The sequence below is a fragment of the Bordetella tumbae genome, assembly GCF_965139195.1.
Classification (GTDB): Bacteria; Pseudomonadota; Gammaproteobacteria; order Burkholderiales; family Burkholderiaceae_B; genus Bordetella_A; species Bordetella_A tumbae.
Map to the genome: position 1 here is coordinate 226,209 of NZ_CBCSJH010000002.1, position 107,537 is coordinate 333,745.

The following is a 107,537-nucleotide window of genomic DNA, read 5'->3' on the forward strand; positions in this document are numbered from 1 at the left end:
TATAAAAAACCGATCCAACGTCCCGCAACGATGGCACCCAGCCAGACAAACAGCGACATAGCCGCGTGCAGCCTGACTCTTGCTGGTATCGCCTCGCTTTGCAAGGCCTGACTCCATAGGCCCCCGTAATGCAGCCACAGAGCATTAGCGATTCCCAAGGCCAGCAATCCCAGCTTTGCGAGAAACGCAGAATTATCCAGGTAGTTCTGAGGATTGACGGCGAACAGGCACACCCCTGTTAACAGCGCCGCTACGAGCCCCGCAGCCGCCAAGCGCGATAGATAAGGCCCTGCCGTGGCCAGTGGCAGCGTGCGTGCAGCCCCCAACAAGCGCAAATCCAGCGCCGCGACAGCGCCAAAAAGCAGGCCAATCGACGCGACATGCCCTGCGTTGACCAGCAAATAGGCGGTGCCGGAACGACGCAGCATCCCTGCCAGGGGCCAGCCAGCAATCCAGTCCAGCATTATTTTTTAATGCGGTCCGGATAGATATCGTAGGTTTTGCCGCCTACGGTGATTTGCACTGCCTTCATGCGTTTTTCCGCATGGTCCTGCGCGCGGTTGCCTGTCGCGGTAATAGCATCGCCTGGTTTGGCGGATGATTCATCAAATCCGGCGCGGCTGGTCTGGGTGGGATTGCCCAGCTCTACGCGCCACAATCCATCCTGAGTTTCGACATCCAGCCAAGGATGCGGCGGCGCGACCTGCACTTGCTTGACCGTACCATCCAGCTTGATTTGCTCGGCGTCGGCCCATGACCAGCCGTGGTGCGCCAGCGCCTGTGGCGCGGCAATGAAGACGGAGACAGCCGTGCACAGAGTGCTGGCTGCGATGAGGCGGTGAGACATGACGACACCTTTGACGTTGTGCTCCACTATCCATCAACTGGCAATAAATCGTCGCCAGCCGGCATGTAAAAGACTATAGCGCAGTCTTTTTTGCCATTGCGTTTCAAGGGGGCACGGCCAAATGGCAGGAGGACAACTCCCCTGCCCTTGTCCGCCATTTCCTGGCAGTCGTCAATCTGCCGGCTGGTCGCCCAGGTGGGCCATTCGAAATCCGCTCGGCGTAGTCCCGTATTGCTTTCTGAACGCGTGATTGAAATTCGATATGTCATTAAAGCCGCAGGAATACGCGATCCTGGAAATCTTTTCACGCGAGCATATGAGCTGGGCACGCGCCGCCGTCAAGCGCTCTGCCAACAAAACACTGGAAAAACTGCTCCTCGATTCTTGCAAGATTTTTTGGATCGATCGGCCTGACGTCTTCAATTGCGCGGCAACATCATCCAATGACAAATCGGACTTTGTCGCGTTGCGGCGAATGAATTGAATAATGGCATCGCGTTGAAATTCCCGCGGCGTCATGCCTATATTCTGGCCCCGTGCAGTGATCTTTAGCAGGTTGCAGACGTTCTCGATGAGCAATTCCACATCATCGGCTTGCAGCTCATGTTGGCCTGTGGCCAGCTCCGTCAGATAGGTGTGGAACATCGCAGCGTAGGGTTGCTCTGGCGACAATGGCAGGCTACGAACGCGCTGCAGAACGGGTAAAGCTTTCTCGACCGTCGCTGCAGGGAGGTTCGCCACAATGCGGCGCACATCCTTGTTAAACCGGACCCGCATCGACTCCCGGCCATCGATGACTGTCAGATCACCGGACCGGGCTAGGATGCGGCGGCCTGCCTGCGTAATCTCTGCCGTGCCTTCGATCTGCCAACTGACTAGATAACCTGACGCGCCGGCGTTGGCGAAAGATTCCTTTTTTCCAAGCACATCATGGGGTTTTGACCAGAAGGACGCGCAACGGATGCCGTCGTATTGCCTAGCGTCTATCTTGGCTGCGAAATCCGTGTCAGACAGCCTCTCAACCGACACGCTATGGATGGTCCGCGAAATGAATTCCCGCCAGGACTCCGCGCGTACGGCGGCCGGCATGGAATCGGTAGAGAGGCTGATGACATTCATTGGGGCCTTTGCCGGAGGAAACGCTGTAATGGGATCGGTAAAAAAGCCCCCCATGTTACGTGTCGTTTTGTTTCCGAGGCAATAACGCTCAAGCGCGCATAAATGTCGCCTGCGCGCCTGAAATACGACCCCTGCCCTCAGGCGCTCGCCGTTTCCGGCAGCTTGGCGATCACCTTGATTTCGAACTGAAAACCGGCCAACCAGGTAACGCCGACAGCCGTCACTGTCGGATACGGCGCCTTGCCCCAGTATTCTGCGACTACAGCCCAAGCTCGTTCGAAATGCGTCTGCGGGTCCACCATGAACACCGTCACGTCGATGACATCGTCAAAAGTGCAGCCGGCCTCGGTGAGGATCGCATTGAGATTTTTGAACGCTAGCCGAACCTGGTCATCAAGATCCGGCTCGGGAGAGCCATCGGGCCGGCTACCGACTTGGCCAGACACGAACAACAGGCCGTTGGCTCGGATGGCGGGGGAATAACGATGCAATTCGTACAGGGCATGGCGTTCGGGCGGGGTAACTACGTCGCGGGTGGTCATCTGACAGATTCCTTAAAGTGGTTGCAGGTGCAGTCACTATATAAGTCCGTCATTCATGGATAAATATCCAAAATTAGAAAATATTATTCTCCTCATCGGGATAATAAAGGCGTCCTGCGGCTGGGGCATAGCACCCGTAGCAAGGTCTTCGGGACGAGGAACGGTCTGAAAAGCACACCATTCTGAGCGCGCAGGCCTAAGAAAAAACTAAATTTAGACTAAACCAAGTCCACGGCACCCGACAGGATCGCCATCAAAACCATGAAATGGTCCACCCAAGTGAAACCCATCTCGTATCTCAAGAGGCACGCTGCAGAGATCGTCACGACGCTTACCGAGACGCGTGAGCCTTTGCTGATTACGCAGAATGGCGAGGTCAAGCTTGTCGTAATGGATGTTCAGAGCTACGAACAACAAAAACAGACAATAGCCCTGCTCCAATTACTGGTCCAAGGTCGCAACGAGATCGAAGGAGGCCGAATCACCCCCGCATCGGAGGCATTCGCGCAGATTGACGCGCTGGATCAGAAGGACGCCGATAGAGATCGGGGCGTCATGCCTTTCAGGCTGGCGCATGCGCCGCCCCGAAGCCCCGATCATTTCGAACGATGAACGACACGCAGCTTGCCGCTGGCGCCACCACCGCAAAAGAACTGACCGTCCTTGCCCGCCTCTAGCCCCGATACGCCCGTACCGGCCGGCATAGCCAACACGTCCATGACTTCCCCAGTATCGGGATTGACTCGCCGAACGTCGCTTTCGTCGTTCTCCCATGTCCCGTGCCAGAGTGCGCCATTGACCCAGGTGACGCCAGTGACCATACGCGTGGATTCGATCGTACGTAGGATGTCGCCCGTCTCTGGATCAATCTGATAGATCTTGCGCCCCTCATATTGCCCCACCCAGAGTGAGCCTTCTGCCCAGGCCAATCCCGAGTCGTCACCTTTGCCTGGCGCGGGGATGACGGAGAGCACTTCGCCGCTCGCCAGATCGAGTTTCTGGATACGGCCGTCGGCGATCTGGAAAAGATGCTTGCCGTCAAACGCGGTTCCTGCGTCCGCCTTGACATCAAGGGTGCGTACCATTTCGCCCGTCTCCGCATTGAGGGCGAGCAGCCTGTCGTCCGTGGCAAACCAAACGAGACTGCCATCGAACGTCACGCCGTGAACCCGGGGTGCCCCCGGAAACGGGCCATATTCCTGCACAATTTCAGCTTGAGCGTGTTTCATTGCGTGTTCCTCCCTACGCGATCTATCACGTTTGAGTTGCCCGGTGGACAGTGTCCGTCCGGAATCGAGAACCGTTAGACACAGTCTAGTCGCCTGCCAATAAACCGGGGAGTAACAAGGTTGTCGGGAATCCCGGCACGGATGCCGCCATCCAGCGTCGCGCGCGGCCGGCGCCAAAATACTGCGCCTTGCCGGCAGTGGCGAGTTGTTCCAGTGCTCGCTGCACCGTCCGTGGGCTCGCATTCAGGGCAATGGCCAAGGCTGAGCTCGACCACGCCTCACCATCGCCCAGCAACGTCAGAACAGCCGCATTCCTCTCGTCAGCGATGGGCGCCAATACGATGACCTGCTGTGCGTCATGCGGCACCAGCACGAAGCCTCGGTCGGTCGCGTGCACCTGCGCAACGTGGCGAAGCGCCGTGCGCACACGCCCTATTTCCACGCGCAATCGAGCGCGATGAGACTCATCGGTGTGTCTGGCCCGAAATGCGCGTAACAGCAGCGTCTCTCGGGGGACGTCACGCGGTGATGCTTCGCCCAGGCAGCGGATCAAGGCGAACAGCACGGGACGTGTCGCGAGTTGGATCGTTGTCCGGCCACCCTGCACAACGTTGCGGCATGCGTCGATCACGAGCGCATTGGATGCCAGCAGCGTTTGCACGTCCTCGAGCAGCATGAGGCGCTCGTGGCCACCGTCGATGGCACGTGCGGTGGGTATCTGCAGAACGCGAGCCGCGGTTTCGACTTCGATGCTTAGAGCGGCAATATTGGCTTGTCTGGCTGAGTCGGCCGCCCGATCGAAAGCCGCGCGTGCTTCGTCGATCTCTAAACGCCGGATGGCAATGCCGGCGAGCGTCAACTCGTAGGCCGCTCTTGAGGCGGGCGGCAACAATGCAGGGGAAAAGCCCGCCAGCAGTTCCGAGGCCTCGTTCACCCTGCCGATCAATAACAAACGCCGGGCGGCCAGATTGCGTGCATGGGCGGCGTTTGTGGTGTCGCCATGCCGTTCCAGCGTCTGCCAAGCCGTATCGAGCGCATGGACAGGCCAATTGAGGTCGCGTGAAACCAGTGCGATCTCGGCCTGTGCAACGACGCAGCGTGCACGAGCCACTTCGGCCTTTGGGCCGAATGCTCGCTCTGCGCTTTTGAGTAGCGACTTGGCCCGTTGGAAATCCCCCAGTTGGGCCATGGCGATACCGCGCAGCGCCAATGCGGGCGGGTCGTCGCGTAACGCAACGTGCTTGAGCGCGTTGAGCACGTCGCCGCCGGCCAATGCTTGCGCGGCTGCCTTGATCGGATGCTGATCGCTAGGTGGGCACATGTTTGGCATTGTTACCCGACGGGAACCGGCAGGCAACACACTGACCTAGGAGTCAATGCGCATCGATCCATTGCCGTAGCGCATCATCCCGAATCGAAAGCAGCTCAAAACAGGGTTGATTGACGTTTTGTGTAGAAAGCCTATGCAGTCTGATCGATATATGGGGTACGGATCTTCCCCATGCCGCCAGCCCCGGGTTGATCAATTAATAAGCAAGTGCACGCCCTGGCGGGGTAATACGGCGTCCGTCATCGGTACCGCCCCGGCCCGACGGAAACGAAGCCCGCCCGCGATGGTTTATTATTTCGCGCAGATCTCTCTCTGCTCTCTGGAATGTTTCCGCGTGAAAACCATCGACAAATCCTCCAAGCTCAATAATGTTGCATACGACATCCGCGGCCCCGTTCTGGACCGAGCCCGCGAGATGGAGGAAGCCGGGCAGCGCATCATCAAGCTGAATATCGGTAACGTCGCCGCGTTCGGGATTCAGCCGCCCGACGAAATCGTGCAGGACATCATCCGTAATGTGGCGGATGTGGCAGGCTACACCGACAGCAAGGGGCTGTTCGCCCCGCGCAAGGCGGTGGTGCACTATATGCAAAGCAAGGGCGTCAACGGCGTCGACGTCAACGACGTCTATCTGGGCAACGGGGCATCGGAACTCATCTCTATGAGTATCAACGCCCTGCTCAACGATGGCGACGAACTGCTGATCCCCTCGCCCGATTTTCCGCTATATACGGCCGTGACCGGTCTTTCTGGCGGCCGCCCCGTGCATTATTTGTGCGACGAGGGCTCGGACTGGATGCCCGATACCGCGGATATTCGCGCCAAGATCACGCCTCGCACCCGCGGCATCGTCGTGATCAACCCGAATAATCCTACTGGGGCTCTGTATTCCCGCGAGGTATTGCTGGACATCATCCAGATCGCGCGCGAACACAATCTCGTTATCCTGTCGGACGAGATCTATGACAAGACGATCTACGAAGATCTGGCCCACGTCAGCATGGCGTCGTTGGCCGATGATGTGCTGATCCTGACCTTCAACGGCCTGTCCAAGAACTATCGCTCCTGCGGTTACCGTGCGGGCTGGATGGTGGTCTCGGGTGACAAGCGGCCGGCGCAAGGCTATATCGAGGGGCTTAATATGCTGGCCTCGCTGCGCCTGTGCTCAAATACCCCGGGCCAGCTCGCCATCCAGACGGCGCTGGGTGGATACCAGAGCATCAATGAATTGGTCGGCCCCACCGGCAGACTGCGCAGGCAACGCGACCTGGCCTATGACCTGCTCACCCAGATTCCGGGCGTCAGCGTGATGAAGCCCAAGGGCGCGCTGTATCTGTTCCCGCGGCTGGATCCGGCGGTTTACCCGATAAAAGACGATCAGCAGTTTGCGTATAGCCTGTTGGACGAGGAACGTGTCTTAGTGGTCCAGGGGACTGGCTTTAATTGGGCCAACCATGACCATTTCCGGATGGTGTTCCTGCCGAATGCCGAGGACTTGACCGAGGCCATCGGCAGGATTGACCGGTTCCTGGGGCGGATGCGCAAGGGCGGCGTCTGAGGATAGGTATTTCTCTATCCTGATTCAATAATAAATCCATCGAGAGGAGGCATCGGACGCCATGCGCCTGCAAAATTGCCACAATTTTCACGATTTTCGTGAGCTTGCAAAACGTCGTCTGCCCGGGCCGATTTTCAATTACATCGATGGGGCGGCGGACGACGAAGTCACTTTGCGACGCAATGCGGCGAGCTTTGAGCAATGTGATCTCGTACCCAATGTGCTGCGCGGCGTAACGGATGTGGACCTCTCGGTCACGGTAATGGGGCAGAAACTGGCGATGCCGGTATATTGCTCCCCTACCGCGCTGCAGCGCCTGTTTCACCATGATGGGGAAAATGCGGTCGCGGCCGCGGCGTCGAAATTCGGCACGATGTTCGGCGTGTCGTCGCTGGGTACGGTCAGCCTGGAGCAGATACGCAAGACCTATAGCGGCCCGCAGGTCTATCAGTTTTACTTTCATAAAGACCGTGGCCTGAATCAGGCCATGATGCAACGAGCGAAGGATGCGGGCGTCAACGTCATGATGTTGACGGTCGATAGCATCACGGGCGGCAATCGCGAACGTGATCTGCGCACGGGTTTTTCGATTCCATTCAAGTTGAACCTGGCTGGTTTGACGCAGTTTGCAATGAAGCCGGCCTGGGCGCTGAACTATCTGACACACGAGCGTTTTCGGCTGCCTCAGCTCGACGAGCATGTGGACATGAGCGGCGGCGCGATGTCTATTGGGCGATATTTCACCGAAATGCTGGACCCGGCGATGACCTGGGACGATGTGGCCGAGATGGTGAAACTCTGGGGCGGCCAGTTTTGCCTGAAGGGGATCATGTCCGTGGAGGACGCCAAGCGTGCGGTAGATATCGGCTGCACGGGCATCATTTTGTCCAACCACGGTGGACGTCAATTGGATGGATCTCGTTCGGGCTTTGATCAGCTGGCCGAGATTGTCGATGCGGTCGGTGACCGGATCGACGTGATGATGGACGGCGGTATACAGCGCGGCACGCACGTGCTGAAGGCGCTGTCATTAGGCGCCAAGGCCGTGGGTATTGGCAGGTTCTATCTCTACCCTCTCGCAGCGGCCGGGCAACCGGGGGTGGAGCGTGCGCTGGGTCAACTGCGCACCGAGATCGAGCGCGATATGAAGCTCATGGGATGCACGTCAGTGTCGCAGCTGACGCGCGAGAATTTGCGATTCCGTTGAACGATAGCTCCGCGTCTCGTGTGCGCGAATCCGCACGGTCTACGTTAGTCGCTAACGTAGACCTGCTCGGTAAACCTCAAGCGCTGTGTCTATCCAACGAGTCGCGTTTTCGCCGATACGCCATCACGTCGCGTCAACATCGATCCGCAAATAGGTTTCCACCAGACGGCTCCAATACGCCGCACCGATGACCAAGTTGTTGTCGTTGAAATCGTATTTCGGGTTATGCAAGCCGCGGCCGTCAGTCGCCGGCCCATTGCCCAGCCGCACGAGCGCACCGGGGCGGTGCTGGAGCATGTAGGCGAAATCCTCGCTGCCCATTAAACGCTTGGTTTGAGGCACAACCTGGTCAGCGGGCAACACCATACGTGCCACCTCGATCGCCAGATCATTGGCAGCGGCATCATTTACCAATACCGGGTAGCCCGCGACATAATCGATGTCTGCCGTGACACCCTGCGCGATGGCTGTGGACTGCACGATCTCGATGATGCGTTTCTTCAGCAGCGCGCGCACGTCCGTACTGAATGACCGGACGCTGATGCCTATTTCGGCGGAATCCGGAATGACATTGAGCGCCTGGCCAGCTTGCAGCCGGCCCACGGTGACGACTGCCGCCTCGTCGGGATCGACATTGCGGGAAACCACGGTCTGCAACGCCACCACGATGTGCGCCGCGGCGACCAAAGGATCTGCTGCTTGATGCGGCCGGGCAGCGTGGCCCCCTACTCCCTTTACCTTGATGAATACCCGGTCGCCGGCCGCCATGAAGGGGCCTTCGCGAAACAGCATCTGCCCTTGAGGCATGCCCGGGTGATTATGGATCGCAAAGACATAGTCGCAAGGAAACCGCTCAAACAATCCATCGTCGAGCATAGCGGTTGCGCCGCTATCAAAGCCACGCTCTTCAGCCGGCTGGAAAATGAGATGCACGGCGCCGTCAAAACGGCGAGTCTGCGCGAGGTGCTTGGCCGCACCCAGCAGCATGGTCGTATGGCCGTCGTGGCCACAGGCATGCATGACGCCATTGTGTTGACTGGCGTACGGCAGACCAGTTTCCTCGAGGATAGGCAAGGCATCCATGTCGGCACGAATGCCGATACTGCGAGCGCTGGAGCCGGATCGCAGGGATCCCACCACACCGGTTTTGCCGACGCCCGTGGTCACCTCATAGCCCCACTCTTTCAGTTTTTCCGCCACCAGCGATGCCGTCGCCTGCTCGTTGAAAGCGAGTTCCGGATGTTTGTGAATATGGTGCCGCAGCGCTCGCAACTCGTCGTCAAATGCATTGAGGTCTGAGATCTGGGTGGAATTTTTGATAGTGGGCATGGAAAGGACTTATGGCGATGAAATCGTTGTTTAGGTTACTTCCAGACGGTATCTGGTGCAAAACAGGCTGGAACTGAAACACTTACCGTTCACGCAAGTGAACTGCTATCTTTGGAAATTGACGGGTGGCACTGCATCCTTTCATCATTGACGCCCATATCGCATTCCGGAAAGAAACACAATGACCCAAGACAGCCCCACCGGCGCAGGCCCCCTGCTCTTTCAACCTATCTCGATCAACCAACTGGACCTGGCCAACCGGATCACCGTCGCACCCATGTGCCAATACTCGGCTACCGATGGACTGGCCAGCGACTGGCATCGCATGCATCTCGGCATGCTCGGCAGCAATGGGGCCGGACTCGTGATGCTGGAGGCAACGGCGGTGACAGAGGACGGCCGCATCAGCCCTGGATGCTTGGGTTTGTGGGGAGACGATCAAGGCCGAGCCCTGACCGCTACGCTCGAAGCGAGCCGTAGATTCTCGACAGGCGCTTTCGGGATTCAGCTGTCGCATGCGGGACGCAAAGGATCTACCCAAGCCCCGTTTCACGGTGGTGCCCGTCTGGATCATGGACAAGGGGGCTGGAGCACGCTGGCGCCTAGCGCAATACCCTCCCGGCCCTCCGATACTGTCCTGCCTGTCGAGATGACCATGGACGATCTCGCCGAGGTGCGTAAAGCATTCGTTCAAGCCGCTCGTCGTGCATTGGCTGCCGGCATCGAGCTCATCGAACTGCACATGGCGCATGGATACCTGCTGCATCAGTTCTTGTCTCCCTTGTCTAATCAGCGGTCGGATCACTATGGCGGCTCGTTGGAAAACCGCATGAGATATCCGCTCGAGGTCTTTGATGCGGTACGTCAGGCAATTCCCGCAGAGATCCCATTAGGCGTACGTGTGTCGGCAACTGACTGGGTTGACGGTGGTTGGAACGAGGATGAAACCGAGGAGCTATGTCAGCGATTGCTGCCCATGGGTTGCGATTTCTTTGATATTTCCTCCGGAGGATTATCCTCCGCGCAAAAAATCACGGTGCATCCGGGATATCAAGTCCCGTTTGCTGCGCGCATCAAAAAATCCGTATCCGTTCCTGTCATCGCAGTCGGCATGATCACCGAGCCGCAACAAGCAGAACAAATTTTGCAAGAAGGCAGCGCCGACATGGTGGCACTGGCCCGTCAAATGCTGTTCGAACCGCATTGGCCGTGGCGCGCAGCCGCGCAACTGAAGGGACAGCTGCAGATCCCGCCGCAATATTTACGCTCATTGGCCTCTGCGCCAGATATTGCAAAAGCATAGGCCGTTACGCCATCACGTTACGGCAATGCTGGCTGGCAGAGACATTCTGCCAGCCAGCATTCGCATGATGGATGCCAGTGATATCCCGGGTGCCGAGTCAGGAAACGCCAGTAGCGCCAACCAGTTTCACCAACTCGCCCCACTTTGCATACTCACTCTCAAAGAAGGCTCGCGTTTGTTCCGCCGTCATCGGCGCGTAGGCAGGAACACCCTCATTTTCTACGCGTGCATTGATGGTCGGATCTCTGAGCGAGGCTTGAATCGCCTCCCTCAATTGGGCCGCGATTTCGGCTGGCAGACCGGCCGGCGCTACGTATGCATTCCACGTGACGACATCAAAATCGGTATGCAGCAGTTCCTCTACTGTCGGTACATCCGGGGCGGCCTTCAGGCGCGCTTTGCCCGACACCGCCAACGCAACGAGACGCCCTGATTTGACCTGAGGCCCGACCACCGACCACGCGTCGAACGCGTAAGTCAATTGTCCGCCTGCGAGGTCCGTCAGTACCTGGGGACCTTGCTTGTACGGTACATGCACCGCCTTGGGTACCCCCAATTTCTGGGCCAGCACGTGGCACGCGATGTGGCTCGAGGTCCCCGTGCCACTGGATCCATAGGTCGCCGTGTCGGGATTTTTCCGCAAATGCGCGGCCAGCTGATCGAGGGTCTTGATGCCGGACTCGGCTGTGACAACCAATACGACGGGCACCTGAATCGTGACCGCCAGCGGCTCGAACGCCGTGCGCGGATCAAATGGCAAACTCGAGTACACATGCGGATTGATAGCGAACGAACTGGCGGTGCTATACAGCAAGGTGTAGCCGTCGGGTCTGGCCCGTGCTACGGCGGCCGCGCCGATGTTGCCGCCGGCGCCGGCTTTATTCTCGATGACCAGGTTCGCGTCGAGCTGTTTGGACAGCGTCGTCCCTATCATGCGCGCGATGATGTCCGTATTGCCGCCAGGTGCGAACGGAACGACGATGGATACCGGTTTGTTCGGATACTTCGAGGCCGCTTGCGCGCCGCGCCACGGCATCATGGCGCCAGCCCCCACTATCGGCAGACTCGCTAGTTGCGCACAAAACGTGCGGCGTTTTACGTTCATGGATTCCCCTTTTTTTGGTTACTTGCTCACGCTGGGGGCAAATCGCCCCACATGCGCACTGACATCGAAACGATTGGCATTGGCAGACGAACGGTGATACTCGGCAATCTCCATCGGCGTTGCCCACCAGACGTCTTTCGCTGCCGAGATATGCGCGAAAAATTTGTCCAACAGCCGCAGACGCTGTGAACGGCCCGAGATCCAGTCATGGACGGTGATCATGCAGAGCCCGCCCCACTCCCGCGTTCCCTCGAACTCTTCGATCCAGCTTTCCAGAACCGCGTTGGGATTGGCAGGATGGGTTTTGTCGCGAGGCCCGTTCGTATAGCGAAAATACAGCGCATCGTCGATGGTCCAGGTCACGGGGACTTGCACCAGGCCATTGATCGTGTACGGGTGATCGAAACCCATCAGCGAACTGTCGTAGGCGAGCTTTGCCCGTCTCAACGCGGCGAGGCTCTCAGGCGAGTGCTCAAATGAAGGTGCGCGATAGCCACGCACGGCATCACCGGTTTGAGCCCGAAACACCTCGATGCTGCGATTCAGGTAATCGTCCAGCAACGCATCATCGAGCGTATCCAGCCGCTCGTGGAAATAACCGTGATACCCGACTTCATGGCCTGCCTCCAACAGCGTGGGCAACAGATCAGGATAAGTCGCGGCGACGACGCCGGGCACGTAGAAGGCGCCCTTGATATCCCATTTTTTTAACAACGCCAAAATGCGCGCCACCCCTTGCCTGGGGCCATAGCGGCGCTGCTCCAGCTCACCCAGAGACTTGGTTTGCTGCTGTCGTGTTACCCAGAAATATGGAGACTCGGCATCCAAGTCCAGCGTGAAAGCGACGGCGCTGCGCTTGCCCGACGGCCAGGTGTAGTCCGGAAAAGAAATGCGACTGTCGTCGTGCATGTTCACGCAGGTCTCGTGCACGTTTGCAGGGCTCGGTGTGCTATTCATGGTTCACTCCTCAGTGATGCATTTGCTCGGATCTGGGCGTCGATTGATCCCGCCACCGCCGTCTACGGAGAGCACCTGGCCTGTCGTGAACGACGCCGCCTCGCTCGCGAGAAAAAGCACTGCGCGGCTCAGCTCTCCGGGCTGGATCATGCGGCCAAGCGGAATGGCCGCGGATAGTGTCTTCAGATGTTCGGCAGGCAATGCCGGGCTGTTCATTCCCTGCGCCAGCCCGGGTCGAACGGTATTCACGCGAATGCCGTGAGGCGCGAGCTTCACAGCCAGAATACGGGTCATCTGCTCGAGCGCGGCCTTCGATGGCCCGTATATCGCGCCATTGGGCCGCGCCACCTCGGCTGAGGCCGAACTGATATTGACCACGGCCCCGCGTATGCTGGCAGCGATCCAGCGTTTGGCCAGCAGTTGAGTCAGCAGTAACGGTGCCAGTACGTTCACTTCCAGGATGCTGCGGCACAGATCTGGCGTCGCGTCCAGGATGTCTACAAAGGGAAATACGGCAGCGTTATTGACCAGCACACGGGGCAATGCCTCATCGCTCCAGCTGGCGACCAGTTTCTCGATAGCGGCAGCATCGGTGATGTCTGCCACCACGGTTCGAATAGCCTGGCGCGCCTGAGCCGAGTGCTCACGGTCGATGCTCGTCACCGTGGCGCCCTCTGCCACGAATGCCTGCGCCAACTCCAGTCCGAAATGGCCATTCCCGCCCGTCACCAGTACGTGCTGGCCCCGATACGTCTCGTTCATCACACCACCCTCTCCATGAGTTCGTCCAGATTGGCATTGCCAAAATCACGGCGGCCCGCCTCCATCTCTCGGATCATGGCGATCATGTGCGTGACAGTCGGGGTCTGAATGCCGGCAGACTGGCCATGCGCAACAATGTCGGTAATCTGCGGGTCGACCTCTGTCGCGCGTTTGCGCACTGCCAGGTCGCGCCATACGCCACTGCGGGGCTTTCCGACCCAGCGGCGGCAATGATCGGTGATCTGCTGCATCTGGGCCCAGGCGTCGTCCTCGCTCGCCTGGGCGGTGAACGCCTCGGGGGCAAAGCCGTCAAACGGCATGGGTTGAACGCCATTGGCGTTGGCCACCTTGACGACTTCGCCGCATAAAGCGCGCCACAACGGCAAATAGTTGCGATTGCCCAGCTGTTCGACGATGGTGTCGTTGGAGAGCGCCGTCGTGAACAGCAGCGCACCGATAGCTACTTTGCTCCACTTGTAGCCGAGCAAATGCGCCGTCCAGCTCGATTCCGGGTCTACCTGCCGCACCAGTGATTCGGCGTCTCTGGACCGCGTCGTGTCACGGCCGTCCAGCTCACCGACCCGGATACATCCCTTGCCACCGAACTGAATCCGCCCCGGCCCTAGATAATCCGAGGCGAAATTCACCAGTGCGCCCATGGTGTGCTCGGCGCCGATCAAATTCACGATGATGGATTCTGTCAGGCCATTCTGTAGCGCCAATACCCAGCCATCATCACGCAGATGCGGGCGCAGCATGGTGACGGCGTCATGGGTATGCTGCCCTTTGACAGCCAGCAATATGCGCCCGTAAACGCCGTCGATGTCCGATGCTAAACAAGCGTCCATACGAGAAAACGTGCTGCTGCCATCTGGTCCGACGATTTCCAGGCCATGGGTGCGGACAGCCTGAACGTGCTCGGGAACCACATCCACCAGTAGCACCGCCTGCCCGGCATCGGCGAGCTTTGCCGCTACGACGCCTCCTATCGCGCCACCACCCCACACAACGATTGGTTCCTGACTCACTACCACTCCCTGATTTCGATAATGCACCGCATGGCGCGTCCCAGACCGAAATTCTGAAGTGCCAAAACATATAATTCAATTTCTTAATTTGGCCATTTACTTGCGTGAAACGTAAGTAACATTCCAGGACCAGCAATATGAATTACCGCGCTTTCGAGGCGCTTCACGCCTTTGTCGAGGGTGGCAGCATTGCGCAAGCCGCGATGCGGTTGAACCGCACACAACCCCAGATCAGCCGCCTGCTCAGCCAACTGGAGGAGGACGCGGGATTTGAGATCCTGACTAAAGTCGGTCGCCGGCTCGAGCTGACGGAAGACGGTCAAGCCCTCTATCAACGGGTCTATGGACTGCTGCGCGCCCAGGATGCCGTACACGACTTTGCGGAAGACATGCGGCACGGCCGCAGAGACCGGGTCCGCATCATCGCAGCCAATCACATCATCGACGGTATGGCGGCAGAGGCTCTAGGCCACTGCCGTCTGCAGAATCCCGGCTTCTCGGCGGCGCTGACGGCACGGATGCCCGCGGAGCTGCAATGGTGGTTGGCCCAGCAACAGTTTGACGTGGCGTTGGTACAGCTGCCGCTGGAACACCCCGCCATCGAGACAGAGCTGTTCTGCCAAAGCGAGATCGTAGCGGTGATGCATCCGGATCATCCTTATGCGGACCGCGCACATATCGAACCCAAAGACATCCAGACCGAACCCTACATCAGCCTGGGGCGTCGCAGCATCCTGGAGCAACGCTGTCTGGCTTCCTTTGAGGCCACCAATGCCAGCGCCAACAGCGAGCTGGAGGTTTCTTTCAGCACCACCGCAATCCAATTGGCGGCGATGGGATGCGGCATTGCTCTCGCAGAGCCCATGGCTGCGCTTGCGCAGCGGCATCTGAATATCGTCGTGAAAAAATTCCGGCCGATTGCGAAGCTGCATTACGGCATGGTGTTTCCGAGGGGAAAACGGCGCAGCCCCGCCACTGAGATCTTTGTCGAAGAACTGCGTCGATGCGCGGATCGGAAAGCGCTGGAAATGCAAGAGCTTTTGGCGGGCACGTAGTGCGGGATACGCATGGCGCTGCGGCCGCTCGCGCTGCATTCAATCTATCGGAGACGCCTTGTCCAGGATCCGTGGCAAGCTGAGCTCCAGCCAGTCCACCAAGCCTCGCACTTTTTCCGCCGCCTCGACGCCGATCGGCGTCAATGAATACTCCACATGGGGTGGCACGGTATTGAAAGCACGCCGATTCACCATGCCGTCGGCTTCGAGCCATTGCAGTGTCTGGGCCAGCATGCGCTCGCTCACGCCGCCGATCTGACGGCGCAGATCGCTGAATCGAAGGGTCCCCGATTGGAGAGCAATCAATACGAGTACCCCCCATCGGCTCGTCAGATGCTTGAGGATCGGGCGTGACGGACAGCCCGCGGCCATCACGTCGCCTCGACGCAGTTTGGCCGAGAGCGATTCCGCAACAAGGGATTTGGAGGAACGGGGCTTAGACATTCAGGTGATGAGTTCACAACAACATAATGAGTTTAGCGCCTTAACTAACATTTTTGTACGTACTTACTAAAAATAAGTATTGGCTCTATAGTGTGTTCACCGCACATCTCTTGGAGTCGCATCATGACCATCGCAATCACTGGCGCTACAGGCCAGCTCGGACGTCTCGTTGTTCAAAAGCTGAAAGAAAAAATCAATCCTGGCGATATCGTAGGCTTGGTGCGCAGCCCCGAAAAAGCCGCCGATTTGGGCATCGCGGTGCGCGCCGCGGACTACACGCAGCCCGCCACACTGGAGGCGGCACTGCAAGGGATAGATACCCTGCTGCTGATCTCGGGCAATGACATCGGGCATCGCACGGCACAACACGCTAACGTCATTAACGCGGCCAAGCAATCCGGCGTGAAGCGGATCGTCTATACCAGCCTTTTGCGTGCGGATACATCGCCATTGAGCCTGGCGCCAGAGCATGCGCAGACTGAAGCGCTCTTGAAGCAATCCGGACTCCTCTACACCATCTTGCGTAACGGCTGGTACACCGAAAATTACACGGGTGCTATTCCCCCTGCCCTCGCCCACGGCGCGCTGTTTGGCAGTGCAAAGGACGGCGAAATCTCGTCCGCGCACAGAGCTGACTACGCGGATGCCGCGGTGGCGGTGCTCACGGGTACTGGGCACGATGGGAAAGTGTACGAGCTCGCGGGCGACACGTCGTACACATTGACCCAACTGGCAGCAGAGGTCTCCAGGCAGACGGGCAAGGACATCCCTTATCGGGACATCCCGGAAGCCGACTACGCTGCCGCGCTCAAGGGCGCAGGTCTGCCCGAAGGGCTCGCGGCCGCGATCGCGTCGTGGGATGTGGGCGTATCTCACGGAGCGCTATACGACGATGGCCGGCAACTCTCGACACTGATCGGCCGGCCCACGGGCTCGCTGCAGGATGCGGTTGCCGCAGCGCTGAAAGCCTAAAGCCCTCGATCTGGCGCGCATCGACAAATCATCGTCCGCCCGCTGACCTGCCCTGCCAATGGGACATCAGCGGGCGACGTATCGTGCCGCAGCAACGCTGTCGTTACTCCACCTTCGTCCCGGTGGATTTCACCAGATCGCCCCATTTCGCGATTTCCTTTTTCTGGAAAACCGCGAAGTCATCTGGCGACATCGCAGACGGTATGACGCCCATTCCCTCTAGACGCGCCTGCATATCGGGTGAATGGATAATCTGCGCGAGTGCTTGATACAGCTTGTCCACGATGGGCCGCGGCGTGCCGGCAGGTGCAAAGATCGCTTGCCAGGCTTGTACTTCGTAGTCTTTAACGCCAGCCTCTTGCATCGTGGGCACCTCGGGCAGGCTTTTCAGGCGCTGAGGCGACGTCACGGCCAGGGCGCGCAGGCGCCCGCCTTTGACCTGCGGCACGACCGTCGGTCCCTCGAACATGAAGTCGACCTGTTGCCCGATCACGTCCGGGATGGCCGAGCGGCCCGAGTATGGCGCGTGCACCAGCTTGATGCCCGCTATCTGTTCCAGCAATACGCCCGACAGATGTTGTGTCGTACCAATCCCGGACGACGCATACGAGATCGTGCCGGGTTTTTCGCGCGCGGCGTCGATGATGTCCTGGACCGATTTGAATCGGCTTTCGTTGGATACGACCAGCGTATTCGCATTCATGCCAATGATCGTGATCGGCTGAAACGATGCAACCGGATCGTATTGCATGTCTTTGAACAAACTGGGATTGATCGCATGAGTCGCAATGCTGGCGCCCAATAGCGTATAGCCATCAGGCGGCGCCTTGGCTACATAGGCGGACCCGATCATCCCGGTCGCGCCGGCGCGATTTTCCACCACGACATTGTCCTTGAGCGCTTCGCCCAGTTTCTGCGCCATGATGCGGCCCAACACATCGCTGTTGCTGCCGGGAGCAAAAGCAATCACATAGTTGATTTGTTTACTGGGCCAGGTGTCTACCGAGGCTCGGACGGAACGCGGGGTGATACCGAATGCACATGCGACTGCACTGGCGACGCCGGTCAAGCCGGCCGCCACGAAAGTTCTGCGGTTCATGAGGTGTCTCCTCCCGGATCTCGCTCCGGGTTGGTGTTCAGGATGCCGGCGTCGTCCTCCGGCCTCAGGGGTGATACGTGGACATTTTGCTTTTCTGATGGATGCGCTACTTGGGTAATGCCAGTGTCTGCACGCCCGGGATTTCAAAATTCACAGATGCCAGGCCATCCTCTAGCGACACGCGTTGTGCCGCCGTCAACTCGACGAGCGGAGGCCTGACCGTGGCCCAGCCCTCGTCACCCGCTCGTTGCGCAATGGCGGCCTTCATCGCGGGAATCATGGGGAATTTTTGGAACACATTACGGACGGCATCCAGGCCGGCCTGCAACGCGTCGGCGTTATCGCCCTGCCATTCCCGATACAGCGCAGCGATAGGGCCGGGATTCACATTGCCGGTGGCAGTGATGCATCCGACACCGCCGCCCCGCAATGTACGCAACAGGAATGTCTCGCTGCCCGCGAATACGTCAAAGCCCTGCGGCTGGAACGTCTTTAGCATGGCTTCTGTGTTGGCCCAGTCACCGGAACTGTCCTTGATACCGGCGATATTCTTGGGATAGGCCTTTAACAAGCGCTCGATCAACCCCATACTGATACCGACCTGCGCTACAGGCGGGATGTGATACAGATACACGCGCAGGTTCTCGTCGGCGACTTGGTCAATGACCTGTGCGAACGCACGGTACAGCCCCTCGTCGCTGACGCCCTTGTAGTAGAACGGCGGCAGCATCAGTACGCCTGCGCATCCCGCTGACACCGCATGCCGGGTCAGCTCAATCGCGTCGGGTAGCGCGCATGCGCCGGTGCCAGGCATCATGCGGCCAGCGGGCAGCCCTGCTTCTAACAAGGCATCTAGCAACGCTCGTTTTTCGGCAACGCTGAGCGAGTTTGCCTCCGAGTTGGTGCCGAATATCGCCAGACCCACGCCCTGTTCCAGCAGGTTCCTGCAGTGAGCCACAAACCGTGGCGCCGAGGGTGTGTAATCAGGATTGAACGGTGTCAGTACGGGAGAAAGCACGCCACGCAAACGCGGCGTGTCAGGGGTCAATGCAGGCATGATCGAACGGGCTCCATTGCAAAGTTAATCGTGAACCGTCAACGAACGGTGCGCCATTGCCCATAGCGCTCGACCATGGGCTCATCGAAATCAAAGCCCAGACCGGGGTCTTGCCGCAACAGCACGCGGCCGTCTTTGTGTTCGAGCTGACGATCTACCAGCTTGCGGAAATTCAGCACCTGGTCGTCCCAGAAAAACTCGACGTACCGCGCGTTGGGCATGGCAGCGACCAGCGGGGCATGCAGATCGTGGAACCAATGCGGACATACGATGACGCCGTAGCTCGCGGCCGTTGCCGAGATGCGCCGCCATTCGGTGATGCCGCCGCAGACGGCCGCGTCATGCTGCAAAATCGCCGCGGCGTTCTTGTCCAGCAGTTCCTTGTGATACCAGCGGCCATAGCCGATCTCGGCGGTCGCCACGGGAATGTTGGTGAGCCTGGCCAATTTCGCATGGCTGTCCACGTCGTCGGGCGAGAACGGCTCCTCGATGAAATACGGGTTGTATTGCTCAAAACGGCGCACGTACTGCATCGCCTGCGTGGTGTCTACCCAGGCATTGTTCATGTCCATCATGATTTCGACCTCAGGACCCACTGCCTCGCGCGCGGCGCGCAAGCGGGCTTCTTCTTCGGCAGGCGATAGACGGCCGGATTTCATTTTCACGGCGTTGAAGCCCTTGGCCACATAGCTGGCCATTTCCTCGCCCAGCATTTGCGGGGTCTTGCCGTCCAGGTAGTAGCCGCCGCTGGCGTAGGCCGGCACCGACTCCAATTCGTATGCGCCCAGGAATCGATGCAGGGGCAATTGCGCAGTGCGCGCATTCAAATCCCACAACGCCGTGTCCAACGCACTGATGGCACGCATCACAGTGCCGGCACGCCCCTGTAGTAGCGATTCCTGATACATGTTCTGCCACAGGCGCTCGACGGCGTGCGAGTCCTGGCCGATCAGAACCGGCGCGAGCAGTTGCTCGACGGCATTGACGAACAACTCGCCCGCTGCGCTGCCGATATAGCAAAATCCGATGCCCTCGACACCATCTGTCGAGCGCACTTTGACCAGACCGTAATAGCGGGTGCTGACGGTACGGGTGGAAAACGAAGTGACTTTGTCCAGCGGGACGGCGGCGGCGCAAACGTCGACGGAAAGAATCTTGGGCACGTGGGGCTCCTCAGGGTGGACATACAAAAGAAAGCGTATGGATGTATTCTGGGCCTGCCAAAGAAAAAGAAAAATAATGTTCTGGCATTTTGTGAAGTTATAAAATCCATCTTTTTAGTCGATTCGATATCGCCTCGCGCCCCATGGACACACGATTCCTGCAGAGCTTTATCTATGTGGTGGAAACCGGATCGATCGCCGGTGCCGCCCGCCGGCTGGACCTGACGCCGGCATCGGTTGCACAGCGGATCAAGGCGCTGGAGGCCGACGTAGGCAGCCAATTGATCGTGCGCGCCGGACGTACGGTCAAGCCCACACTGGCCGGCAACCGCATCCTGCAGCGCGCGCATACGGTATTGAGCGAAGTCCGGGATCTGCGCTCTGCCGCCTCGGAAACCAATTTGCCGGCGGGCCCGCTACGACTGGGAGCCACGCCGACGGGCTTGACGCACATCCTGCCCGGGGTGCTCAAGCAGTGGGTGCAGGCCCATCCCCACATTGAGATCTACATCGAACCTGCGCCCACCACCGTGCTATATCGACGGGTGCTCGATGGCCAGTTGGACGCGGCCGTCATGGTGCATCCCTTGTTCGACCTGCCCAAGAGCTGTGCCTGGCACGGACTGCGCAACGAGCCTTTGACCTTGGTGACGCCTGCCGATATGCGCGTGCGAGATCCAATCAAAACACTGGCGGCTGAGCCTTTCATTCGATACGACCGTCAAGTCGTCGGCGGCAAGCTGGCCGATGATTATCTGCGGCACCACGGCGTGCGCCCACGCGTGCGTTTTGAGCTCGACGGCATTGAATCGATAGGCAGGCTCGTGGCCGAGGGGCTGGGCATTTCCATATTGCCCGACTGGAATGTCGGGGGGCCGCCTGATATGGCGATCAAACGCTGGACGCTGCCTGCGCCCCGGCTGGAGCGGCAGGTCGGCATCGTATGGACGCGCGCGAATGTACGCGCGCAGCTGGCGCAGGCGTTGGTAAATTTAGCCGCGCCGTTGTTTCCCGCCAGGCCTTAAGCCTTTAGCCGTTCTTCGGTGGCTGTCCATTTCTCGTATTCGAATAGCGACCACAACTGCCGGTGCGACAGCATCCTGTCGGCCGAGCCTGCCGTCGTGCCCGTGGTGGCCAAGTCCCGCAACATCTCCGTCCCTGCATACGTAAAGCAACGCGTAATCGCGTTGGGATAAATCGCCATCGCAAAGCCCAACTCGCGCAGACGCGCCGCTGGCACGATCGGCGTACGTCCGCCCTCGACCATATTGGCCAATACGGGGGCGTTGACGCTACGGGCGACTTCGGCTAATTCCTGTTCATTTTCCGGGCTCTCGACAAAGATGACGTCGGCACCCGCCTCTACATAGCTCGCCGCCCGATCCAGAGCAGCCTGCAAGCCATGGTCACTGCGTGCATCGGTACGGGCAATGATGGCCACATCCGGATCAATCCGCGCATCGACAGCGGCTTTGATACGCCCGATCATTTCCTGTGTGGACACCAGGTTGCGCCCGCCTTCGTGCCCGCATTTCTTGGGCCAGGATTGATCCTCGATCTGTATGCCGGAGATACCTGCGCGCTCGAAAGCACGCACAGTGCGGATCACATTCAACGGCCCACCGTAGCCCGTATCCGCATCGACAATCACCGGGATGGACACCACATCCGCCACGCGCGCCGCGCGATCCAGGACCTCGGAGAACGACATCAGGCCGACATCGGGCGCGCCGAGTGCGGACATGGACATGCCCGAGCCCGTCAGGTACAGCGCCTGAAAGCCTGCCTGCTCGATCAAACGCGCGCCGACGCAATCGTAGGCGCCTGGCGCTACCAACACCTCTGGCGCTGCGATTTGCCGCCTCAGCGCGGCGTTGCGGCCGGTAGATTGACGCAGGCCCAAGGGATAGTCGTGAGGATCAGGCATGGGGGTGAGTGCTCCAGAATAAGGGGAATGAACAACGCGTGTATGAAAATCGGTGGGAATACGCAGTGGCCGGGAACTACGCAATGCCACCGCGATTGCTTGAATAATTAAATTTTATCCAATAGAATTAAGTTCTTTTAAATAGAATATGATCTTCGACCCTTGATTGTCAAGGACGAGGATCGCCGCGCCATGCCCCGCTACCCTGTCCGCGAACCTGATCCTTCCCAAGTCGCCGAGGGCGGCGTCGCCGCNGNNGNTCGTGCCTTGGCTGTCCTGACTGCCTTTCGAGCAGAAGACACTGGCCTGACCTTGCGCGAGATCAGCGACCGGGTGGCATTGGTGCCCAGCACAGTCCTGCGGCTCTTGGCCTCGCTCATCCATGCGGGTTTTGTGCAACGTCATGCCGATGCCCGCTACACGCTCGGGCCCGCTACAGCGCAACTGCATCGCGTATACGCCGCCTCGTTCAGCCTGCAGGACGTCGTCCTCCCCACCCTGCGCGCGCTGGTTGATCAAACGCTGGAAAGCGCGTCTTTTCATGTGCGCCAGGGCGATCAACGGCTATTGCTTTATCGCGTCAACTCGCCTCAACCCCTGTCGGATCAAAGCCGCGCGGGCGATTTGCTGCCGCTGGACAAAGGCACGGGTGGGCACGTATTGCAGGCGTTTTCCGGTGCGCCAGGCGCTCACTATGAGCGTATTCGACAAGATGGCTATATGAGTCTGCCCGTCAGCGATCGCTCGCGTGACCTGGCGGGGATATCTGCGCCCGTGTTCTATCCAGGCGGAGAGCTCGCCGGTGCATTGACGCTGACCATGCCGGCACATCGTTTTCGCAAGACCCACGTTCCTGTGTTGCGGCGTGCCGCCAAAGCGCTGACAGAGGCACTTGGCGGATAATTCGCCCGCAGCTTGGGGGCACGCCTCTGTTCCTGCTTGCAGGGGTTTCTTGGAGCAACGAATGAATCTGGCCTTCTTCGCTACCTTGAACGCTGTCATCAAGTACGGCAGTTTTGCCCGCGCGGCGCTGGAGGTGAATCTGTCGCCCAGCACGGTGAGCCTGCAGATGAAGCGTCTCGAGGAATACTACGGACAACCGTTATTTGATCGCAGCGCATCGACCATCAAGCCCACTCCCCTGGCTCATGAGGTGGCCGGCCTGATCAGCGGTACGCTGGAACAAATGGAATCGTTGCGGCGGCGCGGGTCCTCCGTGATCGAGGGCTGCGTTGCGCTGGGCGCCATCGAGAGCATGCAGGCCCATATCCTGCCCGAGGCCATGCGATATCTGCGCGAGCATAGCCCTCGGCTCACGGTCAGGCCCGTACGGGATACGAGCCACGACCTGTTGAACGGCCTGAAAGAAGGCACGATTGATGCGGCCATTGTGGCGTTTGCCGACGATGAACGTAACAAGCGGCTGGATTGGTATCCGCTCTTGCAAGAGGAAATGGTGCTGGTTGCGCCAAAGGACGTGGCGCAAGACAACGCTGCAGCCATCTTGCAGGCTCATGACCTGATCCGCTATGGACGGGGGTCCAATATTGCTGTGGCCATCGATCGGTACTTGGCAGCGTCGGGCAACACGGCCCGCGGGACGCTGGAAATGGATTCCACGCATGCCATTCTCGCCATGGTTTCGGCGGGGCTCGGGGTCTCCATTCTGGCCTGGCCTGACCGTCGCGCCTTTGTCGGTTATCCGGTACGCGAGGTACGGCTGGGTGAACACGCCCCGCGGATGCATTTCTCGCTCGTGACCCGCCGCGGCGAGACCTCTGACCGCGTGCTATCGGTCATAAAAGATGCGGTCGTCCGCGCCGCCAATGTCGCAGCGGGCCGCAATCGCTGGCTCTAACGTCTCGCACGGCATTCGATTTTCCTCATTTGCAAGTGTGAAATCCTCGCTGGAGGCTGGCTCGCCTCGTCCCTAGAATGATCGGCAGCAGTTTTCAAGAGCCGGACGGCGGCTGGTCGCACACCAGCGCCATACCGGCACGGAACAATCCGTACAAGGGGAAAACATGACTGTTCTGTTCAAACGCGTGGCTCTCGCTGCGATGAGTATCACCATGCTGTCGGCCGCATCCGCCGTCAACGCGGACACCTATCCCAGCAAACCCATTACATTCGTTGTCGGATATCCGCCAGGCGGCGCCAGCGACGTCATCACACGCCTGATTGCCGGCCACATGCAGACGGCTCTGAAGCAACCGGTCATTATCAAGAACCAACCCGGCGTCAATGGAAATATCGCCACCGAAGAGGTCGCGAAAGCGCCGGCCGACGGCTATACCCTGCTGTTGGGAACCATCGCCAACGCCATTAACGCCAGCCTGCTGAAGAACATTCATCACGACGTGAACAAGGACTTCATTCCCGTCGTACAGTTCATGTCCTCGCCCAGCGTGCTCGTCGTCACCGCCAAGCTGCCGGTAAAAACCGTGGATGAGCTGGTGGCGCTCGCCAAAGAAAAGCCGGGAGCGCTGAGCTATGCCTCGACGGGGTCCGGCAGTTCTCCCCATTTGGCAGGCGAATTATTCAAACTGCGCACGGGCACCGATCTATTGCATGTCCCCTACAAGGGGGCTGCGCCCGCCTTGACCGACGTCATTGCCGGACACGTCCAGACAGGCTTCAAGACAGCATTGTCTGCGTTGCCCAGCATGCAGGACGGCAGTATCAGGCCGCTGGCGGTGGCTGACAAACAGCGCATGCCCGATCTGCCTGACGTTCCTACGATGGCCGAGGCCGGCTATCCCGATTTCGAGGTGCTGTCCTGGAATGGCATCTTTGTGCCGGCCGGCACGCCGCCCGAGGTGGTGCAACGATTGAATGCCACGGTCAACGAGATCCTCAAAAACCCCGAGATCGATAAACGTATCCGCGGCATGGCCGGCCGTCCTGGCGGAGGCACGCCGGAAGAATTCCGCGCCCTGGTGCAGTCGGAAACCGAAAAATGGGGCGAAGTCATTCGCAAGAACGACATCACACAACAGTGATCTACGCCCAGGCAATACCGCAAACAACGCAGTCAGGAGCAATGGATGGACAAGCTGGAAAAATGGCGTGGCTACGTGCCGGACGCAGAGTTGGAAACCTATCGTAAAGGGGGATTCGCCAATCGCCTGGGCATCGGCAAGCGGCCGGCGCTCGTGAATATCGATACCACGCATATGTTCGTGGATCCCTCCTATTCGTTCTGCGGCGCGGCCATGCCCGAACTGATGTCCGCACTGGAACGCATCACCGCCCTATTTCGCCAGTTGAATCTGCCGATCTACTACACCCGCCGCGATGATCGTTCCCTGCCGTCATACCGCGGTGCGTGGAACTGGAAACTGGCCAAGCCCGACGATGTGCAATTCGTCGCGGACCCCAAGGCAGATGAATGGCCCGAGGCATATGGCCCTCGGCCAGGCGATCGCGTCGTCATGAAAAACAAGCCATCGGGATTCTTCGGCACCATGCTGGCAGATTTTCTACGCTATGACGAAGTCGATACCGTGATCATGGTGGGGATTTCCACCTCTGGTTGCGTGCGCGCATCGGCCGTGGATGCGTTCTCGCACAATTTTCGAGTCGTTCTGGTAGATGATGCTTGCGGCGATCGCAGTCCGCAGGCACACAAGGCGAATATGTTCGACCTGGACATGAAATTCGCAGACGTCGAGTCATTGGATTACGTCCACGATGCATTGGTGGCGAAGTTTGGTTGATCGCGATTAACCGATTATTGTCTAGCCACAAAAAAGCGCTGATCGAACATATCGATCAGCGCTTTTTTTTGCCACTGGGCTGCCATGCCCCTCGGGGGCAACAAGCCGCAGGCGCAGCATGGGGGGGATTTTATATCCCGAGCTGATTGCCGGTTGGATTCGGCACTATGTTGATTCACGCACCGGTCAACAGCAATCAGCACTTAAGCCATTATTTCTCGACTTTCTTGCGCGCTGAGGCCGCCAGTTTCTCGTACAGCACGAGCTCCCGATCGATGGTCTTTGCAAAATCTGCCGGCGTATCCTGCAGCACCGGCATCATTCCCATTTCCAGGACTTGCTTTTTAAAATCCTCGGATATCACCAGCTTGTCCAGCGAAGCCTTCAGGGTATCGATGACCGCCTGAGGCGTGCCGGCCGGCATCAATAATCCCGTCCAGGAATCAAAGCGGAAGTCCGGCATGCCCGACTCAGCGAACGTCGGCGTATCCGGTAATAGCGCATAGCGTTCGGGTGATGCCACCGCCAATACTCGGACCTTGCCACTCTTGATGTGCGGCAGGACGGACCCCAATGTCGCAAACGACATGTCGACGTGCCCGGCAATCAAGTCCACCATCGCCGCTGCCGCACCCTTGTACGGTACGGGCGTGATTTGGGTGTTGGTCAACTGCGTGAACAGCTCCACAGCCAGCAATGGCGATGCGCCTTGCGCGGCCGCGTTGTATTTGTTTGGCGCCTGGCGCACTGCCTCGACAAACTCGCTGAAATTCTTGGCCGGAAAGTCATTACGCACCACCAATACCGTCGGCGCAATCGCCACTGTGCGTACCGGCATCAGGTCTTTGCGGCTGTCTACATCCAATCCCTCGGTCATCCACGGATTGATCGTCAGGTTCAGGCTGGCCACCAATCCCGTATAGCCATCGGGCCGAGCGCGAGCCGCGGCCTTGGTGCCGATATTGCCGCCCGCACCGCCCTTGTTTTCAACGATGAATTTCTCGCCCAGATCCGATCCCAGATGTTGGGCAATCAATCGCGCGATCAGGTCCGTCGGTCCCCCTGCTGGGAAGCCTACAACCAAATTGACCGGTTGGCTCGGGTAGGTGTTTGCCATGACGGCGGGCGCGGCCATCATGCCCAGACACAGCGGAATCAAGGCGACACGCCGCAAAAGAGTCGAAAGCTTCATGGTTGCGGCTCCCTCAGAAAACAAACAGAGCGTTGTGACGCGTATAAGCTGACGCGTCATCAAGTGTGTGAGATATAACGTCGCGAATGCACTGCATGATTTTCCTCTTGAATCGTTATCGTGCCGGGAAATATTCAGCCGTGCTCTTCCGGCAGCAGAACACGTGGTGTGGTTCACAGATGGCTAAGGATCATGTTTGTCCAGTGCCTGCTTGCACCTCGATGTCGTGCCGGCGTCCCGTCATGGGCTGGACGGTCTTATCCGCCACTCTCGGGATATCGCGACCCGCCGCTAATGCACGACGCAGGTTCGCCGCGGCGCGTGACAGCTCTTCTCCCACAGGCGGCGTCTGACCGCATTCCTGCCAGATAATGCGTACTGCCGACTCCAACGCGGCAAATTCGAATTCGGATGTAGACATAATCAGACCGGGCTGTGTGCCGAAGAAGTTTATCGAGATACCACCTGCGCGCGCCTGGGCTGCGGGGTAAAGTGGCGTTCTACTGCGCGGGCGGTACGCATCAAGCGCGCCTCCTGCAGAAATCCCGCGGCCAATTGAACGGCGACAGGCAGCCCGTTGTCGTCAAAACCCGCAGGCACGGACACGGCAGGATGCCCCGTCAATGAAAACGGGCTGCCTGCCGAGCGCGCGGTAAAGTCGATCACGGCCTGCTCGTCGGTGAGTGCCGGCGCAACGCGATCCGTCATGGGCAACAACAGCACATCGACATCGCCAAATAACGCATCCATACGCGCCACCAGCTCGCGCCGCTGCCGCAATGCCGCGAGGTAATCGGCCGCACGCATATACATGCCGATTTCCAGCTTTTCACGCAAAGCGCGGCCCATCAGGGTGCGATGTTCCAGATAGTCTTGCTCGTGAATCGAAAAGCTTTCGCTGCGGTTGATGGGCAATGCAATCGCCCGAAAATCGGCTGGCGCAAGCGGCAGTTGGATGTCGCGTACTTGCGCGCCCTGGTCGCGCAGCATGTCGCAGGCTTGATTCAAGGCCTCGTCGATGGCGGGCTCTACGCTATCGGCCGGGTCCAGGCGGCGTACCACCCCCACTCTCAGGCCTGCTACGCCGTCATTCAACGTAGGCAATAGCGGTTGCACGCCACAAGCCAGACTGGCCGGATCGGCGGCATCATGCCCCGCAATGGCCTCATATACGAGACACGCGTCTTCGACCGTCAACGCCAGAGGACCGGGTCCATCAAAGCTCCAGCAATTCGGCATCACACCATGGCGACTGATACGGCCAAAGGTGGGCTTCAGACCGACGACACCGCACGCGGCGGCGGGCAATCGCACCGACCCGCCTGTATCGGTACCGATCGCAAAACACGCCGTACCGGCAGCCACCGCCGCGCCGGAACCACTGGACGATCCGCCGGTGAAGTGACGAGGATTCCACGGGTTGCAAGCCGGTGGGTTCTCCAGATCGAAGTGCACGGCGCCAGTCCCCGTGCCGTACTCCCACGTGTTCAGCTTTCCCACCAGGATGGCGCCGGCTGCCTGCAGCCGTGCGACCAAGGTCGCGTGCAGCGACGGATCGTGACGCTGGGGCACTCTCGATCCGGCGGTCGTTGCCAGCCCTTTGGTGTAGATGTTGTCCTTGACGGCAAAAGGGATTCCATCCAACGGGCCGATACGCCGCCCCTCGCGGGCTCGTGCCGAGGCCGCCTCGGCCGCCGCCAGTGCCGACTCCCAATCATGGCGCAGATAGGAATAAATGACGCCGTCCACCGCCTGAATACGATCCAGGACCGCTTGCAGGAGGTCCGTTGATCGCAACTGTCCGCTGGCCAATAAAGCGCTGGCCTGGGCAATAGACAGCGCGGCCGGATCATCCGAGGAAAGGAAATTCAAACTCATATGTTTGTATAAAACAATCGTTTCAAATTAATGTTTAAATTATCATGTCGAGCAATCCCATGGCGCAAGACGTTTTTCCTCCGGGGAAACCCGAGTACGCCAAATATGGGGAACAGCCCCCGGACTGGACACCATGCAAGAATTCGCAGACACGGATAGCCGTAACAGCCCCAAACGCCAGGCCATCCTGGCCGCCGCCAAAGAGTTGGTGGCACGGAAAGGTCCAAACGGCACGACCGTGCGCGACATCACCGCCGCCTCGGGCGCCAATGGCGCCGCGGTGAACTATTACTTTCAATCGAAAGACGGGCTGGTGAACCTGGCTCACCGGGAGATCACGGGGGAAGTCAACCGCGAGCGTTTGGCCAGGCTCGATGCCTATGAGTCCAATGCCGCCGGACAGGCACTGGCGCCGCGCGACATCCTGGCGGCGCTGATCGAGCCTATCCTCACGATGTCGCGCTCAGCGGACGGCGGCAGCCTATATGTCCGCAGTGTGTTCCAGATGCGTATTGACGCGCGCACTGGCTACCATACCTTCGATATCAATCAGCACGTGGCGCGCCGCTTTATGGACGCGATTGCCAAGGCATTCCCGCAGCTCAACCGGGAAGCCGTGATTTGGCATTATGAATTCGCGCGCGGGTCAGCGATTCATATGCTGGCCAATCTGGACCCGGTCTCGCGCCGGTTTGAGTTATTGGCGAAAGAACCCGACCAGAAGCTGCCCGAGGCGCCTGCCTACGCGTTGGATCAAAAGCAGATTGATCGGGTCATCGCGATGATTCTGGCGGGGTTTGGCCAGCCGCTGGAGTGAGCCCGCGGCACTGACAAATCCAGACTCGAAGCCGTGTTTCTCGAGGCTGGTACGGGTCTCTGGTGAATTGGCGGAGGCTTGTATGGCCTCACGATTTCGGCAAAATGAACTCCACCCGGCGGTTTTGCGCGCGTCCGTCGGGATTGTCGGCCCCCTGGATCTCGTTGGGCGCGACCGGTTCAGACTCGCCACGTCCTTCCGCTTTCATGCGAGAGGCCTTGACACCGTTCTGCGTCAAGTATTTGACGACGGTCTTTGCCCTATCCAACGATAGCTTCTGGTTGTAGGTGTCAGCGCCACGCGCATCGGTATGACCGACGACTTTGACGGACTGCTTCGGCGTCTCGTTAAGCTTTTTGGCGACCTCGGCCAAGGTGTCTTGCGCCTGGCCGGACAATTCGGCGCTATCGAACTCAAACAGCACATCGCTCGCCACCGCAATGACCACACTATCGGCGGTCTCATGCACCGTGATACCTTTGGTGGCCTCTTGAGCGTCCATGTCGCGGATATTGACCTGCAAATCCCGGATATCGGAAACCAGCGGCCGAATCTCCGCCACGGTGTCCGCGCTCTGAGCCTCAACGTGAGCGGACAGGCTCATAGCCATCGCGATCAGCGCGATGTTAAGAACTTTTGCCATGATGCTTACTCGGCAGGCACGGCAAAAGGGCCCAGCGGTTCGACACCGGAGAGATAAAGCGTCACCTTCTGTCCCGCCGGCGGGGCCGGGAATACGCCGCTCCACGTTGCTAGCAACGGGCCGCTGCCACGCAGAGACACAGCGTTAGGAGCAAGCGGTACGCCTTTGGAATCCTTCAGCAGCAGATATTTCTTGTCACCGGAAAGCAGATAAAAACTGTTCTCATAGGTCTGGTCCGTGATGCCGGTATAGAGGACTTGCGACACCGACTTCCCCTCCTGCGTCGGCTTGAATCGGACTTTGATGGTCAGCTTGTCTCCGTCCCGAATGACGCCACTCACCTCGGCCATCGCGTTCCCGGTTGAAATCAGGCCGGTGGCCAACGGCTCATTGGCAGCGCCTTGTGCATATGTCATGGGTGACGCCAAGAACACAAGTGAAACGGTGGCAGCGACGACGGTAGCGCGGATATAGTTCATGTTGGGCCGACCTTCCTGACTGTATTCGGAATGGAATCGACGATCCTAGAATAGATCCCTGTTCTGCGCTATGAACTGCATCTGTAAAGACGTAGGGAATTGTTAGCAGGTGTCTACAACCATGGGCGCTGTACTCCGATAATCGTGATCACTTCAGTGCAGCGAGAATCGCCGGCACGCTCAATACCGCGGTGTAAAACCCCATACATTGCACACCCACTCCGAATCCCAGTGCGCGATTGAGGAATCCGCCGATCACGCCCATGGTGAGCGTCACCAGCAAGCCAGTCATTCCGCCTTCCCAGATGCCGATCACGACCACCAGCCCCACAAAACCCGCGATGATGGCCTCGTGGCACACGCGGCTCATCACGAATTTTGCTGCACGATGCGCGAAACGAATGGCAAAGGGATAAGCAATCAAGCAGGCAATCGCGACTGCCAGCAAGCCGTATCCCAGGAATTCCCAGACGTTCATCATGCTGTGCAGATTGTTGATCTGTCCGGTTGCCGTATCGATGGTGAAACGCGGCGGCGCGTTAAATAGGGGCGCGGCTGGCCCCACCGCGACGGGGCTCAATGGCAAACCGAACGCAATCAACGGGATCAGGGTCTCTGCAATGTAGGTCGCCTCGGTGACGCCATTGCGCACGGAGATCATGGAGGTCAGCCGATGGTAGGCCTGCTTGGCGCGGGTCGCTACCATTTCTCCCATGATGACCGTCATGGCCACCGGGCTGAAAACAAAGGTCGCGCTCGACACCACTGCGGCCGCCGTCGTCCAGCGCGTCTGGGTGCTATCGAGCACCTTCAGCGGATTGGGCAGATAGCCTCCCGAGGACTGCATATCCGGCGCCAGCGAGACGGTTCGGTAATCACTGCGCCGCATTTTGGCGCGTTCCACCGGGGACATCAGCCGTACCAGGTCGGCAATCAGCGGCCCGACGGCAATACCGAGGAAATAGCTGACGTTGACACTAGTACCCTGCGCTGTGGTGAACGACCGCAATGCGGCGATCACCATGACGAACGGTACCAGTGCAATCACCGACGCCATGCGCCCTGGAGAAAAATACGCAATGACAATCGACGCACACAGGAATATCCACGGCGACCAAGCTTTGATGACATCAGCATACGGGCTGAGAATGACGGCGAACAGCACCGCCAAGGGCAGCGACACGAAAGCCGCCACGGCAGCACCAGAGACCATTTTGCGAACGGCGATGTGCGGAACGCCCAGAGCCCGCAGCAAATTGGCTTCACGCATCAATGGCATGGCCATCGTATCGCCGGGGATGCCCAGCAATGCCGTCGGAATGGCATGCGCCATATGTTTCGCCACCGCTGCTGCCATGAAAAACGCGAATACGCCTTCCGGAGGAGCCCCCAGCAACACCACGAGCAAGGTCAAGGGTGCAATAGTTGCTGTTTCGTCACTGCCTGAAACCAAGCCGATTGCCGTAAAAATCACGGCACCCAGCAAGGAGTAGACGAGCGGAACCAATAGCATGGAAGAAAAGAAATCCATGATCAGGCCTTTTGATAGTTGCCGGTGGATGCGCTGCCTGGCTGTGTAGGCGAACGGGGAATTTGCTGCCGAGACGATACGCCGTCGAGAGCCTGAGCCTCCTGTTGCTCGGCATCGAGAAATAGCTGGTACAAGCCCAACGCCTTCATTTCCTCAATGGTGGCCGCTGGCGCCAGGCTGAGCTTGCCCAAACCGCCCACATCGAGTTTCAACTCGTCGATAGCATCCTGGCGGGTACTGGACTGCGAAATTTCTTGAACGATATGACGCTTCGGTTTGAATAGACGTGCACATATCATTGCACTGAGCAAGCACGCCAGCAAACCCACCAGCATGGCATAGGCACGTGCCACCTCGGCCGGTTCGATCCATCGTTGAAAAAGCGTACTGGCTGCCAAAAACGCACCCGCGCTCAAAGGAATACTCAACAGCAGCGAACGGCCCAGGTGGCGAGTGTCTACGGTATCGCTCCACACCTCGGCGAGATAGCGAGCATCGTCTGGCACAACATCGTTGATGCCTTCTACCCTTTGAGCGCTGGAAACATTCGAGCTCATCAGCGCGCCTCCTCATTCTGGCCCACACGCAGCGCACTCCCGTCGTTGTGCCCGAATTGATCCTGCACGCAGTACTGCTCGACGTTTTTATAAAACCGATCGTAGGGCATCAAGCTATTCAAGATTCCCTCATCAAAGCAGTATTCCTGCAACTTGGTCGCATCCTGCCCTTTATGAAAGGCCTCGCAGACCTGCCGGACCGCTTTGGCCGCCGCGAAGATAGTCAAAGGCCAATACACCGCCATATTGGCCCCCGCGGCTGTTTCCTCGGCAAGCGAGTCCTGGAAATCCACACTCGTCGTCACCAGCGGACCGTTGATACGCGCGCGAAACGCCTTGAGCGACTTGATTGAGCCTTTGAAAACGATAAAACCCGCGTCTGCCCCGGCAGCCAGATAGGCGTTGATGCGACGTACGGCGTCCTCCATATCGTCATTCAGATACAGCGCATCGGTGCGTGCAATGATCATGAAATTTTTATCGACGCGCGCATCGCAGCATGCGCGAATGCGTTCGCACATGACATCCGTGTCCAACAACACCGCCTGATGTGTCGTGTGCTTGCCAAACACGGTGTCTTCGATATGGATACCAGAAGCACCCGCTGATTCGAACTCGTGCACCGTGCGCCAGATATTGGCCGCGTGATACCAGCCTGTATCCGCATCGCACACAATTGGAATGGATGTTTCTTTGGCGATATCGCGCGCCAAACTCAACAAGTCGTGCAATTGCACGAGGCCAACGTCCGGTAATGCACCACGGCTGGCGCCCGTCACCAGGCTGCCGGTATAGACGACCGGAAACCCTGTCGACTCGACGATCTTGGCACTCAATACGTCATAGGCGCCCATCAGCGGGGTGCAAGCCTCTTGCGCCAACAGCTCACGCAGGCGGATTCGCTTTTCATACATGTTCATTGTGTTTCCCTCATTTCATGTACATCCCGCCATTGACGTCCATCGTCGTCCCCGTGACGTACGCGGCGTCATCGCTGGCCAGATACAACGCAGCGGCGGCGATATCATGGACTTCGCCATAGCGCCGCAAAGGAATGCCGTCTTTGACCGAGGGCGGATACTGCAAGACATCGGTCATCGCAGTCTGAATGGCGCCAGGCGCAATGGCATTGACCGTAACGCCATGCGGGCCCAGCTGTTTGGCCATGGCCTTGGTCAGGCACAGGACGGCGGCTTTGGTCACGGAGTAAGTAATTTCGGCGCTGACGCCGCCGACCTCGCCGGCCACCGATGCCATGTAGATGATCCGGCCGTGCTGGCGCTGTTTCGCCATAGGTGCATAGGCTTGCGTCGCATATACACACCCCATCAGATTGACGTCGATCACCTGCCGCCATTGCTCTGGCGTAATGTCTTCGATAGGCCGCGCGGGTCGCACGATGCCGGCGTTGCAGACCAGCACATCGACCTGACCGAACTTTTCTTGCGCCAACGCCAACATGGCCTGATTGTCGGTTGCCGATGCGACATCCGTACGAATGGCATGAGCAGCGTTGCCGTACTGTGCCGAAATCTCCTCGGCGGCGGTACGCGCACCGTCTCCGTCTATATCTGCGAGTACGACAGAGGCGCCTTCACGAGCATAGATCTCGGCAATGCCTCTCCCTATTCCACGTGAGGCACCCGTCACGACGGCCACCTTGCCTTCCAACTTCAATGGGGATAGACGCATCCCGATCTCCTTTCTTATTCATGCTGCCCACCGAAAACAGGATTCGACTGCGGGCCTTATGGGGCGCTAGTGTAGGGGGAGATTCAGGAGACTGTCTGGTACAGTTAGGCAATTATTTCCCAGTACCGTACCAATAGAAGGCTTGGTACAGTTGCAGGCCGGCCCTTATGTCCAAAGTCCATTACGTCGTGCAGAGCATTCTTGCCCGCATCCAGACCGGTGCGCTTGCGCCAGGCGAGCGTCTGCGTTCGTTACGCGAAGAAGCGCAGGTCATGGGGATATCAAAGAACACGATCGTCGAGGCCTACCTGCGTCTGGTTGCCCAGGGCATACTGCATTCAAAGCCCGGCTCAGGCTACTACGTGGTCAGAACCGCGCCACGGCGGCAGCAGATACCCGTATTGCCGTTTGCCGGCATCACCGACGGCGAAGCCCTGCTGACCGAGCAGCTCGAACGTCGCTTGCCAATACGCCCCGGCGACGGCCGGCTGCCACCCGAATGGCTGGGAGACTCCAAGCTGCGCAGCAGCCTGTCTTCGATAAAGCTGCTGTCATCGGATGCCTACAACTACAACAGCGCCTGGGGCTACCTGCCGCTGCGTGAGCGGTTATGCGGGGCCCTGGCGGAGCGCGGCATTACCGTACAGCCCGACCGCCTGCTGATGACGCAAGGCGCGAACCATGCCATGGACCTGGTGATACGAGGCTATGTCCAACCCGGGGATGCCGTCCTAGTCGAGGAGCCGGGTTATTACCCGCTGTTTTCCAAATTGAATTTGGCCCGCGCCCGTATCGTTGGTGTTAAACGCAACCAGGACGGGCCATGCCTGGACGACTTGCAAGAAAAGGCCCGCATCAGCGGGGCTCGCCTGTTCTTCACGCAGCCCCTGGCGCACAACCCTACCGGCGGGTCCATGACACTGGGCAATGCCTACGGGGTGCTACGCGTCGCAGAGAACCATGACTTATTGGTCGTCGAAGACGATCCCTTTGCCGACATCCTGCCCTATACCCTGCCCCGCCTGGCTGCGCTGGACCAGCTGCAACGCGTGATTTATATCGGCTCCTTTTCCAAGACCTTGGCAGGCAGTTTCCGGGTCGGTTACGTCGCCGCATCAAAGGCCCATGCTACCGAGTTGAGCCGGCTACTGGTGGCGACCTTGGTATCGACATCGGCTCACAATGAGCGGCTGGTCTTTTCGCTGATCGACCAAGGCCAGTACCTGCGCCATCTGCGTGCGTTGCGCACGCATGTCAGCCAATCCACGGAATGCGTGCGTCGTGCATTGGAATCTATCGGTTTGACTGTGCCTCACACCATGGAAGGCGGATTCTATTTATGGGTCCGCGTGCCGCCTGCATTGGCAGATGCCCGTGCCGTCAGCCATGCGGCGGCCCACGGGATATTTATTGCGCCATCAATGGCGTTTGCCGCAGGAACACCGCTCGAAAGCGCCATGCGCGTCAATGTGGCCCATGGCGCCAATCCCCTGTTTTTGCAGTGGCTGCAGAACTACGCAAAGGAGTGCGGAGTGGGATTGCCCTCTGCCTGAGACTAGGCCTGTTCCGGCACCCCGAGCAGTTCGGCGTAATCGTCAAAAGCCAGAGCCTGTGGATACTCATGTACCAGCTCGCCGCCATACCCCGAGCGGAACCACAAGAACGGCACCCCTGCGTTGTTCGCGCTCATCGCGTCCACGTGAGTGTCACCCACATACGCACCCTGCGCAGGAGCGACACCCATGGCCTCGAAGGCCTTCAGCAATGGCTCAGCGTCCGGCTTGGGACGGCTGACCGAGTCACTGCCCAGTACTACCGAGAAATACGGCGTCAGGCCTTTTTGTTCCAATGCTTTCAAGGCCGAAGCGTGCAGTTTATTGGTGCATATGGCCAGTTTCACGCCGCGCGATTGGCAATCCTCCAGGAAATCGATCACCCCCGGATACGGTTGCGAATTGCGGTGAGCCAAGTAGGCGTAGTGCTTGGTATAGGCCTTTATCACCGCATCCAACTCGGACAACGGCACGTTCCTGTCCTGCATGACGGCCACCAGCACTGCGGGAAACGCCCCATGCAGATTCGGCATGAGGTAATCCTCTGGCAGCTCGCCGTGGCCACAATCGCGTAGTGCCACGCTGACGGATGCGCGGATGTCGTGCATCGTGTCGAGCAATGTGCCGTCCAGGTCGAAAGCGATGGCTTTGCAGTCAGCGAGCAAAAAAGGTGCGGTCATGGCGGGATATTCAGGCAAATGAAAGTTAAACGTGTAGGCCGATTGAAACACGTCTACAAGACGAGCGCATTGCACGGGCGTAACCCGCGATGAGGTGTCATGCCGGCTCGTGAGGCTGAGGACCAGGGCAGGCGCCCTTCCCAGCGCTATTTTTCGCCCAACTGCTGCGCCAGCTCGTGGACTTGCGCGGCCTCCATGGCCATGATGTCCTCGAGCAGATGGCGCGTGACGGGATCTTTTTCACCCAGGTAATCGACCATCTCGCGATAACCCGCGACCGCTATCCGTTCGGTAGCCAGGTTCTCGTTGAGCATGTCGGTCAGGGTAACGCCCTCTACATACTCGGATTGGCTGACATGGATCAGATGCTCGGTCGAGGCGAGCGATCCGCCGTCCAACTGTGCGATACGTTGCAGCAAGCGCTGGGCATGGTTGTGGGCATCTGCTGCATGGCGTTCCAGTTCCTCTGCGACCGCGGGCGCGTCCAGGCCGCGAGCCAACACCGCCTGACTCTGGCAACGCTGCGCGCACATGACTTCCATGGACAAGGCCTCGTTCAACATCCGCAGCGCCACTGCCCGGTCCGCAGAGGACAGCTCCTCGGCGGCAGGACTGACGGCGCACAATGCGGCATCACGGGGCGAAACAACGTCCGGTGACGCAAGGTTCGACTGCTGAACTAGGATGGAATGATCCATTTTTTCTCCTGAGTCAGACTGGCGGATAAGCGCCCTGCCCAACCATAGGCGCAGGGGATACCCATAATCCAACTGACGCAGGCAGTGTATCGAGGCACGAGCCCGTATTCTGTATCGAAACCCTGTTGCGTTGCAACAAATATCTAGCGGAACCCTTCGGTTCGTTACATGCTCGCCCAATACATGTCTTTCCCGGCTCCTATATCCGTGAGGCGCCTTTACCTATCCCGGCGGATTCTCGGCGACGCATCTCGTCACATAGCCATCCGGAATGAATAAAAATGGAATAACCATATCCACAGCCCTCCCCTCCGGCTGAACACGCCCAGTCAGGCGCTGGCCAAAGAACTGCTGCATACCGGCTCTTTTTGAGATTCAGCCAAAAAATAGGCCACCGTGCGAGCGATGCCGTCGGCAGGGCTTACCTTGGGATGCCATCCCAGACAGTGTTGGGCCAGCGAAATGTCGGGACACCGATGGGCCGGATCATCGACTGGCAGATCCTGATGCGCAAGCGGCACTTGTGCCCCTGTTGACGCCAGCACGAGATCCGCAATGTCCAGCATCGAGAGCTCCACGGGGTTGCCCAGGTTGACGGGTTGCGAGATCTCTGCCGGGCTCTCCATCAGACGCACCAGGCCATCAATCAAATCATCGACATAACAGAGCGATCGCGTCTGGGTACCATCCCCGTAGATAGTCAGCGGCTTGCCCGCCAATGCCTGGCTAATGAAATTGGAGACCACCCGGCCATCATTCGGCGACATCTTTGGGCCATAGGTATTAAAGATCCGCGCGATCCTGATCTCTACGCCCTCTCGGTGTTCATATTCCATAAACAGCGTTTCGGCGCAGCGTTTCCCTTCGTCGTAGCACGCCCGTGGACCAACCGGGTTCACATGCCCCCAATAGCCCTCGCGCTGTGGATGTTGCAAGGGATCGCCATACACCTCGCTCGTAGAGGCTTGCAAAACCCTTGCACCAGTACGGCGTCCGAGTTCCAGCAACTGCATGGCTCCCAGCAGGCATGTTCGCAGCGTTCTTAACGGATCAGCCTGATACTGCGCCGGCGAAGCCGGACACGCCAGGTTATAAATGCGTGTCACACCCAGATCGCCCAAGGGTTCGACCACATCGTGACGCAGCACAGTAAACCGGGGATGATCGGCCAGCGCCGCCAGATTGCTGGCACGTCCCGTCTGGAAGTTGTCCACGCATATGACTTCCCATCCATCCACCAGCAGCCGCGTGCATAGATGAGAGCCCAAAAAGCCTGCACCGCCTGCCACCAAAGCGCGACCCGTTTCTGCTATATCGTTTTTCATCGGTGCTCCGTCACTGTATCGAATACGTTGAGCCATTCGGCGATATAGCGCTCCATGCCAAACCGCTGCAGCGCTTTTTCCCGTGCTGCCCTGCCCCATGTGCGGGCCAATTCAGGGTCGACGATCAGCTCGCGCGCCACCTCAATCAATCGTTCCAGCCGCGTATCGACATAGCCTTCTTTTCCGTTGGTGATCACCGTGGGCAGCTCCGTCGTGGCATACCCCACGACGGGAAGGCCGCACAGCATCGCCTCGACGAGCGACAAGCCGAGACTGGCGTAACGGATCGGGCTGAAGAAATAACGATAGCGAGCCATGTGGGCTGCGACTTCGAGATTGGGAATCTCACCCAGACCACCCAATGCCTCGGCGTCCATGCCGATCAATTCCAAAGGGGTATGCAAACGCATATGCTCGAAAATATCCCGCCCTATACGCCGGCCACGACGAGCCAGATGATTGACGACGACGATTCCTCGCGCCAGGCTGCCGTCGTACGCGACCTGAGGATCAGGTACCGCGTGTTCCACGATCCTGACAGGCATGCCGCCACTGTTCCACATCACTGCATTGAAAGGCGTGACGTGGACCGTCAGGCCCCGTGGGTGGCGAAACGGATGCTGCGTATCCGTAGGATGCGGCTCCGGGGGATTGTGTTCCAGATAGATGCTGGGTAGCGCGCGCTGTTGATCGGTCAGCAAAAGGCGCGCGTCTTCGATATTCTGCCGGGACTGATACAGGATGCAGTCGAACTGCAAGTGCCGCAACTGCTCCGCCGGCACCTGGGTGAGATTACTGCCCCATGGGATCCGATTGCCCAGCGCACCATAGCCCGGCATGGCGTGATCCAGGCCCGGCACCACGAAATCATGAGGGACATGATGCAACGCGTAGAGATAATTGCCATGGACATGCCAGGTCAAAATACGCAAACGGCGCGAGGGCTCGCGAGGGGGAACTGTCATCATGCTGTCACCTTCTCGCCCGCATAGAGCTGACCCCTCGCCGCCGCCAACACTTCGGGCACGGTCACCTGTAGCGCACAAGGGTGTCCAATCGGACACACGGGGTGCGCGCAAGGACGGCATGGCACCTCTGCGGACAGCACACGATGCCGCTTGCGGTTCAGCGGCGCCCAGCGGCGTGTGTCGCTGCCGCAGGCCACCACGACGCTGGCAGCCTGCATCGCGGCTGCGATATGGGATATCCCCGTATCGTTGCAAACCAGCAAGCGACTCACCCGCACCAGCGCCGCCAGACTGCCCAAGTTGGTCTGGCCCGATAGGTCTGCCAGCGGGATCTGAGCCAGCCGCTGCAGCTCAGCAGTCATTGCGCGTTCGCCGGAGGTGCCGGTCAATGCGACCTGCCAACCATCCTGATGCAGACCCCTTGCGATGTCTGCGAAACGCGCTAATGGCCAGCGGCGCGACGCAAGGCGAGCCCCCACATGGATGAGCACGAGCTTGCGAGGATCCAGATTCCATTGACGTATCAGGTGCGTCGCGTCCCGTTCGTCCGCGTGGGAACATGGGAACTCCAGATGCTCATCGTGTACGTTTTCCAGGCCGGCAAAACGCAGCAGCGCGAGATATCGCAGGACCTCAGGCAGATGGTCCGGCCAGACCAAGCGTGCGCCGGGCACTTGTTCATCGCTAGCCGGCACAAAGCCAACCCACTGCCGCGCGCCGAATTGACGCACTACCTCGTTGGACTGACGCCCGCTGCCATGCAGCTGCAATGCGACATCGGGTTGCCAGGATCGTATGCGTTCAAAGAACGCAGGCAACACCGCCTCGTCAGGCGGTTGCTCTGGAAAGGCCGGGTTTCCAGGGAATGGCGTCAATTCATCCACATAGGCATGGAATCTGTCGACGAACTCACGCGCGCCGGGCAATCCTGCCAAGACAATCTGCGCACGGGGAAAGGCTTGCCGCAACGCCCTGAATGCAGGGACGGCGCACAACATATCACCCAGTTGCAGCGCACGGAATACGATGATGCGATGCGGAGGATGCAGGGGATCCAGTACTGCCGTCATACCGCCGCCCTCTGGAATCGAACGAGGCCGACCACACGCCATAAAATGGACAGCAGCGGGATACATATTGAAGTAATCATCAAGTCCGCGACTGCCTGCAGCGAGCGGCGCGTGCCTCGGAGACGGCGCAGAAAGAATATGACGGTCAGCATCAACCATATCCCTGCGGCCACACCGGCCAGGGGATACTGCCCAGCGACGGCCAAGACGGCCGCCGCGAGAAACGACCCGGTCACGTACAAATAAAAGCTAGGCAGCCGATCGCGAATATGCTTGCGATAAAGAAACGGATATTTCCGCCGCAACAACATATCGAACATCACTTTTTTCTGCATTCCCAGGCCCGCCGCAAAGCGAAACGGCCTCACCGGATGCAATACGCGGGCCAAGGGCGCAGCCTGAACCGAGAATCCACGATCCAAGAGCGCAAAATGCAAATCGGAGTCCTCTCGCCAAGCCATGGTATAGCGTGTATCAAAGCCCCCGACCGTCTCTAATGCGGACCGTCGGACGAAGCAGTTGGCGGTAATAAAGGCCGAGCGGGTCAAGCCTGCCGCATCGCGTTCATAATCGCTCGGAGGATCGGGCAACGGCATTTCCGTAACACCGGTCACCGCCGCCACGCTCGCTGTCATTGCCTGTACGCCCTGCCCCAGCCAGTCCGGTGCCGGGATCGTGTCATCGTCGGTAAAGGCGATGATGCCGCCGCGCGCGTTGCGCCAGCCCATATTGCGGGCGGCGGCCGGGCCTTTCTCGCCCACCACGGCGAGATACCGTATCGCAGGTCTATCCTGTTGCGCACGTTGCCATTGACCGACCTGTCGACGCGTCGCATCACTACGCCCATCGTCGCAGACAATGATTTCATAACTATCGCGGGGAAAGTGCTGGCTGACCAACGCCCTCAGGCACCGTTCCAGCAGATCCGGACGGCGATACGTCGGCACGATCACCGACACCAGAATGGCAGGTCCAATCGTTGCGCTCATCGCGGTTTCTCAACCAGATAAGATCCAATCACCAGTGCATCCAGCGGCGACGTCCAGAAACACTCCAATGCGTCGCGCGGGCTGCACACCACAGGCTCACCCCGCGTATTGAACGAGGTATTCACCAGCACGGGCACACCGGTCCGCTTTTCGAACGCGGCCAACAGGTCGTAATAACGCGCGTTCTGGTCCCGCCGTACCGTTTGTACGCGTGCGGTTCCGTCGATATGCCTCACTGCGGGAATCTGTTTTGCGCGATGCGGCAATACGTCATAGACAAACAACATGAACGGCGCGCAGATCGACGCAGCACCACGGCCGTCGAACCATGCTGTGGCGCGATCCTCCATCACCACTGGCGCGACGGGTCTGAAGTCCTCCCGGTCTTTCAATCCGTTCAAGCGTGCTTGCATCGCGCTGTCCAATGGCGAGGCCAGAATCGATCTCGCGCCCAACGCGCGTGGACCGAATTCCATGCGCCCCTGAAACCATCCCAGTATTTTTTCCTGGGCCAGCAGTTCTGCGGCCTCCTCCGCCACATCGTCCAGCTTGCGAAACGCCAATCTCGACTGATAGAGGAACCGCTCGATTTCCTCGTCCGTATAGTCCGGGCCCAAGTAGGCATGTTCCATGGCCCATTCACGCGGACCGCCCCGGCGCTGATAATCGACATATAGCGCCGCGCCTAACGCCGTACCTGCGTCACCCGCCGCAGGCTGCACCCACACTTGTTCGAATTCGCCGTCCCGTGCGATACGCGCATTCATGACGCAGTTCAGTGCCACGCCACCCGCCATGCACAGCCGCGACGACCCGGTTTGCTTGCGCAGCCAGTGTGTCATGTGCAGTGCGGTTTCTTCCAGGACATACTGCAAGGAACTGGCAATGTCCTTGTGCCGTTCATCGAATGGCTCGCCGCGATGCCTGGCCGGGCCGAAGCGCTCAGTCAACTTCGCTGGATGCAAGGCATATCCGCCCTGATCCTCCAGACTCAGAATCTCGCGAAACTCCTTGCGATACGTCGGTTTTCCGAATGACGCCAACGCCATGACTTTGTATTCGTCAGAGGAATGCAGGAACCCCAGGTAACGGGTGACTTCCTCATACAGCAGGCCTAGCGAATGCGGCAGATCGATCTGTTTGATGCGGTGGTATTCGCCTCGTGAAAAATGGCCGAAACTCGTCGTCGTGCGTTCACCTCGGCCGTCCATGGTCAACACCGCAGCCTCGTCAAACGGCGCGGCCAGAAACGCACTCGCCTCGTGCGACAAGTGGTGATCCAGATTGACCCACCGGTCTTTAATGTGATCCAGTGTCAGGCCATCCAGCCGGGGCGACCTGAGATGATGCGGAACGCCATCCAGCAATTGCCGCGGCGCATTGACCAGATAAGACACAAACAAGGGATCCCACGGCGACTCGCCATCAGGTCCAAAACCGGCTTTCGATGGCTCCAGGGGCAGCACGATATTCGGTTCGGTGTTATCCGCCGACATCAACAGCTTTGGGTCGTAGGCATAGACGATATGATCGACCTGCCCCAGATGGGCGCCGGCTTGCGCCAGACAATAGTCGATCGCGTGATATGGCAATTGCCAGGCGGTAAACGGCACGGGGCGTTTGCCATGCTTTATCCGGGTAAAGCGCTCTTCTTCCGCGGCGGCCAACACCTGACCGTCTCGCACCAGTGCCGCGGCGCAATCGTGATAAGCGGCATTGATTCCTAAGGTAAGCATGAGACATCCTCCGCGTGACGTGAAACGACGCTGTCGTCGCGTCCATGCCCCAGCAATTCCCGTGCCGCGGCCGTGACACGGCGTGGATCTACGCCTGCGAGACAAGCATGATGGCCTTGCACACATACACTGCGATAACAGTATTTGCACGGCACATCGTGATAGACGACGCGAGCGGCGGTTTGCCACGGCGTGTGTTGTGGATTGGTCAGGGCGTAGAGGTCCACGATGGGAGTCTGCAAGGCGGCGGCAATATGCGCAGGGCCGCTGTTATTGCAGATCATGACGCCCGCGCCCTCCAGCGCAGCACCCAGTTCGCCCAGCGTCAATTGGCCGGACAGATCAATTAAACCGGGCAACAGCGCGCGATGATCGGCCAAGGCCCGCGCCAAGGCGGGATCTTCATGTCCACCCAGTAGGAGAATGCGGCGCCCTTCTCCTCGCAGCCCGACCAAGGCCTGGACCATCAATGCGGGCGGATAACGGCGCGAGGCAGCGGTGGCGCCCGCATGCACGCAAATCCAGCCCTCCGATTCGCTCACGCCCAGGTGCACGAGTTTGTGCTTGAGCGAAAGCCGATCGCCATCACGGACACGAAATGACAACCGAGTCTCTGCGCTATGCGCACCTACATGCGCGACGAGATCGAGCTGCCGTTGCACCTCATGACGGATGCCGCTTTGAGGTTCGGTATCATGTACCCAATCCGATAACAAGCGATACGGATTCTCGCGGCAGTGCGCCAGGACGCTCGGTATGCCGGCCAGATGGCACATCAGCGCTGCGGGCAAGGCACTCTGACTGAAAGAGGTAAAAATCACCGCGGCGTCGGGTCGCAACGCGCGCAGTCTGCCTATCATGTCAAGATCGTCGTCCCGGCCTGACGAGTCGTTCTTGACCCAAGCGGGATCATAGGCCAACACCGCGTCGATCTCAGGAATATGGGTCGCCACCCGGGCACCGGCAGCAGAAGCCAACAACGATAGGCGTGACGCACCAGACTCGCGCAACGCGCGCATCGCCGGGCTGCACATCAGGACATCGCCCATATTGTCCAGGCGTACACATAGGACATGCCGAGTCGCAGCCCAATCCCATGCCATGTTCAGCCTCCCTGTGCGGCGGCGTCATTTGCCATGGCATTCAACACCAGACGAGCGGCCTCATAGAGATCGGCGGCGCATCGATCAGGCTCGCGACCCGGCGTCATGCGCCATTCCGTTTCATGGCCCACGTCCAGCAGCACACTGCGGCACCCTGCCAGATGACCGGCCTGCACATCATCGAGAATGTCACCGATGAACCACGATGCCTCCAGATCCAGGCCAAGTTCCCGCGCGGCCCGTAACAGCAAGCCGGGCTGAGGCTTGCGGCAATCGCACTCGATGGCGAAGTCCGGCAGTATCCCCGACGGATCATGCGGGCACCAGTAAAAACCATCGAGCTGCGCACCCGCTGCACGGAACATCTCGGCCAACCTATCGCCCACCGCGGTCAGGGCATCGGGATGAAAGTATCCTCGAGCGATCCCTGCCTGATTGCTGATCACGACCAATGGCAGTTGAGCAGCCGCCAGGCACGACAACGCCTGAACGGCGCCCGGCGCATAGCTCATACGATCGGGATCGACGTTATAAGGCTCGTCGACAAGCACGGTGCCGTCTTTATCCAGGAATACCGCTGGCCTCAGGGCCATGATGTTTCCTTCATCGGCAACACCATCACTTCGGGCACGACGGTTTCTGGCGGCTGGGTCAAGATAAAGCGCACGGCGCGTGCGACGTTAGCGGGATCTTGCAAGGTGCCCACGTCGATGTCCGGAAATCGATCCAGCAGAAACGGCGTGCGCATGCCGCCGGCGATGACCGCGCTGACCTTCAGTCCCGCCCCGCGCAGCTCTGCATGCAAGGCATGCGACAGGCCCATCAAGCCCCATTTGCTGGCATGATAGGCGCTGGCATTCGGCCAGGCACGCCGGGCGGCCGTGGAGGCAATATTCACAATGTGCCCGCCGGGACTCAAACGATCCTTTCCCATTTTCGCCATCAGAAATGGACCCGTCAGATTGGTGCGCAGGACTCTTTCCCACACATCGGTATCCAGCGTGTCGATCGGCGCGGTCACGTCCACGCCAGCGCTGTTGACGATGGCGTCCAGCTTGCCGAACTGGCCGACCACGGTATCCAGCCCGTCGCGTACATCCACCACCACGCCGACATCCATGCCGCAGGCGATGGCCTGGGCCCCGGTTTCCTTCAACTGTCCGGCCAGCTTCATTGCGCGTTGTTCATCAATGTCTGCCACCGCAACACGGGCCCCCTCTGCCGCCAGCATCTGACACAACGCCGCGCCCAGGCCGCTGCCGCCGCCTGTCACCAGAATCGCCCGATCCTTCAATGTTTCGAATTCATGCATCATTCGCTCCTTTACGCCGCAATCTGAACGGCATGACGAGTCCGGCCGGCCCTGCCCGCTTCGAGGCGCTCATAGACCGACAGCAAATCCTGTCCCACGCGCTGCCATGTATAAAGCCGTCTTGCACGCAAGCGGCCTGCTTCGCCCATCCGCTCGCATAGCTCGGGATTCGAGGCCAGCTGCGCCAGACGCTCGGCGAGCTTGTCGGGATTTTTGGGTGGCACCAGGAATCCGGTTTTGCCATTCACGACGGTCGTGCGAATGCCCCCGGTGTCCGCACCAATCACAGGCCGGCCGCATGCCATTGCCTCGACGGGCGTGATACCAAACGGCTCATACCACGGTGTCGTCACAAAGACGTCGCTGGCACTGTAGTACGTTGCCAGCTGGTCGCGATCGCGACGGCCCGTAAATTGCACCGCGGGCGCGACGCCCTCTCGTTCTGCAATGCCGCGCAACCGTCCGATTTCAGGGGTGGCGGTTTCGCTTGCGTCTTCCGAGTTTCCGCCGACGACCAGCAGCCTGGCCTCGATACCGTAGCGGTGGCGTAATCGACCCAATGCTCGAATCACGTTGTCGACGCCTTTGCGCGGCACCATACGTCCCAGCTGCAGCAAGGTAAAAGTCTCGTCGTCCCAGCCGAGTGCGGCGCGCGCAGCGGCTTTGGATTGCGGCTTCATTTCCCCTGCATCGTAGCCGCAGGGCACGATGTCGATATGTGTCGGATCAGCCTCGTACAACTCCATCAGATCGCGCCGATCTTGCGGACATTCTGCAATGATGCAGTCGGCATGCCGTACGATTTCGTCTTCGATGTCGAACCGGCTATCTGGAAAACGGTCTGCTTCCTGCTGATAGCGCCGGCGCACTTTGCCTAGTGCATGAAAGGTCACCACCATCGGCACGCCATACCGTTGCGATACGGGTAATGCCGCCAACGCTGACATGAAAAAATTGGCATGAATGACATCGTAGCCGCGACGTTGCCGTGCGAAGTACCGTTGCAAAAAGGCGCTGAATTCGTCCATATACGGCAGCATTTGTTCCTTTGGCAGATAGCTCGCCGGCCCTGCCGGAACGTGCACGATATTCACACCGTCCATCCATTCCTGTTCTGGTGCCAACAGGGGGTCGTCCTTGCGCGTAAAAACATCCACTTGAATCCCTGCGCGCGCCAATTGACGGGCAACCTGCGCCACATAGATGTTCTGTCCGCCGCTATCGACGCCGCCAGCCAGCGCGAGCGGCGACGCATGCTCGCTGATGAGGGCAATCTTTCTCATAATGAAGCTCCGTTTTCTAGCCAGCGCTCGACGGGTGACGCACGCCGGTATCTTGTTATGAAGCAAGTGCTGTGCCGTAGAGGCGCACATACGGCGATGTATGCCGGTACAACAGGGAAATCGACGCGATGCGGCACTTCTTACCGGCAGGCGTAAGAAGTGCCGCGCAACGAAAAAAGCGTGGAAATTCCTGCGATTCAGGCGCAATCAGCTTTTTTCCTGATTGCCGCCGAAGCTGGCTGGCGCAGCAGGCAGCAAGGCTCCCACCGTCGCCAACAACTCCTGTGTATTGACCGGTTTGGCCAAGTGGATCTGGAACCCGGCCAGCAAGGTACGCAATCGGTATTCGGGCTCTGCAAAACCCGATAGCGCAATAGCGGGCAGGCGATGGGCGAGCGCAGCGCCTCGTTCAGCCTCCATAGCCCGCACCCGGGCGATGACTTCGTAGCCGTCTATCTCACCCAGGGAAAGATCACAGATCAATACGTCGGGCCATTGATCCGCGGACATGGCCTTGAACGCAGCCAATGCCTGTTCACCGTCAGCGTATTCGGTCACACGGGCGCCGTTGTCTTTGAGCACCTCGGCAATCATTTCGCGTGCCTCGTCCTGATCGTCCACCACCATGACCGACACATTCTGCACATCGGCACGCTGCGCATCCCGCCGTGTCACAGTGGGCTCGACGGCCCGAATCGGAAAGTCGGCCGAGAACGTCAGGCCGCCCACATCGGCTGCCGCACTATGAAAGACTCCGCCTTGCCGTTGGACCTGTGCAGCCAGCTGAGCCGGGTCCAACGCCGCCGCTCGACGCAACGCATCGGAACCATCCTGTCCCGTCGAGGACACGAGGTCCGAACGCCCATCGGTCACTGCCAGATGCGCCATGGGACCATTGCGTTGCAGCCTTATTTCGATGCGTCCGCCGGGTGGCGTAACCGCGATCGCATGCAAGCATAGATCCCATACTAACTGTTGCAAGGTACTGGGATCGCCGCTGATCCGCGCGGCCTCGTTGCCGATGAGGGTATACAGGTTTACCCCTCGCTCTAATGCGACCTCTCGTATTGCATCCAATACCCCTGCTACAACCGCTACCAGATTCACGGGCTGACGAGTCTGGCGGTCCTGGGCCTGTTCCAGTTCGGACTGCTGGCGCTGCAGCGTCCACATTTGCGCGTACATGCCCTGCTGCGCCAACAGGTCTTTATGCTGGCCTTGTTCGATAACGCGACCTCGATCCAGCACCACAATGTTGTCGGCATGCACGATCGTCGATAGGCGATGCGCGATGATCAGGGTGGTACGGCCGCGCGAGAGGCGTTCCAGCTCGGCCTGAATCGCACGCTCGGTACGCGTGTCCAGCGCCGATGTCGCCTCGTCGAAAACCATGATGGAGGGATTTTTGAGAATGGCTCTGGCGATGGCGATGCGTTGACGTTCGCCGCCGGACAGTTTGATGCCGCGTTCACCGACCGGGGTCTCATAGCCGCTGGGCAAGCTTTCGATGAACTCATGTACTCGCGCCCCACGTGCTGCCTGCACGATCTGATCGCGAGTCGCGCCGGGCTGACTGTAGGCGATGTTGTAGGCAATGGTCTCGTTAAACAACACGGTATCCTGCGGTACGATGCCCAGGGCTTTGCGAATACTGCGTACGTTGACCGTGCGCAGGTCCTGGCCGTTGACGCGCACGCTGCCGTCGCTGGGATCATAAAAACGGAATAACAGGCGCGCCAATGTCGATTTGCCTGAACCACTGCCGCCCACGACGGCCAGTGTCGTTCCCGCGCGAACCGTCAGATCGATGTCCCACAATATCTGGCGACCGGCTTCATAGCCGAAATTAATCTTCTCAAATCGGATTTCTCCCATACCGGGGTCCAAGTCCGGCAGTGTCGCGTCGTCGCCCGTTTCCGTGGGCTTGCGCAATAGGTCGCAGACTCGCTCCGCATTCACGAAAGCTTCTTTGGCTTGGCGAAAGACCAGGCCCAGCGTATTCAAGGGCAGGCAAATCTGGATGATGTATGCGTTGACCAATACCAGATCCCCGACTGTCATGCGCGTGTCTACCACCTGCTCGCCTGCCAGCAACATGACGGTCGCCACACCGCAGGCGATGATGGCGCTCTGCCCCACATGCAGCCGCGATAACGACGCTTGATTGCGTATCCCCACGTCGACCCATGATCCCAACACATGGCTCAGCCGCCGGGACTCCAGCCCTTCGTTCGCGTTGAGTTTGACGGCCTCGTAATTCAAAAGACTATCGACAATCCGGCCGCCGGCGCGTGAATCCAGATCATTCATTTGGCGTTGGTAGACCACCCGTTTACGCACCAGGATCACCGTATAAACAAAATAGGCCGTGAACGTGGCGGCCATGGCCAGGGCAAACCACGCGCTATAGCCCATGATCAGGATCAACACTACGGAGACCATTTCGACTAGCGTCGGCAACAGCGTAAAGAGCGCAGTCCCGAGCAGGAATCCGATACCGGCGGTGCCCCTTTCTACGTCGCGCGCGAGCTTGCCGGTCTGCCGCGTACCGTGAAATCGGGCCCCTAAACGCTGCAGGTGGTCAAAGACCCTCAACGTGAAATCGGCCACCGCCCGCTGCGCCACACGCACGAACACCACATCACGCAACTCGGTGAACAGGCTGCCGCCAAACCGGATCAGCGCATAGCCCAAGAGCAAAAACACCGGCAAAACCAGCAGTCCGGGTTCGCTCAGCCTATCCACGATGGACTTCAACAGAAACGGGACCAGCACCATCAGAAGTTTGGCGGCAACCAGCAGTGCGATCGCAGCCCCGGTTCTGCCCCGATGTTTCCACAACGCGCGCAAGATCGTGCGCGTGACCTCTTTACGCGCAAAGCTGTCGGCTGTGACGTCCTGGTCCAATATGCCTACGGATTCGTCTGCCTTGCCGTTCATAGGCTGGGCACCGTTCCTTTGAGCCCAGCGGCACGCGATCGCGATACTCGCTCGACCCTTGCACAAACAGAGTCACTGACGCAACGCCGATGACGCCATACCGCAAGAACCCCGCTCAACACATCCCCCGACAACTGCAGCCTGGCGAGCAGCGTGGGCGTGTTCTTGAGTTCCTCGATGCTGCTGCGCAGGGCCATTGGCACTGGCAATCGCAGCCATGCAGTCCAGATACTATTACGCGCCATCAAACGACGCCGCCGGCCGTTGTCGCGCAACGTGGATGGCCAATGATGCGTCACTACGCTCGGTGCATAGACGATGTGCTGACCCTTTTGCAGAATATCCAAAGCCAACAGTGCCTCTTCGCCGCCGATGAACAGGGGCGGCCAATAACCACCCGCGTCTCGGAATGACGCAGTACGCATGACACAGGCGCCTGCCATAAATCCGATCAGTTCCGGGCCAACATCGTCCACCTCAGCCAGGGGGCTGGCCGCCATGACATCGCAAGCGGGGTCGATCCGAGCCTCGTTGCCGACCAGGATCTGCGCATTAAGTACAGCGATGTGCGGGTGCGCATCCAGAATTCCCGCCGCGGTATCCAGCGCCGTCGGCGACCACGCGGTATCGTCGTCGCTAAAGGCAACGTAAGGCGTGCGGACGCATTGCACGCCCAGATTTCGGCCTGCCGCGCCTAGATTGGTCTGCGACACGATCAATTCGACATCGGGATATTCGTCGGCGATGCGCTGCGCGGTGCCGTCTGTACTCGCATTGTCCACCACAATGATGGGCGGCGGACCGGCTGCCGTGGATAGTCCTTTCAAACGCGCTAACGTTGCACACACTTCGTCCTGACGGTTATAGGTCAGCAAAACGATCGACACGCGCGGCGTGACAGACTGGTCAGAGGCAGTCATGGTCCGCCTTCCGATGGCGTCAATCGCCAATAGCCTTCGGGGCGAATCAGATCGTCCGGGCAAGCGCCAAATCCTCGCAACTGGCTGCCATATGCCCACACGGCGCGGGACTTCCGGTCGGAACGGCATGGCGTCGCCACCCGCGATGCCTCTATGCCGCGCTGCCGGATCACAGACAGCCGTTGCGGTACGGCATCGGGGCGCGCACGATAAGGCACATCTTCATATGCCATCCAGACCGCGGCTGGAAACAGGTACAGCAACGAGAGCAATATGTCCGACACACGGATGTGATCATCGTGGAACAAGCCCAACGGCATCACCACTTGACGCGGATGCAGACGCGCGAGTGCATTTTTCAGCGACTCGCGCAGTAGCGGAATAAAAGGCTGCCAGTTGTGCACGTATTGGCTATCCGGCAGGCCGAGCTCTACACCGTCGCTGCCCAATAGCCTCAGTGCCTCCCGGTTTTCCTCCAGACGCTCCGTCAACGCCGCCCGTGCAGTCGGAAATCCGCAGCGCTGATCCCACGAGGTCAAGCGCGCGGGATTCTCCGGCAGTCCTGTGCACACCGTGATGACCGTACTCAGGCGGCTGCGGGCCAGGAGATCTCCGCAACTGAATACTCCATCGTCCAGATGCGGAGACACCACGACGAGTGCGTTCTTTTCACGCGTCAGCATGCTTTTCTACCATCATGACGGGGCAACCGGAGGCATGTTGCCTACTGCTTTGCCGGTGCGATGGTCTGCTGCAGCTTGCGGGCATCCTCGAGATGATGCTTCAGGCTGGGCAGTGTTTCTATAGCAAACTGTTTGACATCGGGGTCCTGGGCCTCGGTGGACGCTTTCTCAAACAGTTTGACGGCGTCCTCGTGTGCCGAAACACCGATCTCTTTTACATAGGCTTCGTCAAAACTGTCGTCACGTACATCCAGCGCCTTGAGCCTGGCCTTTTGCATCAAGGAGGGATCACTCGGGATCTCATATCCCTTGCTCTTGGCCAACTCCGCCAATTTCTGGGCGACCTTGGTATGGTCGTCGATCATCTTTTGCGCAAAGGCCTTGACGTCGGCGTGACGCCCCTTTTTCAGCGCGAGTTTGCTGGCCTGGATTTCCAATGCGCCAGCGTGGGCGGCATCATTCATAAATTGCCGATCGGTACTGTCCAATTTGGTAACGGGCTGGCTAGGCTGCGGCGTGGTGGGCGCCTGCGCGCCGCTGACACCAATCATGCCCAAGGTCAGTACGACCGCCAGACCACTGTGTACAAAGCGATTCATCATGCTTATCTCCTGATGTGCGCGGCACATATTCCGCTGCGGCGCCGCGAGAGCGTGGCGCCTGTATGTCCATCAGCAAGTCGCATGCCGCATGCGCCCCTATCCCGGGGCGGCAATCACGCGTTTTCAAACCCTTCTTGAATCGGACCGGACGGTACGCCGGATATTCGGTTTTGCCGCCGTCGGACCGGCAGAAAAAAATGGCAATGTGTTGTTTTAATGAAGTTTTTGCTAATATCGCAACACTTTTTGTTTCTTTTGATTAGCCTCCACCCCATGCCGGCACTCCGAAGATGGCAGTCCCTCTCTGGCGCAGTCATCTTTACGATGCTGGCGGGCCAAGCCATCGGACCGGGCGCGGCGCGGGCATCGCAGTCCGAAATCATTCTGGACCCGGCGGTCGATCCGGCAATTGCCCCGCACGAAACCTATCCGCACGTCTCGGGCCAGTTCATCGGCTACATCGAAAACGCCCATTTCTATGATGTCAAAGGCCCTGAGGGCTCGGGTCTGCCGTCGTCGTGGAACACGGTAGACCCCTTTATGCAGGGCGCCATCGTTGCACGGCTGACGCCCACGCTGGCGATATCGGGATTGGCGGAATTCCGCTCATTTGCCACCGCCCCAGAAGATCGCGCTTTTGAACAACTGGACGGACAACTGCGCAATCTGTTTGTGACCTACGACGCCGGTCACACCACGCTGTTTGCGGGGAAATTCGAGGTGGGCTATGGCGAGGCCTGGCAGACCGTCGACGGCATCTATAGCGGGTTTTCCGGGGATTACAGTTACCCCGGCTCGCTGGGTCTGGGCGCGCGATGGTCGTGGAAAAACGCGGACTCGGCGCGCCACACACTGACCTCTATTGTGTTCAAGCGCGACAACACGGTATTTGGCCATACCTGGACAAAAGACTATCCCGCCCTGCCCCAACTGGAAGACGGCGGACCGGGCAATACCCATGGGTTGCAGTCGGGTGGGATCGCCTATGACATTTCGGATATTCCTGGCCTCCCCGGCTTGCGCGGCGGTATCGCAGTGGGCCGAATGGCGCGCGGCGACGGCGAGGCGGACGAGCGCAGCGAAACCGGCATGTCAGTCACCGTCAATTACGACACGCCACTGTCCGAGACGTGGGGGCTGCGATTGTTTGCCGAAGCCGTGTATCTGCGCGGCTATATGGGACGCCAGGCAGCCGCCACCGATACTGTGCTCTCGGCCAGTCTCAGCCACGGCCAGATGCTGTACACGCTCACCGCGGCGCGGCGCGATCTGAACGCTGTCCAAGGGAGTCTGGCCGACCAGGGCTTTGTCGACAACAACGATTGGGGCTGGTCAGCCACCGCGGCCTATCAAACAGATTTTGGATTGATCGTACAAGCCGGATTTCTGCGCCAGCAGGAGCAAGGCGTGGCGTTCAATCAGGCGTTGCTGAGATTGATTTATCAAACCGGGTGGCAATAGCGAACGAGCCAGATCGATCCTCGAGCCCCGCAAAGCAGGCACTACGTTGCAAGACAACCGAATAGGGATTTGTGATGAAACAGCTATTCCCGTGCTATCGGCACTGTGTGATATCCGCCGCGATTACCGCGGTCATGGCAGTCGCCGGCGNGGGCAGCNCCCACGCCTATAACCTGGACACCAGCGAGGCCGCGGCCGCTCGGGCGTTGACCACAGAGCAAGTCGCACGAGTCCTGCCGGCGTTTGAAGCCTATGCAAGCGATCTGCTGGCGCGCAGTGGGTTGCCGGGTATGGCGGTAGGCATCATTGTGGACGGCAAACCCGTGCTGGCCCGCGGCTATGGCGTGCGCGATGCCCGCAATGGCAAACCGGTCGATGCCGATACGCTGTTTCCTCTGGCCTCGGTGTCCAAGGTGTTTGCCGGCGCGTCGGTCGCGGCGCTGGTGGGCGATGACGCTGTGCAATGGGATAGCAAGGTGTCGGATCTGGCCAGCGGCATCCGTTTTCAGGACCCTTATGTGACCAGCGAAATGACCCTGCGCGATTTGCTGTCGCAACGCACGGGCTATGCGTCGTTCTACGGTGACGATCTGGAGGTGATCTTCAGCTATCCGCGCGCCGAGGTGTTCAAGCGGTTGCGATATTTGCCACCGGTCACGCCCTTTCGTACACAGTATGCCTATTCCAATTGGAATCTCACGCTAGCTGGCGAAGTCGCCGCACAGGCCGCAGGCATGTCGTGGGAAGACCTGGTGCGCAGCCGGATCATCAAGCCTCTGGGGATGAACCGCACCGTCGTCACACACGAGGAATTCCTGGGCGTGGAAAACCGCTCGGCAGCCCACGAGATCATCAATGGCAAGGCGGTCGCGACCGAGGTCAACTCGCACAACGCCGAAGCCCCTGCGGGAGGTGTGTATTCGACGCTGAATGACATGCTGCGCTTTATCGCATTCGAGATGAATGCCGGTCAGTTGGACGGTAAACAGATTGTCTCCGAAGACGCCATGCACGAAACCCAGACGGCGCAAACCATCATCAACCCCGCATTCCCGTCGCTGCATTATGGCCTGGGGCTGGAGGTCCGCAACGATAATGGCCGCAAAGTGCTCGAGCATAACGGCGCGTTCGAGGAAGGCATCAATACGCGCGTCTCTTTTTTGCCCGCGCAGGGCCTGGGTATCGTGATATTGACCAACACACCGCCGATGGGTGTACCGGATGCGCTGGAATATAAACTGATGATGCTGCTGTTTAACGATCGCCCGGATCAGGATATCTGGCCCGATCTGCGGGATAAATGGCATGAGGCATTGGCACAATTACTGGATCGCCCAGGCCGCCTGCACGGCACGCCGCCAGCCGGTTCGGGCCAAGCCATCGATGCGAAACGCTATGTGGGCCGCTATACGCACCCCTATTATGGAGACATCGTGATTCGACAAGAAGGCAGCGGCCTGCTCATGGTCGCCGGAGCCTCCGCGCCCAGAGCCATGCAGCATTGGCAAGGCGATACGTTCCGGATTCCCATGCTGCAAGATGCCGCGATGAATTTTGTCCCAGGCGCGAATCAGATCAGCGAGGCATTGACTCTGTCGGAGATTGACGACATCCCCGATGCGCTGTTTGTGCGGCAACCCTGACAGCGGGAATGAGTCGCGGATTCCAGACTGGCGGGGCCAGGGCGGCAGCGCCGATTGACGAGGCGAGCCCCCCAGGCCTAAGCTTTGCCGATCATTGATTACACAGCGACGGGAATGGAGTCTGCGACAGCCGCGACGCATCGGTATACTGGCATCCTGCTGGCTGCGGGTGAAGGTATGCGCTATCGCGCCGCCGTGCCGGCAGCCCCTGGTCACGAGATGCACAAGCTCCTGGCCAAGCTGCCAGACGGCCGCCATGTTGTTCAGGCGAGTGCGCAAACCTTGCTGACGGTGGTGCCAGATACGATCGCAATCGTCGCCGGGCACCCGGACGCCTTATCGGCGATACTGTCCGATGCAGGCTGCCAGATTGTCGATGTGCCGGACAGTCCTCGCGGCATGGGAATCTCGCTGGCGGCAGCCGCCCGGCACCTCATCCAGCGGCCGAATGTCCAGCCGGATACAGCAAACACGGAACCCCAACCGACAGCCTGTGTCGTGGCGTTAGCCGATATGCCCTGGCTGCGGGCCGACACGCTGAAGCGATTATTGGCGCACGCCGCCCCCGATCGCATTGTCGTGCCGGTGTACCAGGGCCAACGCGGGCACCCTGTTATATTCGGTACGCAGTTCTTGCCCGAGTTGGCCGAGCTCGGCGGTGACACAGGCGCCCGGGCATTGTTGGTGCGCCACGGCGCACTCGAAATCGAGTGTGATGACGTTGGTGTTTTGCGTGATGTCGACGTCCCTGCCGACTTGTTGAACCCGGCCTGAGTAGCGCTTCTGATCAACGTTTTGATAACCCTCACACAAGACTCAGCTCCAATGAACTCGCTGGATATGGATGTGCTGCGCCAAGCGCGCGAATGGATTCGGGAAGGCCACGCCGTGCATTTGGCGACGGTGGCCCAGACATGGGGGTCTGCGCCCCGCCAGGCGGGCGCGCTGATGGCGTTGCGTGCCGATGGCCGCATGGTGGGATCAGTCTCCGGCGGCTGCGTCGAAGACGATTTGATCGCTCGCGCCCAAGCAGGCACGCTGCCGGATCGGCCCGATCGCATTACCTACGGCGTGACCAGCGATGAGGCAGCGCGTTTCGGGCTGCCCTGTGGTGGCACGCTGCGCCTGGTCGTGGAGCCGCTGCCAACGCCCGAGTGGCTCGACGTCGTGCTGACGGAGATCACCGAACAACGGCTGGTTGCGCGTACGCTCGATCTGCAGACTGGCGCCTGCACGCTGGCGCCGGCCAATCCCGCTGACGGCCCGGATTTTGATGGCCGGATTCTGCGTGCGGTCTACGGGCCGCAATGGCGTTTATTGATTATCGGCGCCAATCAGACTGCGCGAGCGCTGTGCCACATCGCCACGATGCTGGACTTTCACGTTCTGGTCTGTGACCCGCGCGAGGAAATCTATGGCGGATGGGATGTGCCGCAAGCTACGCTGCTGACCACGATGCCTGACGATGCCGTGCTGGAAATCGGCGTCGATGCACGCACCGCCATTGTGGCGCTGACGCATGACCCGAAACTGGACGATATGGCCTTGCTGGAGGCGCTGAAATCGCCCGCCTTTTATGTCGGTGCATTGGGGTCTCGGCCAAACCAGGCAAAACGGCGCGAGCGTCTGAGCCAGTTTGACTTGACTGACGAGCACATTGCCCGTCTGCGTGGCCCGGTGGGCCTGCCTATCGGCAGCCGTACCCCAGCGGAAATCGCCGTGGCCGTCGCGGCCGAATTAGTTCAGGTCCGGAACTCCCTCAGTGCGGCGCAAGCGCCCTCTGCCGGCGCGGCACATCCTGTATCGGGTTCAACCTTGTCATTCACCAAAGATTTGCAATAATGAGCGCACCAGCCGTGTTCAATGAATAGGTTTTGCGGGCCATTTATTTATTAACGGGTGTACACCTACAAATCAAAGAGAATCCAAATGATCAAATCTGATGACACCGGCAAGCTCGTTTTACGCCTCAGCCTAGGCATTCTGGTGCTGTTGCACGGCATCATGAAACTCTCCAGCGGAGTGGGAGGCATCTCCGGCATGCTGAGCTCGCATGGGCTGCCGGGCTTCTTCGCCTACGCCGCCTATCTGGGCGAAGTCGTCGGTCCCTTGTTGGTCATCCTCGGGTTCTATAGCCGTCTGGGCGCACTGTTGGTCGTCGTGAACATGATCGTGGCCATCATGCTGGCGCATACTGGGCAGCTCAGCAGCCTCAACGCCCAAGGCGGATGGGCGCTGGAGCTGCAAGGCATGTTCCTGTTTGGCGCATTGGCGATCGCCTTCATGGGTGCGGGGCGCTTCAGCCTGGGGGGCTCCGGCGGCCGCTGGAACTGAACTGAGGCCTGAGACTTGAGCGACTTATGCTGAAACGTACTTTGACTTTGCTGGCCGTGGCCACGGCCCTGGCCAACCCATTACTGGCCCGTGCCGAATTACCGGTCGGCGCAGCAGCGCCCGATTTCTCGGCGCCGGCGTCCTTGGGCGGCGAAGTCTTCACGTTCAAACTCGCCGAGGCGCTCAAGCAAGGCCCTGTCGTGCTGTACTTTTATCCCGCAGCCTTCACGCAAGGCTGCACGATCGAGGCACGCAATTTCGCGGAAGCCACCGACGACTACAAGGCCCTGGGCGCCAGCGTGATTGGCGTCTCGGCCGACGATATCGATACGCTAAAGAAATTCTCGGTCAGCGAATGCCGCGGCAAATTCGCGGTCGCTGCCGACGAAGATCAGGCCATCATGAAGGCCTATGACGCCGTCCATGACCGCCGCCCTGACTATGCCAAACGGGTGTCGTACGTCATCCTGCCGGACCATAAAGTCGGCTATGCCTATACCGACATGAGCCCCGACCGGCATGTCGCCAACACCCTGCAGGCGCTGCGGGACTGGCGCGCCAGCCATCCGCAGACCTCGAAAAAATAGCCTTACGGCAAAATTTCCTTGACCAATTCGGCGGGGCGGCAGAGACGCGCGCCTTGCTCGGTCACGACGAATGGGCGATTGATCAGGATGGGATTTTCAATCATCGCATCCAACAACTCGTCGTCGGTGACATCGGCTGCGCCCAGGCCCAGTTCTTCGTACAGGGATTCCTTGGCGCGCACGGCCTCACGCACACTCAAACCCGATTGTTGAATCAGCCCGGCCAACGTCGGACGGGACGGCGGTGATTTGAGATATTCAATAATCGTGGGTTCGATACCGGCGTCACGGATCATCTGCAAGACGTTGCGCGACGTGCCACAGCGCGGATTGTGATAAATGGTCGTAGACATGCGAGTTCCTATGCAAAAACGAGAGTCTACTCTCAAGATAGCGTCAGGCTGCTCCAGATTTCTTGCATCTATGTGGACGGGATGATATCCGGTCCACACAGCAACTCAAACACAGCGAAAGCGATAACGCTGCGTCAATTAAACGGCCAGACCGTCGGGTTCGTCCCCGGAGGAACGGAGGGTCTCGTCCAACGAGCAGGGGTCAATGAAAATTGCGCGGCGTGACGCACCGCAGTCAGTTGGCCGAAACCCGAAGGCGTCGTCTCCAGATAGCTCTCTATCGGCGGCATCGGACACTGCAATCCATCTGCGACCCGCCCCAACGAACGCAGCCAGCGCGCCGTCTGTGCCAATGACACGCACACATGCCAGCTGCCGCCTTCTGTCGCCTGGCGGGCCAGGGCGACTTGCGCCCCAAATGCCATCAAATAACCCGAAGCATGGTCGAGAATCTGCATAGGCAATGGTTTGGGACGATCGATCCCAGCCGCCTGTGCCTCGGCATGATTAAAGCCCGTCGCGGTCTGCACCAGCGAATCGAATCCGCGGCGCTGTGCCCAGGGGCCGCTATCACCATAGGCCGACAGCGAGACATACACAATGCCCGGCCGTATGCGGGCCACGTCCTGCGGGCCGAACCCCACCGACTGCAGCGCCCCCGGGCGATATCCCTGTACGAATATGTGCGCGCTGCGCAGCAGATTGGCCAAGGCGATACGGCCGTCGGCTGTTTCCAGATCTGCATGCACAGACAGTTTGCCGCGGCTGGTTTCAGCGATGGTCTCGATATTGGGCAGATGAGGCGAATTGACCAGCATGACATCGGCCCCATACGCCGCCAGGGCTCGCCCGCACACCGGGCCGGCAATGATGCGCGTCAAGTCCAGGACGCGTATGTCCTTCAGCGGACGCGCCTCCTGAGAATACTTAGGCAAGGGACGGGGATCGGCTTCACCCATACGGGTCACAGTCAGTACCGGCTGGCCAGCGACCGCCAAGCCCTGAGGGTGACGGTCCCATTCGTCAAACGTGCGCATGGCGGTCACTACCAGCCCTGCCTCGGCCGCCTGCTGCTCGACATCCAACGCGCTGCGTGTAGAGAGCGCCCGCTCCACCATTTCCCGGGTGGTCTCAGGTCCGGTCGGACATCCCAGCAATGCCAAGGCGCCGTCCCGATGATGAGCGAAATTGGCGTGAATACGCACCCACCCGCCATCGCCACAACGGTACACGCCGGTGATTTTGTCGTGGACATCCGTCTCGATCCCGTCGAGCGTGAAATAGCTGCGGCATTCCTGTGCTGCGTGCAGCATGTTGATCGAGACGCGCTGCCGCGTGCCTCCTCGCAGATGCCAGATTTCGGCAGCCGCCAGCGCCGCGGCAGCCATACTGGCCTGCGCCGCAGTGCCCACGGCAAATGATGAGGGGAACACTGGTTCCGCTCCCGTCAGCTCGACGACGTCCATCGCCTCGTCAGGCATATTCAAACCACGCCATAGCGATTGCAATGCATCGCGCGCCGTCTTGCTGTGGCGATCCGGCCCATTGGCATAAGGGGATCGTAAATCTATTGGTTTGCCCATCTCAGCGTTGACCTCTATCACTCTCGTCCATGTCTTCGATTACAGAACCGAGCCACTACAGGCGTCAATAGCCATGCCGGTTTTGCCGGGGTTCGGGACACATCTCCTTGTGGCTTTTACATTTGGCTGGCGCGATCCAGACGTTTGATAAATACCTGTAATTCCTTGATGATCTGTTGATCGCCGCGCGATTGGGCGGCTGCAATGCCGCTTTCCCATGCCTGTCTTGCGCCAGCGAGATCGCCCTGCCCCTGCAATGCCTTGCCCAGCCATTTCCACGCGACTGAATATTGTGGATCCAGCTCTAACGCGGCTCGCAGATGGGGCGCCGCGACATCGAACTGGTCCTGTTCGGTATAGGCCTTGCCCAATGACAAACGCAACATGGCGTTGTTCTGGCCTTTAGCCAGCATGGCTTCGAGTCGTTTCACTAAATCGTCCATGTGGGCTCCTATACGATATCTGTGTGAGTGCCATACCCTCCATCATAGGCGGGCCGGCACGAAAATCATGGTGAAACCGCAGGCGCGGCAAGGACAAATGAGCGGTGTCCGGGTGTTTTGGTATGCAACGCTGCATATCAATCTGGATTTGCTGTCCGTATGGCTCCTGCCAACGCCGCGCTACACTGAGTTGAGAGACCGCATCACGAGGCCCATATCACGCGGTATGAACGGTCTCGTTGGAAACCGAACGACGAGAGGTCGCCATGAGCACAATCTACGATTTTTCCGCCACAGACATCCAGGGCAATGAACAAGCGCTCGAGGCATTCCGCGGCCAGGTGCTGTTAGTAGTGAATGTCGCCTCGAAATGCGGATTCACGCCGCAATATGCGGGGCTGGAGACGCTGTACCGTGATTACCATGCAGCGGGACTGACCGTGCTGGGCTTTCCCTGCGATCAGTTTGGCCACCAGGAACCCGGCGACGAGGCTGCCATCCAGAATTTTTGCTCGACCGAATACGGCGTGACCTTTCCGATGTTCGCCAAGATCGAGGTCAATGGGCCGAATGCTCACCCGATCTATCGCTGGCTCAAAGGCGAAAAGCCCGGTGTGCTCGGCACCGAGGGCATCAAATGGAATTTCACCAAGTTTCTGGTGGGTCGCGACGGCCAGGTGATCAAGCGCTATGCGCCCACGGACAAGCCTGCCTCGCTGAAGGAAGACGTTTTGCAAGCCTGCAGTGCTGAAGCTTGATTGAGCAAAATCGCGCCCTTTTGGCGAGGCGCGCTATCCAGGCCGTACTGATTGCAGCGGCGGCAGCCTGCGGCGTACCGTGCTGCTTTTCACTATCGCGGTATTCGTTTCGGCAAACTCGGTGATCCTGTCCAGGACGCCATCGAGTTGGGAGATGGATTTCAATACCAGGCGCGCGATGAAACAATCGTCACCAGTGACCTTGTCGCATTCGATCACCTCGCCGATCTCGGCGATGAGCTTTTCGACTCGCCGCAGTTGACCCGGCAAGGGGCGGATACGCGCGATCGCGGTCAAGCTATAGCCCAATGCGGCAGGGTCTACATCCAGCGTATACCCCCGCACGACGCCCGATTCCTCCAGGCGCCGCAAGCGGTCGGCGACGCTGGGCGAGGACATGCCGACTTGGCGCGCCAGATCCGCCGTCGTGGTGCGCGCATTCGCCGTCAACAGTTGCACCAGACGGCGGTCGATGCCGTCCAGAACATCATTTTCGATTTTTAGGTCGTTGTTCATAAATACCCCAAAAAAGAAGGCAGCCATCTAAATCTGGTGATTTTTATGCATATTATCCGCTTTATCTCCCTGGGATAATTTTTCTCATCAATGGTGCAGTGCTGGCACCTCAGGAACAGGGAGCGATCAAATGAAAACCGGCAATCAAAATGCAGGCGTGGCCCAGATGGCCATGGCCATGACGATCTCGGGCACGGTAGGGATTTTTGTCCTGGAATCCGGCCAGAGTGCCTGGAACGTGGTGTTCTTTCGCTGTGTGTTTGGCGCGTTGGGGCTGCTGGCCTACTGTCTGGCGCGCGGTCTGCTGCGGCCTGGCATTTTTACGCGCACGACGCTGGCCTGGGCCATGGTGGCGGGCGTCGCCATTGTGTTGAACTGGGTGTTGTTGTTCTCGGCCTATCACTGGGCGTCGATTTCGCTGTCGACGGCGGTCTACAACTTTCAGCCGTTTTACTTGATTGCGCTGGGAGCGGTGTTTCTGCGTGAACGCCCGACGCTCGCCAAGCTAGGCTGGTCGGTATTGGCGTTTGGCGGTTTGATACTGGTATTGCGTATCGAGCCGGCAGAGTTGGCCCAGGCCGGCGGCTATGTCCACGGTTTGTCCTTGGCATTGGGAGCGGGTGCGCTGTATGCGGTCACCTCCATCATCGTCAAGCGGCTCAAGCATATTGCCCCGCACGTGCTGGCCTTGGTGCAGGTCAGCCTGGGTGCCCTGCTGTTGCTGCCAATGGTGGATCTGCATGCCCTGCCTGCGGCCCCAGTGCAATGGGGCTACCTGGTCGCGATCGGTCTGGTGCATACCAGCCTGACCTATATCCTGTTGTATTCGGCCATTCAGAAACTGCCCACGACATCGACCGCAGCCCTGGCTTTTATTTACCCTGCCGTGGCGATTTTGCTGGACTATGTCGTCTATGGTCAGCAACTGGCCTGGTCGCAAATCGCCGGGATCAGCCTGATTTTCCTGGCTGCGGCGGCGGTCAGTCTGAATTGGGGATTTCGGCTCGTGGGTCCTCAAGACATGTTTGCACGATGGGCCGGAAAGCGGAAAACGCAGTCAGAAGCCTGAGCCTCAGCTCCAATTGTCCGCCAGGAGCACTATGTCAGCCCCTGGCGGCAAGCGGGTTTGGGATAACCCGATTTGATGGCTATCATCACATCCGAGCAGCAGCCGATCCAGAAAAAACCCGCATCGACCATAGGAACCGTTCATGTCTCAGCCCGCCCCATTACAGTTTCGTCGCGCCGGCCGGGCCGACCTCGATGCCATCATCGCGCTACTCGCCGACGATGTGCTGGGCAGCCAGCGCGAGGATGCCTCCATCCCCGCTGCACAGTGTTATGCCCGAGCCTTTGAGGCCATTGAGCGAGATCCAAATCAGTATTTAGCCGTGGCAGAACGCGACGGCGCAGTGGTGGGGTGCCTGCAATTGAGCTTTATCCCCGGCCTGTCGCGCCGCGGCCTGTGGCGCGGCCAGATCGAGAGCGTGCGAGTGGCGTCAAACGAGCGTGGCGCCGGTACGGGACGGACCTTGTTCGAATGGGCCATCGAGCAATGCCGTGCACACGGCTGCGGTATGGTTCAATTGACCACCGACAAGGCGCGCGCCGACGCGCGTCGATTTTATGAGTCGTTAGGCTTCGTGGCGACGCACGAAGGCATGAAACTGGAACTCGCCATCTAATTCGGAGTCCGATATCGCCATGCATGGTGAATACAAAGTACCCGGCGGCAAACTTGTCGTCGTCGATCTGGAAATCAAAAATGGTGCGCTCAGCGACGTGCGCCTGAGCGGCGATTTTTTCCTGGAGCCCCCCGAGGCGCTGGATGTCATCAATGCCGCCCTGACGGGCCTGCCCGCGGACGCGGATGACGCGCGTATCGCAGCAGCCGTCGAGCAGTCCCTGCCCTCCGAGGCCGAGCTGTTCGGATTTTCTCCCGAAGCCGTCGCAGTCACGGTACGGAGGGCGCTAGCGTGAGCGAACGTACACAGTGGAGCGACTACCAGTGGGAATTGCTGCACGACGGGCCTCAGGCGCCTGAATTGCACATGGCGCTGGATGCAGTCATCACCGACGAGGTCGGTGCCGGCCTGCGCCCCCCGACATTACGGATCTGGGAATGGTCCCAGCCCGCCGTCATCATCGGGCGTTTTCAGTCACTGAAAAACGAAGTCGACCCAGAAGGCGCGCAGCGCCATGGCGTCAAAGTCGTGCGACGCGTCAGTGGCGGCGGCGCGATGTTTGTCGAACCGGGCAATACCATTACCTACTCGCTCAGCGTCCCGCAGGCACTCGTGCAAGGCATGAGTTTTCAGCAATCGTATGAGTTTCTCGACGCCTGGGTGATCCAGGCGCTGCACGATCTGGGCATCAAGGCCTGGTATCAACCGCTGAATGACATTGCCTCGGAAAGCGGCAAAATCGGTGGTGCGGCGCAGGCGCGGCGCGCGGGAGCGGTCTTGCACCACGTGACAATGTCATACGATATCGATGCGGAAAAGATGGTGCAGGTACTGCGCATCGGTCGCGAAAAACTCTCTGACAAAGGCACCACGAGCGCGAAAAAACGCGTCGATCCACTGCGCAGTCAGACGGGCCTGGAGCGTGACGTTATCATCGAACGCATGCTGCAAACCTTTCGGGGACTGGCATCACTGACGCCGATATCCCTGTCACAGACCACGCTGGAAAAAGCGCAGGTCCAAGCGCGCGATAAATTTTCAAGTCAGGAATGGACTGGCCAAGTCCCTTGAATGCTATGAGATTGAACCTATCTGCTTTTCCTCGCACCCGTCGTTTTGCGCCTGCTGGCATGTTGTCCATGCTGGTATTGCTGGCGGGCTGCGCGAGCTCGACTCCCTCGAACATCACCCTGCCCTCCAACGTCCCTCAACCTGCCAAGACCGAAGACAAAGTCGCCGGACTGGAGGTCGAGAAAATCCAGTGGCAAGGCACCAAGCCCGGCTGCAAAGGACAATGCCCCACCATCGATATCGACAGTGTAGGATTCCCTGGCATCCCGAAACTGACGGCATTGGTGGACCATGTCCTGGCCTATATGACGGGCGTCGATCCCGGCCGTCCGCGTCCGTATCAAACGCTGTCGGAATACACGCAGTATTTCTGGCAAACCGCACAGTCCCGTGACAGCACCATTTTCAAAGCCAGCGTCAAGGACGTCAGTCCTCGGATCATCGCCATTGAGTTGCACACCGGCCAGTACCTGACCGGCGCAGCGCATGGCATTCCCGCGACCCAGTATTTGAATTGGCAACGCGATCGTGAGCGCGTCCTGGCGCTCGACGAAGCCCTGCTGCCGAATCAGCACCCTGCCTTTGTCGAGGCTTTGCGGCGTGCCCACCAGGCGTGGCTCACGCGTAATGAGGATGCGCAACGCGACCGTGCCGCCTATGACCGCATGTGGCCGTTCCAGGAAAGCGATAATTTTGCGTTGACGCGCGAGGGCGTGGTTGTGAAATATGACGCGTATTCGATCGCGCCGTACTCACATGGTGAACCGGAGTTGCTGATTCCCTATACGGAACTGCATGGCGTCCTGCGGCCCGAGTTCGTGCCCGCTGCTTGAATTCGGAGCGGCCCGGCGATAGGAAAACGCCCCCACGCTGCGCCTGCGGCTTGCTGCCCCCCAGGGGGGCGTTTTTATCTTGGGACGGCCCGGCGATAAAAAAGGCCCCCACACTGCGCCTGCGGCTTGCTGCCCACGGCGATAAAAAACGCCCCGCATGATTGGCAATACAGCCAAATCGTGCGGGGCGTTGTTCCGTCCTTCAGGCCTAGCTAGGCCCGAGAGATCGTCAGCCGCATCACGGATACAGGCCGCGCACTTGGCGAGCTTGCAGAATGCGCGTGCAAGCTACGATAAACGCGGCTGTGCGTAGCGTGACGTTGTGCTCCTTGGCCATTTGAGACACGGCGGCATAGGCCTCGCGCATCAGGCGTTCGAGACGATTGTTGATTTCCTCCTCGCTCCAGAAGAAGCTCGAGAAATCCTGCACCCACTCAAAATAGCTGACAGTCACGCCGCCGGCGTTGGCCAGAACGTCGGGAACCACGTAAACGCCGTTCTCGCGCAGGATGTCATCGGCGATCGGTGTCGTCGGACCGTTTGCGCCTTCGACCACGATCTTGGCCCGTACCTTGCCGGCATTGGCCTCGTTGATCTGCCCTTCGAGAGCGGCGGGGATCAGGAACTCCGTTTCCAATTCCCAGAACTGCGCGTTGTCGAGCACCTCGCCAGCGCTGAAACCACCGACACCGCCTTTTTGCGACACGTGAGACAAGAGCTTGTGCACGTCCAGGCCGGCTGGGTTGTACACCGTGCCGGTGTGGTCCTGAACCGCGATCACTTTGGCGCCGGTCTCATGGAACAAGCGTGCTGCCGTGCCACCCACGTTACCGAAGCCCTGCACGATCACACGAGCGGTGCTCACATCGACATTGCGATCGCGTGCAGCCTCGCACGCCGTCACGAACACGCCGCGTCCCGTTGCCTCGACCCGGCCCAGGCTGCCGCCCAGCGCGATCGGTTTGCCGGTCACCACACCTGTTGCCGTCGCCCCCTCGTTCATGGAATACGTGTCCATCATCCACGCCATGGTCTGCGCGTTGGTGTTCACATCCGGTGCGGGGATATCCTTGGACGGCCCGATGATGACGCCGATCTCCGAGGTATAGCGGCGCGTCATGCGCTCGAGCTCGGATTGAGACAGCACACGCGGATCCACGCGGATCCCGCCTTTTGCGCCACCGTACGGCAAATTGACCGCCGCGTTCTTCACCGACATCCACGCGGCCAGCGCCATGACTTCGGACAGCGTCACGTCTTGGTGAAAACGTACGCCCCCCTTGCCTGGACCTCGAGACGTATTGTGCTGAACCCGGTAGCCCTCAAAATGCGCGATGCTGCCGTTATCCAGTTCGATAGGCACATCGACAATCAACGCACGTTTGGGGCGTTTCAGCGTTTCCACCCAACGCGCCAGTGGACCTAGATACGGGGTGACCCGATCGACTTGTTGCAGATAGATGCCCCAGGGACCGAGGTGCTCGGCATCCAGGTACGACGGCAAAGCATGAGTGGGTTTGTCCGACATGAGAGGATCTCCAGGCTAGGATCGGCATTATTGTAGCCACAGATTTCGTAGCGTCCCTATTTAATTTAAACAAAATAAATTAGGGACATATATAAATGCAGGTTTCATGCAAGTGGAACTTCGTGTCTTTCGGCGGCCTAGCAACTGTCAGATTGCCCTGCCGACGACCTTTAGGGCCTAATCGCCCATGCGGCCTGTCGTGCGCTTAACCCTCCTCATCAGCCGTCGCAATTTGCCAATTTGTTTTACTTCATCTCGTTGCTTGCAAATACGAGCACGCGGTGCGTTTTCTACCGAACAAGCAAGCCGATACCACCAGTACCGGCAGCGCAGCCAGCTGCCTGCTCGGTATTACCGACAACACAAGGGCAATGATTTATACGAATAGCCTGCAGCCGATGAGATGGCTGCAGGCTCACAAGGGCCTCTTACTCTGCGATTCTAGGTTTCCCGGATTTTTAAAATTACTAGGGAAATCCTGCAGAAGTCAGTCGTAATTGTTTAGTCGCACGCCCGACACGCCGCCAACAGAGGAGCCGTCTCCTTCTGATGTAGCTGGTGCGGAGCTCTCGGCAGGCTTGGACGCAGGCGCTTCAGACTGTACTGCCTGAGGGACTTGCTGCGGTTCGACGGGGGCGGCTGCCGGGGTTTCCGTGACGGGCATTGCCGTCGTACCGCCCTGCTTCGCACGTTGCGCCGCGCGTTGTTGCTCGGCCTTTGCGATGATCTTGGCCAGCTCTGCGCCCAGCTCGTTACGCTTGGCGGCGTAGGCCCAATCGGACGCGTTTTGCCCTTTGAGATTGCGGGTGGTGATATCGGCGCCTGCATCCAGCAGCAGTTGCACCATGTACATACGCCCCGAAAAGCCGGCCATCATGATCGGCGTCGTCCCCTCGGGGGACGGTGCATTCACCATGGCTTTGTTGGCAAGCAGCAGCTTCGCTGTGTCCATCTGAGCCTTGGACGCGGCATAGTGCAATGGGGTCCAGCCCAGGCGGTTGACCTGTGCACCCCGGGCAATGAGCTTGCGGGCTCGTTCAGTTTCCCCTGCCACGGCCAGGTACATCAGTGCAGTCTCGTTGGCGGGATTGACGGCGTTGACATCGGTGCGGGGATCGGCAGCGAGCACGTCAAAGACTTTCCATGCGCCGTCGACCACTGCACGCATCAAGGCGGGCTGGCCGTTTGTGTACCGCACGTTGGGGTCTGCGCCCTTGGCGAGCAGCGCTTTGAGATCCGAGGCTTTGTCGTTATGGACATACACCCACCAGTTTGCCGGTGCGCTATCGGCGTGAGCGGCAGGCGCTATACCTGCTGTCGCCGCCGTCGCTACGGCCAATGCCGCCAGGAGGCCACGGGCTTTTACGGGAAAGGATGCATAACGTTTCATGGCACTCTCGTCACAAGCCCGCTTCTCGTGACAGCTGCCTTTAACGCACGAGGCCAAGCGCTATCGAAACCGGGACTTCGTATTGTAGAAATCACTTTAAGAAAGCTAGAAATTACTTTAAAAAAGTGTTGGGTCGCCCAGATTTATATACAACATCAAAAAAATCACACAACCAATTGATTTTAATCAGTTAAATATAAATTCAATCTAGATATCCAATAAATTACTTTAAATAAGTCAATTTAAATAAATTTCTTTAAATTAACGATCTACCTTATTGAATAATTTGAAAAAGTTCTCAGTAGATGCATGTGCCACCTCGGCCACAGGAATGCCTTTCAGGTCGGCGATCTTTTCAGCCACATGGATGACTTTGGACGGATCGTTGCGCTTGCCGCGATAAGGCACTGGGGCTAAATAAGGCGAATCGGTCTCGATCAATAGGCGATCCAGAGGAACTTTGGTCGCAACCTCATGCACGATGCCGGCGTTTTTAAAGGTGACGATGCCTGAAATGGAAATATAAAAATTCAGGTCGATGGCAGCCTGGGCCATTTCCCAAGACTCGGTAAAGCAGTGCATCACTCCTCCGACCTCGGCCGCGTTCTCCTCGCGCAGAATACGCAGCGTATCCTCAACGGATTGCCGCGTATGGATAATCAGCGGCAGGTTCGACTGCCGCGCCACGCGGATATGACGGCGGAATCGCTCGCGCTGCCAGTCCAGCGGCTCGCTCAGCCGGTAATAATCCAACCCGGTTTCGCCGATGGCCACGACCTTGGGGTGCCGCGACAATTCCAGCAGCTCTGCCTCGGTCGGATCCGAGGTCGCCTCGTAGTCCGGATGCACGCCAACCGACGCCCACAAATGGCGATGCGGCTCGACTAATTCGATCAAACCCGGCCAGTCGGGCATATCGACGCTGACGACCAGGGCGTGAGTGACCTGGTTCGTCGCCATGCGTTGCAGGATATCGGGCAAGTCTTGCGCGAGATCGGGGAAATTCAGGTGGCAATGAGAATCTACGTACATACGGAATCGTTAAGCTTGGCAGGATGCCGCCACGCGCTGCAGGGTGGCATGTGCAAACAATTTGGGGCTGAGCGGATGGGTCGCCAGGCGGCGCTGCTGGGTGAGCCAGCGTGCACCCTCTGCCAGTCGTACGGCATCAGCACGCAAGGCAGCCTGCCCGACCAGCCGAGCCAGCGAGGGAAAATATCGCACCGGCGCCCCGACACCTGCCAACATCAGGTCGGCATACAGGCGCTGCAAGGTATCAATCCAATCAGCAGGCGAGTTCTTTTCCAGGCTTTCGGCCAAGGTCCCGATATCGGGCGTTTGGCCTTTGGCCAGCGGCTCGATCAATTTCGATAACCAGTCCGGACAAGCCTGTTCGCCGCTCTGGGATAAACGCAACGCCGCCAAGGGCGCACCTCCCGCTGCCGCGAGCCAATCCTTGGCCGAGGATACCCCCTGCTCTGTCAGCCATTGTAGAGCGGCATCATTGCCCGGCGCCGGCAACGGCAGGCGGCGGCAGCGCGATACCAGTGTCGGCAGCAGCCTGTCGGGTGCGTCAGCGACCAGCAGGAATACGGTATGAGGCGGAGGTTCCTCCAAGACCTTGAGCAAGGCGTTGGCGGAAATCACGTTCAGGGCCTGAGCGGGATACAGCAAGGCAACACGCCAGCCGCCTCGATGGGTCGCCGTGTTGAACCAAGGCTCCAGTGCACGAATCTGATCGATGCGGATCTCTTTGGAGGGCGCCCGTTTGGCCGTGCCGGTTTCGCCCGCAGAGCCGGCCGTCTCGTCGGTGCTCTCTGCCGTGGCCGCACCCTCTTGCAGCGCTACCGCTTCGGGCCGAATGCGCCGCAGATCAGGGTGGTTGCCACTGGCAATCCAAGTACAGGCCGGACAATGGCCGCAAGCCAGATTGTCAACGGGTGATTCGCATAACAAGCTGGCCGCTGCCGCCGCGGCAAACTCGACTTTGCCGATGCCTGCCACGCCATGGACCAGCCATGCGTGCGCAAAACGATCCCGCCCAGCCAACCAGCTCTGCGCGATCTCGCGTTGCCACGGCAAAAACTGGGCGACGCTCATAGGGCTCGCGAGGCCTGTACCAGGGCCTTCAGTTCGGATTCCAATTGGGCGCGCACCTGGGCCATCGGCTGACTGGAGTCCACGATACGAAAGCGTTCGGGCTGCGCCTCGGCACGGGCATGATAGGCTGACCGCGTGCGCTCGAAAAACGCCGCCTCTTCCCGCTCGAAGCGGTCTGGCTCACGGGCGTCGGCCAGGCGTGCGCGGGCCAACTCCAGCGGCACATCGAACAACCAGGTCCGGTCGGGCTGCAATGAGGGCTGCATCCATTGCTCGAGCACCGCGACCCGTTGTGCGCCCAGTTGGCGCCCGCCGCCTTGATAAGCGTAGGTCGCGTCGGTATAGCGATCACAAACCACCCAATCGCCACGAGCCAACGCCGGCTCGATCACCTGTGCTACGTGTTCGCAACGCGCAGCAAACATGAGCAGGGTTTCCGTATCGAGCGTCATGGATTCGGATAGCACCAGACCGCGCAGGATCTCGCCCAGCGGCGTGCCGCCCGGCTCTCGAGTCGCCACCACGCTGAGCCCCGACGCGCGCAGCGTATCTGCGATCCAGGCGGCATGGGTGCTTTTGCCTGCCCCATCCACGCCCTCGAGGGTGATAAAACGTCCACGTGCTGTCATTGCGTCCTGCCCAGGATGTAGCGCGCCACGTTGCGGTTGTGTTCGGACAGGTTAGCCGAAAACTCGCTGGTGCCGTTGCCGCGCGAAACAAAGTACAAATATTTATGGCGCTCCGGCTGTACCGCAGCCAACAGCGCGGCACGCCCGGAGGCGGCGATCGGTGTCGGCGGCAGGCCGGCGCGAGTATAGGTATTCCAGGGCGTATCGGCCTGCAGGTCTGCACGCCGGATACGGCCTTGGTAGCGTTCCCCCATGCCGTAGATGACCGTCGGATCAGTTTGCAACATCATGCCCAGACGCAAGCGATTCACGAATACGCCCGACACCCTATTACGGTCAGGGCCGTGGCCGGTTTCTTTCTCGACGATCGAGGCCAGGATCAGCGCCTCGTACGGTGTCTTTAGCGGCAGATCGGCCTGGCGTTGCGCCCAGATCGAGGTCAGCACCTGCTGCCCCTGTTGATAGGCCCGACGCAGCAGGTCGAAATCCGTCGTTCCAGGGGTAAAAACATAGGTGTCCGGGAAAAACATCCCCTCTGGCGCCGTGATCGAGGCGCCCAGTTTCTCCATCAGGGCCTCGTCGCTGATATCCCCGAGCGTCTGCTTCACGTCGGGATTGGTGCGCAGCGCCTCGCGCATTTGCTGATAGGTCCACCCCTCCAGCAAAGTGACCTGCCGTTGCACCATTTCGCCGCGGGCGAGACGATCCAGCAGCGTCCATGGCGAATCGCCTCGGCGTGCTTCGTAGCCGCCCGCCTTGATCAGTTTGTCACGTTCGGACAGCCGCGCCATCCAGGCAAAGCCGTCTTCCCAGATAGGAATGCCGGCCTCGTTCATGGCGCGCGCCATCGCGCGCGGGGTGCTGCCCGGCGTAACGATGAATTCGACCTTGTCGGCCGGCAAGGCAATCGCACGGTTCATCCAATACCACGCGCCACCGGCGGCTGCGCCTGCCAATACGAGTACGGTCAGACAGAGCAGCAGAAAATAAAGGAAAAGCTTTTTCATAGATGTACGGAGTTTAATGGATCGCGGGCATTTGATCTGGCGCTGGCTGTGTCTCGTTGTGTCCGCAAAAGTACTCAGTCTCACGGGTGGGCTTCGTCTGCGGCCTTTCCCATAGGCAATGAGCGTGCCCGGAGAGCCCGTTTCCCCTTGAGCAGACCAGGGTTTAAGCATCGCCGTACGCTCCGTCCGGGTATCATCACAGCATCGGACGCCGTCGCGGCGCCCCACTCTATCGCCTGGCTACAACATGTCTGCTTTTTTTGATTCGCTGTCACCGAATACCACAGGCACGGCCTATGCTGCCCCGCTGCCCGACTACACAGTCATCTCTGCCTCGGGCGCGGATGCCTTGTCCTTTTTACATGGGCAATTGACGCAGGACGTGACAGGTCTGGCACCTGACGTCGCCCGCCTGGGCGGGTATTGCACGGCCAAGGGCCGATTGCTGGCCACGCTGGTGCTATGGCGAGCGCAGGCGGTCGGCGAGGCATCGGAAAACTCGGATAGCCCCCAACTGTATGCCTTGGTCCGCCGAGACCTGACCGAGGCGCTGGTCAAACGCCTGTCGATGTTCGTCCTGCGCGCCAAAGCCAAGCTGGCGCCGGTGCCGCTGCACGTGAGCGGCGTCTGGGCCGAGCCTGCCGATATGGCGAAACTGGAGGCCGCTGCAGGCGGCGCCTTGCCCGCCGCACCCTGGCAACGCACCGAGTTACCTAGCGGGACCTGGATTGCCGCGCCATCGGTTAGCGGCGGCCTGCGTTGGTGGTGGATCACCAGTGAGGCGCAACAGGCGGACGCCACGGCGCTGGCTACGCAAGTACAACGCGGCAATAGCGACCAGTGGCACGCTGCAGATTTGGCTGCGGGCCTGCCTTGGATTGGCACAGCAACACAGGACTTGTTCATTCCTCAAACGCTGAATCTGGACCTGATCGGCGGCGTGAGCTTTACCAAGGGCTGTTACCCCGGACAGGAAATCGTCGCGCGCAGCCACTATCGTGGCACCGTAAAGCGCCGCACCGCGTATGGTCAGTGGGACGCCATGATCGAGCCGCCCGCCCCGGGCACCGACATCTACGATGCCAAGCAACCCGATGAGCCTTGCGGACGCATCGTAGACGCCTCGCGTAGTGGCGCACTGTTCGAGATTGCCTTGGCGTCGCTGGACGATGGCGATCTGCGCGTCGGCACGCCTGACGGCGCAAAAATCACCGTGACGCCACTGCCATACGATTTGGCCGACGGCGGATTCAAGCGATAAAGGCTTGCCCCGACCTTCGTTTCCCTATCGCGGCTGCACACGAACGGCGGTCATCAGCCCCACGACACATAGCGTGGGCTGATCGCCGCGATAGGCATGAACCTCAACCTGGCAGATGGACAAACGCCGCCCAGGCTTGAGCACGCGCCCCGTCGCCACAAAACGCTCGCCGTCGGCTGGCGACAGGAAATTCATCTTGAATTCAGAGGTCAAGACGTCTTCGCCAGGCTCGAACAACGACAGCGCTGCATAGCCACCCGCACTGTCCGCAATGGTCGTGGATATTCCCGCGTGCAGATAACCATTCTGCTGGCACAGGTCCGCGCGAAACGGTAACTCGATATGGACCAGCCCCGGCTCGAGGCGCGATAAACGCGCGCCGAACAGCGTCATGATGGTTTGCCGGGCAAAGCTGTCGCGCACGCATTGAATGGCAGCGCTTTGTGTGGGTTCAGAAGACACGGTTGCCCCGTTTACGAATGCTGGTGACACGCAAAATAATCTGGTGAACGCCGCGTACGTACAGACCTGTCAGCCAAGGGGGCTCACAGGTGCAGCACGTACGCCTACCGATCGACGATCACTCTCAGGGTGTCTTGTGCGCGTACAGATTGACGATGCTGGAAAAATCCAGCTTGCCACTGCCGTCGCCGCTGTGCAGCGAATACAGATTGCGTGCGAGCTCACCCAAGGGAATCGACGACCGCGAGGATAACGCCGCCTCGGCGGCCAGCCCCAGATCCTTTAGCATCAGGTCCACGCCAAAACCGCCGACATAGCCCTTTGATGCTGGCGTGTTTTCCATGACGCCCGGCCAAGGGTTGTACAACTCGGTTGCCCAGTTACGGCCAGAGCTCTTGGCGATGATGTCCGACAGGACTTTGGGATCCAGGCCATTGGCTACGCCCAGGGCCAAGGCCTCTGAGGTACCGGCCATCAAGATGCCCAACAGCATGTTGTTGCAGATCTTGGCCACCTGCCCCGCTCCGGCCGGGCCCGCGTGGAAAATATTCTTGCCCATGGCTTGCAGGACCGGCATGGCACGCGCCAGATCGTCGGCCTCGCCGCCGACGATGAACGTCAGCGTCCCTGCGGCCGCACCTGCCGTACCGCCAGACACCGGCGCGTCGATCATCGCCAGGCCGCGTTCCTGAGCCGCTGTGGCGACCTTGCGCGCCGAATTCGGAGCGATCGTACTGCACTCAATCACCAGTGCGCTGGGATCGATCGCACCCAACAGGTCCTGGCCCAGGTACAGGGCCTCGACATGTTTGCTGGCAGGCAGCATCGTGACCACGACTTCGGCCCCTTGCACGGCGTCAGCAGCGGAGCTCGCCGCACGCGCGCCGGCATCGGCCAAGCTATTGACCGCACCAGGCACCAGATCGAACACCGCCAACTTGTGGCCGGCCTTGATCAGATTGTTTGCCATGGGCGCACCCATATTGCCCAGACCGATAAACGCAATACTGCTCATGTGGGGGTCTCCTCGTGTTTGTTGTGTATGCGCTGTCTGAAATCAGATTACTACCGAATTTAAGCCTCGGCACCCAGGTCCGCCAATGGATGAGCCTGCCCCGCCGGCCAAGGCGCCTCGAAAAAGCGCTGTACCCACGCCTCGGATGCCTGCTCCAGTGTGGCCGGATTCCATTTGGGTTGCTTGTCTTTGTCTATCAACAAGGCCCGGATGCCCTCGGCAAAATCGCCCTCGGCGGCGCATGCCAGCGCCGCGATGTACTCGACGCGGAACACCTCGGCCAATGAACTGAGCCGCGTACGGCGCAACAGGGCAAAGGCCAGGCGTGCCGAACCCGGCGAGCCTGCCAGCATCGTCGCTGCGGCGCGCGCCAGCCAGGGGTCCTCGTGTGTTTTCAGTTCGGAGATGGCGTCATAGATCGCGGTCAGATTCTCGCCGCCACACAGAGTATTGATCAGTGCCGCATGCTGACGCAACGGTCCGGGAGAGAGCTCGGATTCAGGCTGATGAGTCAACAAGACCTGGCGCAACAGGTCGTCGTTTAGCGAGCGCGACGACCGTCCATCCTCTGCAGCCGACGCCGTCCAAGGCGTTTGCAGCAATGCCTCGACAAACTGCGGCCAGCCCGACGAGTCCAGACGATAATCGGCAACGCCGGCATACAAGGCATCCGAGGTCGTCAGCTGCGCACCCGTCAACGCTAAAAACAGCCCGATGCGCCCTTGCATGTGATTCAGCATCCAGCTGCCGCCCACATCGGGAAACAATGCAATCGAAATCTCCGGCATGGCCAGGCGCGTCGTTTCGCTGACCACCCGATGGCTGGCCCCCATCATGAGGCCAACGCCGCCCCCCATCACAATGCCATGCCCCCAGCACAGGATAGGCTTGGGATAGGTATGAATCTGATAGTCGAGCCGATACTCGCGCTCAAAGAAATCTCGCGCCAATGGATTGGCCCAGGCCCCCTGGCCCTGGTGTTCCTGCATGCTGTGATACAGGCCGTGCAGATCTCCACCCGCGCTAAAGGCTTTGCCGCCTGCGCCTTGCAGCACCACCATCGCCACGCTGTCGTCCTGCGACCAGGCCGTCAGGCGCTCGGCCAGCAAATCGACCATCTCCAGCGACAGGCCGTTGAGCGTTTGCGGCGCGTTCAGCGTGGCAAACGCCACACGCATCCCATTGGTGGCGGTTTTTTCCTCGAACAGCACGGGGGCGGTCATCTGATATCTGCTCCTTTTTCCAGCAATTGGCGGGCCACGATCACACGCATGATTTCGTTGGTGCCCTCAAGAATCTGATGGACACGAGTATCGCGCACGAGGCGCTCCAAGGGATAGTCCCGCAAGTAACCGTAGCCGCCGTGAATCTGTTGCGCGTCCAGGCAGATCTGGAAACCCATATCGGTCGCAAAGCGCTTGGCCATGGCGCAATACGTGCCGGCGTCAGGCGAACCAGCGTCCAGCTTGCACGCCGCCAATCGCACCATCTGCCGGGCTGCCACTAAATGCGTGGCCATGTCCGCGAGCTTGAACTGCAAGGCCTGAAACTCAGCCAGGCGGCGGCCGAATTGTTTGCGCTCGTCCATGTAGCGCCGGGCAGCATCCAGCGCGCCCTGGGCAGCCCCCACCGAGCAGGTGCCGATATTGATCCGCCCACCGTCCAGACCCTTCATGGCGATCTTGAAACCTTCGCCCTCCTGGCCCAGCATATTGGCCGCCGGCACCCGCACGTTTTCAAAGGTGATGGGCCGTGTGGACTGGCTGTTCCAGCCCATTTTTTCTTCTTTACGGCCGTAGCTGATGCCGGCGCTGTCGGCCGGCACGGCAAAGGCACTGACGCCGCCAGGCCCCTCGCCGCCGGTGCGGGCCATCACGACCAGCAGATCCGTATCACCGCCGCCCGAGATGAACGCCTTGGCACCGTTGAGGACAAAATCGTCACCATCGCGTTTCGCGCTCGTGCGCAGGGAACCTGCGTCTGAACCTGCGCCCGGCTCCGTCAAGCAGTAGGACGCGAGTTTTTCTCCGCTGGCCAGCAACGGCCCCCAGGCCTCGCGCAACGCCGGTTGACCCCATTTTCCGACCATCCAGGTCGCCATGTTGTGAATCGTCAGAAAAGCCGTCGTCGACGGATCGACCGCAGCCATTTCCTCGAACACCAGCGTGGCGTCCAATCGCGGCAGCCCCAGGCCACCGATATCCTCGGACGCATAAATCGCACAAAAGCCCAGTTCGCCGGCCCGGGCAAAGGCCTCGCGGGGAAAGATGCCCTCGGCATCCCAGCGAGCGGCATTGGGGGCGAGCTCGCCTTGGGCGTAGTCGCGCGCAGCCTGCGCAAAAGCCTGCTGCTCGTCAGTCAATTCCAGATCCACAGCGTTGTCTCCTGTTGGTTGGTCTAGCTGGCGTCATGGCTGTCTCGTGAACGGCCACACCTACCATCCGTCCATTTTGCATGACGTTAACGTAAACGTAAATCTACAGCCGGTATCTTACGCCGGAATCCAGAGACAATTTTGTCCTGCCGATGACTTTTGGCGCGACAGGAGGCGAGCTCGTTAGGGAATGAGATCTACAGCAATCCCGCAGGGCGCTCGCGGCCGTTGCGGGCCGCCGTGGCCTTGGCGCGACGGTGATCAGCCCTGCGGCGGCGCGACACCATGGGATCGAACGTCAGCGGACGATAGATCTCGATCCGATCGCCATCGGCCAATGGCGTCTCGGTCTGGCATTGTTTGCCAAACACCCCGACGCCCTGCCCCCAGGGATCCACCCCAGGAAACTCAGCCTCAAACCCGCTCTGGCGCAACGCATCTGCGGCCGTGGCGCCGGCAGGCAACGTCAGCTCGCGCTGCCACGTCGCCGATGGCGTGGGATAGCAGACACAGACTCGCAGCACCGCAGCCTCATTCCCCATAGACCGCCTGCGCCCGTTTGGTAAAGGAATCGATAAAACTGGTCGCAATCCGGTTAAAGACCGGCCCCACCACCATCTCGAGGGCGCGATTGGAAAACGCGTACTCCAGGGTGAACAAGACCTTGCACGCATCCTCGGCCAGGGCCTGGAATTCCCAGTTGCCCACCAGCATCGAAAACGGGCCGTCCACGAGCTCGAGCTGAATCCGGTTGGGATACTCATGGGTATTGCGGGTGGTGAATCGCTGCTTCATCCCCGCGAAACTGATCATCACAGAGGCTTGCATCCCGTGTTCGTCGCGAGACTGGACCTCCGTCCCGCCACACCACGGCATGAATTCCGGATACTTTTCCACGTCGGCAACGAGGTCGAACATCTGTGCTGCACTATAAGGAACCAGGACAGATCGCTGTACTTTATGCATCGGCTATCGCAAATCGCTAGAATGGTTGGATTTTACCGGTAGCGCAGCTACCGCCGCATTTTTCGCCGGATTACTGCCTGATCAGCCTTTATGAGCATTATCGACAACCGCAAGGCCACCCACGATTATTTCATCGAAGACCGCTACGAGGCCGGCCTGGTCCTGCAAGGCTGGGAGGTCAAGGCGATTCGTGACAGCCGTGTCCAGCTTAAAGAAAGCTACGTCATCGTGCGCGATGGCGAGCTGTTTTTGCTGGGCATGCATGTCAGTCCCTTGCCCACTGCCTCCACGCATATCCATCCCGATGCCATGCGTACGCGCAAGCTGCTGCTCAAAGCCGAAGAAATCAGCAAGTTGATCGGCAAGGTCGAGCAACGTGGCTACACCCTCGTCCCGCTGAATCTGCATTACAAAAATGGCCGGATCAAGCTCGATTTCGCGCTCGGCCGCGGCAAAAAGCTCTACGACAAACGCGACAGCTCTCGTGAAAAAGACTGGCAGCGCGAGAAAGAGCGCATCATGAAACACGATACCCGCAGTTCGCGGCGCGACGATTGATTGACGGCTGACCGCGCTGTGGCCTCGTCAGGCCAGATGAGGCTGGATAAACCCGGTCCATCGCGACCTGAATCGCGGCGATACCCGTGCATGGACGCCTTTGCCGAGACCCTCGAGGCTAGTTGAAACTGGCCGTCTGCTGGATACAGAGAGAGCGTCCTGAGCCAGACCAGACTGCCATGCGTGATTCTGGCAGTCTGGCGCGTCCGCCACCGCTCTGTGTTAGACCGGCTTGACGATCGCCATCGCGGATGCGATCAGACCACCCACGCCTGACATCCGTGTATTACACCTGCTTGTTCGTCTTGACGATCGCCATCGCCGACGCTATCAGACCGCCCACGTCCGACAAATTGGACGGCAGGATCAGGGTGTTGCCTTCCTTGGCGACATTGCCGAAAGCGTCCACATAACGTTCCGCGACCTTCAGGTTGACGGCCTCCATACCACCTGGCTGACGCACCGCCTCACCGACTTGCATGATTGCTTTCGCCGTCGCTTCGGCAATGGCCAGCACGGCCGCCGCCTCACCCTGGGCCTGGTTGATCTGCGCCTGCTTTTCACCCTCGGAGCGCGCGATGGCGGCTTCGCGCTCGCCCGTCGCGATGTTGATTTGCTCCTGACGGCGGCCCTCCGAAGCAGCGATCAGCGCACGTTTTTCCCGCTCGGCGGTAATCTGCGCCTGCATCGCACGCAGGATCTCATTGGGCGGCGTCAAGTCCTTGATTTCATAACGCAAGACCTTCACCCCCCAGTTCAGCGCTGCCTCATCGAGCGAGGCCACGATCGTGGCGTTGATGAACTCGCGTTCCTCGAAAGTACGATCCAGCTCCAGTTTCCCGATCACCGACCGCAGCGTGGTCTGCGCCAGTTGGGTAATGGCCGAGATGTAGTTGGACGAACCGTACGACGCACGCATCGGATCCGTTACCTGGAAATAAAGCACGCCATCGACCTGCAACTGCGTGTTATCGCGCGTGATGCAGACCTGGCTCGGAACGTCCAGGGGGATTTCCTTGAGCGAGTGTTTGTAGGAAACCCGCTCGATGAACGGGATCACGAATCCCGCGCCTGGCGAGAGCACCCGGTCGAACTTGCCCAGCCGTTCGACGACCCAGGCGTGCTGTTGCGGCACGATGGCAATGGCCTTGATGATGATCAGCAACGCCAAAACGACCAAGACGATCAGGGCGATGGTGGAAGGTTCGAGCATCATGGAAGTGGTCCTGCGTGGAATGAGAGACGACCGCACCCATCTCGGGCGGCCACGAAATCAGACAGACAAGCCTGGACTGTAACGTACTCGGGTACGCGGCTCACACCTTGCGCGTCAACACCAGCCGCGGACCACGGATCTCACTGATCACATACAGACCCGGCTCACGCGGTTGCCCGGCTGCGAGCTCTGCTTGCCAATTCGCACCACGATACCAGACGCGCGCAATTCCGGCGTCCGTCCAGCTTTCGACCTCGACCGTCTGGCCGATGTCGAGATGCACATCGGCATTACTCTTGGCATCGACTTCACGTTTTTTCAGGACGCCAGTACGGCGCAACACGATTAATCCGACCAACGCTACGACAGCGCAGGCCACGAGCTGCCATTCCAGGCCTGCGTCGAACCACGCTGCGACACCGCCCGCGACCAAACCGAGCGCGACCAGCAACAGGTAAAACGTGCCGCTGGCTACCTCACCGATGAGTGCGACCGCTGCCAGTCCAAACCATATCCACATCATCCATTGCTCCGAGAAACCTCGGCATTCATGCCGGGGAGGTAAGGGACGCAGCCGCAAGGCTGCAAGATTGGTCTGATTTGAGTTGATAGCTGGATAAATGTCCAGTTTCTGGGTCTGGCGTGGATAGTATCCCGGGCATGCAAACCAAACGTGCCTACCGATTCCGGTTCTATCCAACGCCCGAGCAAGCGCCGCAACGTTTGCGGATATGTGTCACCGAGGCTGTCGTTGAGCGTGCGACATTGACCCTGTCCGCAATGCAACGCAGACCACGACCGCGACGTCAACGCGGCGCATAACGTATTAGCCGCCGGGCTGGCGGTGTTAGCCCATGGAGAAACGGTAAGACCTGAGTGCATGAATGATGATGTACGACGGCTCGGTTCGGTGAAGTGGGAATCCCTTTCCTTTAGGGAAGGGAGCAGTCAAGTGATGCCTTATTTGAAAAACCCGGGGCTGGGCTCTAGTGGCCCAGATTCCCTCGGAGGCCAAGGAAACAAGGGGCGGCCCGGCACCCCCTGTGCAACAGAATATGGCTCGATTGTACGGATTTCTGGGCCATGACGATTTATCATCATGCTATTGACTGCGTTTCGCGCCGAACAGCGAGCTCCCTGGATAGTCCATGAATACTGCTGCCCCCTACTCCGACGGCCTATTGCCCGTTCTGATTCTGCACACCGGCGATCCCGACGAACCCCTGCGCCAGTCGCATGGCGGCTATGCCGAGATGATGCGCCATGCCGCTGGCCTGTCACCGGATGGGGTGCACATCGTAAGGGTGTATCTGGACGAGGAGCCTTTGGCGCCCTCAGCCTATCGCGCGGCGCTCATCACGGGGTCGCCCGCCATGGTGACGGACCTCGAGCCCTGGAGCGAGCGCACGGCTGCNTGGATACGGCAGGCAGCCGCCGAGAACCTGCCTATGTTCGGCGTGTGCTACGGCCATCAATTGCTGGCGCATGCGCTGGGTGGCGTGGTGGACTACAACGCCAAGGGCCGCGAACTCGGCACGCAAACCATAGAGTGCCTGCCCGATGCCACGGGCGACGCCTTGATGACCGGATTGCCGACCCGGTTTCCTGCCCAACTGCTGCACGCGCAAAGCGTCACGCAATTGCCCCCCGGCGCCGAGGCACTGGCCCGCTCGGATATGGATCCACATCAATTGATCCGCTTGGCGCCCGCGATTTATTCCGCTCAATTCCATCCTGAATTCGGGCCGGAATTCATGGGCGACCATTTGCGGCAATACCATCGCGTCTACCTCCGCGAGGGGTTGGATGTCGACGCCTTAGCGGCTGGACTCGGCCCGACGCCGACAGCGGCCAGCTTGATCCGGCGGTTTCTCGGGCTGTGCGAACGCGCGGGCACGCGATCGGCGCAACGGACGGCGTAACGCAGGCGTCGCCGCTTATGCCATTCCTATCGTGATGGGCATGGTCGATGCGCTTGGCACTACTGGATTGCCATGGCCGGTCTCGACCAAATCGCGCTATCGATTAAGCCGGAGTGCCACATCGGATACGCCTAGGTCGCTCAGCACCTCGGTCTCTGCCTCCGTTAGATCACGATAAGACTGCAATCTCGGGCGTGGCGATGAGATCGAAGCATCAGGTTGCCACTCTTCGCCGACCTTGACGGCGCCCGAAACAAACGACGAACGCGCCATCGCCACCTCTTTCTGTTCTTGATTCGCCTTGTGTTCTCGCCGGGCTGCCTCACGGAGCGTATCCGTCAGTGCCTGTAATTGTGTTTTCATTTTAGCGGGCGCCGAATCCGAGACCGCTGTGGCAGGCTGCATAGCATCAGATTGAAAATAAGGAAGTTCCGCCTCCGCCATTAACGCCCTCTCCCCAAAATCGACGACGGCATAAATACGGTTTCCAAACTCTCCCGCCACCTTCGAAAGCAGCATCTCTTTCGACTCCAATGGCAATGGAGCGATTTTTATTTCCGAATTCGCCGCGCGCTGATCCTTCGTCTTGGCATCAGTGAGCGCATTATCGATCAGCGAGCCTGCCTCGAGTCCGGATGCCGAGATATTTTGCAGCACAGCATAGACAGCGCGAGCGTCTTCGTTGCGAAAGGCGTCTTCAAGATCCATTTGATATTTCACAGACAGCAGCGTGTCTTTGTCTTTCGGACTCACGTAGTCAAGGATATTGCTATTGCGATAGATTTCGGTGTCTCCAACGGTAAGACTGCATCTAAAAGACTCATTAGGATTCTGAGAAAAATCGAATTTGAATTTGTCACGATATTCGGGCGATACAAAGTCCCGCAGTTTGAAAAAGCACTCCAATCGGCCCATTTCATTGCGACTCTTGGAGTCTCTGTTGATTGTATAAATCTGATTGCACAAGGCGTGGATCGCTTCGTGTTGTGCCCCGCTCTGAAACCAGTCAATGATTTTTTCTAGAAACGTCAACTTGGACGCTTCTTCGTACGACGGCGCTGCGGCGACGCGTGAAATCTGCGCCAGGCTTAACGTGGAAATGGAACTGGGATTGGACATAGTGAGGTGTCCCCATGTGATTTAGGATTTCAGTCATGATTGTCCGAAGCATGGGTAACGCTCTACTCATCCTGGTTCCACCCACGAGACTACTGCCGGCCATATCGCACCCGCGTCCGACCCTTACGCCATCTAGTGAGCGCAGGCGCACCAACTCTAGCCCTGGATCTTTCCCAGATCGAATATCACACGCGTGCTGTCTTGCTTCGCTGCATTTTCTTCGGCGAGGCGCTCCATGGTTACGGTGAGCGTTTCCGTCAGCGCCTGCAGCAGCTGCCTGTCGTTATCGCGCGCCTCCACCATCAGGCCAAGACCCAGGTCCTCGGTCAGCTTTGACAGCAGCATGGCTTGAGCCCCCGTTGATAGGGGGCGCATCAGCAAGGACAGCGCTTCAGGCGACGGCTGTGGCGTGCTGTCGATATCTGCATTGTCCATCCCCGACGCCGTGCGTCGCACCTCGCCCGAGACGGCCTTCAGCACGTCGCGTATTGAGTCGGTATCCTCGTTGCGAAACGCGTCCTCAAGATCCATACCGCACTTGCCCAGCGTGAGCTCGAATCGTTCGTGTGAACTCGACGGCCCGCTGATGTCATTATTTCTATAAATTTCCTCACCGCCAATCCGAATCGCGCATCCGAATGTCTCCGGCGAATCGCCGCTGAAAAAATCATATTTAAATTGATCACGATGTTCGGGCAACGCCAACTGTCGAAGCTCGGCAAAAGCGTTCAGCCGAATATTCTCCGTATGAAAATTGGATTCGTGTGACGACGCAGCCCCACCCTTAACCTCAATGAGCTTGTCGTACATCTGTTCTAATTCGGCGCGTTGAACACCGCTTTTGAACCAATCGATGATTCTGTCCAACAAACTCATTTTTGTAGCTTCTTCCCGCGATGTCGCCTTGGCGACCTGCAAGATCTGTGCGGAGTTCAGGTTGGAAACAGGATTGGGCATGGTGACTACCTCTCGTGAAATTTATGATTGCAACAGTGGCAATTGAGTTGTGTGTAACACTCACGATGACGAAGTTCCCACATGAAACAAGCCCTGCATCCGGTGAAGGATGCAGGGCTTGTTCACCGCGCGCAGGCGCGGCCAATCGCTCAGATCAGCGAGCCAGACGCTGCCACGTATCAACCACCGTGTCCGGGTTCAGCGACATGGACAGAATGCCTTCGTCCTTGAGCCACTGAGCGAAATCCGGATGGTCGCTGGGGCCCTGACCGCAGATACCGACGTACTTGTTGGCAGCCAGGCAAGCCTTGATCGCACGGCTCAGCATGAACTTCACCGCATCATCGCGCTCGTCGAAATCGGCAGCCAACAGCTCCATACCGGAGTCGCGATCCAGACCCAGCGTCAACTGCGTCATGTCGTTCGAACCGATCGAGAAACCGTCGAAATGTTCCAGGAACTGGTCGGCCAACAACGCATTGGACGGGACTTCGCACATCATGATGAGCTTCAGGCCGTTTTCGCCACGCGCCAAGCCACGGGCGCCCAGCAGGTCCACCACGCGTTTGGCCTGGCTGACCGTACGCACGAACGGGACCATGATCTCGACGTTGGTCAGGCCCATTTCGTCACGCACTTTCTTCAGCGCCTCGCATTCCATGCGGAAGCACTCGGCGAAATCCGCAGCAATGTAGCGCGACGCGCCGCGGAAGCCCAGCATGGGGTTTTCTTCCTCGGGCTCGTAACGCGAGCCGCCCACCAGTTTGCGGTATTCGTTGGACTTGAAGTCCGACATACGCACGATGACCGACTTGGGCCAGAACGCGGCGGCAATGGTGGCAATACCTTCTGCGAGCTTTTCGACAAAGAAGGCGCGCGGGCTGGCATAGCCACGGGCAGCCGACTCGACGGCTTTTTTCAGCTCGCCATCGACATTCGGGTAATCCAACACAGCCTTGGGGTGAATGCCGATGTTGTTGTTGATGATGAATTCCAGGCGAGCCAGACCCACGCCAGAGTTCGGGATTTGCGCGAAATCGAAAGCCAGCTGAGGGTTACCGACGTTCATCATGATCTTGACGTCGATCGGCGGCATTTCACCGCGGCGGACTTCTTCGACCTCGGTTTCGATCAGGCCGTCGTAAATACGGCCCTCGTCACCCTCGGCGCACGACACGGTCACGGCCTGGCCTTCTTTCAGGACGTCGGTCGCTTCACCGCAGCCCACCACGGCCGGGATACCCAGTTCACGCGCGATGATGGCCGCGTGGCAGGTACGGCCGCCACGGTTGGTCACGATAGCCGAGGCGCGCTTCATGACCGGTTCCCAGTTGGGGTCGGTCATGTCGGTCACCAGCACATCGCCGGGCTGCACACGATCCATTTCGGAAATATCGGCCACGACGCGCACGGGGCCCGAACCGATTTTCTGGCCAATGGCGCGGCCGGTGATCAGGACCTGGCCGGTGGCCTTCAGGCGGTAGCGCTGCTGGACGTCGTTGCCAGTTTGCTGCGATTTCACCGTTTCGGGGCGAGCTTGCAGGATGTAGATCTTGCCATCGACACCATCACGGCCCCACTCGATATCCATCGGGCGCTTGTAGTGTTTTTCGATGATGACCGCGTAGCGTGCCAATTCGGAGACTTCGTCATCGGTCAACGAATAGCGGTTGCGCTCGGATACCGGCACGTCCACCGTGCGCACGGCACGGCCTTCGGGGCGCTCGGGATCGAATTCCATCTTGATCAGCTTGGAGCCGATGCGGCGGCTGACGATGGGATAGTGGCCCTGTTCCAGCGTGGGCTTGAACACGTAGAACTCGTCGGGGTTCACGGCGCCTTGCACCACGGTTTCACCCAGGCCGTAGGACGACGTGATGAACACCACGTCTTGGAAGCCCGATTCGGTGTCGATGGTGAACATCACGCCGGCGCTGCCCTTGTCGGAGCGCACCATGCGCTGCACGCCTGCAGACAACGCGACTTCGGCGTGGGCATAGCCTTTGTGCACGCGATAGGAAATCGCGCGATCGTTGTACAGCGACGCGAACACGTGGCGAATCTTGTCCAGCACGTCGTCAATACCAACGACGTTCAGGAAGGTCTCCTGCTGGCCCGCGAACGAGGCGTCAGGCAAATCCTCGGCAGTGGCGGACGAACGCACGGCGAACGAGCCCTTGCCGTCTGCATCCAGCGCGGCAAAGGACGTGCGGATCTGCTGCTCGAACTCGGACGAGAACGGGGCATCAACGATCCATTGACGGATCTCGGCGCCAGCTGTCGCCAGCTCGCGAACGTCTTCGGGGTTCAGCGTGCTGAGTCGCGTAGCAATGCGCGCATCCAGACCGGAGGCTTTGAGGAAATCACGGAAGGCTTCAGCAGTCGTAGCAAAACCGCCCGGTACGCGAACACCCGCGCCCGACAACTGACTGATCATTTCACCTAGTGATGCGTTCTTACCTCCTACCGAGTCCACATCCGTCATGCGGAGCTGCTCGAAAGAAACGACGTACGACATTTAAGTCACCTTTTACAATAGAGAAAGCGAGTTTGGTCAAAACACCACGATGCACTGACCAAACCAGCCTGAGACCGCTCTTGGGGTGACTGATTGGGGTCGAATTGTACCCGGTCGGGCGCTCCAGCCCTCCCCTTTGGTTGGAATATTTTACATATGGCTTCGTCCCCTATCGAACGTACTGTCTATATCGTCTCGGACAGCACCGGCATCACCGCAGAGACATTTAGTCACTCCGTGTTGTCCCAATTTGAGCAAGTACGCTTCAAGCCGATCCGCCTGCCCTTTATCGACACCCTGGAAAAAGCCCAGGAAGTCGCCGAGCGCATCGACCGCAATGCCAACGAAACCGGCCTGCCGCCCATCGTTTTCAGCACCTTGGTCGACCCCCACAGCATGGAATGCGTCCGCCGCGCGAATGGGATTTTCCTGGACCTTTTTGGCACGTTTGTCGGGCATATCGAGCAGGCCTTGGGGATGAAATCCAATCATTCCGTTGGCCGCTCGCACATGGCGGCCAACTCTGAGCAGTACCGGAATCGAATTGACGCCATCAATTTCAGCCTGGCACATGACGACGGGCAATTCATCAACCAACTGGATCAGGCAGATGTCATTCTGGTGGGCGTGTCCCGCTGTGGCAAGACGCCGACCAGCTTGTATCTGGCCATGCAGTACGCTATCAAAGCGGCCAATTTCCCGCTGACGCCCGACGATTTCGAGCGAGGCACGCTGCCCTCAACGGTCGCGCCGCATCGATCCAAGCTGTTTGGCCTGTCGATTCAGCCCGAACGCCTGTCCGAAGTCCGCAACGAGCGCCGTCCCAACAGCCAGTACGCGACGCTGGAGCAATGCCGCTACGAGGTGGCCGAGGCTGAACGCATGATGCGCCGCGAGGGGATTTCCTGGCTGTCCACGACGACCAAGTCCATCGAGGAAATCGCCACGACGGTATTGCAAGAGGTGGGCCTGGATAGATCGAATTAGGCCATCCCCTGGCGGCGCTGCTCAAACAGGCACAGCGCCGTCGCCACCCCGACATTCAAAGACTCCACCGAGGGGGCGTGGTCGATGCGCACCCGCAGCGTGGCGGCAGACTGCAAATCGGACGAAACCCCCTGCCCCTCGTGGCCGAATACCCAGGCGCAGGCCTTTGGCAACGCGGTTGCATAGAGATCCTGGGCATTTTCCAGCGTCGTGACGGCAAGTGGAACATCCAGGCGGTCCACACAGGCGATCAGATCTGCCTGCTCGTGTATGGACAGCGCAAAATGCGCGCCTTGGCCGCCACGCAGCACTTTGGGCGACCAGGCTGCCGCGCAGCCCGGCGACAGCAACACGCGGGAGACGCCCGCAGCTGCGCATATCCGCAAGATCGTACCGACGTTACCTGGGTCCTGCACCCGGTCGAGCCATACCATGGATTCGCCCAAGCGCGCAGGCAGCGCTGGCGCTGGCGGATCGACGATGAACAGCACGCCCTGGCCGGTTTCAACGGTCTCCAGATGTTTCAATAGCTGAGGCGTCAGCGCCAAAATCTGCCGCTCGGGTAAGACGGCCTGCACGGCAACCAACAACGCTGCCAGCTCTGGACGGTCCAGCCGGTCTGCGTCGAATACAGCCAAGACCGGTTTCGCCGACGACGCCAACCAGGCCTGACACAAATGCACCCCCTCCAGGATCGCGCCCTCGCCACGACGCCCGGCATGCTGGGCCAGACGCTGCAATTGCTTGAATTGAGGGTTGTCGCGGGACGCGATGTGTTTCATGGCAGGGACAGAGGTTGGAATACGCGGTGCACGATACCCGTGCGAGAAACACTATTAAATCGGATTGAATCCATTCAGCCTGCACCGCACAAGCCGGACATCGCCGGACGTAAACAGAATTTTATGGCGCTGGCATCAGCAACTCGCGCACAGGCGCAAAGCTGCGCCGGTGTTCCGCGCAGGGGCCATGCTCGCGCAGACGCGTCAAATGCAGCGCAGTGCCGTAGCCCTTGTGCTGATCAAAGCCGTACTGCGGATACTGTGCATGCAAGCGCAACAAATCGGCGTCACGAGCTGTTTTTGCCAGGATAGAGGCGGCCGAGATGGCCGGCACCAGTGCGTCGCCCTTGATCACGGTTTGCACCGTGCAGCGGAGCTTTGGCGCCTGATTGCCGTCGACCATCGCCACCTGTGGCGCATGGGCCAACCCTTCGACGGCTCGTTGCATGGCCAACAGTGTCGCCCGCAAAATGTTCAAACTGTCGATTTCATCGACACTGGCGCTGGCAATGCACCAACTCAATGCGTATTCCCGGATCTCTATGGCCAGCGCCTCGCGGCGGATTGCCGTGAGCACCTTGGAATCGGCCAAGCCGTCGATGGGCTTCGCGGGGTCCAGGATCACGGCCGCTGCGTAAACAGCCCCCGCGAGCGGTCCCCGGCCGGCCTCGTCGACGCCGGCCATCGTCACGCCCGAGAAATCAGGCGTGGTGCAAGCAAAAAGGCTATGTTGATCCATGAGCCACATCGAGAATTGCGCGTGCCGCCAAGCTCGCCGTATCGCGCGTCAGATCGTGATGCATGGCGGTAAAACGCGTATGTATGCGTGCGGCATGGGCCTCGTCGGTCAGGGCAGCCCAGGTCGCCTCGGCCAGCTTATCTGGCGTTGCATCGTCCTGCAATAGCTCCGGCACGGCGAAATCGCGCAGCAACACGTTGGGCAGCCCAACCCACGGCAAATACGGCCGCTGCTGGCCGGATTTCCAGGCCATGATGCGGCGCATCCATGGGGACAGATAATAGGAAATGACCATGGGGCGTTTGAACAAGGCCGCCTCCAGGGTAGCCGTGCCACTGGCCACCAAGACCGCGTCGCTGGCCTCCAGCGCAGTCCACGCCACTGGCGCGCTGCCCGCCGTTGTCAGATCAGCGGCCGTCACGCAACGCAGCCCCGGGACGGGATACTGCGCCAGAATGGCGTCGAACTCTCGGCGTCGCTCGGCATTGACCATCGGCACAATGCATACCAAACCGGGATCCCGCTGGCGCAGTTGTTGCGCCGCCTGCAGAAAACGCGGCGCGAGGATGCGGATCTCCGACGAGCGGCTGCCTGGCAAGATAGCCAAGACGCGCGCATTGTCATCCAGGTTCAGGCGGCGCCGTGCCGCCTGGCGGTCGGGTTGCATCGGAATGGCATCTGCCAACGGATGCCCGACATAGGTCACCGGGATGCCTTCTTTGCGGTACAGGTCTTCCTCGAAAGGAAACAGCACCAGCATGTGCGACACCGCCTCGCGGATCTTGTGAATGCGCTCGTAACGCCATGCCCAGATCGACGGGCCGACAAAATGCACTGTGGGCGTACCCGCCTGGCGCAACTGCAATTCGAGCTTCAGATTGAAATCCGGCGCATCTACCCCGACGAACACTGAGGGAGGTTCGGCCAGCCAGCGGCGCTTGACGTCACCGTAGGTGCGCAACAATCCCGGCAGACGCTTGAGGGCATCCACGTAGCCGAATACGGTCAACGCATGCATGGGATGCCAAGCCTCAAAGCCGGCGGCGTCCATCGCGGGCCCGCCGATGCCTTGGCAATGCAAATCGGACTCGGCCTGATGCAGGCCGGTTATGACACGGCTGGCCAGCAGGTCGCCCGAGGGCTCACCTGCCACCATGCCGATAGTAGTGGTCATGGCCGGATGATGCCCCGGTTCGAGGCATCAAAGAAATCCAGCAAGGTCTGCAACGCCTCGGTCGCATCAGGATGCGACTGCTGGCGCGCGCGCAGCTCTGCGCGTGCCTCGTCCAAGGACAAACCACGGCGGAAAACGATCTTGTACGCCTCGCGCACACTGGAAATCACTGACGCGCTGAAACCGCGACGGCGCAAGCCCTCGACATTGACACCAACCGGGCGGCAAGGATTGCCAGCGCCCAACACAAACGGCGGCATATCCTGCATCAGAGAGCTATTGCCACCCGTCATGCTGTGCGCCCCGATCTTGCTGAACTGGTGCACCCCGGTCAGCCCGCCCACAATGGCCCAGTCGCCAACGTGGACGTGTCCCCCCAGTTGTACTGAGTTGGCCAGAATGGTGTTGTTACCCAGATGGCAATCGTGCGCAACGTGCACGTAGGCCATGATCCAGTTGTCGTCACCCATGGTGGTCACGCCACCGTCCTGGACCGTGCCCGTATTGAACGTGGTGAATTCCCGGACCGTATTACGGTCACCAATGACCAGACGCGTGGGCTCAGCCGCGTACTTTTTGTCCTGAGGCATGCCGCCGATCGAACAAAACCGGTAAAACCGGTTATCTCGGCCTATCGTCGTCACGCCGTCGATCACGCAGTGAGGACCGATCTCCGTCCCTGCACCGATAGTGACATCCGGGCCAACGACACTATACGGCCCGATCCGCACGCTGCTGTCGATCTGAGCGCTTGGGTCGACCAAGGCGGTGGGATGGATATTTCCTGACATTTACGCTTCCAGGCTACGGATGGCGCACATGAGCTTGGCTTCGGCCACCACCTGGCCGTCCACCAATGCACGCCCTTGGTATTTACAGATGGCGCGGCTGAGCCGCTCGGCCTGTACTTCCAGACGCAATTGGTCGCCCGGCACGACGGGGCGGCGGAAACGCGCCTCGTCGATCCCTACCAGGTAATAGGCGGTCTTGGCGCTGTCGCATTTCAGGCCGCCGTCGTCATCGGTGAAAGAAAACAGCGCGGCCGCTTGAGCCATGGCTTCGGTGATCAACACACCGGGCATCACAGGGTGATGCGGGAAATGGCCTTCGAAGAAAGGCTCATTGATCGACACGTTTTTAATGGCAACGATGGATTTGCCCGGCACGATTTCCAGCACGCGGTCAATGAGCAGCATCGGATAGCGATGCGGCAAGCGCTCCATGATCGCCTTGATGTCGAGTTCCATTTCGTAAAGATTCCTACCGTATTGAATGATGACGCCGTCACCGCAGGCTGCGGTGACAGGTCAGGCTTTTTCGAGTGCCCGCAGCCGGCGGCGCAGCTGCGACAGTTGTTGTATCACGGCGGCGTTACGTTGCCACTGGCCGTGTTCAGCGTAAGGATACACGCCAGTGTAACGGCCTGGCTGGGAAATGCTGGAGGTCACCGCCGTCCCCCCCGAAATATGGACGTCATCGGCCAAGGTCAGATGCCCGGACAGCATGGCCGCGCCAGCGATCGTACAGCGCGCGCCTATGACCGTCGAGCCGGCAATGCCCACGCAGGCAGCCACCGCAGTATGGGCGCCGATACGCACATTGTGCGCCACCATGATCTGGTTATCGAGCTTGACGCCGTCACCGATATCGGTGTCCTCAAGGGCGCCGCGATCGATCGTGGTATTGGCGCCGATCTCGACGTCGTCCCCGATGCGCACACCGCCCAACTGAGCGATTTTCCCCCAGGCACCCTGCCCCAGCGTCGGATCCGGTGCAAAGCCGAAACCGTCAGCGCCGAGGACCGCGCCGCTATGCACGATGGCTCGTGCACCGATGCGTACATTGGCGTACAACGTAACACGGGCATAAAGCACGCAATCGGGCCCCACACTGGAGTTCTGTCCGATCACGCACCCAGGCCCCAGTGTAGATCCGCGTCCGATACGAGCGCCCGACTCGACCACACAATGCGGACCAATACGCACGTCATCCTCGATGACGGCATCAGGCGCCACAACGGCCAGCGGATGCACGCTGGCCGGCTGTTTCGGGTGACGCGCAGCGTCGAACCACTGCGCCAGACGGGCGTAAAGCAAATAAGGATGCGCACATACGACCCGGATACACGACAGACCGTCTGCACCAGCCGACATGGCTTGCGCCACATCCGGCGTCACAATGACTGCGGCGGCCTGTGTGCCAGCCAACTGGCCCTGGTAGCGCGGATTGCTCAGAAAGCTGATTTCTTCCGGTCCAGCTGATGCCAGCGTACCGATACCGCGGATACGGGGCAATGCCGCGCGCAATGCGGCGGCGTCACCTTGTTCCGTATCACCGAGGACGATACGTTTGACATCCCCCGCTGCGCCCGTCTCGATACGCAGGTCCAGCCCTTGGGTATTCACCGAAGCCAGCAGCGCATCCAGGGCTGGCGCGCGGGCGGTATCCAACAGGATCGGCATGCGACCTCGGCGATTTATTTGCCGAGCGCCTGAATCACCTTGTCGGTGATGTCGATACGCGGGTTGACCGTCACAGCGTCTTGCACGATCAGGTCGTAGTTTTCTTGTTCGGCAATTCTCTTGATGGCCTGGTTGGCCTTGGTCACGATCGAGGAGAATTCCTCGTTGCGGCGGCGGTTGAAGTCCTCTTGGAACTCGCGGCGCTTGCGTTGCAGATCGGTATCCAGGCGCGACAGGTCACGTTGGCGGTTGACACGGTCCGACTCGGACAGGACTGGGGAATCCTTGTCGAATTTTTCAGCTTGGCTGCGCAGATTGCCGCTCAGACGCTGCAGTTCGTCGTCGCGCTTTTTGAATTCCGACTCGATCTTGCTTTGCGCAGTCTTGGCCGGGCCGGATTCGCGCAGGATACGCTCGGTATTCACGAAGCCGATCTTGGTGCCTTGTGCATGCGCAGGCAGCGTCACGGCAGAGCCGAGGAACAGCGCACCCGCCAGGGCCAGCGTACCGCGCAGTTTGCCGACGCGCTGGATGCGCGACGGGCTCGAGGTTTTGAGTGCGAAATCAGACATCATGAAAATCTCACCTTCCAATGAGGTAAAGCAAAGCTGCTATTGTGCCACTAATCCAGCAAATACCGCGTTGCGGCGTCTTGCTAGTGTGATTATGCGTAACCTATCCGGTCACGGCACTGTTTAGAAACCAGTACCAATCTGGAACTGGAACGATTGCAAATCGTCACCCGACTTGGAGTTGAGCGGACGGGCGTAAGACAACTGCAGCGGTCCCAGCGGCGACTGCCACGACAGGCCGATACCTGCCGAGAAACGCCAGCCGCAAGGATCATCCACCTCGCTGCCCGGCTCACCGCCCGTGCATCGCATCCCGCTGCCCGCCGAGACTTGGCCCGCATCAGCAAACAGGAACCAACGCAGCGTACGATCTTTGGAAGCGCCCGGGAAAGGCAGATACAACTGCGCATTACCGACGATACGACGCGCACCACCCAGGTAATCGCCTGTGAGCGAGTCACGTGGGCCCAGCGACGAACCGTCATAACCACGTACCGTGCCGATGCCGCCCGCGTAGACGTTCTTGATGACCGGGAAGTCCTTGCTGCCGTAGCTGAAGCCGTAATCCACCATACCGTTAAAGGCCAGCGTGTAACTACGGCCCAGCGGAACATAGTACTGCTGCTGAGCCGTCAGCATGTAGTACTGGAGATCCAGCGTGGATACGTCAGCCTTCAGGCGGGTGTACGAACCCTTGGTCGGGGCCAGCGCACTGTCACGCGTGTCCTTTGACCAGCCAGCGTTGAAAATCAGCGCATTCGTGCTATCGCCATACTGGTCAACGAAGTCGCGATAGGCCTGCGGCGAGTTGTCGTACAGATCGATCTGGTTATGCTCGAACGTGCCGCCCAGGAAGATCCGGTCATATTCCGAAATCGGCACGCCGAAGTTCATCCCCAGACCGAGCGCCTTCACCCGGTAATCCCCGTCGCCAGAGCCCGTCTCGTACGGCTCAGTCACACGGTAATAAGCCGACGTCGTACGGCTGATACCGTCTTTCGTGAAATACGGATCCGTGTGCGACAGCACGACGGCGCGGTTGCTCTTGCTGGTGTTGAATTGCAGCGTCAGGTTGGTACCGCTGCCGAACACGTTGTCTTCGCTGATCCCTGCCGACAGAATGGCTTTTTCAGACGAACCGTAACCTACACCGAGGTTGATCATCCCGGTGGGCTTTTCTTTGACGTCCACGTTGACGTCAACCTGGTCGGGCGAACCCGGGACCGGATCGGTCGAGACGTTGACCTCGTTGAAATAACCCAGACGGTCGATACGATCGCGCGAGATCTTCAAGTCGCCCGAGTCGTACCAGGCGGCCTCTTCTTGGCGCATTTCACGGCGCACGACCTCGTCACGAGTGCGGGTGTTACCGCCGATCTGGATCCGGCGCACGTAAACGCGGCGGCTGGGATCGACGTAGAACGTTACATCGGCCTCGTGTTTGGCACGATCCAGCGTGGGGTTCGGATTGACGTTGGCAAACGCGTAACCCAATTCGCCCAGATAATCCGTGATCGCCTTGGACGAATCATTTGCCTGGGCCGCCGAGAAGGTCTCGCCTTCTTTGACCTGCACCCGGCTCTTGATCTCCGAATCCAGGCCCAGGAGGTTGCCGGCCAGCTTCACGTTGCGCACCTTGTAAGGCTCGCCCTCGTGAATGGTGACCGTGATGTAGATGTCTTTGCGGTCGGGGGAAATCGTGACCTGCGGCGGCTCGACCGAGAACTCCAGGTAGCCCTGATCGAGGTAGAACGAACGCAGTGTCTCGATATCGCCTTCGAGTTTCTCGCGGGAATACTTGTCCGAATTGGTGTACCAGGTCAGCCAGCCGGGCGTCGACAACTGGAACAGATCCAGCAGGTCACCCTCGGAAAAGGCCTTGTTGCCCACCACGCTGATCTGGCGGATCTTGGCGACCTCACCTTCGAACACGTCAAAGCTCACGCCCACGCGATTACGCGGCAGCGGTGTCACGGTCGCAGTGACCTCGACGCCGTATTTGCCCTTGCTCAGATATTGTTCCTTGAGCTCGAACTCGGCACGTTCCAGCATCGACTGGTCAAATACCCGGCCCTCGCCAAAGCCCACCTGCATGAGCGACTTGGTAATGGCTTTGGAGTCGAACTCGCGCATGCCGTTGAAGGTCACCGAAGCGATCGTCGGACGCTCCTGTACGACCACAACGACCACATCGTTGTCCGTCTCGATTTTGACGTCACTGAAAAAGCCCGTGCCATACAGGCGCCGAATGGCTTCGGTCGCCTCGGCCTCGGTGAATTGCTGGCCGACTTTGACGGGCATATACCCGAACACGGTGCCCGCGTCCGTACGTTGAATGCCCTCTACGCGGATATCCCGCACGACAAAAGGTTCGAACGCATGGGCTAGCGCCGGCATGAGAAGCGCGGCAAGCAGGCCCGGCATCAAGCCCTTTTTGTGATGAAACATCCGAGAAAACATGTGCTTGGCTATCCTAGGTCGAGCAAATGGCGAAAGATTTTATTCTATTGTCTGTCACGTGAACAGGCGGGCGAAATCATTAAACAAGGCAAGCCCCATCAGCCCCGCCAATACGCCGATACCGGCGCGTTGCCCAATGTCTATCCATCGGTCGGGCGGAGGACTGCCTCGTACAATTTCGACGAGATAGTACAGCAGATGGCCGCCATCCAGCATAGGGATCGGCAACAAGTTCAACACGCCCAGGCTGATACTGATAAGTGCCAAGTAGGCAATATAGGCGGCAAACCCAATACGGGCGGTCTGTCCGGCGTAGTCCGCAATCGTGACGGGACCGCTGATATTGCGCCAGGAAACTTCGCCGATCACCATGCGGCCCATCATGCGCAAGGACAGCCAAGCCGTATCCCATGTGCGCACAGCCGCGTGACCAATGCTTGCAAACATACCGTAACGTACCGTCACCATGGGGAGGTCTCCCCCAAGCTGTACACCGATACGCCCGATGGTTTGGCCATCTACCGTTTCCGCCCGCGGCACCACGGTCACCGATCGCTCGCTCCCATCGCGAACCATGGTCAGCGCCAACGGTGCGCCTGCATGCCGCTGAATGAGCTGCACCAGCTGTGCGGTATCGGGATCGATCAAATCGCCCGCACGGATAATGCGATCACCATCGATCAAGCCGGCGCGCTCGCCTTCGCTGCCTGTGACCACGCCACGCACGATGGGCTTGGGCTGAGCCAGCCGCAGCCCGGCATCAGCCAATGGATCACCCTGCTGCGGGTCCATCCCACTGGCAGTCACCTGCAATACGCGGTGCTGCGTCGCCCCATCGGAGGTACGGACCTGTACTTGTGCCTGTCCGCCCGTGGACAGCACATCGATCAAGTGCCAACGCGCATCATTCCAGGACACAACCGGGCTGCCGTCGATGGCCACGATCTGATCACCGCCGTGAAACCCTGCCCGTCCGGCCGGTGTTTCTGCCGCAGGGGGCGCGATGATGGGTGCAGGTTCTTCGGTACCCGCGAGATTCAACCCGGCATACAGCGCCACGGCCAAAATCAGATTGAATACCGGCCCTGCCGCAACGATCGCGATACGCCGGCCCACCGGCTGAGTATTAAAAGACTGCGCGGCCTCTGCGCGAGTCGCTCCTGCTGGCGGGTCGTCTTGCATCTTGACGTACCCACCCAACGGAATCGCCGACAGCGCCCATTCGGTGCCATGCTTGTCCCGCCGGCGCAGCAGCACCCGGCCAAAGCCTATGGAAAACCGCAACACGCGCACCCCGCACAGCCTCGCCACCCAGTAATGACCCAGCTCGTGAAACGTGATCAGGATGCCCAGGGCGACGATGAAAGCAAGCAGGGTAAAAAGCATGTGTCGTTAGGGCGAAGAAATCAGGCCAAGCCGAGATTACCCGTGTAGGCTCGTGTTTCAGCATCGAGCGCCAGCACGTCGGCAAGATTATTGAGCGTAACAGAAGACCGCCGTTGCTGCCATTCCAGAGCCGCCGCAATCACCCTGGGGATCCAGGTATAACGCAAGCGCCCGGCCAGAAACGCCTCGACAGCGACTTCGTTGGCGGCGTTCAGCGCGATACAGGCCCCCTGCCCGCTGCGCAAAGCGTCAAATGCCAGCTTTAGGCACGGGAAACGCTCCAGATCGGGCGTTTCGAATTCCAGACGCCCGCATCGGGCCAGATCCAGCGGACTGACGCCGCTCGCGAGCCGATCTGGAAAGCCCAGGCCATAGGCAATGGGCGTACGCATATCAGGCTGTCCCAACTGCGCGAGGACGGAACCGTCGTCATACTCCACCATCGAATGCACGACGCTTTGCGGGTGTATCAGGACCTCGATACGATCCGCAGGCATGGCAAACAGCCAATGAGCCTCAATGACCTCGAGCCCTTTGTTCAGCATGGTGGCCGAATCGACCGAGATCTTGCGCCCCATGCTCCAGTTGGGATGCGCGCAGGCCTGATCGGGCGTGACGTCGTGCAGATCCTCGGGGTCCTGGCGCCGGAACGGCCCGCCCGACGCCGTCAACAGCAAGCGCCGTACGCCGCGCGCCGGCTCGGTAGGCGCACCGGCGTGTTGCCCTTGGGGCATACATTGAAAAATAGCGTTGTGTTCGCTATCGATCGGCAGCAGTTCGGCGCCGTTCTCGCGGACTGCCTGCATGAACAGGCCGCCTGCCGCCACCAGGGCCTCTTTATTGGCCAATAAGATCCGTTTACCTGCCCGGGCCGCAGCCAACGCCGACGGCAGGCCTGCCGCTCCGACGATGGCAGCCATCACGGTATCGCATTCGGCGTCTGCGGCGGTATCCGCCAGGGCCTGGGCCCCTACCCGGATGTCCGGAGCGGATTGTCCGGCCGGCCACGCGGCCAAAAAGCGGCGGCGTGCCGCGTCGTCCGGCACGACGACCACAGCCGCCCGGCTCGCCAAGGCCTGCTGGGCCAGACGTTCCATACGGCTGTGCGCAGACAAGGCATAAACCGCCAACCGGTCAGGGTGACGGGCAATCACATCCAACGTGCTTTCGCCGATAGATCCCGTAGCGCCGAGAACGGCAACGCGTTGAAAACGGCTCAAGACAACACTCCAGACAGCAATAACGCAAACGGCGCCACCGGCAGGATCGCATCGATGCGGTCGTAGACACCGCCGTGACCTGGCAACAGGCCACTGGAATCCTTACGACCGGCACGGCGCTTGAGCAAGGACTCAAACAGATCGCCCACAATGGAGATTGCGCCCAATAACACAGCGGCAAGCAAAGCCAGCGGCAAAGACAAACGCTCGATCAGCGCCTGGCCGAAGCTGCCATCCCAAAAACTCGAGATCCAGACCCAGATGACGGCGCCCGTGACGCCGGCCACCGCGCCGGCAATCGTTTTTCCGGGACTGACCTTAGGAGCCAGTTTACGCTTGCCGAACGCCCGGCCGGCAAAATAGGCAGCAATGTCGGCGACCCAGACGAGCGCCAGCAAGGACACGACAAACCAGGCGCCGCGCGTCATGAAGGTCAATGCCAACACCGACCATGCTGCGAAAACGGCCGGCACGCTGAATATCGACCACGGCACACTGGCAGGCGGCGCATCGGATCGCCCGCGCACCACAGCAGCCGTCGCACCCACCAGCCATATCAGTGCCACAACAGGCACCAGGCCCCGAACGACCGCCGCCTGCAGCGCGCCACTATCAGGCGTGCCGTATAGCCAAGCCCAGCTTGCGTATAGCATCACGGCCAGCAACCCCACCGCTATCCCAACGCTCAATACGCTAGACGAGGCTGACGCGATGGTCAGCCGCAGCCATTCCCAGCATGCGCAGGCCGCCCCTATCGCCAGCAACACCATGAACCACCAGGGGTTTGCCACAGACAGCGTCAGGGCCAGCACGGCCAGCAACACGACGGCGGTGATAACGCGTTGAACGAGCATAGAAATCTCCGGTGATCTCAGCGCGCCGCATCATTGCGCAACTGTTCGCTGGTACGGCCAAAACGGCGTTCGCGGGTGCGGTACCACTCGAAAGCCGCCTCGAGTTCGTCCGCCCCGAAATCCGGCCAGTAATGATCAGTGAAGTACAGCTCGGTATACGCCAGTTGCCAAATCAGAAAATTGGAAATGCGTTGCTCACCGCCAGTGCGGATGAACAAATCGGGCTCTGGCGCCCACGACATGGACAAGTGGCTGCTCAGATGCGCTTCGTCGATGCGCTGCGGATCATTGGCCAATTCAGGGTGTTGGGCAAGCATGGCGCGCGTTGCCTGCAGTACGTCCCAGCGCCCGCCGTAATTGGCGGCCACGGTCAGATGCAGACGATCATTATGCGCCGTGCGAGCCTGCGCATCGGCGATCAACGACTGCAACCGCGGCTCGAAATGCGACAGATCTCCGACCACGTGCAGACGCACTCCCTGATCATTGAGCTTGTCGACTTCGCGCTCCAATGCCTGCACAAACAGACGCATCAACAGGGAGACCTCTTCGACAGGACGTCTCCAGTTTTCAGAGCTGAAGGCAAACAATGTCAGATAACGCACCCCGCGTCGCCCACACGCCTCGACCACGCGCCGTACGGCTTGCACGCCCTTGGCGTGCCCGGCGGTACGCGGTAAATGCCGGCGCGTCGCCCAGCGGCCGTTGCCATCCATGATGATGGCGACGTGCTGCGGAACTGCCTGCGTGGCGGGAATCGCCTGGGTGGAACTGATTGCCATGTAGGAAACGAGTCAGGCCTCCGGGGCCTTGTCTGAGCTGAAAATCAAAAAAATCACGCCGCTACACCAGCACCGTGCCGGCCATGCAGCAGCGGTACGGCGCAAGCGGCGCGCGTGCGAACAATATCTTGACCCGATTATACGGTCATGATCTCCGCTTCTTTGGTGGTGACCATTTTGTCGATCTCGGTCACGCTTCGATCGGTCAGCTTTTGCACGTCGTCTTGGGCGCGGCGCTCGTCGTCCTCAGAGATTTCCTTGTCCTTGACGAGCTTCTTGAGCGACTCGTTCGCCTCGCGGCGCAAGTTACGCACGGCGATCTTGGCGTCCTCGCCCTCGCTCTTGACCACTTTGGTCAGATCACGGCGGCGTTCCTCGGTCAATGCCGGCATCGGAACACGGATGGTGTCGCCCATCGAGATGGGGTTCAGGCCCAGATCGGATTCACGGATGGCCTTTTCGATCACCGCAGCCATGGGCTTTTCGTAAGGCTGCACGCTGATGGTACGCGCGTCGACCAGATTCACGTTGGCCACCTGGCTGACGGGCACCGGCGAACCGTAATATTCAACCTGAACGTGGTCCAGGATACCCGTGTGGGCACGGCCCGTACGGATCTTGGACAAGTTGACTTTCAGCGTTTCCAGCGACTTGGCCATGCGGGATTCGGCCGATTTGCGGACTTCTGCGACGCTCATGAAAATATCCTTTGCTTAAACGTGTACCAACGTGCCTTCGTCTTCGCCGCTGACGACACGCTTGAGTGCGCCGGACTTATTGATCGAAAACACTTTCAGGGGCAGCTTCTGGTCGCGGCAAAGCGCGAACGCCGTCGCATCCATGACTTCGAGGCGGCGCACAATGGCCTCGTCGAAGCTGATGCGGGTGTAACGCGTCGCCGTGGGGTCTTTGTTGGGGTCAGCGCTGTAGATGCCGTCGACCTTGGTAGCCTTCAGCACGATTTCAGCGCCGATTTCAGCGCCGCGCAACGCGGCAGCCGTATCGGTCGTGAAGAACGGATTGCCCGTACCCGCCGCAAAAATCACGACTTTGCCCTCTTCGAGGTAGCGCAGGGCCTTGGGGCGGATGTAGGGTTCGACGACCTGATCGATATTCAGGGCCGACTGCACGCGGGCGTCGACGCCTTTGTTTTTCAGCGCGTCCTGGAGGGCAAGCGCGTTCATGATGGTCGCCATCATGCCCATGTAGTCGGCCGTGGCGCGATCCATGCCCTGGGCGCCGGGTGCGACGCCACGGAAAATATTGCCACCGCCAATAACGATGGCCAGTTCGACGCCTAGCGCCGAGACTTCTGCAATTTCATCGGTCATGCGCACGATGGTGCTGCGATTGATGCCAAAAGCATCATCGCCCATCAGCGCCTCGCCGGAAAGTTTGAGAAGAACCCGTTTGTATGATCTGCTGCTCATAGGTGATGTCCCAGGGAACAATCCGACGAAAGTGTAAGACAAGAAATAGGGCCGGACTAGATGTTTATCTAGCCGGCCCCGGGTACTACGACTACTTAGGCGCGGCCAGCGGCGGCGGCGGCGACTTCAGCGGCGAAGTCGCTGGTCTTTTTCTCGATGCCCTCGCCTACGACAAACAGCACGAATTGGCTGATCGAGGCGCTCTTTTCCTTGAGCATCTGTTCAACCGATTGCTTGTCGTTCTTGACGAAGGGCTGCGACAGCAGCGTAACTTCTTTCAGGAACTTCTGCACCGACCCTTCGACCATCTTGGCGACGATTTCGGCAGGCTTGCCGGACTCGGCGGCCTTTTGTTCGGCAACCGAACGCTCGGCGGCGATGTCAGCAGCAGCAACGCCGTCGGCGTTCAGCGCCTTGGGCTTGGTCGCAGCGATGTGCATGGCCAGGTCTTTACCGATTTCTTCGGTACCCGTGTATTCGACCAGCACGCCGATCCGGCCACCGTGCACGTAGCTAGCCAGCGCGTTGGGCGTTTCGATGCGCTGGAAGCGGCGCACGGAAATGTTTTCGCCGATCTTGCCGACCAGGGCGGTACGGGTGGTGTCAACGGTACCTTCGCCCAGGGGCAGCGCCGACAAGGCGGCCACATCGGCGGGATTCTGGGTGGTGACCAGCTCGGCCAGCTTGTTCACAAAAGCGACGAAGTCGTCGTTCTTGGCAACGAAGTCGGTTTCGCAGTTGACTTCGATGACAGCGCCTTGCTTGGCGTCAGCCGAGATGAACAGGCCGATCAGGCCTTCGGCCGTCACGCGGGCGGCAGCCTTGCTGGCCTTGTTGCCCAGCTTGACGCGCAGGATTTCTTCGGCACGAGCCAGATCGCCTTCGGCTTCGGTCAGGGCCTTTTTGCACTCCATCATGGGCGCGTCGGTTTTCTCACGCAGTTCCTTGACGAGGGCGGCGGTAATTTCAGCCATGATTGCTCCAATTTCGCTAAGACATGCCCCGGCGCAACCGGGGCATATGGTTTGATTCGACAAGACGCCCGCTTTCAGCGGGCATGAGACGGGAGCCCGTCTCGAGACATCCGATGGCGGTTGTAACAGACCCGGCTGTCACAAACCACCACCGGATCAGGCATTAGGCCTGGTTGTCCTGCACTTCGACGAACTCTTCCGAACCTTCGCCGGCTTCTTCGACGATACCGTTCAGGTTTTGCTCGCGGCCCTCGAGGACGGCGTCAGCGATACCCTTGGCGTACAGCGCGATGGCCTTGGCCGAGTCATCGTTGCCGGGGATGATGTAGTCCACGCCGTCGGGCGAGTGGTTGGTATCAACCACGGCCACCACGGGGATACCCAGCGTGCGGGCTTCGGCGATGGCGATCTTGTGGTAGCCAACGTCGATCACGAACAGTGCGTCGGGCAGACCGTTCATGTCCTTGATGCCGCCGATGGACTTGTTCAGCTTGTCCAGTTCGCGTTGGAACAGCAGGCCTTCTTTCTTGATCATGCGCTCGGCGCCGCCTTCGGCGACGACGGTTTCCATGTCCTTCAGGCGCTTGACCGAGGTCTTGACCGTCTTGAAGTTGGTCAGCATGCCGCCCAACCAGCGAGCGTCAACGAAGGGCATGCCGCAACGGGCGGCTTCGGTAGCGACCAGTTCGCGAGCGGCGCGCTTGGTGCCGACGAACAAGATGTTGCCGCCACGGGCAGCCAGTTGTTTCACGAACTTGGTGGCTTCCTGGTACTTCACCACGGTCTGTTCGAGGTTGATGATGTGAATCTTGTTACGGTGACCGAAGATGTACGGGGCCATCTTGGGGTTCCAGTAACGGGTCTGGTGACCAAAGTGGACACCGGCTTCCAGCATTTCGCGCATGAGGGACATAATGTTCTCCGAGGGTTGGTTCTTGCGTTACGCCTGTACCGGCTCGTGCATGGCACGGCTAGCACCCTGGGTGGCATAACGCGCGATTTTTCGATGGCCACCTGGCCACCAAAATGGTCTAGCCCTGAACCCGGCCGGCCGATCACCACAGAAAAACACCCGCTATGGAGAACAAACCCAGACGACCGTAGCAGCATAGGGCCTACAATGCATTCACAGTAGACCCGGGCCACCGGCAATGCCTAGAAGGAACCCTCGCGATCAAAAGGCTTCTACGCATAGAAGCGCCGCGATCAGCGGTCGGTTAACCCAAACATTGCCCCCGGTTTTCAGGCAAGCCTATAATTCTACTATCTTTCTATCCACTTACTCAAGCCAAAGACACTTCGCCATACATGGGACTCGTTACCAACCCCGCCGATCTGGACAAAATGCGCGCCGCCTGCCAGGACGCCGCCAAAATCCTCGATTTCATTACCCCTCACGTCAAACCAGGTGTCACCACGGGTGAGCTGGACCGCCTGTGCCTGGAATACCTGACTGACGAGCTCAAGGTGAAATCGGCGACGGTGGGCTACGCGCCTCCGGGATATCCGCCCTTTCCCGGCGCGATCTGTACGTCGGTCAACCACCAGATCTGCCACGGCATCCCCGGCGACAAAGTCCTGAAAAATGGCGATTCGCTCAATATCGACGTCACCATCATCAAAGATGGCTGGTTCGGCGATACCAGCCGCATGTATCACGTCGGCGAGCCCAGCATCCAGTCTCGCCGCCTGGCCGAAGTGACCTTTGAGTGCATGTGGAAAGGCATCCAGCAGGTGCGCAATGGCGCCACGCTGGGCGATATTGGCCACGCCATTCAAAAACATGCTGAATCCAACGGCTATTCCGTGGTGCGCGAATACTGCGGACACGGTGTCGGCCGCCGCTTTCACGAAGATCCCCAGGTCCTGCACTATGGCAAGCCCGGTACGGGCGTGCCGTTGGTGACCGGGATGATTTTCACGATCGAACCCATGATCAACGCCGGACGGCGCGAGATTCGCCAATTGTCCGATGGCTGGACGGTCGTTACCCGCGATCACAGTCTGTCGGCACAATGGGAACATACCATTCTGGTCACGGACACCGGCTACGAAGTCCTGACGCTGTCGGCCGGCGTGCGCCAGCCGCCCGACTTCATCGCCGACCGGCTCGTATTGCCGGCTGCCTGATCGCAGGCGTGCATGGCACGATAGGGCGCCGTCCGCGCGCCCTGACGACCAGCCTGGCATCAGATGTCAGCCAGACGCCGGGCTGAATGAGCGTCTGGCGACATTGCGTTTTGTTATGTACACCTACAGGGCAGGTCTGCCATGAACGCCACCCCAACCAGGCTATCCGATCTGCGCGAACGCCTCCAGGCTGCCCGCCGTGCCGCTATTGCGCAGTTTCGCCAGCATCGACGGCCCGATACGCTCCTGACCGATCTGCGGCGCCTTGTCGATCAGGCGCTGCGCGACTTACTCAAGCTGCATCCTCTGCCTGCTGGCGCCACATTGGCGGCCGTCGGCGGCTATGGCCGTGGCGAGCTCTATCCCCACTCTGACGTCGACCTGCTGATCCTGTTGCACCATGCGCCCTCGCCTACCGATGCCGAGGCCATTCAGGCGCTGGTTGCCGCACTCTGGGATCTAGGGCTCGAGCCAGGGCACAGCGTGCGCACCCTCGAGGACTGCGTCCGCGAAGCCGATGCCGACATCACTGTCCAAACCTCCCTACTCGAATCGCGTTGGCTGGCCGGCAGCCGCTCGCTCATGAAACAGTTCGAGGCCACCATCCAACAGCAGATGGACGCGCCGGCCTTTTTCCAGGCTAAACGCGTGGAAATGCAGCAGCGTCATGCTCGCTATCAAGACACCCCGTACGCACTGGAACCCAATTGCAAGGAATCTCCGGGCGGGCTGCGCGACCTGCAAGTGATCTTGTGGATGGCTCGCGCGGCGGGCTTTGGCGGCACCTGGAAAGCCGTCGCACAGGCGGGATTATTGACGCCCTCCGAGGCACGCGATTTGCGCCGCGCCGAGCAGGCTTTCAAACGCCTGCGGATTGAATTGCATCTGCTGACAGGCCGTCGCGAGGACCGGCTGCTGTTTGACCTGCAGCCCGGGCTGGCGGAGGTCTATGGCATACAGGCCACGGCCACACGCCGCAGCAGCGAAATATTGATGCAGCGCTATTATTGGGCTGCACGCCTGGTGACGCAGTTAAACGCGATCCTGGTGCCCAGCATCGAGGAGCGCCTCTACCCTCGTCCCGACACCGACGCACGCGACATCGACGAAGATTTTCGCAACGTGCGCAACCGTCTGGACATCGTGCGTGACGACGGATTCGAACGCAAACCGACACTGTTGCTGCGCGCATTCCTATTGATGCAGCAGCACACTGAGTTGACCGGCATGTCGCCGCGCACCCTGCGCGCCATCTGGCACTCGCGCGACCGCATCGATGCACAGTTCCGGCGCAACCCGGTCAACCGCAAACTGTTCCTGCAAATCCTGCAACAGCCGCGCGGCATTGTGCACGAACTGCGGCGCATGACGATGCTGAACATTTTGCCGCGCTACCTGCCGGTATTTCGGCGCATTGTGGGGCAAATGCAGCACGACTTGTTCCATGTCTATACCGTCGATCAACACACCCTCGCCGTCGTGCGCAATGTTCGTCGCTTCACCATGCCCGAGCATGCCCAGGAGTACCCCTTGGCCAGCCAGTTGATCGCGAACCTCGAACGCCATTGGCTGCTGTATGTCGCGGCATTGTTTCACGACATCGCCAAAGGCCGCGGCGGTGATCACTCGGAACTGGGCGCGCGCGAAGTGCGCCGTTTCGCTCACGATCATGGCCTGGATCCCGAGGATGCAGAGTTGGTAGAGTTTCTCGTGCGCCAGCATCTGCTGATGTCTGCCGTGGCGCAAAAACGCGATCTCTCCGACCCTGCCGTGATCGCCGATTTTGCCGCCACCGTACGCGATGAACGGCATCTGACCGCACTGTATTTGCTGACGGTGGCCGATATCCGCGGCACCAGCCCCAAAGTCTGGAATGCCTGGAAAGGCAAGCTCCTGGAGGACCTCTATCGCCTGACCTTAGCGGCGCTGGGGGGATCGCCTGCCGACACGCACACCGTATTGACCGAACGCAAAGAAGAAGCTGCACGCTTGACGCGTTTGGCAGGTCTGCGAGACGACGCCCGCGAAGCATTCTGGAATCAGTTGGACGTGGCATATTTCCTGCGCCACGACGCGTCTGATATCGCATGGCACACACGCCATTTGTACTATCAAGTCGCACCCGATGGCCCGGTCGTACGTGCCCGCCCCACCGAGCACAGCGAAGGACTGCAGATCATGGTGTACACGCGAGATGTCGCAGAGCTGGTGGTTGCGATTTGCGGATACTTTGACGCCAAGGCGCTGAGCATTCAAGATGCCCGCATTCACACTACGCGGCACGGCTGGGCATTGGACAGTTTCATCGTGCTGCCGCCGGAGGGCACGTCGGATCTGCGTGCGCAGGCGACGTTGATTGAACACGAACTGACGCAGCGTTTGCGCCAGTTGCAGGATGGCACGAGCGCTTCGACCACATACCAGGTGGCTGCGCAACGGCGTCAATCCCGCATTTCGAAGGCCTTTCCAGTGCTGCCTCAGGCTGAATTGCAGCCCGATGAACGTAGCCAATCATGGCGTTTGTCTGTGACGGCGACGGATCGCCCCGGGTTGTTGCATGCGTTGACGCGGGTGTTTTCCAAGCACAAGGTCGAGGTCAGTATGGCGAAGATCATGACGCTTGGCGATCGTGTCGAAGACGTATTCATTCTCACGGGATCGACGCTGGAGAAGCCGCGTAGTCAGATGCAGTTTGAGCGGGCGGTGTTGGATGCGCTAGCCGGGGATGAAGAGCAAAAGCGGGCGGCTTGAGGGGTTATGTCGGTGTTTGTGTTGTTGTGAGCGTTGTTGGTTCTTTTGACGCTGGCGGCCGGGGTGCGAAGGCGATGCTGGCCTAATCGCAACGGCTCGGCGCAAGACCAGGCGCCGAGGTCCCCTTCGGGGACTGCCCGCC

The 107,537-nt window shown here is 59.7% G+C and carries 107 protein-coding genes and 3 pseudogenes (1 of these 110 only partly in view); 33 read left to right on the forward strand and 77 right to left on the reverse strand.

What is annotated here, in order from left to right; genetic code table 11:
• The 4 genes from ACNA0J_RS04630 to ACNA0J_RS04645 form a co-directional block, all read right to left on the reverse strand.
• Positions 1–464: the 5' portion of a DUF6644 family protein gene (locus ACNA0J_RS04630; protein WP_415816876.1), read on the reverse strand. Its footprint begins 1 nt before the window's first position; the window shows 464 of its 465 coding nt (coding positions 1–464); the start codon lies at positions 462–464; the stop codon is cut by the window's left edge — 2 of its three bases fall inside, at positions 1–2.
• Positions 464–847 (reverse strand): DUF6152 family protein, encoded by a 384-nt coding sequence (locus ACNA0J_RS04635; protein ID WP_415816878.1) that lies wholly within the window; start codon positions 845–847, stop codon positions 464–466. Before ACNA0J_RS04635 ends, ACNA0J_RS04630 begins: the two co-directional genes overlap by 1 nt.
• 171 nt (positions 848–1,018) lie before the next feature.
• A complete protein-coding gene (locus ACNA0J_RS04640) occupies positions 1,019–1,966 on the reverse strand; it encodes a helix-turn-helix domain-containing protein (RefSeq protein WP_415816880.1) in 948 nt (315 codons plus the stop codon).
• Between the two features lie 137 nt (positions 1,967–2,103).
• Positions 2,104–2,508 carry a RidA family protein gene (locus ACNA0J_RS04645; protein WP_415816882.1) on the reverse strand — a complete coding sequence of 135 codons (405 nt, stop codon included), beginning with the start codon at positions 2,506–2,508 and terminating at the stop codon, positions 2,104–2,106.
• A gap of 261 nt (positions 2,509–2,769) precedes the next feature.
• Between ACNA0J_RS04645 and ACNA0J_RS04650 the strand changes: the two genes are divergently transcribed.
• Positions 2,770–3,120, forward strand: a complete 351-nt coding sequence (locus tag ACNA0J_RS04650) for a type II toxin-antitoxin system Phd/YefM family antitoxin (protein ID WP_415816884.1) — start codon at positions 2,770–2,772, stop codon at positions 3,118–3,120.
• On the opposite strand, the gene ACNA0J_RS04655 is transcribed toward ACNA0J_RS04650, so the two are convergent.
• Both ACNA0J_RS04655 and ACNA0J_RS04660 read right to left on the reverse strand, forming a co-directional pair.
• Positions 3,105–3,737 (reverse strand): Vgb family protein, encoded by a 633-nt coding sequence (locus ACNA0J_RS04655; protein ID WP_415816886.1) that lies wholly within the window; start codon positions 3,735–3,737, stop codon positions 3,105–3,107. The genes ACNA0J_RS04650 and ACNA0J_RS04655 overlap by 16 nt on opposite strands.
• An 85-nt stretch (positions 3,738–3,822) precedes the next feature.
• Positions 3,823–5,058: a helix-turn-helix domain-containing protein gene (locus ACNA0J_RS04660; RefSeq protein ID WP_415816888.1), complete on the reverse strand. Its 1,236-nt coding sequence runs from the start codon at positions 5,056–5,058 to the stop codon at positions 3,823–3,825.
• A gap of 343 nt (positions 5,059–5,401) precedes the next feature.
• On the opposite strand from ACNA0J_RS04660, the gene ACNA0J_RS04665 reads away from it, so the two are divergent.
• Positions 5,402–6,625 (forward strand): pyridoxal phosphate-dependent aminotransferase, encoded by a 1,224-nt coding sequence (locus ACNA0J_RS04665; RefSeq protein ID WP_415816890.1) that lies wholly within the window; start codon positions 5,402–5,404, stop codon positions 6,623–6,625.
• 61 nt (positions 6,626–6,686) lie between these two features.
• The gene (locus tag ACNA0J_RS04670) at positions 6,687–7,832 is read left to right on the forward strand and encodes an alpha-hydroxy acid oxidase (RefSeq protein WP_415816892.1); all 1,146 of its coding nucleotides are present in this window, start codon (positions 6,687–6,689) and stop codon (positions 7,830–7,832) included.
• Between the two features lie 123 nt (positions 7,833–7,955).
• Here the strand turns inward: ACNA0J_RS04670 and ACNA0J_RS04675 are convergent, their stop codons facing one another.
• Entirely contained in the window at positions 7,956–9,161 is a 1,206-nt protein-coding gene (locus tag ACNA0J_RS04675; protein WP_415816894.1) for a M20 aminoacylase family protein, read from the reverse strand.
• A gap of 181 nt (positions 9,162–9,342) precedes the next feature.
• On the opposite strand from ACNA0J_RS04675, the gene ACNA0J_RS04680 reads away from it, so the two are divergent.
• The gene (locus tag ACNA0J_RS04680; RefSeq protein ID WP_415816896.1) at positions 9,343–10,464 is read left to right on the forward strand and encodes an NADH:flavin oxidoreductase/NADH oxidase; all 1,122 of its coding nucleotides are present in this window, start codon (positions 9,343–9,345) and stop codon (positions 10,462–10,464) included.
• A gap of 97 nt (positions 10,465–10,561) precedes the next feature.
• On the opposite strand, the gene ACNA0J_RS04685 is transcribed toward ACNA0J_RS04680, so the two are convergent.
• Genes ACNA0J_RS04685 through ACNA0J_RS04700 form a run of 4 tightly spaced genes read right to left on the reverse strand, consistent with a single transcriptional unit; the run spans position 10,562 to position 14,316 of the window.
• Entirely contained in the window at positions 10,562–11,569 is a 1,008-nt protein-coding gene (locus tag ACNA0J_RS04685) for a Bug family tripartite tricarboxylate transporter substrate binding protein (protein ID WP_415816898.1), read from the reverse strand.
• Positions 11,570–11,587: 18 nt separating this feature from the next.
• On the reverse strand, positions 11,588–12,526 hold the full coding sequence (locus ACNA0J_RS04690) for a polysaccharide deacetylase family protein (protein WP_415816900.1): 939 nt from the start codon (positions 12,524–12,526) through the stop codon (positions 11,588–11,590).
• A 3-nt stretch (positions 12,527–12,529) separates the two neighbouring features.
• Positions 12,530–13,288: an SDR family NAD(P)-dependent oxidoreductase gene (locus ACNA0J_RS04695; protein ID WP_415816902.1), complete on the reverse strand. Its 759-nt coding sequence runs from the start codon at positions 13,286–13,288 to the stop codon at positions 12,530–12,532.
• On the reverse strand, positions 13,288–14,316 hold the full coding sequence (locus tag ACNA0J_RS04700) for a ketopantoate reductase family protein (protein ID WP_415816904.1): 1,029 nt from the start codon (positions 14,314–14,316) through the stop codon (positions 13,288–13,290). Before ACNA0J_RS04700 ends, ACNA0J_RS04695 begins: the two co-directional genes overlap by 1 nt.
• Before the next feature lie 137 nt (positions 14,317–14,453).
• Here ACNA0J_RS04700 and ACNA0J_RS04705 point away from each other — a divergent pair, with 137 nt between their 5' ends.
• Positions 14,454–15,371, forward strand: coding sequence for a LysR family transcriptional regulator (locus ACNA0J_RS04705; RefSeq protein ID WP_415816906.1), 918 nt, complete (start codon positions 14,454–14,456; stop codon positions 15,369–15,371).
• 39 nt (positions 15,372–15,410) lie between these two features.
• On the opposite strand, the gene ACNA0J_RS04710 is transcribed toward ACNA0J_RS04705, so the two are convergent.
• The gene (locus tag ACNA0J_RS04710) at positions 15,411–15,815 is read right to left on the reverse strand and encodes a winged helix-turn-helix transcriptional regulator (RefSeq protein WP_415816908.1); all 405 of its coding nucleotides are present in this window, start codon (positions 15,813–15,815) and stop codon (positions 15,411–15,413) included.
• A 123-nt stretch (positions 15,816–15,938) separates the two neighbouring features.
• Here ACNA0J_RS04710 and ACNA0J_RS04715 point away from each other — a divergent pair, with 123 nt between their 5' ends.
• Positions 15,939–16,787: an SDR family oxidoreductase gene (locus ACNA0J_RS04715; protein ID WP_415816910.1), complete on the forward strand. Its 849-nt coding sequence runs from the start codon at positions 15,939–15,941 to the stop codon at positions 16,785–16,787.
• Between the two features lie 103 nt (positions 16,788–16,890).
• Here ACNA0J_RS04715 and ACNA0J_RS04720 read toward each other — a convergent pair whose 3' ends face one another.
• The 3 genes from ACNA0J_RS04720 to ACNA0J_RS04730 form a co-directional block, all read right to left on the reverse strand.
• Positions 16,891–17,886 carry a Bug family tripartite tricarboxylate transporter substrate binding protein gene (locus ACNA0J_RS04720; protein WP_415805095.1) on the reverse strand — a complete coding sequence of 332 codons (996 nt, stop codon included), beginning with the start codon at positions 17,884–17,886 and terminating at the stop codon, positions 16,891–16,893.
• Between the two features lie 106 nt (positions 17,887–17,992).
• Positions 17,993–18,943, reverse strand: a complete 951-nt coding sequence (locus ACNA0J_RS04725) for a dihydrodipicolinate synthase family protein (RefSeq protein ID WP_415816912.1) — start codon at positions 18,941–18,943, stop codon at positions 17,993–17,995.
• Positions 18,944–18,981: 38 nt separating this feature from the next.
• Positions 18,982–20,106: a mandelate racemase/muconate lactonizing enzyme family protein gene (locus ACNA0J_RS04730; RefSeq protein ID WP_415816914.1), complete on the reverse strand. Its 1,125-nt coding sequence runs from the start codon at positions 20,104–20,106 to the stop codon at positions 18,982–18,984.
• 143 nt (positions 20,107–20,249) lie between these two features.
• On the opposite strand from ACNA0J_RS04730, the gene ACNA0J_RS04735 reads away from it, so the two are divergent.
• The gene (locus tag ACNA0J_RS04735) at positions 20,250–21,131 is read left to right on the forward strand and encodes a LysR substrate-binding domain-containing protein (protein ID WP_415816916.1); all 882 of its coding nucleotides are present in this window, start codon (positions 20,250–20,252) and stop codon (positions 21,129–21,131) included.
• Here ACNA0J_RS04735 and ACNA0J_RS04740 read toward each other — a convergent pair.
• Complete coding sequence (locus ACNA0J_RS04740; RefSeq protein ID WP_415816918.1) at positions 21,128–22,033, reverse strand: isocitrate lyase/PEP mutase family protein; 906 nt, start codon at positions 22,031–22,033, stop codon at positions 21,128–21,130. The two genes, ACNA0J_RS04735 and ACNA0J_RS04740, sit on opposite strands and share 4 nt — an antisense overlap.
• Positions 22,034–22,293: 260 nt before the next feature.
• Here ACNA0J_RS04740 and ACNA0J_RS04745 point away from each other — a divergent pair.
• The 4 genes and pseudogenes from ACNA0J_RS04745 to ACNA0J_RS04760 form a co-directional block, all read left to right on the forward strand.
• A pseudogene (locus ACNA0J_RS04745) lies at positions 22,294–22,936 on the forward strand (IclR family transcriptional regulator); the annotation flags it as partial.
• A 61-nt stretch (positions 22,937–22,997) separates the two neighbouring features.
• Complete coding sequence (locus tag ACNA0J_RS04750) at positions 22,998–23,891, forward strand: LysR family transcriptional regulator (protein ID WP_415816920.1); 894 nt, start codon at positions 22,998–23,000, stop codon at positions 23,889–23,891.
• A 166-nt stretch (positions 23,892–24,057) separates the two neighbouring features.
• A complete protein-coding gene (locus ACNA0J_RS04755; protein WP_415816922.1) occupies positions 24,058–25,035 on the forward strand; it encodes a Bug family tripartite tricarboxylate transporter substrate binding protein in 978 nt (325 codons plus the stop codon).
• Positions 25,036–25,080: 45 nt separating this feature from the next.
• Positions 25,081–25,752: an isochorismatase family protein gene (locus ACNA0J_RS04760; protein ID WP_415816924.1), complete on the forward strand. Its 672-nt coding sequence runs from the start codon at positions 25,081–25,083 to the stop codon at positions 25,750–25,752.
• Positions 25,753–25,963: 211 nt separating this feature from the next.
• Here ACNA0J_RS04760 and ACNA0J_RS04765 read toward each other — a convergent pair whose 3' ends face one another.
• The 3 genes from ACNA0J_RS04765 to ACNA0J_RS04775 form a co-directional block, all read right to left on the reverse strand.
• Positions 25,964–26,944, reverse strand: coding sequence for a Bug family tripartite tricarboxylate transporter substrate binding protein (locus ACNA0J_RS04765; protein ID WP_415816926.1), 981 nt, complete (start codon positions 26,942–26,944; stop codon positions 25,964–25,966).
• Positions 26,945–27,134: 190 nt separating this feature from the next.
• Complete coding sequence (locus ACNA0J_RS04770; protein ID WP_415816928.1) at positions 27,135–27,365, reverse strand: hypothetical protein; 231 nt, start codon at positions 27,363–27,365, stop codon at positions 27,135–27,137.
• 29 nt (positions 27,366–27,394) lie between these two features.
• On the reverse strand, positions 27,395–28,816 hold the full coding sequence (locus tag ACNA0J_RS04775; protein ID WP_415816930.1) for an amidase: 1,422 nt from the start codon (positions 28,814–28,816) through the stop codon (positions 27,395–27,397).
• A 139-nt stretch (positions 28,817–28,955) separates the two neighbouring features.
• On the opposite strand from ACNA0J_RS04775, the gene ACNA0J_RS04780 reads away from it, so the two are divergent.
• Complete coding sequence (locus tag ACNA0J_RS04780) at positions 28,956–29,639, forward strand: TetR/AcrR family transcriptional regulator (protein WP_415816932.1); 684 nt, start codon at positions 28,956–28,958, stop codon at positions 29,637–29,639.
• Positions 29,640–29,727: 88 nt separating this feature from the next.
• Here the strand turns inward: ACNA0J_RS04780 and ACNA0J_RS04785 are convergent, their stop codons facing one another.
• From ACNA0J_RS04785 to ACNA0J_RS04810, 6 genes are all read right to left on the reverse strand, one after another.
• A complete protein-coding gene (locus ACNA0J_RS04785; protein WP_415816934.1) occupies positions 29,728–30,282 on the reverse strand; it encodes an OmpA family protein in 555 nt (184 codons plus the stop codon).
• A gap of 5 nt (positions 30,283–30,287) precedes the next feature.
• The gene (locus ACNA0J_RS04790; protein WP_415816936.1) at positions 30,288–30,761 is read right to left on the reverse strand and encodes a hypothetical protein; all 474 of its coding nucleotides are present in this window, start codon (positions 30,759–30,761) and stop codon (positions 30,288–30,290) included.
• 148 nt (positions 30,762–30,909) lie between these two features.
• Entirely contained in the window at positions 30,910–32,292 is a 1,383-nt protein-coding gene (locus ACNA0J_RS04795; RefSeq protein WP_415816938.1) for a tripartite tricarboxylate transporter permease, read from the reverse strand.
• A 2-nt stretch (positions 32,293–32,294) separates the two neighbouring features.
• Positions 32,295–32,849 (reverse strand): hypothetical protein, encoded by a 555-nt coding sequence (locus tag ACNA0J_RS04800; protein WP_415816940.1) that lies wholly within the window; start codon positions 32,847–32,849, stop codon positions 32,295–32,297.
• A complete protein-coding gene (locus ACNA0J_RS04805) occupies positions 32,849–33,769 on the reverse strand; it encodes an isocitrate lyase/PEP mutase family protein (RefSeq protein WP_415816942.1) in 921 nt (306 codons plus the stop codon). Before ACNA0J_RS04805 ends, ACNA0J_RS04800 begins: the two co-directional genes overlap by 1 nt.
• A 10-nt stretch (positions 33,770–33,779) precedes the next feature.
• Positions 33,780–34,541, reverse strand: coding sequence for an SDR family NAD(P)-dependent oxidoreductase (locus ACNA0J_RS04810; protein WP_415816944.1), 762 nt, complete (start codon positions 34,539–34,541; stop codon positions 33,780–33,782).
• Between the two features lie 167 nt (positions 34,542–34,708).
• On the opposite strand from ACNA0J_RS04810, the gene ACNA0J_RS04815 reads away from it, so the two are divergent.
• A complete protein-coding gene (locus ACNA0J_RS04815; protein WP_415816946.1) occupies positions 34,709–36,094 on the forward strand; it encodes an aminotransferase-like domain-containing protein in 1,386 nt (461 codons plus the stop codon).
• A gap of 2 nt (positions 36,095–36,096) precedes the next feature.
• On the opposite strand, the gene ACNA0J_RS04820 is transcribed toward ACNA0J_RS04815, so the two are convergent.
• The 15 genes from ACNA0J_RS04820 to ACNA0J_RS04890 form a co-directional block, all read right to left on the reverse strand.
• Positions 36,097–36,774, reverse strand: a complete 678-nt coding sequence (locus ACNA0J_RS04820; protein WP_415816948.1) for an HAD family hydrolase — start codon at positions 36,772–36,774, stop codon at positions 36,097–36,099.
• A 146-nt stretch (positions 36,775–36,920) separates the two neighbouring features.
• Complete coding sequence (locus ACNA0J_RS04825) at positions 36,921–37,472, reverse strand: ferritin-like domain-containing protein (RefSeq protein WP_415816950.1); 552 nt, start codon at positions 37,470–37,472, stop codon at positions 36,921–36,923.
• Positions 37,473–37,801: 329 nt separating this feature from the next.
• Positions 37,802–38,797 (reverse strand): UDP-glucuronic acid decarboxylase family protein, encoded by a 996-nt coding sequence (locus ACNA0J_RS04830; protein ID WP_415816952.1) that lies wholly within the window; start codon positions 38,795–38,797, stop codon positions 37,802–37,804.
• The gene (locus ACNA0J_RS04835; RefSeq protein WP_415816954.1) at positions 38,794–39,765 is read right to left on the reverse strand and encodes a glycosyltransferase; all 972 of its coding nucleotides are present in this window, start codon (positions 39,763–39,765) and stop codon (positions 38,794–38,796) included. The genes ACNA0J_RS04830 and ACNA0J_RS04835 overlap by 4 nt, the downstream gene beginning before the upstream one ends.
• Positions 39,762–40,835: a glycosyltransferase family 9 protein gene (locus ACNA0J_RS04840; protein WP_415816956.1), complete on the reverse strand. Its 1,074-nt coding sequence runs from the start codon at positions 40,833–40,835 to the stop codon at positions 39,762–39,764. Before ACNA0J_RS04840 ends, ACNA0J_RS04835 begins: the two co-directional genes overlap by 4 nt.
• Positions 40,832–41,824, reverse strand: coding sequence for a glycosyltransferase family 2 protein (locus tag ACNA0J_RS04845; protein WP_415816958.1), 993 nt, complete (start codon positions 41,822–41,824; stop codon positions 40,832–40,834). The genes ACNA0J_RS04840 and ACNA0J_RS04845 overlap by 4 nt, the downstream gene beginning before the upstream one ends.
• Complete coding sequence (locus ACNA0J_RS04850) at positions 41,821–43,560, reverse strand: carbamoyltransferase family protein (protein WP_415816960.1); 1,740 nt, start codon at positions 43,558–43,560, stop codon at positions 41,821–41,823. Before ACNA0J_RS04850 ends, ACNA0J_RS04845 begins: the two co-directional genes overlap by 4 nt.
• A complete protein-coding gene (locus ACNA0J_RS04855) occupies positions 43,548–44,663 on the reverse strand; it encodes a glycosyltransferase family 9 protein (protein WP_415816962.1) in 1,116 nt (371 codons plus the stop codon). Before ACNA0J_RS04855 ends, ACNA0J_RS04850 begins: the two co-directional genes overlap by 13 nt.
• Positions 44,664–44,665: 2 nt before the next feature.
• Entirely contained in the window at positions 44,666–45,256 is a 591-nt protein-coding gene (locus ACNA0J_RS04860) for a D-glycero-alpha-D-manno-heptose-1,7-bisphosphate 7-phosphatase (protein WP_415816964.1), read from the reverse strand.
• Positions 45,247–45,975: an SDR family oxidoreductase gene (locus ACNA0J_RS04865; RefSeq protein WP_415817141.1), complete on the reverse strand. Its 729-nt coding sequence runs from the start codon at positions 45,973–45,975 to the stop codon at positions 45,247–45,249. Before ACNA0J_RS04865 ends, ACNA0J_RS04860 begins: the two co-directional genes overlap by 10 nt.
• Before the next feature lie 11 nt (positions 45,976–45,986).
• Positions 45,987–47,258 (reverse strand): glycosyltransferase family 4 protein, encoded by a 1,272-nt coding sequence (locus tag ACNA0J_RS04870; protein WP_415816966.1) that lies wholly within the window; start codon positions 47,256–47,258, stop codon positions 45,987–45,989.
• A 207-nt stretch (positions 47,259–47,465) separates the two neighbouring features.
• Entirely contained in the window at positions 47,466–50,198 is a 2,733-nt protein-coding gene (locus ACNA0J_RS04875) for an ATP-binding cassette domain-containing protein (protein ID WP_415816968.1), read from the reverse strand.
• Positions 50,195–51,118, reverse strand: a complete 924-nt coding sequence (locus tag ACNA0J_RS04880) for a glycosyltransferase family 2 protein (RefSeq protein WP_415816970.1) — start codon at positions 51,116–51,118, stop codon at positions 50,195–50,197. Before ACNA0J_RS04880 ends, ACNA0J_RS04875 begins: the two co-directional genes overlap by 4 nt.
• Entirely contained in the window at positions 51,115–51,801 is a 687-nt protein-coding gene (locus ACNA0J_RS04885) for a PIG-L deacetylase family protein (RefSeq protein ID WP_415816972.1), read from the reverse strand. The genes ACNA0J_RS04880 and ACNA0J_RS04885 overlap by 4 nt, the downstream gene beginning before the upstream one ends.
• A 41-nt stretch (positions 51,802–51,842) precedes the next feature.
• A complete protein-coding gene (locus ACNA0J_RS04890) occupies positions 51,843–52,403 on the reverse strand; it encodes a DUF4142 domain-containing protein (protein ID WP_415816974.1) in 561 nt (186 codons plus the stop codon).
• Between the two features lie 273 nt (positions 52,404–52,676).
• On the opposite strand from ACNA0J_RS04890, the gene ACNA0J_RS04895 reads away from it, so the two are divergent.
• The 6 genes from ACNA0J_RS04895 to ACNA0J_RS04920 all read left to right on the forward strand — a co-directional run bounded on the left by ACNA0J_RS04895 (position 52,677) and on the right by ACNA0J_RS04920 (position 58,428).
• Positions 52,677–53,864 (forward strand): hypothetical protein, encoded by a 1,188-nt coding sequence (locus ACNA0J_RS04895; RefSeq protein ID WP_415816976.1) that lies wholly within the window; start codon positions 52,677–52,679, stop codon positions 53,862–53,864.
• Between the two features lie 206 nt (positions 53,865–54,070).
• Entirely contained in the window at positions 54,071–55,507 is a 1,437-nt protein-coding gene (locus ACNA0J_RS04900; protein WP_415817143.1) for a serine hydrolase, read from the forward strand.
• Between the two features lie 114 nt (positions 55,508–55,621).
• Positions 55,622–56,281, forward strand: a complete 660-nt coding sequence (locus tag ACNA0J_RS04905) for a nucleotidyltransferase family protein (RefSeq protein WP_415816978.1) — start codon at positions 55,622–55,624, stop codon at positions 56,279–56,281.
• Positions 56,282–56,332: 51 nt separating this feature from the next.
• Positions 56,333–57,349, forward strand: a complete 1,017-nt coding sequence (locus ACNA0J_RS04910; protein ID WP_415816980.1) for an XdhC family protein — start codon at positions 56,333–56,335, stop codon at positions 57,347–57,349.
• Between the two features lie 87 nt (positions 57,350–57,436).
• Positions 57,437–57,841: a DoxX family protein gene (locus ACNA0J_RS04915; protein WP_415816982.1), complete on the forward strand. Its 405-nt coding sequence runs from the start codon at positions 57,437–57,439 to the stop codon at positions 57,839–57,841.
• A gap of 26 nt (positions 57,842–57,867) precedes the next feature.
• The gene (locus tag ACNA0J_RS04920; RefSeq protein ID WP_415816984.1) at positions 57,868–58,428 is read left to right on the forward strand and encodes a peroxiredoxin; all 561 of its coding nucleotides are present in this window, start codon (positions 57,868–57,870) and stop codon (positions 58,426–58,428) included.
• A gap of 2 nt (positions 58,429–58,430) precedes the next feature.
• On the opposite strand, the gene arsC is transcribed toward ACNA0J_RS04920, so the two are convergent.
• From arsC to ACNA0J_RS04935, 3 genes are all read right to left on the reverse strand, one after another.
• The gene (gene arsC / locus ACNA0J_RS04925; protein ID WP_415816986.1) at positions 58,431–58,781 is read right to left on the reverse strand and encodes an arsenate reductase (glutaredoxin); all 351 of its coding nucleotides are present in this window, start codon (positions 58,779–58,781) and stop codon (positions 58,431–58,433) included.
• Between the two features lie 134 nt (positions 58,782–58,915).
• Positions 58,916–60,364, reverse strand: a complete 1,449-nt coding sequence (locus ACNA0J_RS04930) for a CoA transferase (protein ID WP_415816988.1) — start codon at positions 60,362–60,364, stop codon at positions 58,916–58,918.
• Between the two features lie 116 nt (positions 60,365–60,480).
• Positions 60,481–60,807: a tetratricopeptide repeat protein gene (locus ACNA0J_RS04935; RefSeq protein WP_415816990.1), complete on the reverse strand. Its 327-nt coding sequence runs from the start codon at positions 60,805–60,807 to the stop codon at positions 60,481–60,483.
• Between the two features lie 266 nt (positions 60,808–61,073).
• Between ACNA0J_RS04935 and ACNA0J_RS04940 the strand changes: the two genes are divergently transcribed.
• Entirely contained in the window at positions 61,074–61,565 is a 492-nt protein-coding gene (locus ACNA0J_RS04940) for a glutathione peroxidase (RefSeq protein ID WP_415816992.1), read from the forward strand.
• Between the two features lie 33 nt (positions 61,566–61,598).
• Here ACNA0J_RS04940 and ACNA0J_RS04945 read toward each other — a convergent pair whose 3' ends face one another.
• Positions 61,599–62,081 (reverse strand): Lrp/AsnC family transcriptional regulator, encoded by a 483-nt coding sequence (locus ACNA0J_RS04945; RefSeq protein ID WP_415816994.1) that lies wholly within the window; start codon positions 62,079–62,081, stop codon positions 61,599–61,601.
• Between the two features lie 130 nt (positions 62,082–62,211).
• On the opposite strand from ACNA0J_RS04945, the gene ACNA0J_RS04950 reads away from it, so the two are divergent.
• From ACNA0J_RS04950 to ACNA0J_RS04970, 5 genes are all read left to right on the forward strand, one after another.
• Positions 62,212–63,150: a DMT family transporter gene (locus tag ACNA0J_RS04950; RefSeq protein WP_415816996.1), complete on the forward strand. Its 939-nt coding sequence runs from the start codon at positions 62,212–62,214 to the stop codon at positions 63,148–63,150.
• A 142-nt stretch (positions 63,151–63,292) separates the two neighbouring features.
• The gene (locus ACNA0J_RS04955; RefSeq protein WP_415816998.1) at positions 63,293–63,766 is read left to right on the forward strand and encodes a GNAT family N-acetyltransferase; all 474 of its coding nucleotides are present in this window, start codon (positions 63,293–63,295) and stop codon (positions 63,764–63,766) included.
• A 19-nt stretch (positions 63,767–63,785) separates the two neighbouring features.
• Positions 63,786–64,061, forward strand: a complete 276-nt coding sequence (locus tag ACNA0J_RS04960; protein ID WP_415817000.1) for a biotin--protein ligase — start codon at positions 63,786–63,788, stop codon at positions 64,059–64,061.
• Positions 64,058–64,837, forward strand: a complete 780-nt coding sequence (locus ACNA0J_RS04965) for a lipoate--protein ligase family protein (RefSeq protein ID WP_415817002.1) — start codon at positions 64,058–64,060, stop codon at positions 64,835–64,837. The genes ACNA0J_RS04960 and ACNA0J_RS04965 overlap by 4 nt, the downstream gene beginning before the upstream one ends.
• 59 nt (positions 64,838–64,896) lie before the next feature.
• Positions 64,897–65,670, forward strand: coding sequence for a DUF3298 domain-containing protein (locus ACNA0J_RS04970; RefSeq protein WP_415817145.1), 774 nt, complete (start codon positions 64,897–64,899; stop codon positions 65,668–65,670).
• Positions 65,671–65,908: 238 nt separating this feature from the next.
• On the opposite strand, the gene ACNA0J_RS04975 is transcribed toward ACNA0J_RS04970, so the two are convergent.
• The 6 genes from ACNA0J_RS04975 to mltG form a co-directional block, all read right to left on the reverse strand.
• Positions 65,909–67,198 carry a Glu/Leu/Phe/Val family dehydrogenase gene (locus ACNA0J_RS04975; RefSeq protein WP_415817004.1) on the reverse strand — a complete coding sequence of 430 codons (1,290 nt, stop codon included), beginning with the start codon at positions 67,196–67,198 and terminating at the stop codon, positions 65,909–65,911.
• A gap of 487 nt (positions 67,199–67,685) precedes the next feature.
• Positions 67,686–68,588 carry an ankyrin repeat domain-containing protein gene (locus tag ACNA0J_RS04980; protein WP_415817006.1) on the reverse strand — a complete coding sequence of 301 codons (903 nt, stop codon included), beginning with the start codon at positions 68,586–68,588 and terminating at the stop codon, positions 67,686–67,688.
• Between the two features lie 261 nt (positions 68,589–68,849).
• Positions 68,850–69,620, reverse strand: coding sequence for a TatD family hydrolase (locus ACNA0J_RS04985; RefSeq protein ID WP_415817008.1), 771 nt, complete (start codon positions 69,618–69,620; stop codon positions 68,850–68,852).
• 9 nt (positions 69,621–69,629) lie between these two features.
• Positions 69,630–70,688: a DNA polymerase III subunit delta' gene (gene holB, locus ACNA0J_RS04990; protein WP_415817010.1), complete on the reverse strand. Its 1,059-nt coding sequence runs from the start codon at positions 70,686–70,688 to the stop codon at positions 69,630–69,632.
• The gene (tmk, locus tag ACNA0J_RS04995) at positions 70,685–71,317 is read right to left on the reverse strand and encodes a dTMP kinase (RefSeq protein WP_415817012.1); all 633 of its coding nucleotides are present in this window, start codon (positions 71,315–71,317) and stop codon (positions 70,685–70,687) included. Before tmk ends, holB begins: the two co-directional genes overlap by 4 nt.
• Positions 71,314–72,324 (reverse strand): endolytic transglycosylase MltG, encoded by a 1,011-nt coding sequence (mltG, locus tag ACNA0J_RS05000; protein ID WP_415817015.1) that lies wholly within the window; start codon positions 72,322–72,324, stop codon positions 71,314–71,316. Before mltG ends, tmk begins: the two co-directional genes overlap by 4 nt.
• 247 nt (positions 72,325–72,571) lie before the next feature.
• Here mltG and ygfZ point away from each other — a divergent pair, with 247 nt between their 5' ends.
• Entirely contained in the window at positions 72,572–73,585 is a 1,014-nt protein-coding gene (gene ygfZ / locus ACNA0J_RS05005) for a CAF17-like 4Fe-4S cluster assembly/insertion protein YgfZ (RefSeq protein WP_415817017.1), read from the forward strand.
• Between the two features lie 24 nt (positions 73,586–73,609).
• Here ygfZ and ACNA0J_RS05010 read toward each other — a convergent pair whose 3' ends face one another.
• The 6 genes from ACNA0J_RS05010 to ACNA0J_RS05035 form a co-directional block, all read right to left on the reverse strand.
• Complete coding sequence (locus ACNA0J_RS05010) at positions 73,610–74,047, reverse strand: PaaI family thioesterase (protein ID WP_415817019.1); 438 nt, start codon at positions 74,045–74,047, stop codon at positions 73,610–73,612.
• Positions 74,048–74,171: 124 nt separating this feature from the next.
• Positions 74,172–75,062, reverse strand: coding sequence for a 3-hydroxyisobutyrate dehydrogenase (gene mmsB / locus ACNA0J_RS05015; RefSeq protein ID WP_415817021.1), 891 nt, complete (start codon positions 75,060–75,062; stop codon positions 74,172–74,174).
• 59 nt (positions 75,063–75,121) lie between these two features.
• Entirely contained in the window at positions 75,122–76,285 is a 1,164-nt protein-coding gene (locus ACNA0J_RS05020) for an enoyl-CoA hydratase/isomerase family protein (protein ID WP_415817023.1), read from the reverse strand.
• Entirely contained in the window at positions 76,282–77,436 is a 1,155-nt protein-coding gene (locus ACNA0J_RS05025) for an acyl-CoA dehydrogenase family protein (protein ID WP_415817025.1), read from the reverse strand. The genes ACNA0J_RS05020 and ACNA0J_RS05025 overlap by 4 nt, the downstream gene beginning before the upstream one ends.
• 197 nt (positions 77,437–77,633) lie before the next feature.
• A complete protein-coding gene (locus ACNA0J_RS05030) occupies positions 77,634–77,978 on the reverse strand; it encodes an RnfH family protein (protein WP_415817027.1) in 345 nt (114 codons plus the stop codon).
• On the reverse strand, positions 77,968–78,402 hold the full coding sequence (locus ACNA0J_RS05035) for a type II toxin-antitoxin system RatA family toxin (protein WP_415817029.1): 435 nt from the start codon (positions 78,400–78,402) through the stop codon (positions 77,968–77,970). The genes ACNA0J_RS05030 and ACNA0J_RS05035 overlap by 11 nt, the downstream gene beginning before the upstream one ends.
• Before the next feature lie 90 nt (positions 78,403–78,492).
• Here ACNA0J_RS05035 and smpB point away from each other — a divergent pair, with 90 nt between their 5' ends.
• Positions 78,493–78,960 (forward strand): SsrA-binding protein SmpB, encoded by a 468-nt coding sequence (gene smpB / locus ACNA0J_RS05040; RefSeq protein WP_415804991.1) that lies wholly within the window; start codon positions 78,493–78,495, stop codon positions 78,958–78,960.
• Positions 78,961–79,246: 286 nt separating this feature from the next.
• Here the strand turns inward: smpB and ACNA0J_RS05045 are convergent, their stop codons facing one another.
• Both ACNA0J_RS05045 and ACNA0J_RS05050 read right to left on the reverse strand, forming a co-directional pair.
• Entirely contained in the window at positions 79,247–80,173 is a 927-nt protein-coding gene (locus ACNA0J_RS05045) for an SPFH domain-containing protein (protein ID WP_415817147.1), read from the reverse strand.
• 103 nt (positions 80,174–80,276) lie between these two features.
• A complete protein-coding gene (locus ACNA0J_RS05050) occupies positions 80,277–80,696 on the reverse strand; it encodes an NfeD family protein (RefSeq protein WP_415817149.1) in 420 nt (139 codons plus the stop codon).
• A 140-nt stretch (positions 80,697–80,836) separates the two neighbouring features.
• Here ACNA0J_RS05050 and ACNA0J_RS05055 point away from each other — a divergent pair, with 140 nt between their 5' ends.
• The 3 genes and pseudogenes from ACNA0J_RS05055 to ACNA0J_RS05065 all read left to right on the forward strand — a co-directional run.
• The gene (locus ACNA0J_RS05055; RefSeq protein WP_415817031.1) at positions 80,837–80,998 is read left to right on the forward strand and encodes a helix-turn-helix domain-containing protein; all 162 of its coding nucleotides are present in this window, start codon (positions 80,837–80,839) and stop codon (positions 80,996–80,998) included.
• A 326-nt stretch (positions 80,999–81,324) separates the two neighbouring features.
• A pseudogene (locus ACNA0J_RS05060) lies at positions 81,325–81,590 on the forward strand (glutamine amidotransferase); the annotation flags it as partial.
• A 1-nt stretch (position 81,591) separates the two neighbouring features.
• Positions 81,592–82,098 (forward strand): annotated as a pseudogene (locus ACNA0J_RS05065) (glutamine amidotransferase); the annotation flags it as partial.
• 96 nt (positions 82,099–82,194) lie between these two features.
• Here the strand turns inward: ACNA0J_RS05065 and ACNA0J_RS05070 are convergent.
• The 3 genes from ACNA0J_RS05070 to ppsA all read right to left on the reverse strand — a co-directional run bounded on the left by ACNA0J_RS05070 (position 82,195) and on the right by ppsA (position 86,692).
• On the reverse strand, positions 82,195–83,217 hold the full coding sequence (locus ACNA0J_RS05070) for a hypothetical protein (protein WP_415817033.1): 1,023 nt from the start codon (positions 83,215–83,217) through the stop codon (positions 82,195–82,197).
• 156 nt (positions 83,218–83,373) lie between these two features.
• Positions 83,374–84,135 (reverse strand): hypothetical protein, encoded by a 762-nt coding sequence (locus ACNA0J_RS05075; RefSeq protein ID WP_415817035.1) that lies wholly within the window; start codon positions 84,133–84,135, stop codon positions 83,374–83,376.
• A gap of 193 nt (positions 84,136–84,328) precedes the next feature.
• Positions 84,329–86,692, reverse strand: a complete 2,364-nt coding sequence (gene ppsA / locus ACNA0J_RS05080; RefSeq protein WP_415817037.1) for a phosphoenolpyruvate synthase — start codon at positions 86,690–86,692, stop codon at positions 84,329–84,331.
• Between the two features lie 156 nt (positions 86,693–86,848).
• Between ppsA and ppsR the strand changes: the two genes are divergently transcribed.
• On the forward strand, positions 86,849–87,679 hold the full coding sequence (gene ppsR, locus ACNA0J_RS05085) for a posphoenolpyruvate synthetase regulatory kinase/phosphorylase PpsR (protein ID WP_415817039.1): 831 nt from the start codon (positions 86,849–86,851) through the stop codon (positions 87,677–87,679).
• Here ppsR and ACNA0J_RS05090 read toward each other — a convergent pair.
• From ACNA0J_RS05090 to rpsB, 16 genes are all read right to left on the reverse strand, one after another.
• Positions 87,676–88,461, reverse strand: coding sequence for a TrmH family RNA methyltransferase (locus tag ACNA0J_RS05090; protein WP_415817041.1), 786 nt, complete (start codon positions 88,459–88,461; stop codon positions 87,676–87,678). The two genes, ppsR and ACNA0J_RS05090, sit on opposite strands and share 4 nt — an antisense overlap.
• A 121-nt stretch (positions 88,462–88,582) precedes the next feature.
• Entirely contained in the window at positions 88,583–89,200 is a 618-nt protein-coding gene (gene rnhB, locus ACNA0J_RS05095) for a ribonuclease HII (protein ID WP_415817043.1), read from the reverse strand.
• Complete coding sequence (gene lpxB, locus ACNA0J_RS05100) at positions 89,187–90,374, reverse strand: lipid-A-disaccharide synthase (protein WP_415817045.1); 1,188 nt, start codon at positions 90,372–90,374, stop codon at positions 89,187–89,189. Before lpxB ends, rnhB begins: the two co-directional genes overlap by 14 nt.
• Positions 90,371–91,165: an acyl-ACP--UDP-N-acetylglucosamine O-acyltransferase gene (lpxA, locus tag ACNA0J_RS05105; RefSeq protein WP_415817047.1), complete on the reverse strand. Its 795-nt coding sequence runs from the start codon at positions 91,163–91,165 to the stop codon at positions 90,371–90,373. Before lpxA ends, lpxB begins: the two co-directional genes overlap by 4 nt.
• Positions 91,166–91,621 (reverse strand): 3-hydroxyacyl-ACP dehydratase FabZ, encoded by a 456-nt coding sequence (fabZ, locus tag ACNA0J_RS05110; RefSeq protein ID WP_094821232.1) that lies wholly within the window; start codon positions 91,619–91,621, stop codon positions 91,166–91,168.
• Positions 91,622–91,681: 60 nt separating this feature from the next.
• Positions 91,682–92,836 carry a UDP-3-O-(3-hydroxymyristoyl)glucosamine N-acyltransferase gene (gene lpxD, locus ACNA0J_RS05115; RefSeq protein ID WP_415817049.1) on the reverse strand — a complete coding sequence of 385 codons (1,155 nt, stop codon included), beginning with the start codon at positions 92,834–92,836 and terminating at the stop codon, positions 91,682–91,684.
• 14 nt (positions 92,837–92,850) lie between these two features.
• Entirely contained in the window at positions 92,851–93,411 is a 561-nt protein-coding gene (locus ACNA0J_RS05120) for an OmpH/Skp family outer membrane protein (protein WP_415817051.1), read from the reverse strand.
• 120 nt (positions 93,412–93,531) lie between these two features.
• Complete coding sequence (gene bamA, locus ACNA0J_RS05125; RefSeq protein WP_415817053.1) at positions 93,532–95,868, reverse strand: outer membrane protein assembly factor BamA; 2,337 nt, start codon at positions 95,866–95,868, stop codon at positions 93,532–93,534.
• Between the two features lie 54 nt (positions 95,869–95,922).
• The gene (rseP, locus tag ACNA0J_RS05130; RefSeq protein WP_415817055.1) at positions 95,923–97,254 is read right to left on the reverse strand and encodes an RIP metalloprotease RseP; all 1,332 of its coding nucleotides are present in this window, start codon (positions 97,252–97,254) and stop codon (positions 95,923–95,925) included.
• A gap of 20 nt (positions 97,255–97,274) precedes the next feature.
• Positions 97,275–98,474, reverse strand: a complete 1,200-nt coding sequence (locus ACNA0J_RS05135) for a 1-deoxy-D-xylulose-5-phosphate reductoisomerase (RefSeq protein ID WP_415817056.1) — start codon at positions 98,472–98,474, stop codon at positions 97,275–97,277.
• Positions 98,471–99,328 carry a phosphatidate cytidylyltransferase gene (locus ACNA0J_RS05140; RefSeq protein ID WP_415817058.1) on the reverse strand — a complete coding sequence of 286 codons (858 nt, stop codon included), beginning with the start codon at positions 99,326–99,328 and terminating at the stop codon, positions 98,471–98,473. Before ACNA0J_RS05140 ends, ACNA0J_RS05135 begins: the two co-directional genes overlap by 4 nt.
• A gap of 17 nt (positions 99,329–99,345) precedes the next feature.
• Positions 99,346–100,110, reverse strand: a complete 765-nt coding sequence (gene uppS, locus ACNA0J_RS05145) for a polyprenyl diphosphate synthase (RefSeq protein WP_415817060.1) — start codon at positions 100,108–100,110, stop codon at positions 99,346–99,348.
• A 137-nt stretch (positions 100,111–100,247) separates the two neighbouring features.
• Complete coding sequence (frr, locus tag ACNA0J_RS05150) at positions 100,248–100,808, reverse strand: ribosome recycling factor (protein ID WP_415817062.1); 561 nt, start codon at positions 100,806–100,808, stop codon at positions 100,248–100,250.
• Between the two features lie 15 nt (positions 100,809–100,823).
• Positions 100,824–101,540 carry a UMP kinase gene (gene pyrH / locus ACNA0J_RS05155; RefSeq protein ID WP_094821240.1) on the reverse strand — a complete coding sequence of 239 codons (717 nt, stop codon included), beginning with the start codon at positions 101,538–101,540 and terminating at the stop codon, positions 100,824–100,826.
• 95 nt (positions 101,541–101,635) lie between these two features.
• Entirely contained in the window at positions 101,636–102,514 is an 879-nt protein-coding gene (tsf, locus tag ACNA0J_RS05160) for a translation elongation factor Ts (RefSeq protein ID WP_415817064.1), read from the reverse strand.
• Between the two features lie 163 nt (positions 102,515–102,677).
• Positions 102,678–103,427 carry a 30S ribosomal protein S2 gene (gene rpsB / locus ACNA0J_RS05165; protein ID WP_415817066.1) on the reverse strand — a complete coding sequence of 250 codons (750 nt, stop codon included), beginning with the start codon at positions 103,425–103,427 and terminating at the stop codon, positions 102,678–102,680.
• A gap of 395 nt (positions 103,428–103,822) precedes the next feature.
• Between rpsB and map the strand changes: the two genes are divergently transcribed.
• Together map and ACNA0J_RS05175 are read left to right on the forward strand one after the other, a co-directional pair.
• Positions 103,823–104,644: a type I methionyl aminopeptidase gene (gene map, locus ACNA0J_RS05170; RefSeq protein WP_415817068.1), complete on the forward strand. Its 822-nt coding sequence runs from the start codon at positions 103,823–103,825 to the stop codon at positions 104,642–104,644.
• 141 nt (positions 104,645–104,785) lie between these two features.
• Positions 104,786–107,395, forward strand: coding sequence for a [protein-PII] uridylyltransferase (locus tag ACNA0J_RS05175; RefSeq protein ID WP_415817070.1), 2,610 nt, complete (start codon positions 104,786–104,788; stop codon positions 107,393–107,395).
• Positions 107,396–107,537 lie beyond the last annotated feature (142 nt).

What these genes read in the sequence shown, in the direction of transcription:
- ACNA0J_RS05030 (WP_415817027.1), bottom strand. Translation starts at nt 77,978, where the DNA reads ATGGGGAATGAGGCTGCGGTGCTGCGAGTCTGTGTCTGCTATCCCACG.
- ACNA0J_RS04720 (WP_415805095.1), bottom strand. Translation starts at nt 17,886, where the DNA reads ATGAACCGCAGAACTTTCGTGGCGGCCGGCTTGACCGGCGTCGCCAGT.
- mmsB (WP_415817021.1), bottom strand. Translation starts at nt 75,062, where the DNA reads ATGAGCAGTATTGCGTTTATCGGTCTGGGCAATATGGGTGCGCCCATG.
- frr (WP_415817062.1), bottom strand. Translation starts at nt 100,808, where the DNA reads ATGAGCGTCGCAGAAGTCCGCAAATCGGCCGAATCCCGCATGGCCAAG.
- ACNA0J_RS04770 (WP_415816928.1), bottom strand. Translation starts at nt 27,365, where the DNA reads ATGTCTACATCCGAATTCGAATTTGCCGCGTTGGAGTCGGCAGTACGC.
- ACNA0J_RS04985 (WP_415817008.1), bottom strand. Translation starts at nt 69,620, where the DNA reads ATGTACGTAGATTCTCATTGCCACCTGAATTTCCCCGATCTCGCGCAA.
- ACNA0J_RS05020 (WP_415817023.1), bottom strand. Translation starts at nt 76,285, where the DNA reads ATGACCGCCCCCGTGCTGTTCGAGGAAAAAACCGCCACCAATGGGATG.
- ACNA0J_RS04755 (WP_415816922.1), top strand. Translation starts at nt 24,058, where the DNA reads ATGACTGTTCTGTTCAAACGCGTGGCTCTCGCTGCGATGAGTATCACC.
- ACNA0J_RS04890 (WP_415816974.1), bottom strand. Translation starts at nt 52,403, where the DNA reads ATGATGAATCGCTTTGTACACAGTGGTCTGGCGGTCGTACTGACCTTG.
- ACNA0J_RS05120 (WP_415817051.1), bottom strand. Translation starts at nt 93,411, where the DNA reads ATGATGTCTGATTTCGCACTCAAAACCTCGAGCCCGTCGCGCATCCAG.
- ACNA0J_RS04910 (WP_415816980.1), top strand. Translation starts at nt 56,333, where the DNA reads ATGAACTCGCTGGATATGGATGTGCTGCGCCAAGCGCGCGAATGGATT.
- ACNA0J_RS04875 (WP_415816968.1), bottom strand. Translation starts at nt 50,198, where the DNA reads ATGAACGGCAAGGCAGACGAATCCGTAGGCATATTGGACCAGGACGTC.
- ACNA0J_RS04905 (WP_415816978.1), top strand. Translation starts at nt 55,622, where the DNA reads ATGGAGTCTGCGACAGCCGCGACGCATCGGTATACTGGCATCCTGCTG.
- ACNA0J_RS04740 (WP_415816918.1), bottom strand. Translation starts at nt 22,033, where the DNA reads ATGCCTGATCCTCACGACTATCCCTTGGGCCTGCGTCAATCTACCGGC.
- ACNA0J_RS04690 (WP_415816900.1), bottom strand. Translation starts at nt 12,526, where the DNA reads ATGAATAGCACACCGAGCCCTGCAAACGTGCACGAGACCTGCGTGAAC.
- arsC (WP_415816986.1), bottom strand. Translation starts at nt 58,781, where the DNA reads ATGTCTACGACCATTTATCACAATCCGCGCTGTGGCACGTCGCGCAAC.
- ACNA0J_RS04830 (WP_415816952.1), bottom strand. Translation starts at nt 38,797, where the DNA reads ATGAAAAACGATATAGCAGAAACGGGTCGCGCTTTGGTGGCAGGCGGT.
- ACNA0J_RS04680 (WP_415816896.1), top strand. Translation starts at nt 9,343, where the DNA reads ATGACCCAAGACAGCCCCACCGGCGCAGGCCCCCTGCTCTTTCAACCT.
- ACNA0J_RS04960 (WP_415817000.1), top strand. Translation starts at nt 63,786, where the DNA reads ATGCATGGTGAATACAAAGTACCCGGCGGCAAACTTGTCGTCGTCGAT.
- ACNA0J_RS04735 (WP_415816916.1), top strand. Translation starts at nt 20,250, where the DNA reads ATGGACACACGATTCCTGCAGAGCTTTATCTATGTGGTGGAAACCGGA.
- ACNA0J_RS04790 (WP_415816936.1), bottom strand. Translation starts at nt 30,761, where the DNA reads ATGAACTATATCCGCGCTACCGTCGTCGCTGCCACCGTTTCACTTGTG.
- ACNA0J_RS04970 (WP_415817145.1), top strand. Translation starts at nt 64,897, where the DNA reads ATGTTGTCCATGCTGGTATTGCTGGCGGGCTGCGCGAGCTCGACTCCC.
- tsf (WP_415817064.1), bottom strand. Translation starts at nt 102,514, where the DNA reads ATGGCTGAAATTACCGCCGCCCTCGTCAAGGAACTGCGTGAGAAAACC.
- ACNA0J_RS05070 (WP_415817033.1), bottom strand. Translation starts at nt 83,217, where the DNA reads ATGTCCAATCCCAGTTCCATTTCCACGTTAAGCCTGGCGCAGATTTCA.
- map (WP_415817068.1), top strand. Translation starts at nt 103,823, where the DNA reads ATGGGACTCGTTACCAACCCCGCCGATCTGGACAAAATGCGCGCCGCC.
- ACNA0J_RS04825 (WP_415816950.1), bottom strand. Translation starts at nt 37,472, where the DNA reads ATGGATCATTCCATCCTAGTTCAGCAGTCGAACCTTGCGTCACCGGAC.
- ACNA0J_RS04980 (WP_415817006.1), bottom strand. Translation starts at nt 68,588, where the DNA reads ATGAAACGTTATGCATCCTTTCCCGTAAAAGCCCGTGGCCTCCTGGCG.
- ACNA0J_RS05140 (WP_415817058.1), bottom strand. Translation starts at nt 99,328, where the DNA reads ATGCTCGTTCAACGCGTTATCACCGCCGTCGTGTTGCTGGCCGTGCTG.
- ACNA0J_RS04640 (WP_415816880.1), bottom strand. Translation starts at nt 1,966, where the DNA reads ATGAATGTCATCAGCCTCTCTACCGATTCCATGCCGGCCGCCGTACGC.
- ACNA0J_RS04705 (WP_415816906.1), top strand. Translation starts at nt 14,454, where the DNA reads ATGAATTACCGCGCTTTCGAGGCGCTTCACGCCTTTGTCGAGGGTGGC.
- ACNA0J_RS04785 (WP_415816934.1), bottom strand. Translation starts at nt 30,282, where the DNA reads ATGGCAAAAGTTCTTAACATCGCGCTGATCGCGATGGCTATGAGCCTG.
- smpB (WP_415804991.1), top strand. Translation starts at nt 78,493, where the DNA reads ATGAGCATTATCGACAACCGCAAGGCCACCCACGATTATTTCATCGAA.
- ACNA0J_RS04920 (WP_415816984.1), top strand. Translation starts at nt 57,868, where the DNA reads ATGCTGAAACGTACTTTGACTTTGCTGGCCGTGGCCACGGCCCTGGCC.
- ACNA0J_RS04870 (WP_415816966.1), bottom strand. Translation starts at nt 47,258, where the DNA reads ATGAGAAAGATTGCCCTCATCAGCGAGCATGCGTCGCCGCTCGCGCTG.
- lpxD (WP_415817049.1), bottom strand. Translation starts at nt 92,836, where the DNA reads ATGCCGATCCTGTTGGATACCGCCCGCGCGCCAGCCCTGGATGCGCTG.
- ACNA0J_RS04765 (WP_415816926.1), bottom strand. Translation starts at nt 26,944, where the DNA reads ATGAAGCTTTCGACTCTTTTGCGGCGTGTCGCCTTGATTCCGCTGTGT.
- ACNA0J_RS04810 (WP_415816944.1), bottom strand. Translation starts at nt 34,541, where the DNA reads ATGCGTCTATCCCCATTGAAGTTGGAAGGCAAGGTGGCCGTCGTGACG.
- ACNA0J_RS04815 (WP_415816946.1), top strand. Translation starts at nt 34,709, where the DNA reads ATGTCCAAAGTCCATTACGTCGTGCAGAGCATTCTTGCCCGCATCCAG.
- ACNA0J_RS04655 (WP_415816886.1), bottom strand. Translation starts at nt 3,737, where the DNA reads ATGAAACACGCTCAAGCTGAAATTGTGCAGGAATATGGCCCGTTTCCG.
- ACNA0J_RS04880 (WP_415816970.1), bottom strand. Translation starts at nt 51,118, where the DNA reads ATGACTGCCTCTGACCAGTCTGTCACGCCGCGCGTGTCGATCGTTTTG.
- ygfZ (WP_415817017.1), top strand. Translation starts at nt 72,572, where the DNA reads ATGTCTGCTTTTTTTGATTCGCTGTCACCGAATACCACAGGCACGGCC.
- ACNA0J_RS04895 (WP_415816976.1), top strand. Translation starts at nt 52,677, where the DNA reads ATGCCGGCACTCCGAAGATGGCAGTCCCTCTCTGGCGCAGTCATCTTT.
- ACNA0J_RS04635 (WP_415816878.1), bottom strand. Translation starts at nt 847, where the DNA reads ATGTCTCACCGCCTCATCGCAGCCAGCACTCTGTGCACGGCTGTCTCC.
- ACNA0J_RS04670 (WP_415816892.1), top strand. Translation starts at nt 6,687, where the DNA reads ATGCGCCTGCAAAATTGCCACAATTTTCACGATTTTCGTGAGCTTGCA.
- ppsA (WP_415817037.1), bottom strand. Translation starts at nt 86,692, where the DNA reads ATGTCGTACGTCGTTTCTTTCGAGCAGCTCCGCATGACGGATGTGGAC.
- rpsB (WP_415817066.1), bottom strand. Translation starts at nt 103,427, where the DNA reads ATGTCCCTCATGCGCGAAATGCTGGAAGCCGGTGTCCACTTTGGTCAC.
- ACNA0J_RS04935 (WP_415816990.1), bottom strand. Translation starts at nt 60,807, where the DNA reads ATGGACGATTTAGTGAAACGACTCGAAGCCATGCTGGCTAAAGGCCAG.
- tmk (WP_415817012.1), bottom strand. Translation starts at nt 71,317, where the DNA reads ATGACAGCACGTGGACGTTTTATCACCCTCGAGGGCGTGGATGGGGCA.
- holB (WP_415817010.1), bottom strand. Translation starts at nt 70,688, where the DNA reads ATGAGCGTCGCCCAGTTTTTGCCGTGGCAACGCGAGATCGCGCAGAGC.
- ACNA0J_RS04780 (WP_415816932.1), top strand. Translation starts at nt 28,956, where the DNA reads ATGCAAGAATTCGCAGACACGGATAGCCGTAACAGCCCCAAACGCCAG.
- ACNA0J_RS04820 (WP_415816948.1), bottom strand. Translation starts at nt 36,774, where the DNA reads ATGACCGCACCTTTTTTGCTCGCTGACTGCAAAGCCATCGCTTTCGAC.
- lpxA (WP_415817047.1), bottom strand. Translation starts at nt 91,165, where the DNA reads ATGTCAGGAAATATCCATCCCACCGCCTTGGTCGACCCAAGCGCTCAG.
- ACNA0J_RS04835 (WP_415816954.1), bottom strand. Translation starts at nt 39,765, where the DNA reads ATGATGACAGTTCCCCCTCGCGAGCCCTCGCGCCGTTTGCGTATTTTG.
- ACNA0J_RS05175 (WP_415817070.1), top strand. Translation starts at nt 104,786, where the DNA reads ATGAACGCCACCCCAACCAGGCTATCCGATCTGCGCGAACGCCTCCAG.
- ACNA0J_RS04940 (WP_415816992.1), top strand. Translation starts at nt 61,074, where the DNA reads ATGAGCACAATCTACGATTTTTCCGCCACAGACATCCAGGGCAATGAA.
- ACNA0J_RS04950 (WP_415816996.1), top strand. Translation starts at nt 62,212, where the DNA reads ATGAAAACCGGCAATCAAAATGCAGGCGTGGCCCAGATGGCCATGGCC.
- pyrH (WP_094821240.1), bottom strand. Translation starts at nt 101,540, where the DNA reads ATGAGCAGCAGATCATACAAACGGGTTCTTCTCAAACTTTCCGGCGAG.
- ACNA0J_RS05035 (WP_415817029.1), bottom strand. Translation starts at nt 78,402, where the DNA reads ATGCATAAAGTACAGCGATCTGTCCTGGTTCCTTATAGTGCAGCACAG.
- ACNA0J_RS05045 (WP_415817147.1), bottom strand. Translation starts at nt 80,173, where the DNA reads ATGCTCGAACCTTCCACCATCGCCCTGATCGTCTTGGTCGTTTTGGCG.
- ACNA0J_RS04715 (WP_415816910.1), top strand. Translation starts at nt 15,939, where the DNA reads ATGACCATCGCAATCACTGGCGCTACAGGCCAGCTCGGACGTCTCGTT.
- ACNA0J_RS04915 (WP_415816982.1), top strand. Translation starts at nt 57,437, where the DNA reads ATGATCAAATCTGATGACACCGGCAAGCTCGTTTTACGCCTCAGCCTA.
- rseP (WP_415817055.1), bottom strand. Translation starts at nt 97,254, where the DNA reads ATGCTTTTTACCCTGCTTGCTTTCATCGTCGCCCTGGGCATCCTGATC.
- ACNA0J_RS04805 (WP_415816942.1), bottom strand. Translation starts at nt 33,769, where the DNA reads ATGAACATGTATGAAAAGCGAATCCGCCTGCGTGAGCTGTTGGCGCAA.
- ACNA0J_RS04860 (WP_415816964.1), bottom strand. Translation starts at nt 45,256, where the DNA reads ATGGCCCTGAGGCCAGCGGTATTCCTGGATAAAGACGGCACCGTGCTT.
- mltG (WP_415817015.1), bottom strand. Translation starts at nt 72,324, where the DNA reads ATGAAAAAGCTTTTCCTTTATTTTCTGCTGCTCTGTCTGACCGTACTC.
- ACNA0J_RS04840 (WP_415816956.1), bottom strand. Translation starts at nt 40,835, where the DNA reads ATGACGGCAGTACTGGATCCCCTGCATCCTCCGCATCGCATCATCGTA.
- ACNA0J_RS05055 (WP_415817031.1), top strand. Translation starts at nt 80,837, where the DNA reads ATGCAAACCAAACGTGCCTACCGATTCCGGTTCTATCCAACGCCCGAG.
- lpxB (WP_415817045.1), bottom strand. Translation starts at nt 90,374, where the DNA reads ATGACCACTACTATCGGCATGGTGGCAGGTGAGCCCTCGGGCGACCTG.
- ACNA0J_RS04975 (WP_415817004.1), bottom strand. Translation starts at nt 67,198, where the DNA reads ATGTCGGACAAACCCACTCATGCTTTGCCGTCGTACCTGGATGCCGAG.
- rnhB (WP_415817043.1), bottom strand. Translation starts at nt 89,200, where the DNA reads ATGGATCAACATAGCCTTTTTGCTTGCACCACGCCTGATTTCTCGGGC.
- ACNA0J_RS04750 (WP_415816920.1), top strand. Translation starts at nt 22,998, where the DNA reads ATGAATCTGGCCTTCTTCGCTACCTTGAACGCTGTCATCAAGTACGGC.
- ACNA0J_RS04725 (WP_415816912.1), bottom strand. Translation starts at nt 18,943, where the DNA reads ATGCCTGCATTGACCCCTGACACGCCGCGTTTGCGTGGCGTGCTTTCT.
- ACNA0J_RS04845 (WP_415816958.1), bottom strand. Translation starts at nt 41,824, where the DNA reads ATGAGCGCAACGATTGGACCTGCCATTCTGGTGTCGGTGATCGTGCCG.
- bamA (WP_415817053.1), bottom strand. Translation starts at nt 95,868, where the DNA reads ATGTTTTCTCGGATGTTTCATCACAAAAAGGGCTTGATGCCGGGCCTG.
- ACNA0J_RS04645 (WP_415816882.1), bottom strand. Translation starts at nt 2,508, where the DNA reads ATGACCACCCGCGACGTAGTTACCCCGCCCGAACGCCATGCCCTGTAC.
- ACNA0J_RS04695 (WP_415816902.1), bottom strand. Translation starts at nt 13,288, where the DNA reads ATGAACGAGACGTATCGGGGCCAGCACGTACTGGTGACGGGCGGGAAT.
- ACNA0J_RS04865 (WP_415817141.1), bottom strand. Translation starts at nt 45,975, where the DNA reads ATGCATGAATTCGAAACATTGAAGGATCGGGCGATTCTGGTGACAGGC.
- ACNA0J_RS04955 (WP_415816998.1), top strand. Translation starts at nt 63,293, where the DNA reads ATGTCTCAGCCCGCCCCATTACAGTTTCGTCGCGCCGGCCGGGCCGAC.
- ACNA0J_RS05050 (WP_415817149.1), bottom strand. Translation starts at nt 80,696, where the DNA reads ATGTGGATATGGTTTGGACTGGCAGCGGTCGCACTCATCGGTGAGGTA.
- uppS (WP_415817060.1), bottom strand. Translation starts at nt 100,110, where the DNA reads ATGGCAATCAGTTCCACCCAGGCGATTCCCGCCACGCAGGCAGTTCCG.
- ACNA0J_RS04760 (WP_415816924.1), top strand. Translation starts at nt 25,081, where the DNA reads ATGGACAAGCTGGAAAAATGGCGTGGCTACGTGCCGGACGCAGAGTTG.
- fabZ (WP_094821232.1), bottom strand. Translation starts at nt 91,621, where the DNA reads ATGGAACTCGACATCAAGGCGATCATGGAGCGCTTGCCGCATCGCTAT.
- ACNA0J_RS04800 (WP_415816940.1), bottom strand. Translation starts at nt 32,849, where the DNA reads ATGAGCTCGAATGTTTCCAGCGCTCAAAGGGTAGAAGGCATCAACGAT.
- ACNA0J_RS05090 (WP_415817041.1), bottom strand. Translation starts at nt 88,461, where the DNA reads ATGAAACACATCGCGTCCCGCGACAACCCTCAATTCAAGCAATTGCAG.
- ACNA0J_RS04710 (WP_415816908.1), bottom strand. Translation starts at nt 15,815, where the DNA reads ATGTCTAAGCCCCGTTCCTCCAAATCCCTTGTTGCGGAATCGCTCTCG.
- ACNA0J_RS04685 (WP_415816898.1), bottom strand. Translation starts at nt 11,569, where the DNA reads ATGAACGTAAAACGCCGCACGTTTTGTGCGCAACTAGCGAGTCTGCCG.
- ACNA0J_RS04675 (WP_415816894.1), bottom strand. Translation starts at nt 9,161, where the DNA reads ATGCCCACTATCAAAAATTCCACCCAGATCTCAGACCTCAATGCATTT.
- ACNA0J_RS04795 (WP_415816938.1), bottom strand. Translation starts at nt 32,292, where the DNA reads ATGGATTTCTTTTCTTCCATGCTATTGGTTCCGCTCGTCTACTCCTTG.
- ACNA0J_RS04850 (WP_415816960.1), bottom strand. Translation starts at nt 43,560, where the DNA reads ATGCTTACCTTAGGAATCAATGCCGCTTATCACGATTGCGCCGCGGCA.
- ACNA0J_RS04945 (WP_415816994.1), bottom strand. Translation starts at nt 62,081, where the DNA reads ATGAACAACGACCTAAAAATCGAAAATGATGTTCTGGACGGCATCGAC.
- ppsR (WP_415817039.1), top strand. Translation starts at nt 86,849, where the DNA reads ATGGCTTCGTCCCCTATCGAACGTACTGTCTATATCGTCTCGGACAGC.
- ACNA0J_RS04660 (WP_415816888.1), bottom strand. Translation starts at nt 5,058, where the DNA reads ATGTGCCCACCTAGCGATCAGCATCCGATCAAGGCAGCCGCGCAAGCA.
- ACNA0J_RS04650 (WP_415816884.1), top strand. Translation starts at nt 2,770, where the DNA reads ATGAAATGGTCCACCCAAGTGAAACCCATCTCGTATCTCAAGAGGCAC.
- ACNA0J_RS04855 (WP_415816962.1), bottom strand. Translation starts at nt 44,663, where the DNA reads ATGGCATGGGATTGGGCTGCGACTCGGCATGTCCTATGTGTACGCCTG.
- ACNA0J_RS04930 (WP_415816988.1), bottom strand. Translation starts at nt 60,364, where the DNA reads ATGGGCAAACCAATAGATTTACGATCCCCTTATGCCAATGGGCCGGAT.
- ACNA0J_RS04885 (WP_415816972.1), bottom strand. Translation starts at nt 51,801, where the DNA reads ATGCTGACGCGTGAAAAGAACGCACTCGTCGTGGTGTCTCCGCATCTG.